This is a genomic window from Arthrobacter sp. FW306-1B-G06A (assembly GCF_058781765.1).
The window spans coordinates 1-114,205 of record NZ_JBYSXB010000010.1; the positions used below are offsets into that span (position 1 = coordinate 1).

At 63.3% G+C, this 114,205-nt stretch carries 112 protein-coding genes and 2 tRNA genes (1 of these 114 cut by a window edge); 69 read left to right on the plus strand and 45 right to left on the minus strand.

The window, feature by feature from the left end:
• Positions 1-70: 70 nt before the first annotated feature.
• Together AC3WJM_RS07135 and AC3WJM_RS07140 are read right to left on the minus strand one after the other, a co-directional pair.
• The gene (locus tag AC3WJM_RS07135; protein WP_059388885.1) at positions 71-712 is read right to left on the minus strand and encodes an aminodeoxychorismate/anthranilate synthase component II; all 642 of its coding nucleotides are present in this window, start codon (positions 710-712) and stop codon (positions 71-73) included.
• A 170-nt stretch (positions 713-882) separates the two neighbouring features.
• Positions 883-1,743 carry a class E sortase gene (locus tag AC3WJM_RS07140; protein WP_492271494.1) on the minus strand — a complete coding sequence of 287 codons (861 nt, stop codon included), beginning with the start codon at positions 1,741-1,743 and terminating at the stop codon, positions 883-885.
• 178 nt (positions 1,744-1,921) lie between these two features.
• Between AC3WJM_RS07140 and AC3WJM_RS07145 the strand changes: the two genes are divergently transcribed.
• The 11 genes from AC3WJM_RS07145 (at position 1,922) to AC3WJM_RS07195 (ending at position 10,063) form a co-directional block, all read left to right on the plus strand.
• A complete protein-coding gene (locus AC3WJM_RS07145; protein WP_059388883.1) occupies positions 1,922-2,173 on the plus strand; it encodes a cell division protein CrgA in 252 nt (83 codons plus the stop codon).
• 42 nt (positions 2,174-2,215) lie between these two features.
• On the plus strand, positions 2,216-2,725 hold the full coding sequence (locus AC3WJM_RS07150) for a methylated-DNA--[protein]-cysteine S-methyltransferase (RefSeq protein WP_492271495.1): 510 nt from the start codon (positions 2,216-2,218) through the stop codon (positions 2,723-2,725).
• Entirely contained in the window at positions 2,725-3,231 is a 507-nt protein-coding gene (locus AC3WJM_RS07155) for an RNA polymerase sigma factor (RefSeq protein WP_492260353.1), read from the plus strand. The genes AC3WJM_RS07150 and AC3WJM_RS07155 overlap by 1 nt, the downstream gene beginning before the upstream one ends.
• Positions 3,228-3,848, plus strand: coding sequence for a methylated-DNA--[protein]-cysteine S-methyltransferase (locus AC3WJM_RS07160; protein ID WP_492271496.1), 621 nt, complete (start codon positions 3,228-3,230; stop codon positions 3,846-3,848). Before AC3WJM_RS07155 ends, AC3WJM_RS07160 begins: the two co-directional genes overlap by 4 nt.
• A complete protein-coding gene (locus AC3WJM_RS07165) occupies positions 3,845-4,540 on the plus strand; it encodes an alpha-ketoglutarate-dependent dioxygenase AlkB family protein (protein ID WP_492271497.1) in 696 nt (231 codons plus the stop codon). Before AC3WJM_RS07160 ends, AC3WJM_RS07165 begins: the two co-directional genes overlap by 4 nt.
• 56 nt (positions 4,541-4,596) lie before the next feature.
• Positions 4,597-5,199, plus strand: a complete 603-nt coding sequence (locus tag AC3WJM_RS07170; RefSeq protein WP_492271498.1) for a DNA-3-methyladenine glycosylase I — start codon at positions 4,597-4,599, stop codon at positions 5,197-5,199.
• A 306-nt stretch (positions 5,200-5,505) separates the two neighbouring features.
• Complete coding sequence (locus AC3WJM_RS07175; protein ID WP_059388880.1) at positions 5,506-5,868, plus strand: ArsR/SmtB family transcription factor; 363 nt, start codon at positions 5,506-5,508, stop codon at positions 5,866-5,868.
• Positions 5,865-6,932 (plus strand): cation diffusion facilitator family transporter, encoded by a 1,068-nt coding sequence (locus AC3WJM_RS07180; protein WP_492271499.1) that lies wholly within the window; start codon positions 5,865-5,867, stop codon positions 6,930-6,932. The genes AC3WJM_RS07175 and AC3WJM_RS07180 overlap by 4 nt, the downstream gene beginning before the upstream one ends.
• Before the next feature lie 140 nt (positions 6,933-7,072).
• On the plus strand, positions 7,073-8,428 hold the full coding sequence (locus AC3WJM_RS07185; RefSeq protein ID WP_492271500.1) for an FtsW/RodA/SpoVE family cell cycle protein: 1,356 nt from the start codon (positions 7,073-7,075) through the stop codon (positions 8,426-8,428).
• Positions 8,429-9,213: 785 nt separating this feature from the next.
• Entirely contained in the window at positions 9,214-9,618 is a 405-nt protein-coding gene (locus AC3WJM_RS07190; RefSeq protein WP_059388877.1) for an ArsR/SmtB family transcription factor, read from the plus strand.
• Positions 9,593-10,063, plus strand: coding sequence for an SRPBCC family protein (locus AC3WJM_RS07195; RefSeq protein WP_284988567.1), 471 nt, complete (start codon positions 9,593-9,595; stop codon positions 10,061-10,063). Before AC3WJM_RS07190 ends, AC3WJM_RS07195 begins: the two co-directional genes overlap by 26 nt.
• A gap of 13 nt (positions 10,064-10,076) precedes the next feature.
• Here the strand turns inward: AC3WJM_RS07195 and AC3WJM_RS07200 are convergent, their stop codons facing one another.
• Together AC3WJM_RS07200 and AC3WJM_RS07205 are read right to left on the minus strand one after the other, a co-directional pair.
• Positions 10,077-10,946: a rhomboid family intramembrane serine protease gene (locus tag AC3WJM_RS07200; protein ID WP_059388875.1), complete on the minus strand. Its 870-nt coding sequence runs from the start codon at positions 10,944-10,946 to the stop codon at positions 10,077-10,079.
• A gap of 21 nt (positions 10,947-10,967) precedes the next feature.
• Positions 10,968-11,510 (minus strand): peptidylprolyl isomerase, encoded by a 543-nt coding sequence (locus AC3WJM_RS07205; protein WP_059388874.1) that lies wholly within the window; start codon positions 11,508-11,510, stop codon positions 10,968-10,970.
• Between the two features lie 153 nt (positions 11,511-11,663).
• Between AC3WJM_RS07205 and AC3WJM_RS07210 the strand changes: the two genes are divergently transcribed.
• Together AC3WJM_RS07210 and AC3WJM_RS07215 are read left to right on the plus strand one after the other, a co-directional pair.
• Entirely contained in the window at positions 11,664-12,644 is a 981-nt protein-coding gene (locus AC3WJM_RS07210; RefSeq protein WP_307054154.1) for a hypothetical protein, read from the plus strand.
• A 123-nt stretch (positions 12,645-12,767) separates the two neighbouring features.
• Entirely contained in the window at positions 12,768-13,652 is an 885-nt protein-coding gene (locus AC3WJM_RS07215; protein ID WP_059388873.1) for a glycosyltransferase family 2 protein, read from the plus strand.
• A 4-nt stretch (positions 13,653-13,656) separates the two neighbouring features.
• On the opposite strand, the gene AC3WJM_RS07220 is transcribed toward AC3WJM_RS07215, so the two are convergent.
• From AC3WJM_RS07220 to dnaA, 12 genes are all read right to left on the minus strand, one after another.
• Entirely contained in the window at positions 13,657-14,565 is a 909-nt protein-coding gene (locus AC3WJM_RS07220) for a DMT family transporter (RefSeq protein WP_284988564.1), read from the minus strand.
• Positions 14,566-14,631: 66 nt separating this feature from the next.
• A tRNA-Ala gene (locus AC3WJM_RS07225) sits at positions 14,632-14,707 on the minus strand.
• A 73-nt stretch (positions 14,708-14,780) separates the two neighbouring features.
• A complete protein-coding gene (locus tag AC3WJM_RS07230; protein ID WP_216363197.1) occupies positions 14,781-14,897 on the minus strand; it encodes a DLW-39 family protein in 117 nt (38 codons plus the stop codon).
• 57 nt (positions 14,898-14,954) lie between these two features.
• Positions 14,955-15,028 (minus strand) — tRNA-Ile (locus AC3WJM_RS07235).
• A 113-nt stretch (positions 15,029-15,141) separates the two neighbouring features.
• Positions 15,142-15,846, minus strand: a complete 705-nt coding sequence (locus AC3WJM_RS07240) for a DUF3566 domain-containing protein (protein ID WP_492271501.1) — start codon at positions 15,844-15,846, stop codon at positions 15,142-15,144.
• Positions 15,843-18,578, minus strand: coding sequence for a DNA gyrase subunit A (gene gyrA / locus AC3WJM_RS07245; RefSeq protein WP_492271502.1), 2,736 nt, complete (start codon positions 18,576-18,578; stop codon positions 15,843-15,845). The genes AC3WJM_RS07240 and gyrA overlap by 4 nt, the downstream gene beginning before the upstream one ends.
• Positions 18,579-18,642: 64 nt before the next feature.
• Positions 18,643-20,718, minus strand: a complete 2,076-nt coding sequence (gene gyrB, locus AC3WJM_RS07250) for a DNA topoisomerase (ATP-hydrolyzing) subunit B (protein ID WP_306963408.1) — start codon at positions 20,716-20,718, stop codon at positions 18,643-18,645.
• Between the two features lie 397 nt (positions 20,719-21,115).
• Positions 21,116-21,670: a DciA family protein gene (locus AC3WJM_RS07255; RefSeq protein WP_492260345.1), complete on the minus strand. Its 555-nt coding sequence runs from the start codon at positions 21,668-21,670 to the stop codon at positions 21,116-21,118.
• The gene (recF, locus tag AC3WJM_RS07260) at positions 21,657-22,850 is read right to left on the minus strand and encodes a DNA replication/repair protein RecF (protein WP_284988560.1); all 1,194 of its coding nucleotides are present in this window, start codon (positions 22,848-22,850) and stop codon (positions 21,657-21,659) included. Before recF ends, AC3WJM_RS07255 begins: the two co-directional genes overlap by 14 nt.
• A gap of 23 nt (positions 22,851-22,873) precedes the next feature.
• A complete protein-coding gene (gene gnd / locus AC3WJM_RS07265; protein WP_059388866.1) occupies positions 22,874-23,758 on the minus strand; it encodes a phosphogluconate dehydrogenase (NAD(+)-dependent, decarboxylating) in 885 nt (294 codons plus the stop codon).
• A gap of 96 nt (positions 23,759-23,854) precedes the next feature.
• A complete protein-coding gene (gene dnaN / locus AC3WJM_RS07270; RefSeq protein ID WP_059388865.1) occupies positions 23,855-24,979 on the minus strand; it encodes a DNA polymerase III subunit beta in 1,125 nt (374 codons plus the stop codon).
• A gap of 536 nt (positions 24,980-25,515) precedes the next feature.
• Complete coding sequence (gene dnaA / locus AC3WJM_RS07275) at positions 25,516-26,937, minus strand: chromosomal replication initiator protein DnaA (protein ID WP_059388864.1); 1,422 nt, start codon at positions 26,935-26,937, stop codon at positions 25,516-25,518.
• 456 nt (positions 26,938-27,393) lie between these two features.
• On the opposite strand from dnaA, the gene rpmH reads away from it, so the two are divergent.
• The 8 genes from rpmH to AC3WJM_RS07315 all read left to right on the plus strand — a co-directional run bounded on the left by rpmH (position 27,394) and on the right by AC3WJM_RS07315 (position 33,000).
• Positions 27,394-27,531 carry a 50S ribosomal protein L34 gene (rpmH, locus tag AC3WJM_RS07280; RefSeq protein WP_011776797.1) on the plus strand — a complete coding sequence of 46 codons (138 nt, stop codon included), beginning with the start codon at positions 27,394-27,396 and terminating at the stop codon, positions 27,529-27,531.
• 40 nt (positions 27,532-27,571) lie between these two features.
• Entirely contained in the window at positions 27,572-27,979 is a 408-nt protein-coding gene (gene rnpA / locus AC3WJM_RS07285) for a ribonuclease P protein component (protein WP_084784496.1), read from the plus strand.
• Between the two features lies 1 nt (position 27,980).
• Positions 27,981-28,370, plus strand: a complete 390-nt coding sequence (gene yidD, locus AC3WJM_RS07290; protein ID WP_306963491.1) for a membrane protein insertion efficiency factor YidD — start codon at positions 27,981-27,983, stop codon at positions 28,368-28,370.
• 17 nt (positions 28,371-28,387) lie between these two features.
• On the plus strand, positions 28,388-29,362 hold the full coding sequence (gene yidC / locus AC3WJM_RS07295; protein WP_059388863.1) for a membrane protein insertase YidC: 975 nt from the start codon (positions 28,388-28,390) through the stop codon (positions 29,360-29,362).
• Entirely contained in the window at positions 29,362-29,937 is a 576-nt protein-coding gene (locus AC3WJM_RS07300; RefSeq protein ID WP_492271503.1) for a Jag family protein, read from the plus strand. The genes yidC and AC3WJM_RS07300 overlap by 1 nt, the downstream gene beginning before the upstream one ends.
• Positions 29,938-29,943: 6 nt before the next feature.
• Complete coding sequence (rsmG, locus tag AC3WJM_RS07305) at positions 29,944-30,594, plus strand: 16S rRNA (guanine(527)-N(7))-methyltransferase RsmG (RefSeq protein WP_059388861.1); 651 nt, start codon at positions 29,944-29,946, stop codon at positions 30,592-30,594.
• Between the two features lie 86 nt (positions 30,595-30,680).
• Positions 30,681-31,736 carry a ParA family protein gene (locus tag AC3WJM_RS07310; RefSeq protein WP_253257323.1) on the plus strand — a complete coding sequence of 352 codons (1,056 nt, stop codon included), beginning with the start codon at positions 30,681-30,683 and terminating at the stop codon, positions 31,734-31,736.
• Between the two features lie 67 nt (positions 31,737-31,803).
• Positions 31,804-33,000, plus strand: a complete 1,197-nt coding sequence (locus AC3WJM_RS07315; protein WP_492271504.1) for a ParB/RepB/Spo0J family partition protein — start codon at positions 31,804-31,806, stop codon at positions 32,998-33,000.
• Positions 33,001-39,138: 6,138 nt separating this feature from the next.
• Here AC3WJM_RS07315 and trxA read toward each other — a convergent pair.
• From trxA to AC3WJM_RS07340, 5 genes are all read right to left on the minus strand, one after another.
• The gene (gene trxA, locus AC3WJM_RS07320) at positions 39,139-39,465 is read right to left on the minus strand and encodes a thioredoxin (RefSeq protein ID WP_059388860.1); all 327 of its coding nucleotides are present in this window, start codon (positions 39,463-39,465) and stop codon (positions 39,139-39,141) included.
• A gap of 36 nt (positions 39,466-39,501) precedes the next feature.
• Positions 39,502-40,458: a thioredoxin-disulfide reductase gene (gene trxB, locus AC3WJM_RS07325; RefSeq protein WP_492271505.1), complete on the minus strand. Its 957-nt coding sequence runs from the start codon at positions 40,456-40,458 to the stop codon at positions 39,502-39,504.
• A gap of 268 nt (positions 40,459-40,726) precedes the next feature.
• On the minus strand, positions 40,727-42,394 hold the full coding sequence (locus AC3WJM_RS07330) for an ABC transporter substrate-binding protein (protein WP_306963421.1): 1,668 nt from the start codon (positions 42,392-42,394) through the stop codon (positions 40,727-40,729).
• Between the two features lie 143 nt (positions 42,395-42,537).
• The gene (gene murJ, locus AC3WJM_RS07335; RefSeq protein WP_306963492.1) at positions 42,538-44,601 is read right to left on the minus strand and encodes a murein biosynthesis integral membrane protein MurJ; all 2,064 of its coding nucleotides are present in this window, start codon (positions 44,599-44,601) and stop codon (positions 42,538-42,540) included.
• Positions 44,602-44,661: 60 nt separating this feature from the next.
• Positions 44,662-45,162, minus strand: a complete 501-nt coding sequence (locus tag AC3WJM_RS07340; protein ID WP_059388857.1) for an NUDIX hydrolase — start codon at positions 45,160-45,162, stop codon at positions 44,662-44,664.
• Positions 45,163-45,378: 216 nt separating this feature from the next.
• Between AC3WJM_RS07340 and AC3WJM_RS07345 the strand changes: the two genes are divergently transcribed.
• The 5 genes from AC3WJM_RS07345 (at position 45,379) to AC3WJM_RS07365 (ending at position 51,365) form a co-directional block, all read left to right on the plus strand.
• A complete protein-coding gene (locus AC3WJM_RS07345) occupies positions 45,379-46,875 on the plus strand; it encodes a CCA tRNA nucleotidyltransferase (protein WP_492271506.1) in 1,497 nt (498 codons plus the stop codon).
• A complete protein-coding gene (locus AC3WJM_RS07350) occupies positions 46,876-47,460 on the plus strand; it encodes a histidine phosphatase family protein (RefSeq protein WP_059388855.1) in 585 nt (194 codons plus the stop codon). It abuts the gene before it with no gap.
• Positions 47,461-48,042: 582 nt separating this feature from the next.
• A complete protein-coding gene (locus AC3WJM_RS07355; RefSeq protein ID WP_172465581.1) occupies positions 48,043-48,183 on the plus strand; it encodes a hypothetical protein in 141 nt (46 codons plus the stop codon).
• Between the two features lie 190 nt (positions 48,184-48,373).
• Positions 48,374-49,927: a glycosyltransferase family 87 protein gene (locus AC3WJM_RS07360; RefSeq protein ID WP_492271507.1), complete on the plus strand. Its 1,554-nt coding sequence runs from the start codon at positions 48,374-48,376 to the stop codon at positions 49,925-49,927.
• Complete coding sequence (locus AC3WJM_RS07365; RefSeq protein ID WP_492271508.1) at positions 49,920-51,365, plus strand: phytoene desaturase family protein; 1,446 nt, start codon at positions 49,920-49,922, stop codon at positions 51,363-51,365. Before AC3WJM_RS07360 ends, AC3WJM_RS07365 begins: the two co-directional genes overlap by 8 nt.
• A gap of 200 nt (positions 51,366-51,565) precedes the next feature.
• Here the strand turns inward: AC3WJM_RS07365 and AC3WJM_RS07370 are convergent, their stop codons facing one another.
• Positions 51,566-52,171 carry an NAD(P)-dependent oxidoreductase gene (locus tag AC3WJM_RS07370; RefSeq protein WP_284751018.1) on the minus strand — a complete coding sequence of 202 codons (606 nt, stop codon included), beginning with the start codon at positions 52,169-52,171 and terminating at the stop codon, positions 51,566-51,568.
• A gap of 82 nt (positions 52,172-52,253) precedes the next feature.
• Between AC3WJM_RS07370 and AC3WJM_RS07375 the strand changes: the two genes are divergently transcribed.
• Positions 52,254-52,646 (plus strand): winged helix-turn-helix transcriptional regulator, encoded by a 393-nt coding sequence (locus AC3WJM_RS07375; RefSeq protein ID WP_059388853.1) that lies wholly within the window; start codon positions 52,254-52,256, stop codon positions 52,644-52,646.
• A 72-nt stretch (positions 52,647-52,718) separates the two neighbouring features.
• On the opposite strand, the gene AC3WJM_RS07380 is transcribed toward AC3WJM_RS07375, so the two are convergent.
• Entirely contained in the window at positions 52,719-53,417 is a 699-nt protein-coding gene (locus tag AC3WJM_RS07380) for an ABC transporter ATP-binding protein (RefSeq protein WP_492271509.1), read from the minus strand.
• A 39-nt stretch (positions 53,418-53,456) separates the two neighbouring features.
• The gene (locus tag AC3WJM_RS07385; RefSeq protein ID WP_492271510.1) at positions 53,457-54,548 is read right to left on the minus strand and encodes an ABC transporter permease; all 1,092 of its coding nucleotides are present in this window, start codon (positions 54,546-54,548) and stop codon (positions 53,457-53,459) included.
• 268 nt (positions 54,549-54,816) lie between these two features.
• Between AC3WJM_RS07385 and AC3WJM_RS07390 the strand changes: the two genes are divergently transcribed.
• The 8 genes from AC3WJM_RS07390 (at position 54,817) to AC3WJM_RS07425 (ending at position 65,331) form a co-directional block, all read left to right on the plus strand.
• On the plus strand, positions 54,817-56,073 hold the full coding sequence (locus tag AC3WJM_RS07390) for a sensor histidine kinase (RefSeq protein ID WP_284988544.1): 1,257 nt from the start codon (positions 54,817-54,819) through the stop codon (positions 56,071-56,073).
• Entirely contained in the window at positions 56,070-56,729 is a 660-nt protein-coding gene (locus AC3WJM_RS07395) for a response regulator transcription factor (protein WP_284988543.1), read from the plus strand. The genes AC3WJM_RS07390 and AC3WJM_RS07395 overlap by 4 nt, the downstream gene beginning before the upstream one ends.
• Positions 56,730-56,920: 191 nt before the next feature.
• Entirely contained in the window at positions 56,921-58,912 is a 1,992-nt protein-coding gene (locus AC3WJM_RS07400; protein WP_492271511.1) for a penicillin-binding transpeptidase domain-containing protein, read from the plus strand.
• 533 nt (positions 58,913-59,445) lie between these two features.
• Positions 59,446-60,726, plus strand: coding sequence for an FAD-dependent oxidoreductase (locus tag AC3WJM_RS07405; RefSeq protein ID WP_492271512.1), 1,281 nt, complete (start codon positions 59,446-59,448; stop codon positions 60,724-60,726).
• Positions 60,723-61,328, plus strand: coding sequence for a TetR/AcrR family transcriptional regulator (locus AC3WJM_RS07410; protein WP_492271513.1), 606 nt, complete (start codon positions 60,723-60,725; stop codon positions 61,326-61,328). Before AC3WJM_RS07405 ends, AC3WJM_RS07410 begins: the two co-directional genes overlap by 4 nt.
• 34 nt (positions 61,329-61,362) lie before the next feature.
• On the plus strand, positions 61,363-63,045 hold the full coding sequence (locus AC3WJM_RS07415; protein ID WP_284751030.1) for an ABC-F family ATP-binding cassette domain-containing protein: 1,683 nt from the start codon (positions 61,363-61,365) through the stop codon (positions 63,043-63,045).
• Positions 63,046-63,370: 325 nt separating this feature from the next.
• A complete protein-coding gene (locus AC3WJM_RS07420) occupies positions 63,371-64,141 on the plus strand; it encodes a DeoR/GlpR family DNA-binding transcription regulator (protein WP_492271514.1) in 771 nt (256 codons plus the stop codon).
• Entirely contained in the window at positions 64,138-65,331 is a 1,194-nt protein-coding gene (locus AC3WJM_RS07425) for an MFS transporter (RefSeq protein ID WP_492271515.1), read from the plus strand. Before AC3WJM_RS07420 ends, AC3WJM_RS07425 begins: the two co-directional genes overlap by 4 nt.
• Positions 65,332-65,405: 74 nt before the next feature.
• Here the strand turns inward: AC3WJM_RS07425 and AC3WJM_RS07430 are convergent, their stop codons facing one another.
• From AC3WJM_RS07430 to AC3WJM_RS07450, 5 genes are read right to left on the minus strand one after another with little or no spacing between them, the layout of a single operon-like run.
• Positions 65,406-65,819 carry a hypothetical protein gene (locus AC3WJM_RS07430; protein WP_284988535.1) on the minus strand — a complete coding sequence of 138 codons (414 nt, stop codon included), beginning with the start codon at positions 65,817-65,819 and terminating at the stop codon, positions 65,406-65,408.
• A 59-nt stretch (positions 65,820-65,878) separates the two neighbouring features.
• Positions 65,879-67,126 carry an ABC transporter permease gene (locus AC3WJM_RS07435; protein WP_059388845.1) on the minus strand — a complete coding sequence of 416 codons (1,248 nt, stop codon included), beginning with the start codon at positions 67,124-67,126 and terminating at the stop codon, positions 65,879-65,881.
• Complete coding sequence (locus AC3WJM_RS07440) at positions 67,123-67,851, minus strand: ABC transporter ATP-binding protein (RefSeq protein WP_234752919.1); 729 nt, start codon at positions 67,849-67,851, stop codon at positions 67,123-67,125. Before AC3WJM_RS07440 ends, AC3WJM_RS07435 begins: the two co-directional genes overlap by 4 nt.
• A gap of 6 nt (positions 67,852-67,857) precedes the next feature.
• Complete coding sequence (locus AC3WJM_RS07445; RefSeq protein WP_284988533.1) at positions 67,858-69,396, minus strand: efflux RND transporter periplasmic adaptor subunit; 1,539 nt, start codon at positions 69,394-69,396, stop codon at positions 67,858-67,860.
• 57 nt (positions 69,397-69,453) lie between these two features.
• Positions 69,454-70,161, minus strand: coding sequence for a phosphatase PAP2 family protein (locus AC3WJM_RS07450; protein WP_307055019.1), 708 nt, complete (start codon positions 70,159-70,161; stop codon positions 69,454-69,456).
• 37 nt (positions 70,162-70,198) lie between these two features.
• Between AC3WJM_RS07450 and AC3WJM_RS07455 the strand changes: the two genes are divergently transcribed.
• From AC3WJM_RS07455 to AC3WJM_RS07480, 6 genes are all read left to right on the plus strand, one after another.
• Entirely contained in the window at positions 70,199-71,704 is a 1,506-nt protein-coding gene (locus tag AC3WJM_RS07455) for a bifunctional phosphatase PAP2/diacylglycerol kinase family protein (protein ID WP_307055017.1), read from the plus strand.
• Positions 71,705-71,871: 167 nt separating this feature from the next.
• Positions 71,872-72,870, plus strand: coding sequence for an ABC transporter ATP-binding protein (locus AC3WJM_RS07460; protein ID WP_284988530.1), 999 nt, complete (start codon positions 71,872-71,874; stop codon positions 72,868-72,870).
• Entirely contained in the window at positions 72,867-73,757 is an 891-nt protein-coding gene (locus tag AC3WJM_RS07465; protein ID WP_284988529.1) for an ABC transporter permease, read from the plus strand. Before AC3WJM_RS07460 ends, AC3WJM_RS07465 begins: the two co-directional genes overlap by 4 nt.
• Positions 73,758-73,821: 64 nt before the next feature.
• Positions 73,822-75,108, plus strand: a complete 1,287-nt coding sequence (locus AC3WJM_RS07470) for a sensor histidine kinase (protein ID WP_306963455.1) — start codon at positions 73,822-73,824, stop codon at positions 75,106-75,108.
• Positions 75,105-75,800 carry a response regulator gene (locus AC3WJM_RS07475; protein ID WP_059388839.1) on the plus strand — a complete coding sequence of 232 codons (696 nt, stop codon included), beginning with the start codon at positions 75,105-75,107 and terminating at the stop codon, positions 75,798-75,800. Before AC3WJM_RS07470 ends, AC3WJM_RS07475 begins: the two co-directional genes overlap by 4 nt.
• A gap of 54 nt (positions 75,801-75,854) precedes the next feature.
• Positions 75,855-77,156: a M18 family aminopeptidase gene (locus AC3WJM_RS07480; protein WP_306963457.1), complete on the plus strand. Its 1,302-nt coding sequence runs from the start codon at positions 75,855-75,857 to the stop codon at positions 77,154-77,156.
• Between the two features lies 1 nt (position 77,157).
• On the opposite strand, the gene AC3WJM_RS07485 is transcribed toward AC3WJM_RS07480, so the two are convergent.
• Both AC3WJM_RS07485 and AC3WJM_RS07490 read right to left on the minus strand, forming a co-directional pair.
• Positions 77,158-77,829, minus strand: a complete 672-nt coding sequence (locus tag AC3WJM_RS07485) for a DUF1345 domain-containing protein (RefSeq protein ID WP_253257315.1) — start codon at positions 77,827-77,829, stop codon at positions 77,158-77,160.
• A 154-nt stretch (positions 77,830-77,983) separates the two neighbouring features.
• Positions 77,984-78,322 carry a YnfA family protein gene (locus tag AC3WJM_RS07490; protein WP_059388837.1) on the minus strand — a complete coding sequence of 113 codons (339 nt, stop codon included), beginning with the start codon at positions 78,320-78,322 and terminating at the stop codon, positions 77,984-77,986.
• Between the two features lie 259 nt (positions 78,323-78,581).
• Here AC3WJM_RS07490 and rpsF point away from each other — a divergent pair, with 259 nt between their 5' ends.
• From rpsF to AC3WJM_RS07525, 7 genes are all read left to right on the plus strand, one after another.
• Positions 78,582-78,887 (plus strand): 30S ribosomal protein S6, encoded by a 306-nt coding sequence (gene rpsF / locus AC3WJM_RS07495; RefSeq protein ID WP_028267876.1) that lies wholly within the window; start codon positions 78,582-78,584, stop codon positions 78,885-78,887.
• Between the two features lie 55 nt (positions 78,888-78,942).
• Complete coding sequence (locus tag AC3WJM_RS07500; RefSeq protein WP_078107100.1) at positions 78,943-79,518, plus strand: single-stranded DNA-binding protein; 576 nt, start codon at positions 78,943-78,945, stop codon at positions 79,516-79,518.
• A 125-nt stretch (positions 79,519-79,643) separates the two neighbouring features.
• Positions 79,644-79,883 carry a 30S ribosomal protein S18 gene (gene rpsR, locus AC3WJM_RS07505; RefSeq protein ID WP_003800144.1) on the plus strand — a complete coding sequence of 80 codons (240 nt, stop codon included), beginning with the start codon at positions 79,644-79,646 and terminating at the stop codon, positions 79,881-79,883.
• 17 nt (positions 79,884-79,900) lie between these two features.
• The gene (gene rplI, locus AC3WJM_RS07510) at positions 79,901-80,353 is read left to right on the plus strand and encodes a 50S ribosomal protein L9 (RefSeq protein WP_059388834.1); all 453 of its coding nucleotides are present in this window, start codon (positions 79,901-79,903) and stop codon (positions 80,351-80,353) included.
• Positions 80,354-80,540: 187 nt separating this feature from the next.
• A complete protein-coding gene (locus tag AC3WJM_RS07515; protein WP_492271540.1) occupies positions 80,541-81,377 on the plus strand; it encodes a PhzF family phenazine biosynthesis protein in 837 nt (278 codons plus the stop codon).
• Positions 81,378-81,477: 100 nt separating this feature from the next.
• Positions 81,478-82,104 (plus strand): FMN reductase, encoded by a 627-nt coding sequence (locus tag AC3WJM_RS07520; protein ID WP_284988525.1) that lies wholly within the window; start codon positions 81,478-81,480, stop codon positions 82,102-82,104.
• 88 nt (positions 82,105-82,192) lie between these two features.
• Positions 82,193-82,540: a TFIIB-type zinc ribbon-containing protein gene (locus tag AC3WJM_RS07525; RefSeq protein WP_492271516.1), complete on the plus strand. Its 348-nt coding sequence runs from the start codon at positions 82,193-82,195 to the stop codon at positions 82,538-82,540.
• Between the two features lie 25 nt (positions 82,541-82,565).
• Here AC3WJM_RS07525 and AC3WJM_RS07530 read toward each other — a convergent pair whose 3' ends face one another.
• A complete protein-coding gene (locus tag AC3WJM_RS07530) occupies positions 82,566-83,141 on the minus strand; it encodes a hypothetical protein (protein WP_284988523.1) in 576 nt (191 codons plus the stop codon).
• A 3-nt stretch (positions 83,142-83,144) separates the two neighbouring features.
• Positions 83,145-83,624, minus strand: a complete 480-nt coding sequence (locus tag AC3WJM_RS07535) for a hypothetical protein (protein ID WP_492271517.1) — start codon at positions 83,622-83,624, stop codon at positions 83,145-83,147.
• Positions 83,625-84,251: 627 nt separating this feature from the next.
• Here AC3WJM_RS07535 and dnaB point away from each other — a divergent pair.
• Positions 84,252-85,631, plus strand: a complete 1,380-nt coding sequence (dnaB, locus tag AC3WJM_RS07540) for a replicative DNA helicase (RefSeq protein WP_184739940.1) — start codon at positions 84,252-84,254, stop codon at positions 85,629-85,631.
• Here the strand turns inward: dnaB and AC3WJM_RS07545 are convergent.
• The 3 genes from AC3WJM_RS07545 to AC3WJM_RS07555 form a co-directional block, all read right to left on the minus strand.
• A complete protein-coding gene (locus tag AC3WJM_RS07545; RefSeq protein WP_492271518.1) occupies positions 85,628-85,975 on the minus strand; it encodes a hypothetical protein in 348 nt (115 codons plus the stop codon). The two genes, dnaB and AC3WJM_RS07545, sit on opposite strands and share 4 nt — an antisense overlap.
• 51 nt (positions 85,976-86,026) lie before the next feature.
• Positions 86,027-86,995, minus strand: a complete 969-nt coding sequence (locus AC3WJM_RS07550) for an acyl-CoA thioesterase (RefSeq protein WP_306963468.1) — start codon at positions 86,993-86,995, stop codon at positions 86,027-86,029.
• 104 nt (positions 86,996-87,099) lie between these two features.
• Positions 87,100-87,534 carry a DoxX family protein gene (locus AC3WJM_RS07555; protein WP_492271519.1) on the minus strand — a complete coding sequence of 145 codons (435 nt, stop codon included), beginning with the start codon at positions 87,532-87,534 and terminating at the stop codon, positions 87,100-87,102.
• 193 nt (positions 87,535-87,727) lie between these two features.
• Here AC3WJM_RS07555 and AC3WJM_RS07560 point away from each other — a divergent pair, with 193 nt between their 5' ends.
• From AC3WJM_RS07560 to AC3WJM_RS07570, 3 genes are all read left to right on the plus strand, one after another.
• Entirely contained in the window at positions 87,728-89,071 is a 1,344-nt protein-coding gene (locus tag AC3WJM_RS07560) for an MATE family efflux transporter (RefSeq protein WP_284988521.1), read from the plus strand.
• Positions 89,072-89,080: 9 nt separating this feature from the next.
• Entirely contained in the window at positions 89,081-89,635 is a 555-nt protein-coding gene (locus AC3WJM_RS07565; protein WP_492271520.1) for a hypothetical protein, read from the plus strand.
• Positions 89,636-89,702: 67 nt separating this feature from the next.
• Positions 89,703-90,053: a hypothetical protein gene (locus tag AC3WJM_RS07570; RefSeq protein ID WP_284988520.1), complete on the plus strand. Its 351-nt coding sequence runs from the start codon at positions 89,703-89,705 to the stop codon at positions 90,051-90,053.
• 129 nt (positions 90,054-90,182) lie between these two features.
• Here AC3WJM_RS07570 and AC3WJM_RS07575 read toward each other — a convergent pair whose 3' ends face one another.
• Positions 90,183-90,731, minus strand: a complete 549-nt coding sequence (locus tag AC3WJM_RS07575) for a CGNR zinc finger domain-containing protein (protein WP_332603043.1) — start codon at positions 90,729-90,731, stop codon at positions 90,183-90,185.
• A gap of 70 nt (positions 90,732-90,801) precedes the next feature.
• On the opposite strand from AC3WJM_RS07575, the gene AC3WJM_RS07580 reads away from it, so the two are divergent.
• Together AC3WJM_RS07580 and AC3WJM_RS07585 are read left to right on the plus strand one after the other, a co-directional pair.
• Positions 90,802-91,827, plus strand: coding sequence for an EamA family transporter (locus AC3WJM_RS07580; protein WP_307054992.1), 1,026 nt, complete (start codon positions 90,802-90,804; stop codon positions 91,825-91,827).
• A gap of 40 nt (positions 91,828-91,867) precedes the next feature.
• A complete protein-coding gene (locus AC3WJM_RS07585; protein WP_059388822.1) occupies positions 91,868-92,140 on the plus strand; it encodes a DUF2277 domain-containing protein in 273 nt (90 codons plus the stop codon).
• A 98-nt stretch (positions 92,141-92,238) separates the two neighbouring features.
• On the opposite strand, the gene AC3WJM_RS07590 is transcribed toward AC3WJM_RS07585, so the two are convergent.
• From AC3WJM_RS07590 to AC3WJM_RS07600, 3 genes are all read right to left on the minus strand, one after another.
• Positions 92,239-94,713, minus strand: a complete 2,475-nt coding sequence (locus AC3WJM_RS07590; RefSeq protein WP_492271541.1) for a heavy metal translocating P-type ATPase — start codon at positions 94,711-94,713, stop codon at positions 92,239-92,241.
• A 71-nt stretch (positions 94,714-94,784) separates the two neighbouring features.
• The gene (locus tag AC3WJM_RS07595; RefSeq protein ID WP_492271521.1) at positions 94,785-95,024 is read right to left on the minus strand and encodes a heavy-metal-associated domain-containing protein; all 240 of its coding nucleotides are present in this window, start codon (positions 95,022-95,024) and stop codon (positions 94,785-94,787) included.
• Between the two features lie 49 nt (positions 95,025-95,073).
• Positions 95,074-95,475, minus strand: coding sequence for a metal-sensitive transcriptional regulator (locus AC3WJM_RS07600; protein WP_492271522.1), 402 nt, complete (start codon positions 95,473-95,475; stop codon positions 95,074-95,076).
• Between the two features lie 215 nt (positions 95,476-95,690).
• On the opposite strand from AC3WJM_RS07600, the gene AC3WJM_RS07605 reads away from it, so the two are divergent.
• Genes AC3WJM_RS07605 through AC3WJM_RS07630 form a run of 6 tightly spaced genes read left to right on the plus strand, consistent with a single transcriptional unit; the run spans position 95,691 to position 101,815 of the window.
• Entirely contained in the window at positions 95,691-96,983 is a 1,293-nt protein-coding gene (locus tag AC3WJM_RS07605; RefSeq protein ID WP_492271523.1) for an extracellular solute-binding protein, read from the plus strand.
• A gap of 43 nt (positions 96,984-97,026) precedes the next feature.
• The gene (locus tag AC3WJM_RS07610) at positions 97,027-98,019 is read left to right on the plus strand and encodes a carbohydrate ABC transporter permease (protein WP_284988513.1); all 993 of its coding nucleotides are present in this window, start codon (positions 97,027-97,029) and stop codon (positions 98,017-98,019) included.
• Entirely contained in the window at positions 98,016-98,924 is a 909-nt protein-coding gene (locus AC3WJM_RS07615) for a carbohydrate ABC transporter permease (protein ID WP_332603038.1), read from the plus strand. The genes AC3WJM_RS07610 and AC3WJM_RS07615 overlap by 4 nt, the downstream gene beginning before the upstream one ends.
• A complete protein-coding gene (locus tag AC3WJM_RS07620; protein WP_492271524.1) occupies positions 98,921-100,534 on the plus strand; it encodes a beta-N-acetylhexosaminidase in 1,614 nt (537 codons plus the stop codon). The genes AC3WJM_RS07615 and AC3WJM_RS07620 overlap by 4 nt, the downstream gene beginning before the upstream one ends.
• 7 nt (positions 100,535-100,541) lie before the next feature.
• A complete protein-coding gene (locus tag AC3WJM_RS07625) occupies positions 100,542-101,357 on the plus strand; it encodes an IclR family transcriptional regulator (RefSeq protein ID WP_084784493.1) in 816 nt (271 codons plus the stop codon).
• 8 nt (positions 101,358-101,365) lie between these two features.
• Entirely contained in the window at positions 101,366-101,815 is a 450-nt protein-coding gene (locus AC3WJM_RS07630; RefSeq protein ID WP_492271525.1) for a rhodanese-like domain-containing protein, read from the plus strand.
• A gap of 9 nt (positions 101,816-101,824) precedes the next feature.
• On the opposite strand, the gene AC3WJM_RS07635 is transcribed toward AC3WJM_RS07630, so the two are convergent.
• From AC3WJM_RS07635 to AC3WJM_RS07650, 4 genes are read right to left on the minus strand one after another with little or no spacing between them, the layout of a single operon-like run.
• Complete coding sequence (locus AC3WJM_RS07635) at positions 101,825-103,204, minus strand: sensor domain-containing phosphodiesterase (RefSeq protein ID WP_492271526.1); 1,380 nt, start codon at positions 103,202-103,204, stop codon at positions 101,825-101,827.
• A 43-nt stretch (positions 103,205-103,247) separates the two neighbouring features.
• The gene (locus AC3WJM_RS07640; RefSeq protein ID WP_492271527.1) at positions 103,248-103,652 is read right to left on the minus strand and encodes a RidA family protein; all 405 of its coding nucleotides are present in this window, start codon (positions 103,650-103,652) and stop codon (positions 103,248-103,250) included.
• Positions 103,649-104,410 (minus strand): IclR family transcriptional regulator, encoded by a 762-nt coding sequence (locus tag AC3WJM_RS07645; RefSeq protein WP_059388813.1) that lies wholly within the window; start codon positions 104,408-104,410, stop codon positions 103,649-103,651. Before AC3WJM_RS07645 ends, AC3WJM_RS07640 begins: the two co-directional genes overlap by 4 nt.
• Positions 104,407-105,438: a sugar kinase gene (locus tag AC3WJM_RS07650; protein ID WP_492271528.1), complete on the minus strand. Its 1,032-nt coding sequence runs from the start codon at positions 105,436-105,438 to the stop codon at positions 104,407-104,409. The genes AC3WJM_RS07645 and AC3WJM_RS07650 overlap by 4 nt, the downstream gene beginning before the upstream one ends.
• Positions 105,439-105,686: 248 nt before the next feature.
• Between AC3WJM_RS07650 and AC3WJM_RS07655 the strand changes: the two genes are divergently transcribed.
• The 9 genes from AC3WJM_RS07655 (at position 105,687) to AC3WJM_RS07695 (ending at position 114,083) form a co-directional block, all read left to right on the plus strand.
• On the plus strand, positions 105,687-107,021 hold the full coding sequence (locus AC3WJM_RS07655; RefSeq protein WP_492271529.1) for a type III PLP-dependent enzyme domain-containing protein: 1,335 nt from the start codon (positions 105,687-105,689) through the stop codon (positions 107,019-107,021).
• A 10-nt stretch (positions 107,022-107,031) separates the two neighbouring features.
• Complete coding sequence (locus AC3WJM_RS07660; protein ID WP_492271530.1) at positions 107,032-108,690, plus strand: N-acyl-D-amino-acid deacylase family protein; 1,659 nt, start codon at positions 107,032-107,034, stop codon at positions 108,688-108,690.
• Positions 108,680-109,315 (plus strand): bifunctional 4-hydroxy-2-oxoglutarate aldolase/2-dehydro-3-deoxy-phosphogluconate aldolase, encoded by a 636-nt coding sequence (locus AC3WJM_RS07665; RefSeq protein ID WP_307054971.1) that lies wholly within the window; start codon positions 108,680-108,682, stop codon positions 109,313-109,315. The genes AC3WJM_RS07660 and AC3WJM_RS07665 overlap by 11 nt, the downstream gene beginning before the upstream one ends.
• Positions 109,316-109,337: 22 nt before the next feature.
• Complete coding sequence (locus AC3WJM_RS07670) at positions 109,338-110,729, plus strand: GntP family permease (protein WP_284751074.1); 1,392 nt, start codon at positions 109,338-109,340, stop codon at positions 110,727-110,729.
• A 183-nt stretch (positions 110,730-110,912) separates the two neighbouring features.
• Entirely contained in the window at positions 110,913-111,656 is a 744-nt protein-coding gene (locus AC3WJM_RS07675; RefSeq protein WP_492271542.1) for an IS1/IS1595 family N-terminal zinc-binding domain-containing protein, read from the plus strand.
• The gene (locus AC3WJM_RS07680; protein WP_492271531.1) at positions 111,622-112,044 is read left to right on the plus strand and encodes a hypothetical protein; all 423 of its coding nucleotides are present in this window, start codon (positions 111,622-111,624) and stop codon (positions 112,042-112,044) included. The genes AC3WJM_RS07675 and AC3WJM_RS07680 overlap by 35 nt, the downstream gene beginning before the upstream one ends.
• Positions 112,045-112,362: 318 nt before the next feature.
• On the plus strand, positions 112,363-112,563 hold the full coding sequence (locus AC3WJM_RS07685) for a hypothetical protein (RefSeq protein WP_059388808.1): 201 nt from the start codon (positions 112,363-112,365) through the stop codon (positions 112,561-112,563).
• Positions 112,564-112,620: 57 nt separating this feature from the next.
• The gene (locus AC3WJM_RS07690; protein ID WP_492271532.1) at positions 112,621-113,787 is read left to right on the plus strand and encodes a WD40/YVTN/BNR-like repeat-containing protein; all 1,167 of its coding nucleotides are present in this window, start codon (positions 112,621-112,623) and stop codon (positions 113,785-113,787) included.
• Positions 113,788-113,795: 8 nt separating this feature from the next.
• A complete protein-coding gene (locus AC3WJM_RS07695) occupies positions 113,796-114,083 on the plus strand; it encodes a MoaD/ThiS family protein (protein ID WP_492271533.1) in 288 nt (95 codons plus the stop codon).
• A 16-nt stretch (positions 114,084-114,099) separates the two neighbouring features.
• Here AC3WJM_RS07695 and AC3WJM_RS07700 read toward each other — a convergent pair whose 3' ends face one another.
• Positions 114,100-114,205, minus strand: partial view of a hypothetical protein gene (locus tag AC3WJM_RS07700; protein WP_059388807.1) — the 3' portion only. It continues 131 nt past the right edge of the window; the window shows 106 of its 237 coding nt (coding positions 132-237); the start codon falls outside the window, past its right edge; it ends in the stop codon at positions 114,100-114,102.

Genomic DNA, 114,205 nt, shown 5'->3' on the forward strand with positions numbered 1-114,205 from the left:
GTCCCACCCCGACCCCCACGCCGTCGCCTAGCGACACCAAGGGCGGCGGAGGCCTGGGCGGACTAGGCGGCTAGCGCTGGATCAGCGGGCTCAGGGTGGCGGCACGGGCGGCCGCCCCGGACATTCCGAGTGATTCAAGCCAGTTGCCCAGCATGAGGTAGCCGCCTTCGGTGAGCACCGATTCCGGGTGGAACTGCACCCCGCACAACGGCGCCGAACGATGCTGCAGGCCCATGACAACCCCGCTGGCGGTTTCGGCCGTGATTTCCAGGACGTCGGGGATGCTTTCCCGGACAGCCGCGAGGGAGTGGTACCGGGTGGCCGTCACCGGCGAGGGCAGACCGGCGAAAACGCTCTTGCCGTCGTGCTGCACAGGTGAGGTCTTGCCGTGCATCAGCTCCGGGGCATGAGTGACAGTCCCGCCGTAGGCCTCGGCCAGCGCCTGGTGCCCAAGGCAGACCCCGAACATCGGCTTGTTGTTGTCTCCGCACCATTTGATCAATTCAATGCAGACGCCGGCTTCGGCGGGAGTCCCGGGGCCGGGGGAGATCAGCACGCCGTCGCGCGCGTCCGCCAGCTCGATCGCTTCGGCGAGAGTGACGTCGTCGTTCCGGACCACTGTGGTTTCCGCGCCGAGCTCCTGCAGGTAGCCGACCAGGGTGTAGACGAAGCTGTCGTAGTTGTCCACGACGAGGATTTTTGTTGTGCTCATGGCTGCTGTGCTGAACCAATCGTTGAGTCGGTGAAGGTAGTGAATTGTGACATCCAGGGGAAGAGGAACTGGACCATCAGGACAAGCGCGCATGCCACGAGTGCCGCTGATGTCAGGATACGCACCCAGAGGGGTCCCGGGAGGTGGCGGAAGATCCATCCGTACATGGCTTAGCCCTTTCCGGCCGTCTGGGCGACTTGCTTGGCGATGTCCTGTGGTGGCCCGGCTGATGCCGGCTGCCAGCTTTCCAGCAAGGAGTAGGCGATGATGCGTTCTTGCGCACCGAAGCGCGGATTGCAGCTCGTCATGGTCAGGTAGCTTTCGGTGGGCGTCGCACCTGGGTGTGCGGGGACCGGCAGAAGGACGTCCGTCCGCGAGGGCAGCACGATCTGGTTGTTGCGGAAGACATACGTGTAATAGCCGTCTTTGGTCTGCACGTAGATTTTGTCGCCCGGAACCAGGAGGTGGATGTTGTCCAGCACTGCGCCGTGGGTCTGGCGGTGGCCGGCGACGGCGAAGTTGCCAGGGGCTCCGGGCATGCTCGTGGTTCCGTAGTGGCCGAGGCCCAGCGTATCCAGGATGTCGGAACCGGTGCCCTCGATGATGGGCCGCGAATAATCCGCGCCGAATCGAGGGATGTACATGATGCCGATCATGCCGCCGTGTTCGGGAGCCTCGGCAACCACGGGCTTCCCGTAGTCGGGCCGTGCAGCAGGGTTGGCAGGGACAACGGGTGCCACCGGTCCCGCGAAACTCTTGGCAAAACCCTGGACGGCCTGGCTTTGCTTGGCATCGGCTTCGACGTTGGTCCACCACAGTTCCCACGCCACAAAGAGCAGCAGGATAAGTCCGGCGGTGACGAGCAACTCGCCCACGACCTGGACGATCTTGCGCACGACGTCCCCCGTGCTTGGCCGTCCCTTGCGCCTCGCCGGGCGCGGCTTGTGTCCCGCGGGGCCGGAACCCTCCGCGCCGGTTCCTGTGCCGTCGTCCGGCACGGCAGCGGCTTGCTGCGTCTGCTGCTGCGCCACTGGATCTCCTCTTTGCAGGCGCGGATGCCCGACGACGAGCAGCCCCCGAAATCCGGCTAGACTTGACTGCTAGAACGAACCCCGGAATTGCCGCGTGCGCGTTGACCGCTGGAATTTTCCTTCCTGCAGGATATCAAGCCGGCGCGCGGCCTTTCATTCAGCCGGCCAAGGAGGAACCGTGCCCGAGTCCAAGCCCCGCAAGAGGGCCGCCCGCCCCACCGAAGCGGCCACCACGCAGCAGTACAAACCGAACCCCATCTGGTACAAGCCAGTCATGTTCGGTCTCATGATCATCGGCCTGCTGTGGATCATCACGTTCTACATCACCAGCGGCCAGCTTCCCGTGCCTGCATGGGCGTCCTGGAACATCGTGGCGGGCTTCGGCATCGCGATCGTCGGCTTCCTCATGACCACGCGCTGGCGCTCCTGAGCGGCGACCTCACATTTCGGCCGCCTGCAGCGTCTACCAGACATGACCACCAGGCACACAACCATTGATTCCCCGCTGGGCCGGCTCACGCTGACTGCCCAGGACGATCTGCTGACCGGCATTTTCTTCGAGGGTCATTGGCATATGCCGCCATCGGAGTTCTTCGGTGAGGCCGTACCGGCTGAGGATCCCTTGTTCCAGCAAACCGCTCTTGAACTGGGCGAGTACCTGGCTGGCGAGCGGACCGTGTTCGACGTCCCGTTCAAGGCTTCAGGGAATCCTTTCCAGGATCGGGTCTGGGCAAGACTCGAAGAAATTCCGTACGGGGAAACCGTCAGCTACGGGGAATTGGCCACTGAACTGGGCGATCGCAACCTTTCCCAGGCCGTCGGCTCGGCAGTCGGCCGCAATCCGCTGAGCATCATCATCCCGTGCCATCGGGTTGTGGGGCGCGACGGGAAGCTCACCGGTTACGCCGGCGGCCTCGACAACAAACGGTTCCTCCTGGAACTCGAAGAGCCAGCAGCGGAAAAGGAAAGCAAGCTCTTCTAATGGAGCCCAAGAAGCCGTTCGAGCTGGTGGTCCGCGAGCACGGACCCACGGTCCTGCGCGTGTGCCGCGCGGTCCTCGGCGACCATGACGCGGAAGACGGCTGGTCCGAGACTTTCCTCTCCGCCTTGAAGGCCTACCCCGAACTGCCAGCGGGTGCCAACGTCCAGGCCTGGCTCGTCACCATCGCCCACCGCAAGTCCATCGACATCGTCCGCTCCAGGAACCGCCGGCCGGTTCCAGTGGACGAACTGCCTGTGCGACCGTCCGGACTCGGCATCCCCGGCGACGGCCACCGGGAGGTGCTCGACGCCGTCGGGCAGCTTCCCCCGAAACAGCGCCAAGCTGTGGCGTACCACTACCTCGCCGGGCTCCCGTACAAAGAAGTCGCCGGGCTCCTCGGTGGAACTCCCGACGCCGCGCGCCGCGCGGGAGCCGACGGCGTCAAGGCGTTGCGCACCATTCTCCTCGACAGCTCCTTGAGCTACGTGAAAGAAGAAACCCCATGACCATCCACCACGACGATCCGGACCTCTCCGAGCTGCTCGCTCCCCTCGAATCCGCAGAACCGGCCATCATGCAGCGGCTCCACGACCGCCTCGCAGCGGCTGCAGCGGAGCAGCACACGCTCGATATTGCCTACCGCACAGTGGATTCCCCGATCGGCAAACTGCTCCTCGCCGCCACGGAACGCGGCATGGTGCGCGTGGCGTTCGAAGTGGAAGACCACGACGCCGTACTGCAGCTCCTCGCGGAAAAGCTCAGTCCGCGGATCCTTTTCTCGGCGAGCCGCCTGGATCCGGCTGCCCGCGAACTGGACGAGTATTTTGCCGGGACCCGGCACCAATTCGACGTCCCCTTGGATTTCAGCCTTTCGCGCGGGTTCCGGCTCAGTGTCCTGGAACATTTGCCGCAGATCGCCTACGGCCATACGGAAAGCTACGCGCAAGTGGCCTTGGCCGCCGGAAGTCCGCGGGCCGTGCGCGCCGTCGGCACCGCTTGCGCCACCAACCCGCTGCCGGTGATTGTGCCTTGCCACCGGGTGGTGAAATCCGATGGATCGTTCGGCAACTACCTCGGCGGCACGGATGCCAAGCGCGCCTTGTTGGCTCTTGAGGCAGCATGAGTTCCGGGTGGACGGAACCGCTGTTTCCCCTTGAGTTGCCGGACGCGCCCGACGCCGGTCCCCGGGTGATCGCGCCCGGCGCGGTGCACGTTCCGGGCTGGCTGAGCCTTGAGCAGCAGCGGTGGATAGTGGCCCGCTTCGAAGAGTGGACGCGGGGTCCCGTCCCCTTGCGTGCCGCCGTCCTTCCCGGCGGCCACCCGATGTCCGTACGGACAGTCTGCCTCGGCTGGCACTGGCAGCCCTATCGATACACACGCGAGGCCTTTGACGTCAACGGGCGGCGGGTCCTCGACTTTCCTGACTGGATGGTGCGCCTGGGCCGCAAAGCAATGTTGGAGGCGTACGGCGACGCCGCCGAAGCCGCCAGGTATACGCCGGACACCGCGCTGGTGAATTTCTACGCCGAGACCGCCAAGATGGGGATGCACCAGGACAAGGACGAAAAGTCCCGGGCCCCCGTGGTGTCCCTCAGCATGGGAGACAGTTGCCTCTTCCGCTTCGGAAACACGGAGACGCGCACCAAGCCGTATACCGACGTCGGGCTCTCCTCTGGGGACCTCTTCGTGTTCGGAGGCGCTTCCCGTTTTGCGTACCACGGAGTCACCAAAGTCCTCCCCGGAACGGCTCCTGAAGGTTGCGGGCTGCCGAGGGGGCGGATCAACATCACCATGCGCGTCACGGGAATGTCGTAGGACCGGGGCACAATGGCAACAACAGCTTCTGCCCGGCTTCCTGTGGAGGAACAGCTATGAACCCGCCCGAGAACGGCACCATCATTGGCGACGACGGCCTTGCGCGTCCGCCGTGGGCATCCGTTGACCCGCTCATGCGGGAGTACTACGACCACGAGTGGGGCATGCCTGTAAGGGACGAACGGGGCTTGTATGAGCGCATCAGCCTCGAGGGCTTCCAGGCGGGCCTGTCCTGGGCCACCATTTTGCGCAAGCGGGAGGCATTCCGGTCCGCTTTCCTGGACTTCCACCCTGAAAGCGTCGCGGCTTTCACGGAGGCGGACGTGGAGCGGTTGATGCAGGATTCGGGAATCGTCCGCAACCGCCTCAAGATCCGTGCGGCCATCACCAACGCCAAGGCGACGATCGCCTTGCGGAGCGAGGGCGGGTTGGTGGACTTCGTGTGGTCGTTCCAACCGGAGTCGACGCCGGAACCGCGAACCTTTGCCGACGTCGCTACCCAATCGCCGGAATCGATTGGCCTGTCCAAGGCGCTGCGGAAGAAGGGCTTCGCCTTCGTGGGCCCCACCACCATGTACGCGCTGATGGAGGCGATCGGGATGATCGATACCCACCTTCTGGACAGCCATCGTCGGGGCAGCTCGGGAGTTTGGCTCTGATACCCACCCTCTTTCCACAGAAGTGCGTAACTTTATCCACAGCTGTGGACAATTCATGTGGACATCCATGTACATGAAGCCGGGATCCCCGACATTCAGGCGATAGCCGAGCACCCATGCCTTGGTCCCGTGGTTTTACCCAGTGTGTACAAGGCTGTGGATAGTGTCCGCGGGTTCACGGAGAGTTCACTCCCGAGGTATTGAGAACTTCATTCTGGCCCCGCTCATCACGGACCCATCAGCTTCCGGTTCGATATCCCGGGTCCGCGATATCGGTTTAGTCGGGATGTGTGAAAGAATCTGCGTATGAATGCAGATAAGAGTGCTTGCTCGCTGGGGGTCGATAGCCAATACGTTGAATTGGCTGTGGAAGTATTCGCGATGCTGGCTGACGCCACGAGGGTCCGGATCGTCCTGGCGCTCCGGAACGGCGAAATGGCCGTCGGAGCTCTGGCGGAACTCCTAGGGAAGTCTCCGGCCGCAGTGTCGCAGCACCTTGCCAAAATGCGCTTGGCGAGAATGGTTTCCACGCGACAGGACGGAACCAGGGTCATGTACCGCCTCGAGAACGAGCATGCCCGCCAGCTAGTCGCGGATGCAATATTCCAGGCGGAGCACGCCTTGGGCGGTACCCCGGCACACCACCGCGCAGAACAGGAATCGGCATGAGCGGTCACCCGCAAATTGGTCATCACGAGCACCACGTGCACGACCACGACCACGACCACGACCACGACCACGACCACGACCACGCCCACGCCCACGCCCACGACGGACACTCCCATACGCACCACAAGGGTCTCAAGGGGTGGCTGTATGAGCTCTTTGTCCCGCACACCCACGATTCCGCCGATTCAATCGATGATGCCCTCGAGTCGAGTACGCAGGGCGTCCGGGCACTGAAGATCAGCCTTTTCATGCTCCTGGGCACCACGGTCCTGCAGTTTCTTGTGGTCCTCATCAGCGGCTCCGTCGCATTGCTGGCCGACACAATCCACAACTTCTCGGACGCGCTCACCGCAGTGCCATTGTGGATCGCATTCATACTGGGACGTCGTGCGGCAACCCGTCGCTACACCTATGGATACGGGCGGGCGGAGGATCTTGCCGGGCTGTTCATTGTCGGCGTCGTAGCGCTTTCAGCAGTGGTCGCCGCATGGCAATCCATCGATCGCCTTTTCCATCCCCAACCCCTGCACAATCTGTGGTGGGTTCTTGCGGCCGGAATCATAGGCTTTGCGGGCAATGAAATTGTGGCCGTCTACAGGATCAGGGTCGGCCGGCAGATCGGGTCAGCTGCACTGGTTGCCGACGGCGTGCATGCGCGCATTGACGGATTCACCTCCCTCGCAGTGGTGCTTGGAGCCGGCGGCGTTCTGCTCGGTTTCCCTTTGGCGGACCCGATTGTCGGCCTGCTGATTTCGGCCGCCATCATCGTCCTGCTTTGGGGAACGGTTCGCAGCATCGGACGACGCCTGATGGACGGTATAGAACCCGAGGTGCTGGACAGCGCCCAGGCGGCGTTGGAAATGACACCCGGTGTATTCTCGGTGCCAAAACTGCAACTGCGTTGGGTCGGCCATCGCCTGCAGGGCGCCACGACTATCGTCGTCGCCGACGCGCCGCTGTCAGCGATTGAAGAAACTGTCGGCGAGGCCAGGCACCGGCTTGAACACGCGCTCCCCAAGCTCGACGACATGGTGATACAGACCGTTACGGACGCTTGCCGCTGATCGACCGGATCCAGTTCCCAACCGCTCCCCAGCCGCTGCGGTTATGATGGCCCACTGAACCTTATGTTGAGCCACTGACCCGATCTTGAGCCAACGAACCGGACCCGCCGGCCGCCCGAGATCCACGAAAGAAGATGCCCATGAGCCAGCAAGCGATTCTGGCGAAGCCTCGCCGAAACGTGGAGATGGTGCTGCTGGTGTTGGCACTTGGCGTCGGCATTGGGGCCCTTGCAATGACCAGTGTCGACAAGAAGGAAGCCCTCGACGTTGGATTCTGGCTTCAGGCCGCTACGTTGACGGCGCTGGCGGGGATCTTCCACGTCGTCCTGCGGTTCAAGGCAAGGTATGCGGATCCCGTGATCCTCCCGATTGTGGTGGCTTTGAACGGCCTCGGCATCGCCATGATCCGACGCTTGGATGCCTCAAACGGTACGACTGCCGGGGCTAATCAGCTCACATGGACGATCGTTTCGGTCCTGGTCGCGGCCGCCGTTTTGTGGTTATTGAAGGACCACCGGCTTTTGCGCCGTTACACCTTCATTGCACTTGCGGTCAGCGCCGCCCTCCTTATCCTTCCCCTCGTGCCCGGCATTTCGGCCGGCGACATCAACGGCGCGAATGTCTGGATACGCCTCGGTTCACTGCAGTTCCAGCCCGGCGAGATCGTGAAGATTACGCTGGCCGTCTTCTTCGCGGGCTACTTGTCCTCCAACCGGGACTTGATCCTGCTGGCCGGCAGGAAATTCGGGCGCCTGCAGTTCCCCAGGATCAAGGACACCGGGCCCATGATCACCGCGTGGGCCGCGAGCGTGGGCGTACTGGTTTTCCAGCACGACCTCGGCATGTCCATACTGCTGTTCGGCCTATTTATCGTGATGATCTACGTTGCCACAAGCCGGGCCAGCTGGCTGGTCCTCGGCGTCGTGCTCATGCTTTTGGGCGGATACGCCGCAGCAAAGATTTTTTCCCATGTCGGCTTGCGCATTGACGCGTGGATCAACGCTTTCGACCCCCAGGTCTTCACCCGATTCCCCGGAGGCAGCGCCCAGATTGTCCAGGGCCTCTTCGGGATGGCCGACGGCGGCCTGATCGGCAAGGGCCTCGGGCTCGGGAGCCCTGACCTGGTGCCTTTCGCGAACAGCGACATGATCATCGCTTCCCTTGGTGAAGAAATCGGCCTGATCGGGCTGTTCGCGATCGTTCTCCTCTATTTGCTCCTTTTCACGAGAGGGTTCCGGGCCGCCCTGGGCATCCGGGATGCTTTCGGGAAGCTCCTTGCCTGCGGGCTGGCCTTCTCCATGGCCCTTCAGTGCTTCATCATTATCGGCGGCGTCACCCGCCTTATTCCCCTCACGGGGCTCACGACGCCGTTCCTCTCCGCTGGCGGGTCCTCCCTCCTCGCCAACTGGATCATCGTCGCCCTGCTGTTGCGGATCAGCGACGCTGCGCGCAGGCCCCAAACCGTTGCGTCCCAGACCGAACACGTTCCGGTCTGACACCCTTACGGACACCGGTCAGCTACCACGTGGCGAGCGGCCCAAGTGGTCCCCACCGCCACCCTCGCCTCGCAAGGCCCCGCGGCCAGGGAACCCTCCCGGCGTGGGCCCAGCTAGTCCCCACCGCCACCCTCGCCTCGCAAGCTCGGCCAGGGAACCCTGGCGGCGTGGGCCCCGCAGTTGTTGTCGTTTTGTAGCCTCATAACGACAACAACTGCGAGCTAGTTGGGTTAGCCGCGCGCCGGCACCTTAAGTCGAAGTTACGCACTTAACAACAGGCAGCTACCCACAAGTTATCCACAGTTGGGGAAAAACCGTGCCTGCATAGTGGAAAACTCCCGGAACGGCGGGCCTCAAGGGGCAGCAAAGACAACGAACTACAGCGATGTGAGTTATTAACAATGTTGATAACTCTGTTGATACCGCGCTCTTTTGGCTGCGAACACTGAGGTTGTCCACACACCCCCGGATAACCCACTTCTTATCCACATACCCACAGGCGTGTGGGCAAAAGTTATCCACAGGTGTGGACGTTAATCGCCGGAGAAAGGCGCAGCCCCTGCCATCTCGCCCTACAGTGTCCATTCACCATCGAACTACAAGCTTGTAAGTTACGCACACTGTGGATAAGGCCTGTGGAAAACATATCCAAAAGTCTTGACGGACCTGAAAGCGCAGTTCTAAGCTGGCGTTATTCAATGAACTAGTTGATAAACCATCTGCTTGAGTACGGCGGAGGACCCCGAAATCCGCGATCCTCAGGCCCGACCCACCAGGGGAGAAGCATGCCGGGCACGATTGCTGCAGCGGTGCTGGACCCGGAAGACCAGCTCAACAGGGCGTTCATGGCCCTCGCCGATCCTGTCCGCCGCAAGATACTCGCGCGGTTGGCCTTGGGCGATGCCACCGTCAACGAGATCGCCCAGCCCTTCACCGTCACCCTCCAAGCCATCTCCAAGCACCTTCAAGTGCTCGAGGGCGCGGGCCTCATCACAAGGAGCAGGGAAGCGCAGCGCCGTCCCTGCCATTTGAACACCACAGCGCTGGGTCCGTTGGCTGAGTGGATCGAGAACTACCGTCTTCAGGCCGAGGAACGTTTCGCCCGGCTGGACGAACTATTGGCCAGCACAACCGACAAAGACAGTCCCGAAAAGGAGAAGAACAATGAGCACCAACACAACAACCATTGACGTCGCCGCGGGCACGCCGTTCATCGATACGAGCCGCGACTTCGACGCCGCACCCTCGCGTGTGTTCCAGGCTTTCACGGACCCCGAACTCGTCGTCAAATGGCTGGGTCCGCGTCGCCTGGAAATGCGCCTGGAGTCATACGACGCGCGCACGGGCGGCAGCTACCGCTACACGCATGTGGACGAACAAGGCAACGAGTTCGGTTTCCGCGGGGTCTTCCACGAGGTCCAGGAGCCATTGCGGATCATCCAGACCTTTGAGTTCGACGGCGCCCCGGGGCAAGTCACGCTGGATACCACCAGGTTTGAAGACCTCGGAGGCCGCACGCGCGTAGTGCAGCACTCCGTGTTTCCTTCGGTGGAAGCCCGGGACATGGCAGTAGCCAGCGGCATGGATGCGGGCATCAAAGAGTCGATGGACCGCTTGGAGGAACTCCTGGGGTAAAGCCAGGGAGCTGTTAGCCCGCTGTGGCCCGAAGGACGGTAGCGAGGACCAGAATCCCGGCCACCAGGGCCATGCCTGCGGTCTGCAACAGCGCCTGGCGGGGTCCACGCGGAGCAAAGGCAATCACGGCGGCGCACAGGCCACCCGTGATCAGGCCGCCCAAATGGGCCTGCCAGGCAATGCCGGGGACAACGAAGCCAATCACGCCGTTGATGGCAATGAGGATCCACAGCTGCCGGGTGTCTCCGCCGCGCCGGCTTTGAACTACCAACAGTGCGCCAAAGAGGCCGAAGATGGCGCCGGACGCACCTTCCACTCCAGTGGGAGGCAAAACAGGTGTCAGAAGTAGGAAACCGACAGAGCCGCCAATGGCGGACAACAGGTAGACGGCCAGGAAGCGGATGCGCCCCAAGACCGGCTCCAGCACCTGGCCGAAAATCCAGAGCATGTACATGTTGAGCACGATGTGCAGGACAAAGCCCTGGGAATGGACAAAAGCGCTGGTCAGCATCCGCCAGGGTTCGAAGGCCCCGTATTGCGGAGCGGCGTAGACGGACGCAAAAGCGAGTTGATTCTCCACGACACCGCCGGGAATCAACCATTGCAGCACGTACACCAGGGCACACAGCCCGATAAGTATGTACGTCGCCAAAGGACGTCCTGTCGCAATGGCGCCGCCATAGGCGGAACGCACTGCCGGCGTCGAACGCTTCATTTCATTGACGCAGTCAATGCATTGGAACCCGACGGCGGCCGCCCGCTGGCACTCGGGGCATGCGGGACGCCCGCAACGCTGGCACCGCACATAGGAGGGCCTGTCCGGGTGCCTGGGGCACACCGGAATGTCTGCTGACGGCTCTGCCGCCGGGATTCCGTAACTCATATGCTGTTCAGGCTCCGGGGATCAGAGCTGGACAATGTCGATGCTGTTGATGACGACGTCTTCGACGGGGCGATCGCCCATGCCGGTGCGGACAGCCTCGATGGCGTCTACAACTTTCTTGGACTCCTCGTCTGCAACCTCACCGAAGATGGAGTGCTTGCCGAAAAGCCAGTCGGTGTTGACCGTGGTGATGAAGAACTGGGAACCGTTGGTGCCCTTGCCCATCTGGATGCCGGCGTTGGCCATGGCCAGCTTGTAAGGGGCGTTGAAGTTGAGTTCCGGGTGGATCTCGTCGTCGAACTTGTAGCCCGGACCGCCGATACCGCGACCGAGGGGATCGCCGCCCTGGATCATGAAGTCTTTGATGATGCGGTGGAAAATCGTGCCGTTGTACAGCGGGGTACCAGTCTTGTCTTCACCGGTCTCCGGGTGCGTCCAGGACTTTTCGCCGGTGGCCAGGCCAACGAAGTTGGCTACCGTCTTGGGCGCGTGGTTGCCGAAGAGGTCAACCACGATGTCACCGAGGCTCGTGTGGAAAGTTGCTTTTGCGGTTGCGATGGTCATATCGCCATTGTTTCACGCAGGGTCAACGCCGGGGCGGCCAGGAGGGCGGTTCCGCGCTCGGTGAAATCTTCCATGAATCCGCTGGATGAATAGCCGGTGCCGAACAAGCGACGTAGGCTAACAACAAACGAGCATGTTGATCGGGAGGTAGTTGTGAAGAAATCGGACCGGATTGCCCGCGAACTTGAACACACCGTTGTGAATGGTGTCGAAAATGCCAAGGACTGGGCGACACCGCGCGTCGAAGCAGCTGTGAACTGGGCTGTTCCCCGCATCCAGCACGGAATCGACACCGCGTCGCCGAAGCTCCAGGAAGGCCTGAAATCGGCTGCCTACAACCTCGCCGACGGCGTTGCAACCGTCACGCCGAAGCTCCAGGAAGGCCTGGCGAACCTCGCGCCGAAGATCCACGACGTCGTCGAGGACGCCTCACCCAAGATCCAGGAAGCCCTTAACAAAGCCACCCCGGCGCTCAGCCACGCGCGGGACAAAGTTGTTGAGGAGTACTTGCCCAAGCTTTCCGAGCAGCTCGGGCAAGCCTCCGTGGTTGTCCACCAGGCCCTCGAGAATGCACCCGCGCAGGTGGACGCAGTCGCCCAGAAGCTGGTGGACTCGGGAGTGGTTCACAATCTGCAGGAGCAAGCACAAGCCACAGGGGCCCAGCTGAAAGCCGCGGCCGAGGAAGCGTCCAAAACAGTCTCGAAAGAACTGGCCAAGACCCGGAAGCCCAAAAAGCGCGGTCTCCTGATCTTCACGGTCATTGCAGCAGCTGCCGCGGCCGGCGTCGCCGCATGGAAGGCCAGCCGTCCGGTGGAGGACCCGTGGAAGACCCCGGCCCCGGTAACGCCGTCGCCGGTGCCCGCCGCGGCAGCAGCCGAGAAGGTCGCTGACAAGGCGAACGAGGCCGCCACCAAGGTAGCTGACACGATTGACGACGTGAAACTCAACGTTGCTGAGAAAGCCGAAGCCGTAGCCGAGAAGGCAAAGCACGCAGTCGAGGACGCTACGGACACTGCAGCAAAAGTGGCAACCGACGCCAAGACCGCGGTAAAGAACATCGCCGCCAGCCTCCACAAGGACGAAGCGGCCAAGGACCAGCCGGCCACAGACGAAGCCGGCAAGCACGAGGCCTAGGCAAATAGCCATATTCGCTCCACGTTGAAGGGATCCCGGTTCGCCGGGGTCCCTTCAATTGTTTGGCCACTTGTCACCGGAGGCTTCCTCACGTGACACCGCCCTGATGTTAGATTTATGGGGATGCCAGCCGATAGATCTTTCGTAGATGCAGCCACCAATGCAGCCGTCGCACCCGTGAAGCCGAGCGTTTCAATCATCATCCCGGCGTACAACGAGGAAAGCGTCATACGGCAATGCCTGATCGCGGCCATCTACCAGTCAGTACCTGCGGACGAGATCATCGTCGTTGACAACAAGTCCACGGACCGCACCGCCCAGATCGTCACGCAGATGCAGCAGGAATACCCGGAAAGCCCCATCATGCTGCTGAGCCAGGACAAAGCGCAGGGACTCATCCCCACCCGCAACTTTGGCCTCAATCGAGCCACGTCGGACATCCTCGGCCGGATCGATGCCGACTCCGTCGTTGAACCCGACTGGGTTGAGCAGGTCCAAAAGGCCTTCGCCGATCCCTCGGTGCAGGCGGCCACGGGTCCGGTGGTCTACTACGACATGCCGATGCGTCGATTCGGACTCAAGGCCGACGACAAAATGCGCCAGCTCATGCTTCGGCTTGCGAAGCACCAGTACCACTTCCTTTTTGGATCCAACATGGCGCTTCGCCGCTCCGCATGGGAAACCATCCGGGACGAAACCTGCCTGGATGAAAGGGACGAGATGCACGAGGACATCGATCTCTCCCTGCACCTTGCCGACCACGATCTCAGGGTGCAGTACTGGCCGCAGATGGTCTCTGGCATGTCTGCCCGCCGGCTCGAAGATTCACCGCGCGACTACCGCTATTACGTGACCCGCTTCGACCGCACCTACAAGGCACACAACGTCAAGAAGATGGCCCTGAAGGCTCCCATGGTGGTGTTCTTCTCGGTCTACTTCCCGGCCAAGCTTCTGCGGGCCATCCACACGGCCAATGCCGGCCAAGGCGTCCGCCGAGGCGGCCTCTAGCCACTCAGTCAGTGCCGAGTTCGGCGATCTTGCCCTCGGCGTCGCCCTTGCCGCTCCGCTGACCGGCGACGACGACGGCGAGTCCAACCAGGATCAAGGCGAGTCCCGCATAGGTACCGGCCGGCAAGGTCTCGTGCAGGAAGACGGCAGCGAGAATGGCTGCGCCCGGAATCTCCAGCAGGATGATCATGGACACCAGGAGCGGGCTCATGGTCGCCAGGAGATGGTTGAAGGCGGTGTGGCCCACCAGTTGGGCACACACGGTGATGGCCACGATCCCCAGCCAGCCGCCGGCGTCGAACCCTACAAGCGGCTGGCCGCCCGTGATGGCGAGCACAGCGACGATGGCCGCACAGATCCCGTAGCAAAGCGTCGTATATGTTCCAATGCCCATGCTCTGGCGGGCTTTGCCTCCGGCCAAGGTATATAGGCCGGCCAGGGCGCCTCCGGCGAGGGCCAGGATGTCACCAAGAAAGGCTTTCGGGGAGGATCCCATATCGAAGCCCGTGATGGCGGCTACGCCGCCCAGCGCGATACCCAGGCCCACGAGGACCGGCCAGCGGTGCTTTGTGCCGCGGAGGAGCTGGAAAACGGCGATCCAGGCGGACTGCAGGCACACCAGGGCGGTAGCGGCCGCGACAGAGGTGAGTTGGAGCGCGGTGATGAAGCACGCGAAGTGGAAGGCCAGTGCCACTGCTGCAACAGCGGACCAGGTGAACTCGTTCCGGGTGATCTTGCGGAACTGGCGCGGCTCGCGGATCAGGACCGGCGAGGCCATGACGACCGCGGCGATCGCGTTGCGCCAAAAGGCGATAGCGAGTGCCGTGACGGAAGTAGCTCCAAGCGTTCCGGCGATGAGGGGTCCGGATGACGCGACGCCGAGCACACCCAAAGCAGCAACAATGAAGTTCACATTTCAACCTTAGTGGGGCGGTTAACGCAAAGAGTCCCGGTCATTTCTGACCGGGACTCTTTCCTATGGTGGAGGCACGGGGACTCGAACCCCGAACCCCCTGCTTGCAAAGCAGGTGCGCTACCAATTGCGCCATGCCCCCATAAGAAGCAACCCGTCCATACTACCCTAGTTCCTTCGATGGTTTTCGCCATCTCCAGGCTGGGCGCCTTTCGCTAGTCAACCGTGTCGGTTGCCTTGCTCCAGACTGTCTTCTGGGCTTCGGATTCCTGCACTTTTTTGTAGAGCAGGACGCCTGCGATCGCAGCTGCAACTACGAGCAACTTCTTCACATGCACCCCGTTCCGGTTCAGTTTCCTGAACCTTTAACAAAACCTGTGCAGGTTCCGTGGGCGTACCAGGACTTGAACCTGGGACCTCTTCGTTATCAGCGAAGCGCTCTAACCGCCTGAGCTATACGCCCCGATACCTCTTCGGGCCGAGACATGACTTTACAGCACATCCCGGCCCGATCTCAAATCGAGGTATTTTCACCACTGTTTTCCAGCAGTTTCCCCCAATTTCCGACCGACTGGGTCAGTCGTCGGTGAGGGTCACGCCAATGCCGCCCACGAGTGTTGCGGCAATGTTATAAAGCACGGCGCTCAGCATGGACAAAGCAGTCAGTAGAACAACATTCACCACGGCAATGATGGTTGCGAAGGAGGCAACCTGTCCGAGGGATGCGACCTTCTTGAGTTCGAATCCGCCGCTTTCCGAGCCCGCCAGGGTGCCGAGAAGGCTGTCCACCTGGTTGAAAATGCCGGTGAGGTCCAGAACGGTCCAAAGCACGATTGCGGCAATCACAGTCACGATGCCCAAGGCAACGGACAACAGGAATGCCATCTTCAGGACAGACCACGGATCAACCTTGCTGACGAGCAGGCGCGCGCGGCGAACTTTCGCCTTAGGTGCCGGCTTCACGAGTCCGGGGGCCCCGGCGGCGGGCCGCTGCTGGCCCTGCACGGGGCGCTGGCCGGGCGCGGCGGGACGCTGACCCGCCGGGCGCTGGGTTCCCGCGGTTCCCGCGGGACGCTGGCCAGGAACGGCGGGACGCTGACCGGGAACCGCCGGGCGCTGGCCTGGGACCCTTTCCGCGCCAGTTCCTGCCCCACCCGACGCGGATGCCGCAGGGCGCTGCTGGGGACGGGCCGGTGCGTCTACCCGTGGAGTAGCCGACGGCTGCCGCAATCCTCCAGGGACACCCGTGCTTGGCTTGGGATATGAGTCCGAATTGCTCACTCGTTACCTCCGGTATTGTCTTCGTTCAGCTCGACGCCGGACCCATTACCGGATCCTGCGGCCGATCCCGATTCGGCCGTCGCGGTCGCCTGATCGGCACCGCCGTTTGCAGCCAACGTTACGTCATCGTCCGCCTCGGACGTTCCTCCGGCGGGATTTTCGACGCTATTGACGCTTGAGGCGTCGTCGGTGCTGTCGCCCTGATCGTCGTCGGAGTCCTCGAGGCCGCGTTCGCTGTTGCGGGCCACCTCGATGATGCGGTCGTTCTTGTCAGGCTTCGCAAAGATGACGCCCATCGTGTCACGGCCTTTCGCAGGCACACCGGCCACGGCGGAGCGGACAATTTTTCCACCCTCCATGACCACCAGGACTTCGTCTTCTTCGTTGACGATCAACGCACCAACAAGGTCGCCTCGCTCTTCCTGAAGCTTGGCCACCTTGATGCCCAGGCCGCCACGTCCCTGGAGCCGGTACTCCTCGACGGCGGTGCGCTTGGCGTACCCGCCTTCGGTCACCACGAACACGAACGAACCGTCCTGGACCACGTCGGCCGCGAGGAGTTCGTCGTCTTCGCGGAACTTCATGCCGGTCACACCCGAGGTGGCGCGACCCATGGGGCGCAATGCCTCGTCGGTGGCCGTGAAGCGGATCGACTGGCCCTTGCGGGAAACCAGGAGGAGATCGTCCGTTTCGGACACAAGCTGCGCCGAGACAAGCTCGTCCTCATCCCGAAGGTTGATGGCGATGACGCCGGCCGTGCGGTTGGTGTCGTAGTCTTCCAGGCGCGTCTTCTTCACAAGGCCGTTCTTGGTGGCGAGCACCAGGTACGGGGCTTGCTCGTAGTCGCGCAAGTCGAGGACCTGGGCGATGTGCTCGTCCGGCTGGAAGGCCAACAGGTTTGCCACGTGCTGTCCCTTGGCGTCGCGGCCGGCCTCGGCAAGCTCGTATGCCTTGGCCCGGTACACGCGGCCTAGGTTGGTGAAGAACAGCAACCAGTGGTGCGTCGTTGTGACGAAGAAGTGCTCCACGACGTCGTCGCCGCGAAGCTGGGCACCCTTGACCCCCTTGCCGCCCCGCTGCTGCGAACGATAGTTGTCGCTGCGCGTGCGCTTGACGTATCCGCCGCGGGTGATGGTGACCACCACTTCTTCCTCGGGGATGAGGTCTTCCATGGACATGTCGCCGTCGAAGCCCATGAGGATGTGGGTCCGGCGGTCATCACCGTGCTTCGCCACGATCTCGGCCAGTTCCTGGCTGATGATGTCGCGTTGGCGCTGTTCGGAGGCCAGGATCGAGTTGAATTCCGTGATCATGGCTTCAAGCTCGGCGTGCCTGTCCTGGATCTTCTGCCGTTCCAATGCGGCGAGCCGGCGGAGCTGCATGTCGAGGATGGCGCGGGCCTGGAGCTCGTCGATCTCCAGCAGACCCATCAGGCCGTCGCGGGCAGCCTCCGTGGTGTTGGAGGCCCGGATGAGTGCAATGACCTCATCCAGCATGTCCAGCGCCTTGAGCAGGGCGCGCAGGATGTGCGCCTCTTCCTCGGCCTTGCGCAGGCGGTAGCGGGTCCGGCGGACAATGACGCTCATCTGGTGGGCCACCCAGTGCCGGATGAAGGCGTCCAGGCTCAGCGTGCGGGGTACGCCGTCGACAATTGCCAGCATGTTGGCGCCGAAATTGTCCTGAAGCTGGGTGTGCTTGTAGAGGTTGTTGAGCACAACCTTCGCCACGGCGTCGCGCTTGAGCACGATTACGAGCCTCTGGCCTGTGCGGCCGGACGTCTCGTCGCGGAGGTCCGCGATGCCCTGGATCTTGCCGTCCTTGACCAGTTCGGCGATCTTGATGGCCAGGTTGTCCGGGTTTGCCTGGTACGGAAGTTCGGTGACCACGAGGCATGTGCGGCCCTGGAGTTCCTCGACGTTTACCACCGCGCGCATGGTGATGGAGCCGCGGCCAGTCCGGTACGCGTCCTCGATGCCCTTGTGACCGAGGATAGTGGCGCCGGTCGGGAAGTCCGGGCCCTTGATGCGTACAAGCAACGCCTCGAGCAGCTCTTCGCGGCTGGCTGTCGGGTTGGCCAGGTACCACTGCACGCCATCGGCAACTTCGCGGAGGTTGTGCGGCGGGATGTTAGTGGCCATGCCGACGGCGATGCCGGAGGAACCGTTGACCAGCAGGTTCGGGAAACGCGCCGGCAGGATGGTGGGTTCCTGGTTCTTGCCGTCGTAGTTGTCCTGGAAGTCGACGGTTTCCTCGTCGATGTCGCGGACCATCTCCATGGCCAGCTGGGCCATCTTGGTTTCGGTGTAACGCGGAGCCGCGGCGCCGTCGTTGCCCGGGGAGCCGAAGTTACCCTGCCCAAGAGCGAGCGGATAGCGCATCGTCCAGTCCTGGATGAGGCGGACCAAGGCATCGTAGATCGCGGTGTCACCGTGCGGGTGGTATTGGCCCATGACCTCGCCCACCACGCGGGCGCATTTGTTGAACGAGCGGTCCGGGCGGTAACCGCCGTCGAACATCGCGTAGAGCACTCGGCGGTGGACAGGCTTCAGGCCGTCGCGGACGTCCGGAAGCGCACGGCCAACGATCACGGCCATGGCATAGTCCAGGTAGGAACGCTGCATTTCCGTCTGCAGGTCCACCTGGTCCACGCGGTCAGTCAGCACGTCGCCCTCAAGTACGGGTTCCGGAATGCCGGCCGACTCGGCGGGAACCTCAGGTGTTTCTTCACTCATGGTTTATGATTTCCGTTTCAGGTATATGTCAGTACTGGAATATTCCTAGGGGCTTTTGAAGTCTCTAGATATCCAGGAACCTGACGTCCTTGGCGTTCTGCTGAATGAAGTTCCGGCGCGACTCCACGTCCTCACCCATCAGCACGGAGAAGGTCTGGTCCGCCGCCAGGGCATCGTCCATGGTGACCTGCAGGAGCGTGCGGTGGTCCGGGTCCATGGTGGTGTCCCAGAGTTCGGTGTAGTCCATTTCGCCGAGGCCCTTGTAGCGCTGGATGCCGTTGTCCTTCGGGATCCGGCGGCCGGCGGCCTGGCCGGAGACCAGCTTGGCGTCTCGTTCACGGTCGCTGTAGACGTAGTCGTGAGGGGCGTTCGACCATTTGATGCGGTACAGCGGCGGCTGGGCCAGATAGACATAGCCGTTCTCGATCAGCGGACGCATGTAGCGGAACAGCAACGTCATCAGCAGCGTCGTGATGTGCTGGCCGTCCACGTCGGCATCGGCCATCAGGACGATCTTGTGGTACCGCAGCTTGGAGATGTCGAAGTCCTCGCCGATGCCCGTGCCGAAGGCCGTGATCATGGACTGGACTTCATTGTTGCCGAGCGCCTTGTCCAGGCGGGCGCGCTCGACGTTCAGGATCTTTCCGCGCAACGGCAGGATGGCCTGGGTCTCGGGGTTGCGTCCACGCTTGGCCGAACCCCCGGCGGAGTCACCCTCCACGAGGTAGACCTCGCAGCGCGCGGGATCCTTCGAGGAGCAGTCGGACAGCTTGCCCGGCATACCGAAGGATTCCAACGGGCTCTTGCGACGTGCGTTGTCGCGGGCTTTGCGCGCGGCCATACGGGCCTGTGCCGCCTGGACAGCTTTGCGGATGACGTCTCGCGCCGGGCCCGGGTTTCGTTCCAGCCAGTCGCCAAGCTGGTCGGTGACCACCCGTTGGACGAAGCCCTTGACCTCGGAGTTACCCAGTTTGGTCTTGGTCTGGCCCTCGAACTGCGGTTCCGACAATTTCACGGAGATGACGGCTGTGAGGCCCTCCCGGATGTCGTCACCGGTCAGGTTGTCATCCTTTTCCTTGATGATGGTCTTCTCGCGCGCGTAGCGGTTGATGAGTGAGGTCATCGCGGCACGGAAACCTTCTTCGTGGGTGCCGCCCTCGTGGGTGTTGATGGTGTTGGCGTACGTGTGGACGCTCTCGGAATAGGCCGTGGTCCACTGCATCGCGACCTCGACGGCGATGTGCCGCTCAGTGTCCTCGGTTTCGAAGGCGATGACGTCCTCGTGGACGACGTCCACCTTCTTGTTCGAGTTGAGATGCTTCACGTAGTCGAGCAGGCCGTCGTCGTATTGATAAACGACGGTGCGGTGTTCGGCCGCCACTTCGCCTTCAGTCGCCACCGCGTCAAGATCCAGGTCGTCGTCGCCTGCTCCTGCGACGGGACGCTCGTCCGTGAGGGTGATGCGCAGGCCCTTGTTGAGGAAGGCCATCTGCTGGAACCGGGCGCGGAGGGTTTCGAAATCGAAATCGGTGCTCTCGAAGATGGTGCCGTCCGGGTAGAACGTCTGGGACGTTCCGGTCTGGTCCGTTGCTTCGCCCTGGACGAGTCCACCCTGCGGCTTGCCGCCGTCGGCGAAGCTCATCCGCCAAACGTGGCCCTGGCGACGCACCTCGGTGTCAACCCTGCGCGAAAGCGCGTTGACAACGGAAATACCGACGCCGTGAAGGCCACCGGATACGGCATAGCCGCTGCCGCCGAACTTGCCGCCCGCGTGCAGGATGGTCATGACAACTTCGACCGTTGGCTTCTTCTCCGTGGGGTGCATGTCCACCGGGATGCCGCGGCCATCGTCCACGACCTTCACGCCGCCATCGGCCTGCAGAGTCACCTCGATGTGGCTGCAGTATCCGGCAAGCGCCTCGTCCACCGAGTTGTCCACCACTTCGTACACCAAGTGGTGGAGGCCGCGCGGGCCTGTGGATCCGATGTACATACCCGGGCGCTTACGCACCGCTTCGAGACCTTCAAGAACGGTAATGTCGCTCGCACCGTACTCCTTGGACCCCGAGGGGGTGTCAGGCTTATGGGCGTTCTCCTTCGCGGGATCTACTGCCAAGGTCTCTGCATTGTCGTTAGCCACAGGCGCTTTCGACTCCTCCGTGTTCGATGGTCGCCGGCCGTCACCGCACCAAGGAAGCACGTCCGTCAGGACACACCACAGGGATACGGCAGCCGCCAACAGGGACGTCACTGCTAACGCCGGCTACTTCGTCAATGGCGGATCCGCTTATACAAGTGCTGTTCAGCAGAGCCAATCAACGTTCACCGGCGCCCAGTTGTCTATGCCGATTCTATCGTGACTGGGCGCAGTTCCTTGCAAAACCCGGCCCTTATGCTCAGGAAAGTAGCTCTGGGAGGCCGCTGGCCCCATCTGCAAGCCGCCAAAAGAGCACCCTCTAGGGAGCTGTACGGTCCGGGGAGGTTTCTCGCCCCTGTGCGCCGTTCAAGCAAATGCGCCAATATGGGCGCGGGGGAAGTTACCCGTAGGTATCCCGAGGGCCCCGCCCATTGACGCTTCGGCCGCCCTTCCGCCAACTCGGTGCAGTGGGGGCGAGCACCTGAATGGAGGTCACCACTCCGTCTCCGAGTTCCTTTCGGAACATGTCCAGGAGGCTTGTACTCAGGAGCCTGAGCTGCGTTGCCCACGCCGTGGAATCGCAGCGGACATGGAGCGTGGTGTCGGTGAAGCTCTCCGGAGTGCAATGCGCGGAGATCTCCGGTCCTACCAAGGCATCCCATTCGGCCATCACGGAACCGACAGCTACTGGAGACGTCCAGCCGCGTTCAGCCACGAGCCTCCCGACGACTTTCCCCAAGCCAAGCGGATCCCGGCCGCTGCCGTGGAATTGGCTGAATCCGCGGGTGTCGCGGACGCCCTTGCGTTTGGAAGCGGCGCCCGTCCGCGGGGCAGCGCGGCGGATTTCGCCACGTGCTGCGGCCGCTTCGCGCATCCGGTTCAAAGCTGATTGGGCAGCGTCGATCTCGTCAGGGTCCCTGCCCGGCTGGCGTCCGCCGGGGCTATCCTTCTCCATCAATGCCTCCGGGCACAACCTTCACGCGCCGCCCCGCCAGTTCCTCGGGAATGTCGGCGTCGACGGCGGCCGTCACCAGCACCTGTTCGGCACCGGCCACTATTGCAGCCAGTTTACGCCTGCGCTGCACGTCCAGTTCAGCGAACACATCGTCGAGGATGAGGATCGGAGCAGAACCGCCGGTTCGGGTGTCATCGAGCATGACGTAGTAGGAGGCCAAGCGCAGGGAGAGGCACATGGACCATGTTTCGCCATGGGAGGCATAGCCCTTGGCCGGAGCTTGGCCCAGAACCAGCTCGAGTTCGTCGCGGTGGGGTCCGACCAGGGAGATCCCGCGCTCCAACTCCTTCCGGCGCGAGGCCGCGAAAGCCTGGACATAGCGCTCGGTGAGTTGTTCCACGGACAATGTGCGGAGGTCCTCAACCCCCTCCGAACCTTCCGCGAGACCCTCGGCGGGACCGCCGTCGTCGTCCAACACGCCCTGGATGGTAGATCGATAGACCGCGCCCGCTTCCTTCGATCCGTCGGTCAGCTGGGCGTATGCGCTCTTGAGGTGGGGTCGAAGCAGTTCCACGAGTTCCAGCCGTGCATGCAGGAGCTCGGCACCGGCCCGCGCCATGTGCTGGTCCCACACATCGAGCGTTGCTTCGTGGCCCGAGGTGAATTTCCCGGTGCGGGCAGATTTCAACAAAGCGTTGCGCTGTTTGAGCACGCGGTCGTAGTCGCTGCGGGTGGCCGCGTGCACCGGCATGAGGCTGACCAGCAGTTCGTCCATGAAGCGCCTGCGGTTGGACGGATCACCCTTGACCAAGGCAAGGTCTTCCGGGGCGAAAAGCACCGTCTGGCAAATGCCCAGGATGTCGCGGGCGCGCACAGGATTTCCGCGGTTGATCCGGCCGCGGTTGGCACGGCCGGCGTTGATCTCGAGTTCGACCACGGTCGATTGTTCACCGCGAACAAGCTTCGCCCGGATCAAGGCGCGCTCCGTGCCGAAGCGCAGGAGGGGCGCATCCGTACTCACGCGGTGCGAACTCAAGGTGGCCAGGTATCCGATGGCCTCCATGAGGTTCGTCTTGCCGATGCCGTTGGACCCCACCAGGACCGTCACACCGGGACCGAGCTTGAGGTCAACCTGCGCGTAGCTGCGGAAATCGGTCAGCGAAAGATGTTCGAGGTACACGCGTACTGCTGGTGGGCCGGGGCCTAGTTGGCCGGACGGGTGGCGTGGCCGCCGAATTGGTTGCGCAGCGCAGACACCATCTTCATGGCCGGGGAGTTGTCTTCACGCGAGGAGAAACGGGCGAAGAGCGCAGCGGTGATTGCCGGCGCAGGGATCGCGTTGGCAATGGCTTCTTCAACGGTCCAGCGGCCTTCACCGGAGTCCTCGACGTAGTCTCCGATGGAGGCCAGTCCCGGATCTTCGTCCAAGGCTTTGACCATGAGGTCCAGTAGCCAAGAACGGACAACGGTGCCTTTTTGCCACGCACGGAAGGTGCCGGGAAGGTCTTTGATGATGTCCTTGGCGGCGAGCAGTTCGTAGCCCTCGGCGTAGGCCTGCATCAGGCCGTATTCGATCCCGTTGTGGACCATCTTGGCGTAGTGGCCTGCTCCGACGCCGCCGACGTGGACGAAGCTGTCGGCGCGATCGCCTTCGGGACGGAGTGCGTCGAATACCGGCATGGCGAGTTCGATGTCTTCATCCGCGCCGCCTGCCATGAGTCCGTAGCCGTTTTGCAAGCCCCAGACGCCTCCTGAAACACCGCAATCGGCGAAGCGGATGTCCTTGGAGGCCAGGAAAGTGGCGTGTTTTTGGTCTTCAGTGAAGCGTGAGTTGCCGCCGTCGATCACCATGTCCCCGGCGGAAAGCTTCTCGCCGAGTTCGCTGATCACGGCATCGGTGATCTCGCCGGAGGGAACCATGACCCACACCAGGCGCGGCGCCGGAAGGGCAGCGATCAGTTCGTCAACGGACGCGACGTCGGCGATGTCCTGATTGCGGTCGAAGCCAGTGACCTCGATTCCGCCCTTCCGCATGCGTTCGCGCATGTTGAAACCCATTTTTCCAAGGCCGATCAGTCCGATGTGCACGGGGTGAACTCTTTCCTGCGTTGGTGGTTTTGGTCTTGACCCGACTGACTCGCATTTGTTGTCGTTTTGGGCGCCCAGAACGACAACTAATGCGAGCTAGTTGGGGAGGCGGACAGGCATCACGAGGTAGCGGTAGTCGCCTTTGTCATCACCGTCGGCGTCAACTTGGGCGGTGATCATGGCCGGCTTCGGTGCCGTGGTGAAGGAGAAGCGCACGAACTTCGTCTCGATCACGCTCAGGCCTTCCACCAGGTAGTGCGGGTTGAACGCTACCGTGATGTCTTCGCCGCTGAGCTGGGCTTCCAGTTCCTCGGAGGCCTGCGCGTCCTCGCCGGTACCGGCGTCGAGACTCAGCTGGCCCTGCGTGAACGCCAGGCGAACCGGGGTGTTCCGTTCGGCCACCAAGGACACGCGGCGAACGGCTTCAACGAGTTCCTGCGTTTGGACCGTTGCGTGGATCGGCGTGGAATCCGGGAACAAGGACCGAATCTTGGGGTAGTCGCCGTCAACGAGCAATGAAGTGGTGGTGCGCCCGCCGCTTTCGAAGCCAATCAGGCGGCTGTCGTCGTCGGCGAGGGCGAGATGGATGTCACCGCTGCCGCCGAGAGTCTTGGCTACCTCGTTGAGGGTCTTGGATTTCACCAAGGCACTCGTGGAAATTCCCGGGGTGACGGGCTTCCACGGTACTTCCCTCATGGCGAGGCGGTACCGGTCCGTGGCGAGGAGGGTGATCATGTCATCCTCGATCTCCATCCGGACACCGGTGAGGATCGGCAGGGTGTCATCCCTGCTGGCGGCGATGATGACCTGCGAAACGGCCTGGGCGAAGGCGTCGCCGGGCAGGGTTCCGCTGATGGCGGGAAGCGCCGGAAGCGGCGGATATTCGGATTCCGGCATCGTGGCGAGATGGAAGCTGCTTCGACGGCATGTGAGGGTGACCTTGCTGCCATCGGTTTCGATGTCGACGGGAGCCGAGGGCAGGCTGCGGCAGATATCGGCCAGGAGCCGTCCGGAAACCAGGATGGTTCCTTCGGTGGTGATGTCAGCTGGAATCTCGAGACGGGCGGAGGTCTCGTAATCGAAGCTCGAGAGGCTCACTGTTCCGGCTTCCGCCTTGAGCAGGAGACCTGAGAGTACCGGGACGGGCGGCCGCGGAGACAAGGACCGGGCTGTCCATGTGACGGCTTCTGCCAGGACATCCCGCTCGACTCTGAACTTCACGGAAGGGTGCCGCCTTTCATTGCTGCTGCCAGTGTTCCACCGGAAACTCCCCCAGGAGCCCCGAAAACCAGCGCCCGGAACCCTAACGCTGCATGGTCCGCACTGAGCGAACTACAAAGCAGCGCCAAGGATGGACGCGATGCAGACAGCTTAGCCGGAACTTCGGGCATTAACCCATCCCCGGCCTGCTGGCTTGTGGTTCGAAGCAGCCGCGGGCTGCGTCGGTGGGTGGGCGGAAGGAGATTGTTATTTGAGGGAATTCATTTTTTTGGGATTAGTAGTGTTAATAACCCCTGTGGAAACTGTGGATAACCGTCCCTGGACCCGCAGTTCCGCGGTTAAGGCCTGTTCACGATATGTGGGTGACAGGGGTTTTAAACAGGGTGTGGACGTGGATAACCCCCAGGGCCGTTTTTAACGATCCACAGACGGCTTAAGGGTTTTAAGCCCATTAACCGCGCTTGTCCCCTTAAGTATCCACAGGCTTATCCACATGTGCGTGTTAATAAGGTATGTAGTACCTCGAGCGAGCCGGCTCAGGAATCGCGTTGCTGCTGCTTGATGCGGTTGGTCAGCTCAGTCACCTGGTTGTAGATCACACGGCGCTCGGCCATCAGTTCGCGAATCTTGCGATCTGCGTGGATCACTGTGGTGTGGTCGCGGCCGCCAAGCTCCTGGCCGATCTTCGGCAGGGACATGTCGGTGAGCTCGCGGCACAAGTACATGGCGATCTGCCGTGCGGTCACCAAGGTGCGCGTCCGGGACTTGCTGCAAAGCTCTTCCATGCTGAGCTTGAAGTACTCGGCCGTCTGCTTCAGGATCTGGTCGGCCGTGATCTCCTGGGCGCCATCGTCGGTGATCAGGTCCTTCAGCACCATTTCGGCGAGGGCCACATCCACGGGCTGGCGGTTGAGGCTGGCGAAGGCAGTGACGCGGATCAGCGCGCCTTCGAGCTCGCGGATGTTGCTGGAGATCTTGGAAGCGATGTACTCCAAGGCGTCGTCAGGTGCGGACAGTCCCTCGCTCTGGGCCTTCTTGCGGAGGATCGCAATACGGGTTTCGAGTTCCGGCGGCTGGATATCGGTCAGCAGGCCCCACTCGAAGCGGGACTTCATGCGGTCCTCGAAGCCGGCAAGCTGCTTGGGCGGGAGGTCCGAGGTGATGACCACTTGCTTGTTGTTGTTGTGCAGTGCGTTGAAGGTGTGGAAGAACTCTTCGAGCGTCCGGTCCTTGCCAGCCAGGAACTGGATGTCATCGATCAGGAGCACGTCGACGTTGCGGTACGTGGTCTTGAAGCTGGCGCCTTCGTCGTCCCGGATGGAGTTGATGAAGTCGTTGGTGAACTCTTCGGAATTCACGTAGCGCACCCGGATGCCGCTGTAGAGCCGGCGGGCGTAGTGGCCGATCGCGTGCAGCAAGTGCGTCTTGCCGAGTCCGGAGTCACCGTAGATGAACAGCGGGTTGTAGGCCTTTGCCGGTGCTTCCGCGACCGCGACGGCGGCAGCATGGGCGAAGCGGTTGGAAGAGCCGATGACGAAGGTGTCAAAGACGTACTTCGGGTTGAGCCGGCCGAATTCGTGCGAAGTACTCGGCGGGGTGGGCTGTGGCTTGGATTCCACGGCCAGGTCGTTCACGGAGGAGAGTTCGACGGCGGGGGCCGGCTCTTCGTGGATGGGCACTAGATCCGTGTCGACGTCGATCGCGCACCGGATGTCGTCGGAAAAGACGCTGCGGAGGGCGTCATCGAGGGCGTCCTTGACTTGCGTCTGGAGAACCTCGCGGGTCAACTCGTTGGGTACGGCCACCAGGAGCGTGGAGCCGATCAGGCCCTGTGCCTGGGCAAGGATAACGAAACCACGCTGCCGGGGTGTGACGCGATCGTCTTGTTCCAGCAGGCTCAGCACCCGCCGCCAGGAACTTCCGACCGTGTTGGCGTGGTTGGCTTCGTCTACCGTCATCAATTGGTTCCCTCGAGTGCTTGCTTGCCTGGATTGCGGCAGCCGAAGGTCCAAACCATGAGTGGATTCCGAACCGAATCCACAGGGTTATGCACAGTCCGTGGATAATCGGCTACTGAGACACTCTAGGGGATGGAAACTCCAGAAGATAGCTGGGAAGAGGCTTGTGGATAATTACACGGTTGTGGTTCTGAAACGGGGTCTGTGACCGGCTTCATCCACAGGCTGGGGGTGTACTTAGCCACAGCTGGGGATAGCGGGCACCGAGGCTCCCAGTTTGACCTTGGGGGTCTTTTTGCCCTAACGTTGTGAAGTCCTATGTGTCCGCTTTTTGACCACCCGCACTTCCGGTAAATCCGGCGTTGGGCGGCGGCGGATACTCAATAAACTTAGCGTCGGCCAGTTCTTCCCCTTTTGATCGGGTGGGCGCACCTTTGATCCACTGGAGTAACTAACGTGAGCAAGCGGACTTTTCAGCCGAATAACCGCCGTCGGGCCAAGAAGCATGGCTTCCGCCTTCGTATGCGCACCCGTGCCGGCCGCGCCATCCTGGCCGCCCGTCGTGGCAAGGGCCGCGTCGAACTGTCGGCCTAAATAACTGACTCGTCGGTCAGCCTTCCAAGCGAGTCAATAGGTGCTAGCCACCCGTAACCGTCTGCGGACTTCTACCGACTTTTCAACAACTGTACGTTCCGGCGTCCGCAATGGACGCCGGAACTTAGTGTTATATACGGCACCTATCGGTGCCGGAGAACCGAGCCGCATCGGCTTCATCGTTTCCAAAGCTGTCGGGAACGCTGTGACCAGGAACCTCGTTAAGAGGAGACTGAGAGAAGCAGGTGCTTTGTCCTTGAAAAGGCATGGCACGGGTCTTGCTGTTGTGGTCCGGGCGTTGCCGGCGGCTGCGACGGCGAGCTGGGACCAGCTGCTGACGGATTACAACGCCGCCTTGGCGGCAACCACGAAACGGCTCGGCGGATCCTCTCCGCGGGTTGTTTCGCCCACCCAGGGCACCACAACGGAAGGGACACCGCGTGCATGAGCTGAGCTCCGCCGTCGTCCGCTTCTTTAGAGTCGCTCCGAGGATCCTCGGAACATTTCTGTGGGAGCTGCCGCGCAACGTCCTCATCATCTTGTTGAAGACGTACCGCAAGATCATCTCTCCCTTATACGGCCAGGTATGCCGGTTCTTCCCATCCTGCTCGGCATATGCCCTCGAAGCGGTGACGGTACATGGTGCCGTCAAGGGAAGTTGGCTCGCAGTGCGGCGCCTTGCGCGGTGCCACCCCTGGAACGCCGGCGGCGTGGACCACGTCCCCGCCGGACATCGTCACTGGCCCGAAGGCCAGACGCCCACAATTGTTGTACTGAACAACCCGGACCAGTTCCTGGCTGTGTGGTCTGATGAAGACGGTCGCCGCACAGCGGCCTGAGGAAATAGGGAAAACGTATGGACATCTTTGGAACAATTCTGGCCCCGTTCAAGTGGCTAGTGTCCGCGATCATGCTGGGGTTCCACGACGGGCTGAGTTTCATCGGCCTGCCGCCGGAAAACGGCTGGACCTGGACACTGTCCATCATCGGCCTGGTGCTGGTGATCCGTGCCGCCCTGATCCCTGTCTTCGTCAAGCAAATCAAGGCACAGCGCGGTATGCAGCTGCTTCAGCCCGATCTGAAGAAGATGCAGGCGAAGTACAAGGGGAAGACGGACCAGCTCTCCCGCCAGGCGATGGCGCAGGAACAGATGGCGCTGTACAAGAAGCACGGCACCAACCCGTTCTCCGCTTGTTTGCCCATGCTGATCCAGATGCCGTTCTTCTTCGCGCTGTTCCAGGTGCTTTCCGGTATTACCCAGGCCCGCCAGGCCGGCCAGGGTATTGGAGCCTTGAGCCATGAGCAGGTGGTGCAGTTCGACGAGTCCAGCATCTTCGGCGCTCCCCTGTCCGCGTCCCTGCTTCACGGCGGCCCTGCGGGTACCGACCAGACGGTTGTGTGGATACTCTCCATCGTGATGATCCTGGCCATGACGGCGTCGCAGTTCATCACGCAGAAGCAGATCATGGCCAAGAACATGTCCGAAGAGGCCATGGCCAGCCCGTTCATGCGCCAGCAGAAGATGATGCTGTACATCCTGCCGCTCGTCTTCGGCGTCGGTGGCATCAACTTCCCGATCGGTGTGCTCATCTACTGGACCACTACCAACCTGTGGACCATGGGCCAGCAGTTCTTTGTCATCCGCCGCATGCCGACGCCGGGATCCCCCGCAGCCAAGGCACTTGCTGAGCGTCGCGCCGCCAAGGGCCTGCCGTCCATCCCGCTCCTGGGCGGCAAGAAGGACGCAGACGTCGCTGCCGAGGTGGCCGCCGTCGAGGTCAAGGCACAGCAGCGCATCCAGCCACAACGTAAGAACAGGAAGAAGAAGTAATGTCTGTTGAAAGCACCGAAGAGGCAACGGCCACTGCCGCCGAGGAATTGGCGGAAGCCGCGGAAGAAACTTCCGAAGAGGGCGCTGCTGCCGGTAAGGGCACTTCCGTGAGCCGCCTCGAGGAAGAGGGCGACGTCGCCGCAGACTACCTTGAGGAACTCCTCGACATTGCCGACATCGACGGCGACATCGACATTGAGATCCGCAATGGCCGCACCTACATCTCGATCGCAGCCGAAGACGACTCCGAGGGCCTTGAGAGCCTGGTAGGACGCGACGGTGAAGTGCTCGAAGCCCTTCAGGAACTCGCGCGCTTGTCCGTGCTGTCCGCGACCGAGAACCGCTCCCGCCTGGTGCTCGACATCAACGGTTACCGCAAGGAACGCGCCGGCGATCTGCAGCAGATTGCCGAGGACGCCGTGGCGAAGGTCAAGGAGACCGGCGCCCCTGTGGCACTCGAACCCATGAGCGCCTACGAACGCAAGATTGTGCACGACGCTGTTGCGGACCTCGGTTTCGTCTCCGAGTCCGAGGGCGAAGGCGTCGGCCGCCACATCGTGGTTTCGGCCGAATAACGGATCATGGTTGAAATCACGGCAGCCGAACTGCAGGCGGCAGAGAAGATTTTCGGTGACCGGCTTGGCCTCGCCCAGCGGTACGTAGAACATTTGGCGACATCGGGAACCGAGCGCGGGCTGATTGGCCCGCGCGAGGTTCCCCGCCTATGGAGCCGGCACGTTCTCAATTGCGCCGTCATCGAGTCCGCGATTGCCCACGGAAGCCATGTTGCGGACGTCGGTTCCGGTGCGGGGCTTCCCGGCTTGTGCTTGGCGATTGCACGTCCCGATCTTGAACTCACGCTGATCGAGCCGCTGGAGCGGCGCGTCATTTGGCTTCAGGAAGTGGTGGACGACCTCGGGCTGGGCAACGTCACGGTCATGCGCACCCGCGCCGAGCTCGCAGTGGGCATGGTCGACGCGGACGTTGTCACGGCGAGGGCTGTCTCTGCCCTGTCCAAGCTTGCCGGCTTGACCATTCCTTTGCTTAACGGCAAGGGTGAAGTGGTTGCGATCAAGGGCCGCAGTGCTGCCGAGGAGATTGAGCAAGCAGCAAAAGTGATCCGCAGGCTCGGCGGCGTGGAAACGTCCGTTGTGGTTTGTGGGCAGGAGCTCCTGGAAGAACCCACCACAGTGGTGAGGATCGTCGTTAACAAACAGCGGAAGATCGCTTAGCTTCGGCGCTGTGTCCCGCGTGTCCGCAACTGAGCGGTTAAGCTAGAGAACGGCAGCTAGAGCCGAATGAGAGTGAGAGTGTGACAGTGGGCAGTAGCGAAACCTCCACCCAGCGGATCCCGCCATTTATTTCCTTGGGGTCGGCTCGGGCCATGGCTGCACCCTCGGCGTCTTTTGAATCTGCGCTGATGCGTACGAATTCGGTTGCGAACGCCGCTGTTTCACGTGAAACGCTGATCGTCGGACACGACAACGTCATGGACTCCATCGACGACTCCAGCCCTATCGCGCGGCAGCTCGCCAACGAAACCCGACGGCGCGAGCGCCTGGTGGGACGCGAGCTTCCCAAGCCGGAGAAGACCCGCATTTTCACCGTCTCCAATCAAAAAGGCGGCGTCGGAAAGACCACGACGACGGTCAATATTGCGGCTGCCCTCGCTTCCGCTGGGCTCAACGTCCTGGTGATCGACATCGATCCTCAGGGAAATGCGTCCACCGCGCTGGGTATTGAACACCACGCAGACGTCGACAGCATTTACGATGTGCTGATCAACGACCTTCCGCTGCGTGACGTTGTGGCTCCTTGCCCTGATATTCCGAATCTCATCTGTGCGCCGGCGACCATTCACCTGGCGGGCGCCGAAATCGAACTGGTCTCCCTCGTGGCACGCGAGCAGCGCCTGCGCCGGGCAATCGATGTCTATTCGAAGGAGCGCGCGAAGAACGGTGAAGGTCGCCTGGACTTCATCTTCATCGACTGCCCGCCCAGCCTGGGCCTGCTGACCGTCAACGCCTTCTGCGCGGCCAGCGAGGTACTCATCCCGATCCAGTGTGAGTACTACGCCTTGGAGGGCCTGAGCCAGCTCCTCAAGAACATCGAAATGATCCAGAAGCACCTCAATGCTGATCTGGTCGTTTCCACCATTCTCCTCACCATGTACGACGGCCGCACCAATCTGGCCGCGCAGGTGGCTTCCGAAGTCCGTCAACATTTCCCGAACCAGGTTCTTGGCGCAGTGGTTCCCCGCTCCGTGCGTATCTCGGAGGCTCCGAGCTACCAACAGACGGTAATGACTTACGATCCGTCTTCCAGCGGCGCGTTGTCCTACATGGAAGCCGCCGCGGAAATCGCCGAGCGCTAGACTTCCTTAATCACTGCAATATCCTTGGCGGGCTCTATTCTTGCCATTCCACCGGAGGGACATACTAATGAGCGAAAAGCGACGAGGCCTGGGTAGGGGTCTTGGGGCTCTCATTCCCAGCTCCGCTTCGGCCGGTGCATCGGGCAATGGCGCTCCGGCGTCCCGCCCCGTGGACCTCTTCTTCCCTGAGGCGCGCAAAGCCCCGGAGGCGGTGGATACGCCTGCGGTGCCTGAAACCGAAGTAGCGAAGAGTTCCCCCTCTCGAGGCTCTTCGGCCAAGAGTACGACGGCGGCAAAGACGCCTGCTGCGAAGTCGCCATCCGCGAAGGTCACCACTGATGAAGACCCGTCCGCGTCCGAACCGTCCGCGGCTCCTGCCGCTGCTGCTGGGAAAGCAGTTTCTGAATTCGCTCTGACGGAAGCGTCCGAGGTCCAGCTGGTCGAGGTTCCCGGCGCGCGCTTTGCCGAAATCCCGGTCGGGGACATTCATCCCAACCGCAAGCAGCCCCGCAGCGTCTTCGATGAGGACGACATGGCGGAGCTGGTTCACTCCGTCAAAGAAATAGGCGTTCTCCAGCCAATTGTTGTACGTACTTCAACCGAAAAGGGTGGAGAACCGTATGAGCTGGTGATGGGTGAGCGTCGATGGAGGGCTGTACAGGCCGCCGGGCTCGAAACTATCCCGGCGATTGTCCGCGATACCAACGATGACGACCTCCTCCGTGATGCTTTGCTGGAGAACCTCCACCGGAGCCAACTGAACCCCTTGGAAGAAGCAGCTGCTTACCAGCAGCTCCTGGAAGACTTCGGCACCACACACGAGCAGCTGGCTGATCGAATCGGACGTTCGCGTCCCCAGGTGTCCAACACGCTCCGTCTCCTCAAGCTTCCTCCCTTGGTGCAACGGCGCGTTGCAGCCAGCGTGCTCTCGGCCGGCCACGCTCGTGCGCTGCTCGCTCTCCCGGACGCAGCCGCGATGGAGCGTCTCGCTCAGAAGATTGTCTCCGAGGGTATGTCCGTACGGGCTACCGAGGAAGCAGTCGCGTTGTACCAGGATCCTACGGTGCCGCCCAAGAACAGCATCCCGCGCCCCAATGCACGCCATGAGCGTCTCGACTACCTTGCTTCCTCCCTTTCGGATCGACTCGACACAAACGTCAAGATCACCTTGGGTGCGCGTAAGGGCCGGGTCAGTATTGAGTTCGCGAGCGTTGAAGATCTGAACCGCATCATGGATGTATTGTCGCCCGGGGACGAAGGCTAGTCGCTGGATCTCTACGGAATCGGGGTTTGCTTCTAAAGAGGCAAGCCCCCTTTTTCGTTTAACGGTCGATCGAGGCGGGAATCGACATTCGGAGGATATCCGGCCACGTTTCTCGCGCTGACTGGCGACGATTCGCTCCGCGGATGCCCTCGATGTGCATCCGGGGGCTGTGGATGGCTTTTGCAGCAAACTGGGATCCGTTGCCCTTTCTGCAAACGGGGTCAGGTGACGGCCGCCCTTGCCTGGAATGGAGCAACCCGCCACCCGCTCTTCTCAACGATGCTTCGCTGTAAGACTTTCCGCTGCGTCTTATCCCTCGTACGTGGCGCGCCTTCGCGCCCGCGGGGTCGGCGGCAAGCGATCTTCCCGTTTGGAACGATCGGGGCTGCTGCGGATCTAGTCGGGTGTTTCACGCGAAACGAACAGACTTTAGTGCACAGAAGGCAAGAGTCCGCTTATCGTTGACCGGATGAGCTGCAGTTCGAGTCTCTAGTAGGCGATTGAATACTTGGGCGCCTTCTTCCCTGCATCCCTTTCGCACTGATTGAGAGTTCGCCTCCGCTCCTGGCGTGTTCGAGATATGCACCTTCATGTCTCGCCGCCAGGTTCCTTATGGGCCCATACCCCGGCGTTTCACGTGAAACAACACAGCTTGCCGGCCGTCAGATTGACCGTCACCCGGATCTCCCTCGGCTAGAGCGCAGGGGCTTCGCCAACACTTCGCTGCGGACTCAGGTATCTGCTGTCCTGGATCGATTTGTTCTCTGGCGTTCGGTTCAGCTTCGTCCCCTTCTCTCGTGTTGTACCCGCGCGAGGCGGACTTGTGGACAAGAGCTGAACAACGTCCAGCTGACATGTCGTGCGCGCAGAGATCGCGACCATGCCGATCAACGGCACCCGGTATTTAGGGATGGTTCAGAATGCGGGAGCAGCCAGTTAGGGACTCCTTCCCCGCACAGCAGTGGCCACTGTTTCACGTGGAACAGGAAGAGCACCAGACGGGGCCTCGCATAGCTGGAGTTCGACTAATCCCCGTGAGCTCGTTTGGTTAGGACACTAGTCTGTCAGTGGGCCTGTAGCCAGTGCTTCTGTACTGGATAGCGACTTGCCCTGTTTCACGTGAAACGAAGCGGCGCAGTCTGGGCTGTGGGGTTCAGGGCGAGACACCCAAGGTAATTGGTAGTCGACTCGCAGAACGACGTGAATCTCCAAGACGCGGCTTCGTAGCGTGTCTCACCGGCTGGTGGTTTTCCGCTTTGGTTCTTTCAATTCACCGTCCATAAGGTGATGCTTCGGCATTTCGGCGCCGCCATCTGGCCTGTCAAAGGAGCTGGCGCTCTGGCCTAAAGCCACTGAGCGAAACCTCCAGATGGTGGCGATGGCCCGATGATGCCTTCGCATCCGCCATTCTCGAGCGCCGAACTGACTCCTCTCGGCGCTAGCCTCCCCCTGTGGTGGACTACGATCACACTCAGCGCCAGGCCAGTGGGCTGCGCGCGGAAGGCCAAGAAGTAGTTCTGTTGGGCGCTTGATGCCGGCAATCGCGCGTCCGTTCAGCTTCCTCCTCCAATTCCCCTCCAGCGTGAGGTGGGCTTCAATAGCGCTCTGCTCGCGTCAGGGGCAGGCGGGTGCGCGGCTCACTGTGGCGGTTGGGCACCAATAGGTGCAATGCAGAAAGGTGCTCTGCGAGTCTTGAACGCCGAAGGATCAGGGGCCGGTCACGAGTGTGGGAAGGTCGCGGCGGAGTTGCCTCCGACAGCGCACCGTCACGTGAGGGCTTGTAGTTCTCTTGCCGGAGGTGTCTGTCGCATGCGTCGACGACCGATGACGGCAAGCGTAATGTTCGGATCGAGCGCACGCTGAACCCTCGTGAACTCCCACACATGCGACGCGCGGTCGAGGTCGGCGCTCGGATACCGCTTCCCTGTTTAGATAGAAGGTGAGATTGATACAAGCAAAGTGCCCTCTGGGTATACTGCATCTCGCTCCGGAACAGTAGGCCGGTCCGGTCTGGGTAGACATCAACGTTGTTCCATGCCCGATGCAGGTAAGCAGGCAAGACTGCTCACAAACGTCCCGGCCCGTGGGATGGAAGTCGTCCAATTTGTGCCGCCGGCTCGGGCCGTGACTCAAGGACCGGTAGGGTCAGCGGATCCAGACGTAGCCTCACCGCATTCCCACTGTACGCCTGAACTCGCCGGCTTCGTGGGTAGGAGTGTTCTCGTTGGAGCTGAGACCAGCTTCCACGCCGGGAGTCGGACTGGTGATTCGTGCCCTTGTACTAGTCGCGTGATCGCCGGGAAGGAGTTGAAGGAGCGTCTGCTCCCCCAGGCTCGTAACCAGAGTGCGCCCTCGTGCCTTGAATGTGGTCTTACTGCCTCCGGGCCCAACTCTTACTTGGCAGCGCCTTCGCTGTGACCGTTCTTTCGTTGGCTCACGCGTTCGCGTTACGTGAGTGACGCGAGGCAAGGTGGATGGCCGGCAACCCATGCGGAGGAACAAGTATGTTGTTGAAAGCCCTGGAAGCGGTGGCGCGTGTGAACCTGGACCCGCCACGGCATCCTCGTGCCCGCGCGAATCAGGTGGGTGTGGCTCTGAGCACTGGTTGGTGATGCGCAGTGTTTGTGTCCGCTGGTTCACATGACCATCTGAATTTTGGGGTAGTACGCGGACCGGTCCCTCAGCGCGTCATCGTAGGAACACTGAGTCTGCCCCGGCCACTTCATTCGTAAGATCGGCTGGAGATATTGACGGTCCTAAGGGCTGACGATGACGCAAGATGGAGGCGTCGTGTGGAGCTGGCTCCGTGTACGAAAGTGAAAATTTGCTCCGCCCGCAGGATGTGTACACGTCCTGCACCACGAGAAGCCGCTGTTGAAAAGTCTGAGAGCAGCGGTGGATATCTCTGTGGATAACTTTGTTGATAAGTCTGCCAGGTTGAAGTGTAGACAGCGAGCATCGTCTGGGTCTGTATCTGGCTGGCGGTCATAGTCCCTTGAAGCTCGTGTTCTTCGATGGCTCTGTTTCACGTGAAACAGAGCCATGGTCTTGAAGCTGGCCATTTTCACCCGAATTGGGCCTGATTTTGGGCGGTTGATCGCCCTTTGCGAGCATTTCGGGCCCGCGTTCGATCTGATTTGACCTGCGGAGCTGGATGTCGCCTTGATTCGCACTGATCGCGCCCAATACCCGGGTAGGAGGAGTTGTTCGAACTGACCCATTCATGCGGTGGATATCGCTGTGGATAACTTTGTGCATAACTTCTGACTGAACGGTGGATATCCGGCGCAGGCTCGACGCAGCCGCTGTGGAAGGCCGTCCCATGTTAGGGACTAGTATCGCCACTTTGATCGCCGATCGACGGGACCCCACGGGCTCCCAAGCCTAACGTGACCGGCGTTTTGAGCGGCCGGACATAGTCATGTTTCACGTGAAACGACGTCAGCCGACGGAGAAATTCTCGACCCTCAAAGCGGTACCGAGACGTCTCGGATGCAGGTCTGGGAGTACATCAACATGGGCCTTGGACGAAAGGCTGGTCCGCCGAGTCAGTGTCCAGCCACGGGACCAGCGAGTAGTCGCGCCCGCCTTCGATCTAGATCGAAGGCACGGACGCTTGTCCTGAGTCCAGCTTGAGTCCCACTTTCACGGTAGAAAGTTCGGTGGACGATCGCCATGTCCGCGCGACGAGCGAATCCACAGCTATGGGATCTGTGGTCCGGTCTTCAGCCTGCACAACTGGGCACCCTTTCGCTCCAGGATGTGCACTGGTCCTTCAATACACGCTAGACGTTTCGCACCCTGCAAGTACCGAATGCCCTTCATCGCCCCCACGTTCCGCGCTCCGTGCGGTCGAATCGGCGCGTTCCCACTCCTGTCTGTGCCGGGTGTTTAAGCTCATGGAAGCGGTGTCAGGGCGGTATGTCCTGTCCCTATGCGATGTCCGCGGTTGCTGCGTGTCTGGATGATCACCCCCACGAGCCCGCAGTTGGTGTCTGAGTGCCTCCGCGCCGTGAGGCTGCCAGGTCGGAAGGAGGGGCAAATTCAGCCGAAGTCCAGGCAATAGTTCGCCCAGCGGAGGTCCGTCGTCGGTTCTGGGCTCGGGATTCATGAACAAGCACCACTGTTCCCGGTTCGATGCAGAGTTGCCTACGGTGCGGTACTGAGTTGCCTCGGACGACTGTCCTACGTTGGAATTGCGCGTGGAAACTGCCGGACGAGCTTAGTGAGCGGGAGCGTGGCTTCAGCCAGACCGGACCCCATGCCACTTCGAAACACGATCTGTCCATCGGGACTAGCCTTCGAGAGGCAGCCCGCCACGCTCGGGCATGGTTCGGTCGCCTGGTCACGATTCAACCCCCACAATGACGTGAAGGGGGCAAATGGACGTCTGTTATGGCGTGCTGTTTTCCCGGCCGCGGCCGCCGCAGGAGGTGGATGCAATGCTGTTCTTCTTACCCTGTGCGAATGATGGCTGCTGGAGAAGATCCGGGCGGCTGGCCTGAAGGCGTAATCTTCAATGTCGCCCTTGTGGGTTCACCATGCAAGCTGCCCTCGAAGGCAGGCGCGCGGCCGGCGACAGGGCCGCGCGCGAATCTGAACCACCCTCACGCGCCAAGAAGCCAACCTCACGCTGCAAGATGCCAAACATCAGTCCTGGCGCCATTGAGAGGGATGTCTCTGCACAATGCCTTCCCGCACGCCTCACGGTGTATCCAGCCCAAGTGCACCGGTGGATCATCTTCTCTCAGTCCCTTGTCAGCAGCCTTCTTTAAAGTCTCCGATCGGAAAGCTACTGCGGACGCTGCACAGGAAGGGACTGAGTCCTTAGGCGCGGAAGCCCGCATATATGCAGACAGACACACTAAATTGATTGATCGCGGTTCTAAACACCGGTTTACGCAGAAACTGGGCGCCTCGATGCATCATCGCGTCACCGAAGGCGCCGTCTGGACACACCGGGCAGTGCGTGCGACGAAGGCGCCGTCTGGACACACCGGGCAGTGCGTGCGACGAGGGCGCCGTCTGGATACGCCGGGCAGTGCGTGCGACGAACCCAAGACCCAGGCTAATTGCCTTGGCATCCGCAAGATGAAGCGGAGACTACCAAGGACCAGTCATCCCGCGAGTGGGAACTGAAGCTTCTCTCGGCCATGCGTGAGTCGCCGTGTTGACGCATGTCGCGGTGGGACCTTACGCGCGAATCGTCCGCCCGCCCGCACCCAGTCAGCCCGAGTGATGTGCGGGATGCTCTCCGGACAGATCGCCGTTTCACGTGAAACATGAAGCACGGAAGGGCGCGCTGGTGATACGCATATGTACCGGTGTCGAATGGCCCGGAGCGTGCACGTGCACTCAACAAGTGGTGATTCCAAGTGGCGAGCAGGAAGCGGCGTTCAATGGTTCCGAGGAAACGGGAACCTAGCCCAACTTGAGTGCGGCAGCGCTTGAGCCCGCCAGCCCGGAACGTGCCCGCAGCTCTCGTATCGATCAGCAATTGCGTTTCACGTGAAACCGCGTCAGTTTCTGATTTCATGCATTTCTGGCCACTCGGAATTGGAAACCGACGCGCAGTTCGAGGACAAGAGTCGGTAGCTACGTTTCACGTGAAACGGTGGGTGTACCGAGTGCAAAAAGGTACCTGTCTGGAATTGATTCAATTTGGGAGCTTTCCTAGATCGTATGAGTGGACAACGCGGTTTCACGTGAAACAGTGGAATGAAGGACTTCGTCGTTGACCGATCCCGCGGGCCACGCAGGTGTGTGGACCCCTCGGCATCGGTCCTACCTTAGGAGACTCGACAGTAGTCCCCCTGTCCCCTTGCTCTTTGCCGTACTTTCCCGGCAATTGCCCCACCACTGCCCGGTTCCAGCTCAGCAACGGACCCCACGACTATCTATGCCGTCTCCCAAAAGAACTGCCTGTTTTGAAATTGAAATAGGTCACAAACGGCGGAGCCAAACTTAGGACAGCCGCCGCGCGTACAAGTGACCACCAATACCCCAGCAATCACCACCGGCGGCGAGGCTTTGGACCCAGGACCGTGTGCCCGAAGGCACGAAAAAGCCGGTGGCCTTCGCTCAAGAGCGAAAACCACCGGCCGAATCAGAGGCGCCCGCTAAGGGACGCCAGACGTCCTAGGACAGGACGGATTCAAATTCCTTTTCGAAGAACTGCTTCGGCTTGGCGCCGATCACCGTGCTCTTCACTTCTCCCCCACTGAAGAGGTAAACCGCCGGAATAGACGTGATGCCGTATTCAGCGGCGATGGCTGGGTTGTCGTCGACATTCAGTTTGACGACATCGACCTTGTCTCCGTACTGGACAGAGATCTCGTCGAGGATGGGACCCAGCTTGCGGCACGGGCCGCACCACTCTGCCCAGAAGTCCACAATGACCGGCTTTTCAGCGGCCAGGACGTCGGTGCTGAAACTGGCGTCGGTAACGTTTTTAGCGTTGCTCATAATTCTTTCCCTTCGAATGGATGGCTGCTGTGCCGATTAGGCGTGCAGGTTTGCAAGATAGTGCTCGACGTCCAGGGCCGCGACACAACCGGAACCAGCGGCTGTGATGGCCTGGCGGTAAGTGGGGTCCACTACGTCGCCGGCGGCGAAGACGCCCTTGATGCTGGTCTTGGAGCTGCGGCCGTCGACGGCGATGGTGCCTTCAGGAGCGAGCTCCAGCTTTCCCTTGACGAGCTCCGTGCGGGGATCGTTGCCGATGGCCACGAAAACGCCTGTGACGGCGAGTTCGGACTCGGTGCCGTCGACGAGGTTCTTCAGCTTCAAGCCGGTCACCTTGTCCCCACCGATGACGTCCTCGACGGCGGTGTTCCACACGAAGTTGATCTTCTCGTGGGCCTGGGCGCGGTCACCCATGATCTTGGAAGCCTTGAGGGTGTCGCGGCGGTGCACCACCGTGACGGACTTGGCGAACTTGGTGAGGAAGAGCGCTTCCTCCATGGCAGAGTCGCCACCGCCGATCACTGCGATGTCCTGGTCCTTGAAGAAGAAACCGTCACAGGTTGCACACCAGCTCACGCCGTGCCCGGAAAGACGCTTTTCATTCTCGAGGCCGAGCTCACGGTATGCGGAACCCGTGGAGAGGATGATGGCACGTGCCTTGAAGGTCTCCCCCGTGGCGATGGTCACGGACTTGATGTCGCCGTCGAGGTCCAGTTCGGTGACGTCCTCGAACTGGATTTCAGTCCCAAAGCGTGCCGCCTGCTTTTCGAAGCTCTCCATGAGATCAGGTCCCATGACGCCCTCGGGGAAACCGGGGTAGTTCTCGACGTCTGTTGTGTTCATCAGTTCGCCACCTGCAGTCACGGAACCGGCGATGAGCAGCGGGTTCATGTTGGCGCGTGCCGTGTAGACGGCCGCCGTGTAACCGGCAGGCCCTGAGCCTACGATGATGACATCACGTACGTTGGACGCGGTGTTTTCTGCGTTGCTCACTGGTGGGTGAACCTCTTCCTTAGTCGATGCACCGGATCCTTGCGGCCGGCCACATGGCACAACCCTATGTCGGCGCGGAATATTCCGATGTTCCCGGGGACCCTAATATCCGCCACCATTCAGGGTACCTTCCGGGAGCACAAGGCATCGAAGGAGCAAGGCTCCGTTACCGGAGTTGACGGCCGCCCGGGACGCACGCGACCCAAGCTCCCATCGGAAGCAAACGCCAGAGCGGTGACAAGCGGCCGAAGGGTCCTCCCGCCGTCGGCTACTGGACCTTGATCTCCGCAAGGCGCAGGCCGAAACCGTAGCGCGTCTTCGGCGCGGTCAGCTTGGGCAGGGACTTAATGGAGATGATGACGTATTGGGCCGTTACAGGGGAACTGAGCGGCATGGTGAGCTCCGGTGAGGTGAAGCTGTTGGTGCCAACCAATTTGGCGCCGTCCATAGCCGGACGATCGTTGGTATAAACGTTGATGTTTCCACCGGAAGCGCCCAACTGGCTCAATGTGACGGATGTCACTTGCGAGGGTGCCTTGAGCTTGACGAGCAGCGAAACTCCATCAGGAGCGAGTCCACCCCAGTCCGCAGTGGCGAACTCCATGTCCGACCAGTAACTCGCGGCATTGCCGTCGTAAGCCTTGACCAGGTCTTTGTCGTAGGTCGCAGCGAACTCGAAATCGCCCATGCGAGTGACTCCATCAATGGCCGGAGGCGCTGCGACCGGAGGTGCTGATGCGCTGCTGCTCGGCTGGCCGGTCACCGTTTGGGACGCTGTGGAGGATTGCTTGGCAGCGGGCGACCCGCCAGGGATCAGGTTGCCGAGGTTGGTGACAGCCAGGATCAAACCCACGATCAAGACGGCGGCAAGGACCCCGCCCACGAGCCAACGGAAGGAACGGGGCTCGCGTACTGGTTCCTCGTCGTAGTATTCGTCCTCGTCGAGCGGCTCTGCCTGCTCACGCGCAGTCGACGGGAAGCTCGATGCTCCTCGGCTGTACCCGCCGGTAGCGGCAGCCGCATCGCGGGAAGCGCCCGTACCGCGGGAGCGGGCGTCGTCGTTAACGAAGCCGTAGTCGTCTTCGGACCAGAGGGAGACCTTGGATTCCTGGGCGGGGTTCGCTGAGGTAGGCGCCGGAGGGGAGGACGCTTGAACAGCCTGCGTGGCAGGGGACGCCTGGATTTGCTGGGGAGCGGTCCGGTTAGACTCATCGGCCCGGTTCGATGGGGCGGCAGCCGAAGCGGATCCGGGCCCCCCGGAAGGTGCGGCTTCGACGTCGTCGCTGTTTGACTTGCCGGTGCCCTTAACGGCGGCCGCGGCCGCAGCGGCAGCCGCCCCTGCTCCGGCTGCCGCAGCGGCGATCCGGGAACCGATGCCTCCCGGGGCCGACGCCGGCCGGCTGGCGGGCATGGGAGGAACCACCGGGCGGCGCGGGTCCGCGGGTGACGCGGCGCCTGGTAGTGGTTCGCCGGCCGGATTCGGCTCGACCTCGTCGTAACTGATGTACTCGGCGTCGTGCTCTTCGTCGTCGTACAGTCCGTCGTAGGTCTCGGGCTCGTGGGACCGGGCCTGGCCGAAGATCTCGCTGCCGAGGGTGTCCGTGAAGAACGGTTCGACGTAAGGCGGGTTGGTAGCCACCACGAGGTCCAGCAGGTCAGGAGCGCTGCTGTGGTTGGTGATGAGGTACGTGGTGCTGTCGCTGACGCCGAGATCGAGGATCTGGACATGCCCGGGCCGTTCGCCAGTGGCTACCTCGCGGGCGCTCTTGGCAACCTGATCGGCGTTTCCGGGGCCCGCCACGAGGATGCTGACGGGTCTGTTGAGGACCTGGTCCACGCCGTCGAGCACCAGATCTTGGTCGTGCGAAGTCAACACGGTGGCTGTGACTTTGTAGCGGCCGCCAAGCACTGATCCGACATCGATCGGGTGGGACACGGGTTCCTCCTATGACTGTCCGGAAGCTGCGGGTCCTGAATACGGGATCCGGCCAGCCGGGTGACCCGTGGTCTGCAACTACCTGTATTAGTTTCTGATCCTAGCTGATTGGGCCGTTCTGGCTCCCGGTTTGCGAGGATGCGTCACCTTTTGCGGCGGGGTCCACCGCGGAAATAGGGGTTGTTTCCCAGCGTCCCCTGATAGGTGCGGCGGCCGGGCAACGGGATGCCTGGGCGGCCTGCGGCCCCCTGCGCGGTGCTGGGGATGTCTTCATCGGGCAGGTATGCCTTCTCGACGTCGGACCAAGCGTCCACCTTATCTTTCCCTTCGGCAGTAGCTCCATCGCGGACGTCATCCCACCCGTCCTTGGAAGGGATGGTCTGCAAGGCGGGTCCGGCGCGGAAGGATGCGGCGTCGAACTCGCCCGAGATGCGCGGAATGAGCCCGGTGTCGTCCGAAACGGTGGCGCGGACCGCCGTCGTGGGCTGCTTTCCGCCCGCGGACGGTGCCTTGGCGACCGGAACTCCCCGGCCGAGCCGGCCGAGCACCGGGCGGAGCAAATCGCGCAGCTCACTGACGTGGAAGACGCGCAGGAGGAACAGATACGCAACGAGCATGACGGGTCCGACGACGACCACCGTCACCAAAGCGGCGAGCCTGCTGCTCCAGGCGAAGCCGTCAGCGTGATAGCTGCCCAGGAGCCATAGGGCCAAGGCGCCAGCGATCGCCGATCCCAGAGCGGCGTAGCCCATGCGAATGTACGAGTTTGCGATCCGGGGGCCGTCCACGTGGCCGAGGAGGCGACGCAGGAACCAGACGCTGATGACCACGGAAAGGATATTGCCGAGCGTATACAGGACGGCGATCGCGAAGATGATCCGGCCCACCGGCAGGAACTGGATGATGAACGCGCCCACAACGTTGAGCAGGGCCAGCATGAGCTGGATGTAGAAGGGCGTCCGTGCGTCTTCGTTGGCGTAGAAGACCCGGGACATCATGAAGTTGGCGCTCATGAACGGCGTGCTCAGCGCGAGGATCGTCAGCGTCTGGGCGAGCATGACGCCGTCCTGGGGGTTCCCGCCGGAGAAGAACATGCCCAGCGGTCCGGCGAGGGCGAACAGGGCCAGTGCCCCGAAGACAGTGGCGACGGCCATGGTCCGCAGCCCGTGCGAAAGTGCTTCGCGGAGCTCGGCTTTGTTGCCTGCCTGGGAGGCGTGGGCCATCCGGTTGAACAGCACCGTGGCGAGCGACAACGCGATGATCGAGTGCGGGAGCAAATACAGCTGGCTGGCGACTTCCAGGACCGCGTTACCGGGGAGGGTGGCGGCAGCAGGGTCCCCTTCGTGCGCCAGGCGGAGCCGCTCGGAGCCGGGAATCGTGGCAATCCTCATGACGTAAAGGAAAGCGAGCTGCCCGACGGCGGCAGTCAGGAGCGTCCAGACGCTCAGTTTTGCTGCCTGGCCCAGTCCCACGCCCCGCCAGCCGAAACGCGGCCGGAGCCCGAGCCTCAGGCGGATCACCGGGACGAGGAGTATGGCGGTCTGCGCGATCACGCCGACGGTCGAGAATCCCGCGATCAGGAAGGTCTGGAAAGGTCCCCAATTGTCCAAAGTGTGGGGGTTGGTGATGTTGGCGCCGAGGATCCAGATGAACATGCCCAGTCCAGCGATGGCCACCACATTGTTCAGGATCGGCGCCCACATGGCGGGCCCGAAGGCGCCGTTGGCGTTGAGGACCTGGGTCAGGAGCGCATACAAACCGTAGAAGAAGATCTGCGGCAGGCAATAGAACGCGAAGGTTACGGCCAGCGATTTCTGCTGGGGTGAATAGCCCTGGGTCGTGAGGTCGATAACGATCGGCGCGGCCAGTGTGACCAGCGCCGTCAGCGCCAAGAGAACCAGCACCGCCAGCGTCAGGAGCCGGCTGATGTAGTCCGCGCCGCGGTCCGGGCCCTTGCTGGCTTTGATGATTTGCGGGACAAGCACGGCGTTGAACACACCGCCCGCCACCAGGAGGAAGATCAGGTTGGGCAGGTTGTTGGCGTTGATGAACGTGTCGTTAACCGTCGATCCCAGGCCCAGCGCGGCGCCAAGCATCCAGGTTTTGGCGAAGCCGAGGAACCGTGAAACGAGCGTCCCTGCGGCCATGACGGCGCTGGAACGGGTTTCTCCGGACTGGGTTGACTGGGTTGTTTTGGCGGCAGACATTGTCATTATCGTCCCATGAGCCGGGCTGCCTGATGCGTCAAGACCATATAAAAGGCCGCGTTAGAGGTGTTCGGGCAGGACTTCCCGGGCAAGATCGGCGATGCGCCGCTCATTGGGAAAGGACAACTTGCGGGCCAATTCCTGGAGCGGAACCCAAGCGGCATCGATGGCCTCTTGGTCGGGATCGTTCTCGATGGTCAGCTCTCCGCCCGTCGCACGCAGGAGGAAATGGTGCACCGTTTTGTGCACGCGGTGCCCGCTTACGGTGAACCAGTAGTCGATGCTGCCGAGCGGAGCGAGGACGTTGCCTTCGATCCCGGTCTCCTCCGCAATCTCGCGCACGGCTGCTTCTTCGTTGTTTTCCTTGCCCTCCGGGTGCCCCTTCGGCAGGCACCACTCGAGCCGGCCACCCCTATTAAGGCGGGCGATGATCGCAACCCTCAGTTCGCCGTCGGACGTGTCCACTACGACGCCGCCGGCGGAGACTTCTTCCACGGTCGGAAGGGCGGCCTGTGCCGGGTGCGGAGCGGGCGCGACGTGGGCACCAATTGCCGACGGCAATGGTGCGTTCGTCCTCCTGCCAGGAGCACTCGGGATCGGGTTGGCCATGAAGTCCACTCTAACGACTCTTGCCCGTTGGTGATGACCGGGACATGGACTCAGGGTGACGTGCGGATGGCGTTCGTCCGTGATCCCGGTGCAGTCGCCACGCAATCGCAGCGCAATGACAAGGATCCGGTGGGATGGCGCAGCGAAATCTGACAAGCTTAAGGAACTATGGCGCAAGTATTGGACAGTTCTTCAGTTAATTTCCAGATGGATCCAGTGGTCCTGGACCTCGGCCAGCGGTTTGTGGACGCTGGCTTCGAACTGTCGCTGGTTGGCGGGCCCGTGCGTGACCTCTTCCTGGGCCGTGTTTCGCCGGACCTGGATTTCACCACCGACGCCACGCCGGACCAGACCCTTTCCATCATCAAGAGGTGGGCCGACAATTTCTGGGAGATCGGCCGCGCTTTTGGAACGATCGGGATGAAGAAGTCCGGCTTCCAGATCGAGATCACCACCTACCGCGCCGAGGCCTACGACGCCGATTCCCGCAAGCCCGCGGTGGCCTTCGGCTCCTCGCTCCTGGACGACCTCCTACGCCGCGACTTCACCATCAACGCCATGGCGCTCCGGCTGCCTTCCTTGGAACTCGTGGATCCATTCGGCGGGATCCGCGACCTCCACGCCTCGGTGCTTGCTACCCCTGGCTCTCCCGAATCGTCATTCTCCGACGATCCCCTGCGCATGATGCGTGCTGCCCGCTTTGCCGCGCAGCTCGGCGTCGCAGTGCACGACGACGTCCGCCTCGCCATGTCCGGCATGGCCGAGCGGATCAAGATCATTTCCGCCGAACGCGTACGCGAGGAACTCGTCAAGCTCGTCAACGGTGCGCACCCGCGTGCGGGCATCGACCTCCTCGTGGAGACCGGACTGGCCGAATTCGTCCTCCCCGAGGTTTCAGCGCTGCGCCTTGAAGCCGATGAGCATCACCGCCACAAGGATGTCTACCAACACTCCCTGCAGGTCCTGGAGCAAGCCGCGTCGCTCGAGACGGGCCCGGACGGCCCGGTGCCTGGTCCGGACTTTGTGTTGCGCTTCGCCGCGTTGATGCACGACGTCGGCAAGCCGGCGACGCGCCGTTTCGAACCGGGCGGCGCGGTGAGCTTCCGCCACCACGACATGGTGGGCTCCAAGCTGACCGCAAAACGCATGAAGGCCCTGCGCTTCGACAATGACACCATCAAGGCCGTGGCCCGGCTTGTGGAGCTTCACATGCGTTTCTACGGCTACGGAGACGCGGGCTGGACCGATTCCGCGGTCCGCCGTTACGTCGCCGACGCCGGCCCCTTGTTGGAGCGCCTGCACCGACTCACCCGGTCCGACGTCACCACGCGTAACCAGCGCAAGGCGGAGCGGCTCTCTTTTGCCTACGATGACCTTGAGCAACGGATTGAGGTCCTGGCCGAACAGGAATCGCTCAATGCCATCCGGCCTGACTTGGACGGAGCGCAGATCATGGCTTTGCTGGGACTCAAACCCGGGCCCGTGGTTGGCCGCGCCTACAAGTTCCTGCTGGAGGAGCGCATGGAAAACGGTCCGCTGTCCCAGGAGGATGCCGAGTCCAAGCTCCTGGCGTGGTGGGCCGGGCAACCCGAGTCCGCCGTCAAACTTTCATCGGAACCAGCCGTCGATGCCAAAGCAGGCACCGCCGAACCAGAGGAGTCCTAAGTGAACCCTGCAGCCAAGCCTTCCCGGCCACAGCTCTGGATCATGCGTCACGGCGAGACCGAATGGTCCAAGAGTGGCCAATACACCGGTTTGACGGACCTTCCCTTGACGGTGGAAGGCGAACAGCAGGCGGTGGAAGCCCGCAAGATCCTGGAAGGCATCGACTTCGACCTGGTCCTGACATCGCCGCTGCGCCGAGCCCGGCGTACCGCGGAGTTGGCGGGCTTCCCCGACGCCGTTCATGAACCGCTCGCTGTGGAGTGGAACTACGGCGACTACGAAGGCATCAGCTCGGACCTCATCCGCAAAGACAACCCTGACTACCTCATCTGGTTCGACGGCGTTCCCAACGGCGAGACTCTCGACTCCGTGGCGGCCCGTGCCGACAAGATCATTGCCCGCGTCCTCGAGTCCGGAATGGACAACGTCCTGATTGTGGCCCACGGCCATTTCTCCCGCATCCTCACGGCCCGCTGGCTTGAATTGGATGCCCGGGAAGGACGCCATTTTGTCCTGGGAACAGCCAAAGTTTGTACCTTGGGATGGGACAAGCGGACGCCTGCCATTCTTCGCTGGGGACTGTAGAAAGAATTAATTTCTAAATTCTTTGTAATTGGCTGGTCAACAGTGCGATTCATGGTGTAACTTTATTTTTGATCCCAGAGCGATTCGCCGGGATTGAGGCGTGCACTATCCAGTCAGTCAACTGCGGTAGTGCCAAAGCAGAAAAGGAGGTTGGGAAAATGATTACTTTGACTAGCGGATGGAAGATGACCGTTGCTGGCACCCCGGCCTTTGCTGCTCGACGCCGTTTTGCGGCCTAACTCCCCCTGATGTACTTCCTCCCCTGATTCTTCGGGGCGGTTCACAGTGCAATCAGGCTTCGAGTCGGGCCTGCCATTGAGCGGTATCACGCGATCGACGTGGTGCGCAGTTTCCTCATAGTTCGGAACCAGCTTCTTGTTGGGGACGGCTGCCCCCTGGATACCAGGTACCGGAACTCCACGCTTCGGTACTGTTTACGGTCATTCGATAGATCCGCTTAATCCACCCACCATCGCCGGCATTCACATGCCTAATTCCGCCTTTGTTTTCTTCGAATTCAGGGGGGCTTAATTGTCATGCCCGAATTCCGGCAATTCTCTTCACTACGAAAGGAGGTGAACCTTGGCCAAGCGCCTCAAGGACCTGATGGTCTTCAACGGCAAGCCCGTCGTCAAAGACAAGACCCTCTTCAACGGACAACTGCTGGATCAACGCCGCGAAGATGTCTACGTCGTCCTGCACCAAATGGGCATCATCCGCTAAGTGTCCCCCACCATTGCACTTCAGGAGGGACTGATGGCACACATCGGACCGTTCGCCTCGGAAGCCCACGCGGCTATGCGTGGGCTTCCGCCTTTTAACGGGCCCGAGTTGGGACGGGCTGTCCTGGCCGGATCCCGTCCCCCGCGCCTGGCCGGATCCCGTCCCCCGCGCCTGCGCTAAGCTCGATTCCATGCAGGAGACGAAGCCGCACAGCCCGGAAAAACGTGCTCGCTTTGTGGTTCCCAGCCGTAGTGATTCCTTGCTCAGGAACTTCACCGAGTTGATCGGAGGACCCCTCGGGCAGCGGTCCTCGCCTGGAGCGGTCTCCCCGGGATTCTTCACGGTTGAACGGGTCCTGATTATCCTCACGATCGTTGCGGCACTCCTGTCGATACTGATCAAGGGCTATTGCCGCGTTAACGGCTGGCACACTCCGCAGCAGTTCTACGCCACCTGCTACTCGGATTTCCCCGAACTTTTCAGCAGCCGGGGCCTTGCAGATGGCGTGTTTCCGCTCTTCGACCAGAAGGCCCTCTTCGAATATCCCGTGATCACGGGGCTGATAGCGGGTATCACTGCATGGCTCGTGCCAGGGCGCGGTGCCAGCCCGGACCGGATCCTTGGCTATTTCGATGTGAATGCCACGCTGATTGCGGCCATGTGGATCGTGGTTGTCCTGGCCACCGCACGCATCAACCGGCGCCGGCCGTGGGACGCGGCCATGGTGGCCCTGGCGCCCGGGATTGTGCTGGCCGGAGTCATCAATTGGGACATGTGGGCGGTGGCCATGCTTGCGGTGGGGATGTACTTCTTCGCTAAGGAACGTCCCGTCCTGGCCGGTCTGTTCATCGGTTTGGGGACGGCAACCAAGCTCTATCCGCTGCTCATACTGGGCGCAGTTCTTCTGCTCGCGCTACGCACCGGCCGGCTGCGGGTCCTGTTTGTGACCACCCTGGCCGCGACGGTGGCTTGGTTGGCAGTCAATGTGCCGGTCGCAGCGGTCAATCCGGCCGGCTGGCGCTACTTTTTCGACTACACCCGCGATCGCCCCGCGGGTTACAGCTCGCCCTGGTTCGCCTACAACCTCGTTGCGGAGCGACTTCAACTGGTGCAGCTTGGCCCGGAAGCCATCAATGCCCTGGCGATGGACATGTTCCTCATTGCCTGCGTTTTGATTGCTGGATTGGCGCTGACAGCGCCACGGCGCCCGCGGCTAGCCCAGTTGACGTTCCTGATAGTGGCGGCCTTCATCCTGAGCAATAAGGTCTATTCGCCGCAATATGTGCTCTGGCTAGTGCCATTGCTGGCTTTGGCGAGACCCAACTGGCGCGATTTCCTGCTCTGGCAGGCCGCCGAGGCGTTGCATTGGACCGCCACATGGATGTATCTGGGCCAGACGAGCAGCGGCGGGGCCGCGCAGAACAATATCGATATGCCGTATTACGTCATGGCCGTGATGCTACACATGGCCGCGACGGCATATTTGATGCTGCGGGTTGCGTGGGACATCTGGGAACCCCATCTGGATCCCCTCCGAGTCCAGGGGGTGGATGATCCTCACGGTGGTGTGTTCAACGGGGCCCAGGATTGGTTCCGGATAGACCTCAAGAGTCCGGCGGCATCAGTGCTGCCTTGGCGGAGGGCGACTGTGCTCTCGGGTGCGTCCCGGGCGACTGACCACGCCGCGCCGCCCGGGCACGACTCAGTGCCGTCTACGCACGGCGAGGCCGAACGCGATGGCTGAGGTCGCCGTCGTCGGCTCCGGACCGAACGGCTTGGCCGCAGCGGTAGTCATGGCCCGCGCGGGACTGGCTGTACGGGTCTACGAGGCCGCCGAGACGATCGGTGGGGGCACGCGGACGGCAGAACTGCTGGAACCGGGGCACGTCTACGACGTCTGTTCCGCGGTCCATCCGATGGCGCTGGCTTCGCGTTTCTTCCGGGAATTCGAACTCGAGCGGCGCGTGGAGCTGCGTTTGCCTGAGGTCCAATACGGAACTCCGCTCGACGGCGGCAGGGCAGCCCTCGCGTATCGCTCACTGGAGCGGACCGCTTCTGAACTCGGGGCCGACGGAGCTGCGTTTACCCGCCTGATGGGACCGCTGGTGGAGCGGCTCGTCGGGGTGCTGGACGTGACGCAGAACCAATTGCTGCGGATGCCTGCCGATCCGGTGGCGGCGTTGCGACTCGGCCTTGCAACCTTGGAGCAGGGTTCGCCGTGGTGGAACCGGCGCTTCGCCGGGGATGCGGCTCCCGCACTCCTGACCGGGGTCGCGGCGCACGCCGTCGCTCCCCTGCCTTCGCTCGCTGCCGCGGGGGCGGGACTCCTTCTGGGTGGGTTGGCTCATGCCGGCGGGTGGCCCATTCCCGTTGGTGGCTCCGTTGCTATTGCGGAGGCCATGGTCCGGGACATCGAGGCCCACGGCGGAGTGATTGAAACCGGGGTGCAAATAGACGCACTGCAAGAGTTGCGTCCCGCGAAGGCGATCCTGCTGGACGTTGCGCCCCCAGGACTGCTGCGCATGGCGGGTGCGGCGCTTCCCGATCGCTACCGGCGGTCGCTTGAAACATTCCGTTTCGGGAATGCAGCGTGCAAGGTCGATTTCATCCTGTCCGGGCCCGTGCCTTGGGCAGCTCCGGGGCTGGCAGCCGCCGGGACAGTGCACGTGGGTGGCACGCGCGCCGCCATGGCCGAGGCCGAGAACTTGGTAGCGGCCGGCCGGCATCCCAAGAAGCCTTACGTCTTGGTGGCCCAGCCCTCCATCGTGGATCCCGGGCGGGCTCCCGTTGGGCGGCACATTCTCTGGTCCTACTGCCACGTACCCAAGGGTTCGACCACGGACATGGCCGAGGCGGTCATGTCCCGGATCGAGGAATTCGCGCCGGGCTTCCGCGACGTGGTGGTTGGCTGGAAGACGACGACGGCGGCAGGCTTGGCCGGCTACAACGCGAACTATCTAGGCGGCGATTTTAGCGCGGGCGTTATGGACATTCGAGGGCTCGTGCAGCGTCCCGTGCTCTCTCCGGTACCGTGGCGGACCCCTTTGCCGGGGGTGTATTTGTGCTCCTCGTCCACGCCCCCAGGACCCGGAGTAACAGGAATGCCCGGGTATCACGCTGCCAAATATGCCTTGAAGGACATGTTTGGACTGCAGGTACCCGGGCTGGGTTTGGGCAGGTAACCCCTCGACGCTCGCTCACGTATCTGCCCTTTTTCCTCGACGCTCGCTCACCTATGCCGTCGAAATTCGAAACGCTCGCTCACCTATGAGGCCGACCGGCGGATCGCTCCTGCAGATGATCTGCAGGAGCGATCGGTGCTTTTCCCTCAAATGTGAGCGAGCGTTGGCAAATGGGCCGTTATACGCGAGCGAGCGTTGGGTTAGTTGGCTGCCGTGAAGCGGGCCCGGCGGTGGGCAGGAGTTTCGATTTCGTCCAGCATGGCTACGGCGTAGTCCTGGGTGGAGATGGTGTTGCCTGCTGGGGAATCCTTGGCAGTGGAGTACTTTCCCGTGCGCTCACCTGGCTGGATGACAGGCGCGGGTGCGAGCACTGTCCAGTCCAGGCTCTCTGGAGCTTCCTTGACGGCGGCGAATGCTGCGGCCGCCGTGGTTGCTTCGGCCTTATAGGCCTCAGGGAAGTCGGGCGAATCGAGGAGGCGAACGCCGTCGATCTCCAGCGTGCCTGCTCCGCCGACGATCATGAGGCGCGTGCCTTCTGCGTTGCTGTAGGCGGTGTCCATTGCCGCAAGCCACTCTCCGTGGTCGCCGCCGGTGCGGCTCGGCCCGGTGGCGAGGATGACGGCGTCGTGCTCCTTGGCGATCTCCGCGAAACTCTGGCCATCAGCGAGATCGGCAGCGAGGGCCTTCGCTCCGGCAACCTCCGAGCCCTTGCGGGAGATAGCGGTGACTTCGTGGCCGCGGGTGAGCGATTCGTTGACGATCTGGCTTCCGACCATGCCTGTTGCGCCGTAGACTGCGATTTTCATGACTCTCCTTGGGTTGCTATCCTTGCAATATCAAAACAGTATCTAATTGATACTGATAGCTTCAAAGGAACTTAGTTACCTCATGGATACCAATGACCTATCGGCAAACGTCCTCGACCCTGATTGCCCGTCCCGGGTGATCTTTCAGCGCATCGGTGACAAATGGGCTTCGTTGGTGGTCCAGGTCCTCGCGGACGGTCCCATCCGTTTCTCCGAGCTTCGCAAGATGGTCCACGTCGTGACGCCGAAGGTGCTGACCCAGACCCTTCGCACCCTTGAGCGCGACGGTCTCATCACCCGGACTGTCCACGCGCAGGTGCCCCCGCGCGTGGACTATGAACTGACCGAGCTTGGAGCTTCCCTGCTGGAGCCTTTGACCCTGCTGCGTCTCTGGGCGGAGGACCATGTGCCCAGCATTCTCAAGGCCCGCGATGCCTATGACGATGCCCAGGACGAGGCTGTCATCGGGGGCTGACCGTTCGCGCTTTCGCCCAACGGACTTGCATTTGTTGGCGTTTTGAGGGCTCAGAACGACATCTAATGCGAGTCAGTTGGGTGTCCCGACGGGGACGCGCGCACCGAGGCGCCCGTCCCGCATGGTCGCGACCGAATCGGTGAACGGCAGGAACTCGGTGTCGTGCGTGACCATGACGGTCGCCGTCGCGAACTCGTCCGTGACCTGGCGCAGCAGCCGCACGATCGATTCACTACGCTCGTGATCCAAGGCCGCGGTCGGCTCGTCGACGAGCAGCACCTTGGGTTGGCCCATGAGCGCCCTCGCGATATTCACGCGCTGCCGCTGGCCTCCCGAGAGCTGGTGCGGCCGCTTAGTGAGAGAAGGCCCGAGCCCGACGACGTCGAGCAGTTCCGTAGCGCGCTTGCGGGCCGCTTTGGCCGGCTTCCCCCGGAAATGGTCGCCGAGGATCAACTGCTCGACGGCGGTCAGCGAAGGCAGGAGGTTGGGTTGCTGGAAAATGATGCCCACCTTTTCCCGGCGCAGGGCAGTGAGTTCGGTGTCCTTGAGTTCCGTGGCAACCGTGCCGTCGACGATAACGAGCCCGGAACCCGGCCGAACCAAAGTTGCCGCCACCGCGAGAAGCGAGGACTTCCCGGAGCCGGACGGGCCCACGAGGGAAAAGAATTCGCCGGCGTCCACGCTGAGATCCACGGCATCCAGGGCCTTGAGGGTGGAATCGCCGTCCGGATACTCCAAGGTGACGTTGACGAGGTTGAGTACGGGGTTCATTGATATGCCTTTCGTGGAATATTAAGTTTCGGGGCTGGCCTAGTTGCCGCCGAGGGCAATAAGCGGATCCACTCTGGTGATGCTGCGTACTGCCAGCGCCGCACCGCCAAGCCCAAGGAGCACGATCCCGGCGATCGGGACGAGGGTAGTTAGCGGAGTCACGAGGAACGGGGCCGCCTTGGCAGCAAAGAAGCCGCCCAGAACGCCAAGGCCGCCACCCAGTCCCGCGCCGGCGAGCAAGACGATTCCTGCTTGGACCAGCGCGTCCCGCACCACGTAGCCGGACGAAGCGCCCATGGCCTTGAGCACCGCGATGTCGCGCGTGCGCTGGACAGTCCAGACGGTCAGGAATGCAACGATGACAAGCGCGGAGATGCCATAGAGGAAGGCCTGCATGAGCATGAGGGAGCCGTTTTCGCTCTTGTAGGAGCCGAGGGCCTGGAACGAGCCGCTCGGGGTGGCGCTGACAGTGCCGGCCACCGCATTGGCGGCGTCAAGATCCACGGTGGCTCCGGCGTCGTACTCCACGGCAAGGACTGTCCCAATCGATTCCCCGGCAGGAATATGTGCGAGCTTCTGCCACGTAGCCCGGGAGGTCCAGACGACTCCGGTGTGTGAATACCACTCGTCCTGGGTGATGGCGGAAACCGTCAGACCCGTACCGCCTACCGTCACCCTGCTCCCGGTACTCAGCAAGAGTTCCTTCGCCAAGGACTCCCCGACCACCACCTCGCCTTCCTTCACCGCCACAGGTGAGATGCCGCCGTCGGCCCCGAAGACCGCCACGTTCGCAGTGCCGGCAGCATTATTGGCGGAATCGAGGGACTGGAACCGCGTCTGGCTAATACCAATGGCTTCGGCAGAGGCAACACCCGGCCGGTTCCGCCAAGCTTCGAGCTGCTTGTTGGAGACCTCCGATTCCGTATAGGAGGCCTTGGCCTCGCCTCCAGCCGGCGCGCCGAAGGCAATTTGCTGCACAGGAAGGGCCGCGATGGCCGACGTCGACTGGTTGCCTAGGCCCGCTGTAAGCCCGGAGAGCATGACGAGGAGGAGTGTGATGAGGGCGACGACACTTCCCATGAGGGCGAAGCGGCCCTTGGCGAAGCGGATGTCGCGTATGGCGAGAAACATGGAATTCCTTTGGTCGGAGGCGATCTTCTGGTCCTGTTTCAACTCTCCGGGCAGGGGGCGCGTGAAACATCGGGAAGTGGATGGACTCCTCCAGTCGCCTTGATTGACCCGCGGATCAACCATTCGGTTGATTGGGCCCGCATACCGCCGAATCCGGGTAAAACTGTCGGCGGGCGAGGCTACGCTGGAAGGCATGCAGGGAGACGATTCGCCCCAAGCCACGGCGCAGCCGCAGCCAGCGCCACATCAGCAGCCAAGTGGCTCGGCCATGATTTTGCGCGTCCTGCGCGTCAGCCTGCACGTTGGTTTTGCGGTGCTTCTCTTCGTGGCAGTCGTCAGGCTTGCGATCGCGGGCCTTTCGCCCTTCGCCACTTGGGCAGGCCTCGGCCTTGCCCTGCTGCTGGCTGCCGTCTACCTCTTGGGGACGGTCCTTGAAAAGAGGCACGCCGGCCATCCTGAGCGCTTCGATCCGAAGCCTTACGCGCGGTGGTGGCTCGCCGTCGTTGGTTTCCTGTGGCTGCTGCTCATGCTCATCAGTCCGGATTTCGCTTGGATAGCTTTCCCGTTGTTCTTCCTGCAACTGCATATCCTGCCGCGGCGCATCGCCCTCCCCGCGATTGCTGTCAGCACCGCACTCCTGATCGCGGCGATGTGGTTCCACAACCGTGGTGCCGGGGCGGATGCCCTGCAACTTGCCATGGTCCTCGGGCCTCTTTTCGGGGCCGCCTTCGCGGTTGTCACCGGCCTGGCGTATCGGGCGCTGTACGTCGAGGCGGAGAACCAGCGACTCGCCGCTGAGGAATTGCGCCGGACCCGGGCCGAGCTGGCACAAAGCCAGCACGACGCCGGTGCGCTGGCCGAGCGCGAAAGGCTCGCACGTGAAATACACGACACCTTGGCACAGGGATTCTCGAGCATCGTCTTGATGGGGCGCTCGGCGGAGAAAGCCCTCGACGCCGGTGACAACGCCGCGGCCCGCGATCGGCTCAGGACTGTCCGCGAGACAGCGGCCAGCAACCTGGCGGAAGCCCGCAATTTTGTCCGGGGACTGGGGTCCCCGGAGCTGGTCGAGTCCTCGCTCGCAGACACGCTGCGGCGCCTCTGCACCAAGACCGAGGCCGAGGCGGCCGCACGCGGAGCTACGTTGCGCTGCCGTTTCGAGCTCCAGGGCACGCCAGTGGCGCTGCCCAACCCCTACCAGACCACCTTGTTGCGCGCGGCTCAGTCTTCCCTGGCGAACGTGTGGGCGCATGCCCAGGCGAGAACCGCCGTCGTCACCCTGTCCTTCCTGGATGCCGAGGTAACCATGGACGTGTTCGACGACGGTGCGGGCTTCGATCCCGCAGCGGCCGCTGCCGCGGCAACCCGTGGCGACGGAACCGGCGTCGGGCTCAAAAGCCTGCGCGAGCGGCTAGCGGCCCTGAATGGAACGCTCGACGTCGAGTCGGCTCCCGGCGAGGGGACCGTGGTGGCAATCCGGCTGCCGCTGGGCACTAGCAACGCAGCCCTTGAGGCGTCCCCATGACCAACAACATCAGGGTTTTGCTGGTTGACGATCATCCCGTGGTGCGGGCGGGGCTCCGGGCCATGCTTGCCGACTTCGAAGGAGTCCAGGTCGTGGCGGAAGCGGCCGACGGCGGAGCCGCATTGGCGGAACTCTCGAAGCTCCACGCCCTCGGCGAACCGGTGGACGTAGTCCTCATGGACTTGCAAATGGGCTCGGGGATGGACGGCGTCACCGCCACCGGCAAGATCAAAGCCGGTGAGGCGGGGACTCCCCCGCCGCCGGTCCTGATCCTGACCACATATGACAACGACGCCGACATCCTCGCCGCAGTGGAAGCCGGAGCCAGCGGATACATGCTCAAAGACGCTCCACCTGAGCAAATCCGGCAGGCCGTGGTGGCTGCGGCCGCGGGTCAGACGGCCCTTGCGCCCGAGGTTGCCGCGCGGCTCATGGGCAGGATCCGCAATCCGGTGCACGCCCTGAGCGCGCGTGAAGTCCAACTCGTGGAACTCCTCGCCACCGGAATGAGCAACCGTGCGATGGCGAAGCAACTCTTCATTTCCGAGGCCACGGTCAAGACCCATTTGGTGCACATTTACGGCAAGCTGGGTGTCGACAACCGGACCGCGGCCATCGCGGCGGCAACCCAGCGCAGGATCATCCGGAGTCAGTAGGGTTGGCGCGCAGCCTGGGTGCCTGTCGGACCCAACTGACTAGCAGTAAGTGTCGTTTTGACACCCGAAAACGACACTTACTGCGAGTTAGTTGGGCGAGGCCTGGTTCTTGAGCGCCTCAACCATCACAAAAGCGCAACGTGCTGTGATTTGTATCATTCCTGTCGGCCCGAGAAGGCATAATGGCGCAAATGGGGAAAACCAAGAATCTTGTCCTGGGGCTTGCCGCCCTGATGATCGCCGGCTCGCTGGCCGCTTGTGATGACGGCCGCTCCGGGGCGGAGGGCGCTGCCAAGCAGCTCGCGTCGTCCCTCGCGGCGCTCGACGTCGGATCGCTCGCCGTCGACGGCAAGGATGCCGCAGCGGCGAATGAACAGCTCAAGGCGGTGTTCGCGGCCCTCGATCCGGCCAAGCCTTCGGTTGAAAGCGGCGCGGTAAAGCTCGACGGCGACAAAGCCTCGGTTCCGCTCAACTTCACGTGGAAGATCGGAACTGCGGAGTGGAAGTACACCTCCCAGGCCGCCCTGAAGAAATCGGGCGACAAATGGGCCGTCCAATGGAATTCGGCACTCTTGGAGCCGGATCTTAAGGACGGCGAGGTACTGGACAAGACTGTCATTGCGCCATCCAGGGCCGAGATCCTTGGCGCAGGGGACGCGAAATTGATCAGTTACCGTCCAGTGGTTCAGGTGGGCATCGACAAGACCGCGATTGGATCGGCGGATCCCGCGGCTTCGGCGGCGAAGCTCGCGCAACTGGTCGGCGTGGACGAAGCCGCGTATGTGAAGCAGGTCCAGGCGTCCGGCCCACAGGCATTCGTCAGTGCCATCACCCTGCGTCAAGAGGGCCGCACGATCACTGACCAGCAGATTGCTGCGATTCCGGGGGCCCGTGGCATTCCTGATTCCCTGCCTTTGGCACCGACGCGTACCTTCGCCCGCGCCGTGTTGGGTAGCGTCGCTGAGGCAAGCGCCGAACAGATCCAAAAAGCCGGGGGTGCCCTCAAGGCGGGAGATGTCGTCGGGACCGGCGGCCTGGAGGAACAATACGACAGCCAGCTCCGTGGCCAGGATGGGGTCTCCATCAAGGCCCGGCCGCAAGGCATGACCGACGACCAGATCAAGGCCGCGAAGCCCGACCCCCGCCGGGTGCTTTTTGCCGCCGACGCCAAGGCCGGCGATCCGCTGAAGACCACCCTGGATCCGCGCCTGCAACAGCTCGCCGAAGACACCTTGGCCGGGGTCGGCCCGGCCTCGGCAATTGTGGCGCTCCGCCCCTCCACCGGCGCCGTCCTGGCAGCGGCCTCCGGGCCCGGAAGCAACGGCTACAACACGGCAATGCTGGGCCAATACGCTCCGGGTTCCACCTTCAAGATCGTCGATTCCCTCGCCTTGATCCGCAATGGAATGACGCCGGATTCCAAGGTGGAATGCACGCCGACAATTACGGTGGACGGCCGGACCTTCAAGAACGCCGAAGGCTATCCGGCGTCGTCTCTTGGTTCTGTTGCTTTGCGTGACGCTTTCGCGCATTCGTGCAACACGGCCTTCATCAGTTCCAGGGACAAGGTCAGCCAAGCCCAGCTCGAGTCGGCGGCAACTTCATTGGGAGTGGCAGTCCAAGCCCCGAAGCTGGGGGCCGATGCCTTCCTGGGATCCGTCCCGGGAAACGCCGACGGCACCGAGCACGCAGCTTCGATGATCGGCCAGGGCAAAGTGCTGCTCTCTCCCCTCGCCGCAGCTATCATGGCCGGTTCGGTGGCACATGGCGCGCCGGTGTCGCCGCAACTCGTCCTGAACCCCGGCGCAGCCTCACCCTCCGCGGGTGCCACCCCGACGGCGTCCGGCTCGCCGTCGTCGTCGGCCTCCCTCGCCGCGCCAGAGTCTCCCGCCGCGCCGGCGTCCGACAAACCGGTCACCCCGGCGGAGGCAGCAGCACTTAGCGACATGATGAGGGCTGTGGTGACCTCCGGCCACGCCGGTTTTCTCGCCTCGGTGCCGGGGGCGCCCGTGGGCGCGAAGACCGGGACGGCCGAATTCGGAAACGACAACCCGCCCAAGACGCATGCCTGGATCGTTGCAGTGCATGGAGACCTCGCCGTGGCAGTGTTCGTGGAAGACGGCGGCCTCGGTGCAACAACCAGCGGCCCGTTGCTCAAGTCGTTCCTGACCGCGGCCGGCTGACCGTCGCAGACCGCTGACCCACCACCGTCCGATCAGCGCCCTGTGAGCATGGGTCAGTTGCAGTGGTACATGGAGGGCATGAGGCACGCGCGCCTGGCGGCCGTGTTCGGCGTGATCGGAAGCTTCTCATTGGGCGTTGTTTTCGGACCCTTGGCCATTATGCAGGCTAAGAAGGCCGAGGGATTCGGGGTAGCGGCCCAGGATGGAAAGATCCTCGGTTGGGTGGGGATCGGCCTGTTCATCTTATGGGTCCTGTTTTTCGTTGCCTACATTGTCCTGTTCGCAGCGATCGTCGCGAACTTGCCACACACCCCGTACCCGGCCCGTAACGGAACATTTCCTGACCGCGGCAGGCCCAGCTGCACGGGATTCGCCGCGATATGTGAGCGAGGGTCGCCCGAAAGGGGGCGATATGTGAGCGAGCGTCGCAGGGGGGAGGGGCGCCCTCTGGACAGGTATTTCCGGCGGGTGCACACTTAATTCAACGCTTGTTGAATTAGTTGCGGCAATGAAGGTCAACTCCGGGAGTGGCCATGAACCAGCCTGAAAGCACCACATGCGTCGTTGTGGGTGGCGGTCCCTCGGGGGTGATGCTCGGACTCTTGCTGGCAAGGGCAGGCGTCGAGGTCACGGTCCTCGAAAAGCATGCCGACTTCCTGCGCGATTTCCGCGGCGACACCGTCCATGCCTCCACCATCCGGCTCTTGGATGAGCTCGGGCTGGGCGAAGGATTCCGGGCCTTGCCGCAAAGCAAGCTCGGCAATTTCAAACTCCCGGCGGGCGGCAAGGAGGTGACCCTGGCCGACTTCGACCGCCTCAAGCCGCCTTACGATTACGTAGCCATGGTTCCGCAGTGGGACCTCCTGAACTTCCTGGTGCACGCCGCCCAGCAGGAGCCGCAGTTCACGCTCCGGATGAACACTGAGGCCACGGACCTGCTGTACGACGACGGCGGGAAGGTCGCCGGGGTGGCGTACCGCGCCCGGGACGCGGCATCCGGCGTCGAAACCGGGACGGGGGAGCTTCGCGCGACGTTGACGGTGGCATGCGACGGCCGCGGCTCGGTGCTCCGGCAAAAGGCAGGACTGGTCCCCCGCGAGTTCCCCGTGCCGTTCGACACCTGGTGGTTCAGGCTCTCCCGGCACGCGGACGAGCAGGAACAGTTGGCCTCGATCATGCCCCGCTTCTCCGGTGCCGATGTCCTCCTCAGCTTGACCCGCAAGGATTTTTACCAGATCGCCTACATCGCGGAGAAGGGCAAGGACCCGCAATTGCGCGCAGAAGGGGTGGAGAGCTTCCGTGCCCGCGTGGCCCGCATCCGCCCGGATCTCGCGGACCGCGTGGACGAAATCAGCTCGATGGACGATCTCCATTTGCTCGACGTGAAGCTCAACCGGATCAAGCCGTGGCACAAGCCGGGTCTGCTCCTCATCGGAGACGCCGCCCACGCCATGTCTCCCGCGGGCGGTGTGGGGATCAACCTCGCCATCCAGGATGCCGTCGCCGCTGCCCAGCGCATCGCCCGCCCATTGCTTCAAGGCACCCTTGGCGAGTCAGATCTCGCTTCGGTGCAGAAGCGGCGATGGTTCCCCACCGTGGTGATCCAGAATGTGCAGCTTGTCATTCAGAAGGCGGTCTTCGGTCCCGCTGTGAAAGGCCGGTTGATGGGCCCGCCTAGTCCAGTGGTCTTTGTCGCGCTCCACGTTCCTTGGTTCCGGAAACTTCCAGCACTCATGATCGCCTTCGGCCCACGGCCGGAGCACGCCCCGGATTTCGCGCGCCGGAAGTCCGCCGTGACGCGGAAGCCGGTGTGAACAGGGGGCGCCGCCCCGGACAAGTGAGCAGCCGGGACGCAGTTCTCAGGGCGGCCCGCGAACAGTTCAGCCGCAAAGGATATGACGCCGCAACAGTCCGGGCCATCGCGGCCGAGGCCGGCGTGGATCCGTCCATGATCAACCATCATTTCGGCACCAAGGAGCAGCTGTTCATGGCTGCGCTCGAATCACCCGTGGATCCCAAGGACCACGTGTCGGCTGTCTTGAACGGGCCGCGGGAGGACATCGGGGAGAGGCTGGTGACCCGCTTCCTGACCGTGTGGGACTCGCCAGCGGGGGCAGCCGGCGTCGCGGTTTTGCGCACGGCGATGCAGCATGAGTGGAGTGCCGCGCTGGTCCGCGAGTTCATCCTGAACCGCGCTATCAAACCGCTTCTTGCGGGCCTGGGGGTGCCTGCGGAAGAGGCCTCGTGGCGCGGAAACCTGGTGGCATCGCAGCTTTCCGGACTCATCCTGACCCGCTACCTCGTTAAACTGGAGCCGATCGCCTCGGCGCCGCACGCCGTCGTCGTCCGGGCGTTGGGGCCGACAATCCAGCGGTATCTCACTGGCGCGGTTGGTGCGGACCACCTGGGCGGCTGAGGAGTCCCCCGCGGTCCGTGGGAAGATTGAACGCGTGGCCCATATTGACGTTTCAGGCATCGACTACTTCCTCTCCGACGGCACCCAATTGCTCAACGGTGTGACCTTCAAGGTCCCGGACGGTAGCAAAACAGCCCTGATCGGGCCAAACGGAACGGGAAAGACCACCCTGTTCAAGATCATCGCGGGCGACCTTACGCCTGACGAGGGAGTGGTAGGCCGTTCCGGCACGATGGGCATCATGCGCCAGTTCGTCGGCCAGGTCCGCGACGAATCCACCGTCCGTGACCTGCTCGTTTCCGCTGCGCCGCCGGCCCTCGCCGCGGCCGCCAAGGCGGTCGAGGACGCCGAGCTCGCCATGATGGAGCACGACGACGAGCCCACCCAAATGCGGTACGCCCAGGCGATCGTGGACTGGGGAGACGCCGGAGGGTACGACGTCGAGACCGTCTGGGACGAGGTCTGCATGGCCGCGCTGGGCATTCCCTTCGACCGCGCACAGCACCGCCCGGCGTCGAGCCTTTCGGGCGGCGAGCAAAAGCGGCTGGTGCTTGAGGCGCTCTTCTCCGGACCTGACCAGCTGCTGCTCCTCGACGAACCGGACAACTACCTCGATGTTCCCGGCAAGCGTTGGCTCGAAAGTAAACTCAACGAATCCAAGAAGACCGTCTTCTTCATCAGCCACGACCGCGAGCTGCTCAACAATGCCGCAGGCCGCATCGTGACGCTGGAACCCGGCATCAACGGCGCCGGCGCCTGGGTGCACGGCGGCGGCTTCGGCACCTATGTGGACGCGCGGATCGACCGCAATGCGCGATTCGAGGAACTGCGCAAGCGCTGGGACGAGGAGCACCTGAAGCTCAAGGAACTCGTCATCATGTACAAGACCAAGGCGGCCTTCCGCTCGGACATGGCCAACAAATACCAGGCCGCCCAGACGCGGCTCGCCAAGTTCCTGGAGGCCGGGCCGCCCGAGGCCCTGCCGCTCGAGCAGAACGTGCACATGCGCCTCAAGGGAGGCCGGACGGCCAAGCGCGCCGTGGTGGCTGAAAAGCTTGAACTCACGGGACTGATGAAGCCGTTCTCCACCGAGATCTGGTTCGGAGACCGGGTCGGCGTGCTGGGTTCCAACGGCTCGGGAAAGAGCCACTTCCTGCGGCTCCTGGCCGCCGGTGGCACCGACCCGGAGCGCGAACATTTGCCGGTTTCCGACGTCGAAATCGCTGAAGTTCCGCACGAAGGCACCGTCAAACTGGGTGCCAGGATCCGACCCGGATTCTTCGCGCAGACCCATTCCCGCCCGGATCTCCTGGGCCGGACGCTCCTGGACATCCTGCACCGCGGTGACGAACACCGTTCCGGGCTGGGCCGCGAAGCCGCTTCCGGCGCGCTCGACTCCTACGGGCTGGTGGGCTCGGCCGAGCAGAAGTACGAGTCGCTGTCGGGTGGGCAGCAGGCGCGGTTCCAGATCCTGCTCCTCCAGTTGTCGGGCGCCACGCTACTGCTCCTGGACGAACCCACGGACAACCTGGACCTGCACTCTGGCGAAGCCTTGGAGCGCGCGATCGACGCGTTCGAGGGCACCGTTCTTGCCGTCACGCACGACCGTTGGTTCGCGAAGTCCTTCGACCGTTTCCTCGTCTTCGGATCCGACGGCAAAGTCTACGAGTCCGACGAGCCCGTCTGGGACGAGTCGCGGGTAGAGCGGGCGCGCTGACTTCCAGCCGACTTCGTCCGGGCGCCGAGCCCGGGTCCCGATGCGGGCCCGGGAACGCACGACGCCGTCCCGCGCCTTCGAACCCTCGCTCACCTATGGCTTGTGATCGCGGAACGCTCGCTCACCATAGGTGAGCGAGCGTCGGCCGAAAGTGCCCCATTGGTGAGCGAGCGTCGGTGGAAAGTGCCCCATAGGTGAGCGAGCGTCTAAGCCGTTCGGCACGCAGGGTGCCTGCCGGCTCACGCGACCGGTTTACACGCCCCACCCACGCGGCCATATGATCACCAAAGATGATGAAATGATCATTTCTGGATAGCATATGAGCATGAGGACTGCTGACCGCCACCGGCTCATTGGCGAGCTGCTGCGCAAGCGCGAAGAGATTACCGTTGACGAACTGGTTGCCGAATGCGGGGCATCGGGGGCCACTATTCGGCGCGACCTGGAAATCCTCGCGTCCCACGGTGTCCTGCGCCGGGTGCATGGCGGGGCCCGCAGCCTCGTGGACCGCGGCGACAACCCCGGCTACGGGCAGCGCGAACTCGAGGACCAGGACGCCAAGGAGAGGATCGCCGTCGCCGTCGAACGGCTGCTCCGCGACCGCGATCATGTGTGGCTCGACAGCGGTTCAACGGCAACGGAGATCGCGCGCCGGCTCGCGCAGCGTGAACTGACCATCATGCCGATGTCCCTACGCTCGGTGGAGTTCCTGGCCACGGACCTTCCCTCGGGACGGCGTCCGGGTCTCCTGCTGCCCGGCGGCAGCCTGGTTCCCGGCGAGCAGTCGTTCCGGGGACCAATGGCAGAGGCCAACATCCGCTCATTGCGCTTTGATGCCGCCATCGTGACGCCGTGTGCCATCAACCTCAAGGACGGCCTGCTGGCGCACGATCTCGAGGACGCCGCGATCAAGCGGGCAGGCTTGGAATCGGCCAGCCGGGTGATCGTGGCCTGCACAGGAAGCAAATGGAATGCACAGGCCGTGGCCTTGGTTGCAGCCATGGACGCGGTAGATGTCATTGTGACGGACCGGAAGCCAAGCACCGAAGAACGCACCCTACTTGAAAATCTCTCCGTGGAAGTTGTGATCGTATGACCACCAGCACCCGAACCGCTCCGAACGTCAAGGCCGCGGCAATCGCCACTTTCCTGGTCTTCGGCATGAACGGGCTGGTATTTGCCAGCTGGGCGGCGCGCATCCCCGCCGTCACCCAGACCCTGCACCTGACGTCCGGACAGATGGGCACCCTCCTACTGTGCACCGCCGTCGGGTCCCTTGTGGCGCTGCCCTCCGCGGGGTGGGTTGTGGGCAGGATCGGTACGGCCAATACCGTCCGCGCCGCGGGGCTCCTTGCCGCTTCCGCCGGAGCGGCTATTGCCTTCTCCCTGATGGCTGAATCCGTAGCCGGCACCGCGCTGGCGCTGTTTTTCTTCGGTGTGGGAGTCGGTCTGTGGGACGTTTCGCAGAATATTGAGGGGGCCGACGTCGAACACCGCCTCGGGCGCACCATCATGCCGCAGTTCCACGCAGCCTTTAGCGGGGGCGCCTTTGTGGGTGCGCTGATTGGTGCATGGCTTTCCGAGATAGGCGTCGGACTTCCGGAGCACTTGCTGGTCATTGCCGGCGTCGTGGTTCTTCTCACCTTGACCGCGCCGCGCTACTTCATGCCCCACGAGACCACGGGAACGGCGCCCGACGACGGCGCGCCCGCCGTGAAGGGTCCCTCCGCCTGGCGGGACTCCCGCACCCTGTTGATCGGCGTCGTGGTCCTTGGGGCGACCCTGACGGAAGGCGCCGGAAACGACTGGATCGCTAAGGCATCGGTGGATGGCCTGAATGCTTCCGAATCGACGGGCGCCCTGTTGTTCGCGCTCTTCGTGGCGGCGATGACCTTGATGCGTTTCGTTGGCGGCCGTGCGATCGACCGGTTCGGACGCGTAGCCGTGCTGCGGGTCAGCATGGCCGCCGCAGCGGTGGGCCTGGCTCTCTTCGTTTTCGCGGGCAACCTCGTCCTTGCCGGGGTGGGTGCGGCCCTTTGGGGTATCGGCGCAGCCTTGGCCTTCCCGATGGGCATGTCCGCTGCTGCCGATGACCCGAAACACGCGGCCGCACGCGTCTCGGTGGTCTCGACCATCGGCTATGTGGCGTTTCTAGCCGGCCCGCCGCTTCTGGGATACCTCGGCGACCATACCGGTATCCACATGGCACTGCTTGCCATCGGGGTGCCGATCCTGATGGCCCTGTGGCTGGCCGGCGCCGCGAAGCCCCTCGTTAAAAGCAACTAACTCGCAGTTGTTGTCGTTTTGACGCGTCAAACGACAACAACTGCGAGTCCGTTGGGTGGCTACAACGAGCGGTGCTACGGGGCCGAGGTGGCGGGAGCCGTAGGAATGGCGCTCGGCGATGCCCCGTTGGTGGGAGCTCCGCTCTGCCGATTCCGGCCCTGGCCGCCCTGGCCGTTGAAGTTCTGGAACTGGCCGCGGCCCGGACGGGCCTGGCCAGCATCCATGAGCTTGGTGACGCCGACGCCTCCGAAGAAGCCCACGGCGACGAGAAGCACGGCAAGGAGGATCTGCGTCAGACGGCCCATCTGGAAGCGCTTCTTGGGCACGAACGGCTCGGGCGCCTGAGGTTGGCCCCAACCCTGCCCGGTGGGTTCCTGGCCGGTGGCCTGCAGGACCGCGGTGGGCTGTCCGGCGTGGGGCTGCTGGGTGTAGGGCTGCTGGGGCTCCGGCTGGTTCGTGGGGCCGGGCTCCGGTGCTGAATAGGACATTTGTGGATCTCCTGTTGGCTGTTTCTTTTTTGAGTTGCTGGGGGTGGAAGTGTGGGCGGCTATTCGTACCGCAGGGCGTCGATCGGCCGTAGTTTCGCCGCCTTGTTGGCCGGGTAGATTCCGAAAATCAGGCCGATCGCAGCGGATACCAGGAACGACAGCCACACCGTCCACCACTGGACTTCGGGTTGCGTTCCGAGCAGGGGGAAGGCGCTGCCGATGTAGCCCGCGGCAATTCCCAGCACCCCGCCAATCAGCGAAATGATGAGCGATTCGATCAGGAACTGGCTCACGATGCTGCCGCGCGAGGCTCCGATCGCCTTGCGGATGCCGATTTCGCGGGTGCGTTCAGTGACCGTGACGAGCATGATGTTCATGACGCCGATTCCGCCAACCAGGAGCGAAATGCCGGCCACGGCCCCCAGGAGGATGGTCAGCGTGGCCGTGGTGGTGGTGGCCGTCGTGAGGATCTGCGCCTGGTTCCGCACCTGATAGTCACGATTGGCGGAGGTGACGTTGTGCCTGGCATCGAGGATCATCTGAACCTCGTTCTGGGCCTGGTTCATCACGTCCGCTGACTTCGCCTGGACCGTGATGGAGGCAAGGGACGGCGAATACCCGGTGAACTTGTCCTGGGCTGCGCTGTAGGGGATCACCACAATGTCGTCTGGATCGTTGAGCCCCGAGGACCCCTTTTGAGCCAGGACGCCGGAGACCACGAAGTTCTGGCCATTGAGGGCGATCGTCTGCCCAACGGCCGAGGTCACAGAGCTTCCCACCAGGTCCTGTGCCACGGTATTGCCGATCACGGCCACTGCGGTGCCGCTGCTGGCGTCACCGTCGCTGAAGTAGGACCCCGCCGCGAGCGTGTCGTTCGAAATGGAAAAGTACGACGGCGTGGTCCCCACGAAAGTTGCGACAGCATGGGTTGCGTCCTGGTAAGTACCCGTGACGTTCTGTGCCGTGACTACCGGCGCTGTTGCGGCGACGTCGGGGGCCATAACGGGATCTGTCAGCGCGGCCATGTCCTGGAGCGTGAGGTTGGTGCCGCGGGAGCGCGGACCGGTGACGGCTTGTCCGCCGCCTGCTGCGCGGCCGCCCGCTGTCGTCTGGCGGCTGACCGTAAGCACGTTGGTTCCCAGCTTGCCGATCTGGGCCTTGATGGCGTTGGAGGTTCCGGCTCCTACGGCCAGCAGGATGATGACGGATGCGATGCCGATCAAGATGCCCAGGGTGGTGAGGATGGAGCGCATCTTGTTGGCCATCACCCCCGTCAGGGCGAAGCGAACGGATTCGGCGATCATCATGCCGGCACCGCCGTGGCTACAGGGTGGGCATTAACGGCGCGGATCCTGTGATCCTCAATGATGTGACCGTCCTGGAAGCGCACAACGCGGTTGGCCCGCGCCGCGACGTCCGCCTCGTGGGTGATCATCACAATGGTCCGGCCGTTGGCGTGCAAGGACTCGAAGAGATCCAGGATTTCGTGCGAGGACTTGGTGTCCAAAGCTCCCGTGGGCTCGTCGGCCAGGAGCAACACCGGGTTGGTCACGAGTGCCCGGGCGATGGCAACACGCTGCTGCTGTCCACCGGACAGCTGCGAAGGCTTGTGGTCCGCCCGCTCAGCCAAACCCACTGAATCGAGTACTTCCAGGGCCCGCTCGCGCCGTTCCTTGCGGTGCACTTTTGCGTAAGCGAGCGGCATGGAGACGTTGTCCACGGCCCGCGTGCGCGGTATCAGGTTGAAGTTCTGGAAGACGAAGCCGATTTTCCGGTTGCGGATCTGCGCGAGCTGGAATTCATCCAGGGTCCCGGTATCGATGCCGTCCAAGTGATACGTCCCCTGAGTGGCGCCGTCGAGGCAGCCGATGATGTTCATCATGGTGGACTTTCCGGAGCCCGAGGCGCCGATGATGGCCACGAAGTCGCCCCGGTCAATGGAGATGCTGACGGAATCGAGTGCCCGTACTTCGGCTTCCCCTTTGCCATAGATCTTGCTCACGGAGTCCAGTTGGATGACAGCGTCGTTCACGGCTGCTTACCCGCCATTTCCACGTGTGCCACCGGTGCCGCCCGTAATTCCGGCGCCGCCGGTACCACCGAATCCGCCCGTACCGCCAAGTCCGCCTGTCCCGGTCCGTCCGGTGGTGCCGGTGGTGTCCAGGGTGGATGAGATAGCCGGGAGTTCAATCTGGTCGCCCGCGCTGAGTCCGGTGAGCACCTGGGTGCGGCCGTTGTCCGTGATCCCGGTGGTGATGGTCACCGCCGTCGCCGTCCCGTTCTTCATCACGTTGACGGTCTGCCTGGTTCCCGTGGTGGTAATGGCAAGCGAAGGCACAGTCAATGCGTTCTTGGCGGTCGCCGTGGTTACGGAGATGTTTGCGCTTTGGCCGAGCCGCAGGGCGGCCGGAGGGTTCTTGATGGAGATCGTCACGGGATAGCTGACCACGTTGTTGGTGGTTGTGGCGTTCTGGGCGATCGCCGTGATGGTACCTGTGACCGGTGCCGCGGAGGGGTCGGTCTTGAGCGCCGGGAAGGTGAAGGTGGCCGAGTCGCCGGTCTTCATGGCGGCAATGTCCGATTCGGCGAAGTTGGCGATGACTTGCAGGTGCGCGGTGTCGCTGATCGTAATCAGTCCGGAGGACGAGGTGCTCGCGGCGCTCGTGGAAGAGCTGCCGGAGGAGCCGGAAGCTCCGGACGAGCCGGAACCCGAGGATCCGGAAGAGCCGGAGCTGCTGCCGGCGTTGCCGCCGACGACGGCGTTCACGGCGGTGACAGTACCTGAAACCGGGGCCGCGAGTGAGCAGGACGCCAGGTTTTTGGTTGCGGTATCAACGGCAATCTGGGCAGACGTGGTGTTGGATGTGGCGCCGCCACCGCTTTGGGCGGAATTGAGGGCCGTCGCTGCCGAGGCAATCTGCTCCTTGTCCTTGAGGGCCGAGCTGGCTTGCTGGTTGGCTGCCTGGGTCAGTGCTTGGTTGTCCTTCGCGAGCTGGGCTTGTGCTGCGCTGAGCGCGTTCTGGGCCGGCTGGCTGCTCGGCTGGGCGCTGGCAGCGGCCTGGGCCGTGGCGACAGTCGCATTGTCATTGTTCACGGCCGTCTGCGCGGCGGCCACGGCACTGGCCTGCTGGCTCGCGTCCAGGTTGGCCGTTTGCTGGGCGTTGGTGAGGCTCTGGCTTGCCGAAGCCACCTGGTTGCTGGCTGAGGCCTGTTGTTGGTTTGCCTGCGCCGCGGCGGAATCCAGTTGCGCCTGGGCAACGGCCAGCGCGTTCTGGGCGTTCGTCGGATCAATGGTGACCAGCACCTGCCCGGCCGTGACCTGCTGACCGGTCACCGCAGAGACAGTGGCGATGGGCCCGGTGCAGTTCTGCGCATTGATGACGGTGGTGCTTGCGGGCGAGACGTTTCCGCTGGCCGTGGAAACCGCGGCGAGGTCCGCTGAGCTGACCGCGACGGTGCGGGCGGTGGTATCGGCGGCCGTTTGCGGCACACCGTTCAGCACGAAGAAGGCACCGGCGGCAATGCCCACGACGGCCACCCCGATGCCGCCGTTGATGAGTTGAGGTTTTGAGAGCATGCCCGAAGACTATTGTCGCTCTCTTGGAGAAGACCGAGTGCTACCTGATGGTTTACCCTACGTGACGCTCCGCTCGACGTGCCGCTTGCGGCGCGCGACCCTCGATCTCCACTCCAGGGCGTGCCGTGCGTCTATATTCTCCACAATGCATATTTTCTGACAGGCCAGCCACCAGAGAAGCACGATGGTGGACGCCAAGCAAGCGCCACCCACCACATCCGTGAACCAATGGGCAGCCAAATAGATCCGGCTGATCATCATGGCCAGCATTCCGCCGATCGCGAGCAGCCACGTCCAGGCGCGGCCGATGAGGAGCGCTATCACCAGAACGAATGCCGTGGTAGCGGATACGTGCCCCGATGGGTATGAATAGGTGTCCGTAGCCACATGCGCATTGAGGGGACGCGGCCTGTGAATGACCAACTTGAGCAACTGGGTCAGCAACATCACGCTGAGTCCTGCCATGGCGGAGAATACGGCCGACCGGGGTCTCCTCCGGATCAACAACGCCAAGGCGAGCAGAATGTGGAAGACCAGCATTCCCGTGTAGCCGGTCCAGTTGAGGGCGATGTTCAGGCTGTCCCAGAACGGTGCGTGGAGGGTCGCCATGAATGCTTGCCATGCGTCGTCCACGCCCTGGAAAGGCGGGTTTCGATCCCCCGCAAGCAGAATGCCGCCGAGGACCGCGGCGATTGCGAGCAGCACGGTCGAGATGACAATGGTGCGTCCCTGATCGAGCTTGCGGGGGAGAATGACCCTCACCATCTCCACATCCTAGCCAGCCCGCCGATAGTCTGGTGGGATGGGAAGCAAGCTGCGATGGGGCCATTGGGACGTGAGAAACGTGGCGCGGCTCGATCGCGCCATTGTCCGGGCGGTTTCCCGGTGGCCGGAGGGCCGGCACGATGCTGTCTGGAAAAACCTCTCGGAGGCCGCTACCAAGGGCAAGCTCTGGTTTGCCGTAGCTGGCGTCTGTGCGGCAATTCCAGGTAAGCCCCGCCAGGCCGCGATCCATGGACTCCTGGCCCTTGGGGTGGCATCAGCCGTCACCAATCTGGGTTTCAAGACGCTTCTTCCACGGACGCGGCCGTTGCCCGAGCACCTTCCGGTCTTCCGTTTTGTGAACCCGCAGCCCACAAGCTCGTCGATGCCTTCGGGCCATTCCGCGTCTGCGGTGGCATTCACTCTTGGCGTCGCGCTGGTGGATCCCCGCCTTGGTGCAGTTTTGGCTCCCGTTGCGGCGGGTGTGGCGTATTCCCGGGTCCATACGGGCGCCCACTGGCCTTCCGACGTCGTGCTGGGCTCCGCGATCGGCGCCGGAGCGGCCCTCCTGACGCGAAAGTGGTGGCCGGCCCGGCCTCCCGTTCCGGACACGGACCGTTCACCGGCCGACGCGCCTGCAGTCGGCGACGGCGAGGGGCTAAGTATTGCGGTCAACGCCCTCGGCGGTTCCTACTCGCCGGACACCGAAACCCAGCTCCGAGAAATATTCCCCAAGGCGTATATAAACCTGATTTCCGATGGCGATGACGTGGCTGCCGAAATCCAGGCCACAGCAGGGCGGCCCGGGACCAAGGCCGTGGGCGTGTGGGGCGGTGATGGAACTGTCGGCGCGGCCGCAGCGGCCGCCGTCGAGCACTCACTGCCCTTGCTGGTGCTACCGGGCGGAACGCTCAACCACTTTGCTCGCGACGTGGACGCACGGTCCCTCGAAGGCGCCCTTAAGGCCGCCAAAACGGGCGCCGCGGCGTGGACAGATCTGGGCCACGTGAGCGCCGGCCGTGGGATCGACGGCAAGGACGAGGTTGCGGAGCTCATCATGCTGAATACTGCCAGCGTTGGCGTGTACCCCAACTTGGTGCGCCGCCGCGAGCGGCTTCAGCCTGCCATGGGGAAACCCCTCGCGGGACTCGTCGCGGGTCTGCGCACCTTCGGGGCGGCAACCCCCACCACTCTCCTGATCAACGGAGTGCACCACAAGCTGTGGATCCTCTACATAGGCCGCGGCCGCTACTACCCGCGGGACCTGGCACCATTGACGCGGCCCGTGCTTGACGACGGGGTGCTGGATATCCGCATGGTCACGGCCGATGAGCCCTTTGCGCGGTTGCGTCTGCTGTGGGCGGTCCTCACTGGAACCGTGAGTACATCGAAGGTGACCCACCTCAGCGAGGCCGGGGAAATCAGCATCGAAGCGATCGGAGAGCCGCTCGTGATTGCGGTCGACGGCGAGCCGTTGCCGGGTGTGCGGACCGCGGAGTTCACAGTCCGCCGTCGTGCGCTTCGGGTGTATTCACCGCTTGCCTAATGCTCTCCCAAGTGCCCTGCAAGCCCTGAGCGCGGCCGACATCATCCATAGGGACTACCCTGACCTGCCCCTGAATCATCCCTGAGACCGGCGAATTCGGCCGTACCGGTGGATAGCGTTGTACGTACAGTCACCACATAGCTGCAGCAAGCGGAGGGAACGCTTCCATGATTGAGGCAACAGGCTTGAGGAAGGTCTACGGCGCAAAGACAGCCGTGGACGGAATCAGCTTCACCGTACAGCCCGGGAAAGTCACGGGCTTTCTTGGCCCGAACGGCGCCGGCAAGTCCACCACCATGCGCATGATCATGGGTCTCGACCGCCCGACGTCGGGCGACGTCATTGTCAACGGCCGGCATTACTCCCAGCACAAAGCCCCGCTCCACCAAGTGGGAGCGCTGCTCGATGCCAAGGCGGTGCACACGAGCCGCAGTGCGTACAACCACCTGCGCGCAATGGCAGCGACCCACGGGATTCCAAACTCGCGCGTTGAGGAAGTCATCGAGATGACCGGCCTCACCGCAGTTGCCAAGAAGAAGGCCGGAGGGTTCTCCCTCGGCATGGGCCAGCGGCTTGGCATCGCCAACGCATTGCTGGGTGATCCCCAGACGCTCATCCTCGACGAACCGGTCAACGGGCTGGATCCCGAGGGCGTCCAGTGGGTCAGGAACCTCGCCCGTTACCTGGCAAGCCAGGGCAAGACCATCTTCATTTCCAGCCACCTGATGTCCGAGATGGCCCAGACCGCCGACCACCTCATTGTGATCGGTCGCGGCAAGATCATTGCCGACACCACGGTGGACGCGCTGATCGAGAGCCAGAGCCGCAAGCGCACGTTGGTCCGTACCTCGGAGACCACCCGCTTGTCCGAGTTGCTGGCCCGCGACGGTGTCCGGGTGGAGCAGAACGAACGTGAAACCCTGGAAATCTACGGGGTGGAGCCGATCCGCATCGCAGAGCTCGCCCTCGACAACCGCGTGCTGGTTTACGAACTCACTCCGCTCACGTCGTCACTGGAGGAAGCCTACTTCCAGCTGACCAAGGACGAGGTGGAATACCACTCGCACATCACCGGCGGACCGGCAGCGCCAGGCGGGACGCTGAACGGAAGCCCTGCCAGCGCCGGCGCCACATCCGCTGCCACCATGGAAGGGATCCAGTCATGAGCACCACCACCGTCAGCAAGAAACATGCGATCCCGTCAGCCGGGACCGGTGGCGTCACTTTCCTCCGTGTGCTGAACTCCGAGTCCATCAAGTTCCGGACCCTCATGAGCACCAAGATCCTGTTGCTCCTCACCTTCGTGGCCATTGTCGGCATCGGCCTGCTGTCAGCCCTCGTCCGGTGGAACTTCATCAACCAGATGGTCGAAGTCGGCCGGCAGGGTCACAAGGAAACGGTGCAGCAAGCAGTTGACTCCTTCCCGCCGGGATCGGGATTCAGCCTCTACAACCTGCCGAACGCCGGACTCAACATCGGCATCCTCGTCATGGGATCCCTGGCCGTGCTCTTCATCGCCTCTGAGTACGCCACCGGCATGATCCGGTCAACCATGAATGCGGCGCCGGGGCGGCTCTCCACCTTCGGTGCCAAAGCCGTGGTCCTGGTTGTGGTCTCCTATATCCTTTCGGTCGTGGCCGGCGTCGTGACCTTCCTCTTGGCCTCACCCATGTTCGCCAACTTTGGCCTTGACCTCGGCTGGAACACGGACGGCGTCCTTTACAGTGTTTTCACCGGCGGCCTTTATGTCTCCGGTGTCGCGCTGATCGGCCTCTCGCTCGGAACACTGCTGAAGAACCCTGCCGGCGGCATCACCGTCCTGGTGGGCATCATGTTCGTCCTCCCGTTCGCAGGCCAGTTCCTCAGCTTCGCACCGGGGGACTTCTGGAAGTACGTCCCCCAGTACCTGCCCAGTGAAGCCGGCGGCCGCTTCTTGTCGATCGGCCACGTCGACGGCACCCTGGATCCGTGGGCGGGCGGCCTCGTGTTCCTTGGCTACGTCATCTTGTTCATGGTTCCTGCCCTCATTGCGCTCAAGAAGCGGGACGTCTGATTCGCAATCGCGTGATCCGCGATCCATGGACAACCTCTCCGGGCAAGGCCACTAGGCTCAAGCCATGAGTGAAGAGTTGCCAGCACAGGACGCGTCGGCCCACGTGGCCGACGCGTCCTTTGCTGAAATCACGCTGCGGCGCCGTGGCAGGATCCGCCGCTATCTCTTTGAGCACCCGCGCGTCATGGACGCCGTGGTGGTGCTTTGCTATTCGCTCCTGGCACTGCCTACGCTGATCAGCTCCATCGTGGACGGCAAATGGTTCGCCGCCCTGCTGCTCGTTGCCATCGCCGCCATCCTGTTCCTTCGACGCCGCAATCCGCTGAGTGTCACCGCGACCGTTGCGGTCCTCGAAGTGGCCGTGACGCTGCTGAATCCCTGGGGTTCGAACGTCTCGGCGGGATTGTGGTTTGCGCTGTATGCGGTGGCCGTGGCGAGGGCCCGGACCTTCGCGTTGACGGTGTTCGGCGCGGCGAGCCTGCCCCTGACGCTCGTGTATCTCTTCATGTGGACCAGTCCGGCGGCCCCTGCCAACGGAGAGGCGATTCCGGAGAATTTCCACCTCATCAGCAACATCGCGGCCGCGGTCAGCATCTTGTTGTCCAACCTGATCGCCACCGGCATCGGCATTTCGGTGCGGCAGCGGCGTGAGCATGAGAGCGAAATCAGGGCCTGGGCTGCCCGCACGGCCCGCTTGGGTTCCGTCACCGAACGCAACCGGATCGCCCGCGAGATGCACGACGTCGTGGCGCACTCGCTGACGGTCATGATCAGCCTCTCGGACGGTGCCGCCGTCGTGGTCAAGAAGGATCCTGAGCGCGCGGGTGAGGTGCTTGGCGAACTCTCGCGCACCGGCAGGACTGCGCTGGCTGATATGCGCCGCGTCCTCGGCGTGCTGCGGGAAGACTCCGCGCGCCCGGCGCCCCTGGAGCCCTTGGTTTCCGGGCACGACCTGAGCAAACTCCTGGACGGATTCCGGACGGCGGGGCTGCCGTTGCACTATTCACACACGGGCCCTGCCCTTCCTGAAGACCCGGCGTTGCAACTCACGGTCTACCGGATCGTGCAGGAATCCCTGACCAACGTGCTCAGGTACGGGCGCTCCTTGAGCCAAGTGGATGTGCGGATCGTGCGGGAGGGTGACTCGGTCACCATTGAAGTGCTCGACGACGGCAGGGGCTCCCGGGAGCCGGGAACCGAAGAGGCGGCCTTGGGCACGGGCCAAGGCATCGCGGGAATGCGTGAACGTGCGGGAATTTATGCCGGAACCGTGGATGCCGGTCCTGGAATCCACGGCGGATGGCGGGTCCATGCGGAGCTGAAATGGAATGGCGACAAGGGGAAATCATGACAGACAATGCTCCCATCAGGGTTCTATTGGTCGACGACCAGCCCCTGCTACGCATGGGATTTCGGCTCATCCTCGAAGGCGAGGACGACCTCGAAGTGGTGGGCGAAGCCTCCGACGGTGCCGAAGCCGTGCGGAAGGTGAAGGAACTGGAACCCGACGTCGTGCTCATGGACGTCCGGATGCCCGCCATGGATGGAATCGAAGCCACACGGCGGATCACGGCCTCGTCAACCAACGCCAGGATCATCATCCTGACCACTTTCGACCTCGACGAGTATGCCTTCTCCGGCTTGCAAGCTGGGGCTTCCGCCTTCCTGCTCAAGGATGTTGCGCCTGCCGAGTTGGTCCAAGGCGTCCGGCTCGTGGCCAGCGGCGACGCCGTGGTTGCTCCGAGGGTCACCCAGCGGCTCCTGGAAACCTACGTCCGCGGGGGCCGCGTTCCCGGCCAGGCCGCAGCCCCGGCCCGCGATCCACTGCTCGAAGAATTGACGCCCCGCGAAACCGAGATGCTGGAGGCTATCGCCGGAGGGCTGTCCAACGCCGAAATCGCGCACAAATTCTTTTTGTCCGAAGCCACGGTCAAGACCCACGTCCGGCGCATCCTCACCAAGCTGCACCTGCGGGACCGGGTCCAAGTGGTGGTCTACGCCTACGAAACAGGACTCGTGATCCCGAGCAACCCGGATTACTAGTGACGCGATACCGCCTCGCCGGCGACGTCCGCGGCCGCGGCTAGACTCGGAGCCATGCCTTCGAACTCCGCTGCAGAACACATCCAGGACCTTGGCGCTTATGTCAGCGCATCGCCGTCGAGCTTCCACGCCGTCAACGAGGCCGCGCGCCGGCTCGATGCGGCCGGTTTCACGGCCCTTGATGAACTTCAGCATTGGGAAGGCGGGGCCGGCAGCTTCTACGTGATCCGGGACGGCGCCCTCATTGCATGGGTGACGCCGGAAGGCGCCACTCCGACCACGGCATTCAATATCCTTGGCGCCCACACGGATTCTCCGTCTTTCAAGCTCAAGCCCAAGCCGACAACGGGGAAGTTCGGTTGGCTGCAGGCCGGCGTCGAAGTCTACGGCGGACCCTTGTTGAACTCCTGGCTGGACCGTGAGCTTCGGCTCGCAGGGCGCCTCGTGATGCTGGACGGCACCCAGCACCTCACGGCAACCGGACCGCTCCTGCGCTTCCCGCAATTGGCCATCCACCTTGACCGGGCCGTCAATGACGGCCTCACGCTGGACAAGCAACAGCACATGAACCCCGTGTTCGGCCTCGGCGATCCCGATTCCGCGGATGTCCTGGCAATCCTGGCGGACTCGGTGGCCGGGGTTTCCGTGGATCCGGCGCAGATCGGCGGCTACGACATCGTCGTCGCGGACACCCAGGCACCTGAGCAGTTCGGTGCCAAGGGCGAACTGTTTGCATCGGGGCGGCTCGACAACCTCTCCTCAACCCACGCCGGGCTCGCGGCACTGATTGCGCACGCAACCGCGGGCGCGTCGGCTGCCGGCCCCATCGCGGTCCTGGCCGCCTTCGACCACGAAGAAATCGGCTCTGCCTCGCGCTCGGGCGCCTGCGGACCCATCCTCGAAGACATCCTCACCCGGATCTCCGACGGATTGGGCGCAACGGTGAGCGAACGGCGCCAGGCGTTGTCGGCGTCGTTCTGTGTTTCCGCGGATGCCGGCCACGCCGTCCACCCCAACTACCCGGAGCGGCACGATCCGGCCAACCGACCGATCCTCAATGGCGGACCGCTTCTCAAGATCAACGCGAACCAGCGGTACGCCACGGACGCTACCGGCGCGGCATTCTGGGCGCGGCTCTGCGGCGAGGCGGGTATCCCCTACCAGGAGTTCGTCTCCAATAACGACGTCCCGTGCGGCTCCACCATCGGTCCGCTGACGGCCACCCGCCTGGGGATCCGGACGGTCGACGTAGGCGTGCCCCTTCTGTCGATGCACTCCGCACGCGAGCTATGCGGCGTTGAAGACCCGCGCCACCTGGCCACGGTGACGGAGTTGTTCTTCCGCACGGCGATCTAGCTCAAGACGCCAGGCTCACCACGAGGTTGATGGTGGTGGCCAGGATCCCGACGCCGAAAACGTAGGCGAGCAGGCTGTGCCGCAAGGCGGCAGACCGCATTGCCCTGGTGGTGATCGACGTGTCCGAAACCTGGTACGTCATCCCGAGGCTGAACGCCATGTAGGCGAAGTCCGTGTATTGCGGCGGTTCCTTTTGGTTGAACTCGATGCCGCCGGGCGGATCGGACGTGTAGTAAACCTCGGCATAGCGCAGGGTGAAGAGGGTGTGCACCAGCAGCCACGACGCCACGGCACCGACGAGGGCCAGCAGGGCGAGCATGAATTTGTCGACGCCGTGCGCGTCCTTCGCGCCGAACATCACCAGGACGAAGGCTGCGAGGGAGCCGACGGCGGCACACAGGATCAGGAGATCGGCCGTGGAGCGCCGTGGATCTTCTTCCCTGGCGTGGCTTCTGGTCTGATCGGCCTTCATCCGAGTGATGACTGTCCACACGAAGATGTTGTAGACCACCGCGGCCACTGCCCAGCCCGCCGCGGGCGCGTAGATCCACTGTCCCCAAATTCCGGTCGCCACTGCGGCAGCGATGCCGGTGACGATCATCAGCAAGAATCGCAATCGGGAACGTTTGGCACGGGCAGACTTCGGACCTTGGTTCTTTGCTGCGGCGTTCATAGTCAGATCATGGCACGCCTGGCTAGAGGCTCAGGCGTCACGCCACGCAGACTTTTGGGCTCATGCATGGAGCAGCGCCCCGGAAAACCGGGGGATCCCGACGCCGGACGGTCCAGAAAGTTGAACAGCGTGACGGCTTAGCTGCCGTGACGCCTTAGCTGCCCGGCCGGGGCGCGAACATGATGACGGCCACTCCGAAGATGCAGATCATGGCGCCGATGATGTCCCAACGGTCCGGGCGGAAGCCATCCATAAGCATTCCCCAAGCCAACGATCCGGCGATGAACACCCCGCCGTAAGCGGCAAGCACGCGGCCGAAGTGTGCGTCAGGCTGGAACGCCGCCACGAAACCGTAGATACCCAGGGCTGCGATACCGAGGCCCGCCCACCACCACGGTTTGGCCTCCCTGACTGATTGCCACACGAGCCAGGCCCCGCCGATCTCGGCGATGGCCGCGAGGATAAAGAGTGCGACGGATTTGAGGACGGTCATGGGTTCAGTCTGCCTGAGCCTGGCGTCGCGGTACCACGCGGGTTATCCACACATCTGGGTTATCCACATACGCGGCGCCGCGCATTCCACCATGCCGACACGCCGAATAGGCTTAGAGGCGGGAAATGGACTAAGATATTGAAGTCTGTGCTGCGCCTGCTTCCGCTTCTGGAAGCGGTCATCAGCACTGTTCATCGCAAATGAACCTCCTGTTACGGAAATGCCGTAACCGCTTAGCCCAAAGGAGGTGGGTTCACATATGCGTCCTTACGAATTGATGGTAATCATCGACCCCGAGGTCGAAGAGCGTACCGTAGAGCCGTCGCTTCAGAAGTTCCTCAATGTCATCACCACCGATGGTGGAACCATCGAAAAGGTTGACATCTGGGGCCGCCGTCGCCTCGCTTACGACATCAAGAAGAAGTCCGAAGGTATCTACGCTGTGGTGAACTTCACCGCCAAGCCGGAAACCGCCAAGGAACTTGACCGCCAGCTGAGTCTCAACGAGACCATCATGCGCACCAAGATCACCCGCCCCGAAGAGCAGAAGGTCGTTGCTGAGTAATTTCAGCTCCAGGCTTTCATTCTTTACCCCGCAGGAACGAACAAGGAGGCAGTAGATGGCAGGCGAAACCACTATTACGGTCATCGGTAATCTCACCAATGACCCCGAACTGCGGTTCACACCGTCAGGCTCGGCGGTAGCGAACTTCACCATCGCTTCTACTCCCCGGACCTTCGACCGCCAGTCCAATGAGTGGAAGGACGGGGAAACCCTGTTCCTCCGCGCATCGGTATGGCGCGAAGCAGCCGAAAACGTCGCCGAATCCCTCACCAAGGGCATGCGCGTGATCGTTTCCGGCCGCCTGAAGAGCCGTTCCTACGAAACCAAGGAAGGCGAGAAGCGCACCGTTATCGAGCTCGAAGTCGATGAAATCGGCCCGAGCCTGCGTTACGCCAATGCCAAGGTCAACCGCACCCAGCGCTCCGGCGGTCAGGGTGGCCAGGGCGGCTTCGGCGGCGGCAACAATAGCGGCGGCTTCGGAGGTGGCGGCGCTGGTGCAAACCAGGGCGGCAACTCCGGCGGAACGTGGGGCGGCGGCCAATCCGCACCGCAGGAAGACCCCTGGGCTACCCCGGGCGTCAGCAATGCGGGTGGATGGGGCAACGGCCCGGATTCCGAACCTCCCTTCTAAACACTCATAAAAGTTCGACGCCGGAACCCGCCGGACGTGCCGCAAGGCACCCGGGTGGCGACCGCCGTCGAGCACCACCATCCCGTGGATCCATTCCACGGGCTCCATAGAAAAGGAGCTCCACGATGGCTAAGGCTGAACTCCGTAAGCCCAAACCAAAGTCCAACCCCTTGAAGGCCGCTGACATCACCGTCATCGACTACAAGGACGTAGCATTGCTGCGCAAGTTCATCTCCGACCGCGGAAAGATCCGCGCCCGTCGCGTCACTGGCGTCACGGTGCAGGAACAGCGCAAAATCGCCCAGGCAATCAAGAACGCCCGCGAAGTTGCTCTGCTGCCTTACTCCGGCGCTGGCCGCGGCTAAGGAAGGGATTAACTAACATGGCAAAGCTCATTCTGACCCACGAAGTAACCGGTCTCGGTGCTGCTGGCGATGTTGTCGAGGTCAAGGACGGTTACGCACGTAACTTCCTGCTGCCCCGCGGCTTCGCTCTGACCTGGACCAAGGGTGGCGAGAAGCAGGTTGAGTCCATCAAGGCTGCCCGCGCTGCTCGTGCCCACGCTTCGGTTGAAGCTGCACAGGCCCAGGCTTCTGCGCTTTCTTCCAAGAAGGTCAAGCTCGTAGTGAAGGCCGGCGAGTCCGGTCGTCTCTTCGGCACCGTCAAGCCGGCTGATGTCGCTGCTGCAGTTGAGGCCGCTGGCCTCGGCTCTATCGACAAGCGCAACGTTGAACTGCCGAACCACATCAAGTCCCTTGGTTCGTACCAGGCCAACGTCCGCCTGCACGAGGACGTTTCCGCTGTCATCGACCTTGAGGTCGTTGCAGGGAAATAATCTCTGACGTAGCTCGAAGGACCCCCGTCCCCGGTTTCCGGAGGCGGGGGTCCTTTGCTATATGCGCTTTCGGGGGCGCGAACTGGCAGTAGATGCCCTCCGGCGGCCTCGCTACGGGCATTAGCTGCCAGTTCGCGCTAAGGAAGGCGGGGGAACTTGATAGCCTGCCGGGGTGAACCTTGAAACCATGCGCACCAGGCCCTTCTCGCAAGTGGATGTCTTCACCGACGTGCCATACCTCGGCAATCCGCTTGCAATCGTCGTCGACGCTGAGGGGCTCAGCGCGGACCAGATGCAGCACTTTGCCCACTGGACCAACTTGTCCGAGACCACCTTCCTGCTGCCGCCGAGCGATCCTGCGGCCGACTACCGCGTTCGCATCTTCACCGGCAGCGAGGAATTTCCATTCGCGGGACATCCGACGCTTGGCTCGGCGCATGCCTGGCTGGCGGCCGGCGGAGTGCCTAAACAGGACGGGATGCTGGTTCAGGAATGTGGCGCAGGCTTGGTCAAGGTAAAGCTCGACGGCGGCCGGCTCGCGTTCGCTGCGCCGCCACTGACGCGCTTCGGGCCCGTGGACGAAGGAACCATCGAACAGCTGGCCGCCGGCCTCCGGATGCCCCAAGCGGCGCTCCTGGATGCATCGTGGCTGGTCAACGGGCCTCAATGGATTGGCGTGCTCCTCGAGTCGGCCGAGCAGGTCCTTGGCCTTGAGCCGGACCTTGCGGCGTTGGGGGATCTGAAGGTCGGTGTGATCGGTCCTCATGAACCGGGCGCCGGAGTCGATTTCGAAGTCCGGACGTTTATTCCGGGAGACGCCATGGTGGAGGACCCCGTCACGGGAAGTTTCAATGCGGGGGCTGCCCAGTGGCTGATCGGCAGCGGCCGGGCTCCGGAGCAGTACGTCGCCGCGCAGGGCACCGTGCTGGGCCGGGCGGGACGGATCCACGTCGCGGTGGAAGACGGCGAGACCTGGGTGGGTGGGAGCTCGGTGATGTGCATCCAGGGAACGGTCCGCCTGTAGCGGGGGAATAAAAGGCGCGGAGCTGCAGTTTGGGAGTATAGATGCAAACGCATGTACTCTGGTTTGAAGCCATCGAACCGCCTAGCAACAGGAGACAGCCATGGAGACCCGCCGCATAACCGTCCTTTCCGCCGGACTTGGCGTACCGTCGTCGAGCAGGCTCCTTGCAGACCAGCTCGCCGCGTCGGCCAAGCGCCAGCTGGGCGATGCCGGCTACGAGGTCCGCGTGGACATTGTCGAACTCCGGGACCTTGCCGTGGATATCGCCAACAACTTCGTCACCGGCTATGCCGCGCCGCGCCTCGCGGAGGTGATCGCCGGCGTCGAGGATTCCGATGGCATCATCGCCGTCACTCCCGTCTTCAGCGCCTCCTACAGCGGGCTGTTCAAGTCCTTCATCGACGTGCTGGACCCCAAGTCCCTGGACGGGAAGGCAGTCCTCCTGGGCGCCACGGGCGGCACCGACCGGCACCAAATGGTGCTCGACTACGCCATGCGTCCGCTCTTCACCTACCTTCGGACCCGGATAACCCAGACGTCCGTTTTCGCCGGACCCCAGGACTGGGGAAACACCGACGACGGCGCGTCGCCGCTATCGGTCCGCGTGGACCGCGCGGCCGGCGAGCTTGCCCGGCTCCTGAGCGGCGAGCAGCCGCACCGCAAGGCGGACGCGATGGAATCCCTGCCTTTTGAGCAGCTCCTCGCGGGGATCACCGCGGCACGCTAGGCGAGGTAGTCCGAGGCCGGTTCGCTACAGGGCGAGCCGGCCGAACTTTTCCGGCGGCCGGCTCGTTGACCCGAACATGAAGTGTCCCGTGGATTCAATTGACCTGGTAATGAGTGAGCGCAGCGGTGTGGAGATCGATTACTGCCCGCAGTGCAGAGGAGTGTGGCTGGACCGCGGCGAGCTCGACAAGATTATTGACCGTGCCGCCGGCGGATTCGGGGCTGGATCCACCGCGCCGCCGGCTCCGGTGGACGGACTCACGCCACCGCCGCTGTATGGCAACCCGGCCTACGAGACCCAGGATCCCCGCTATGCCGGGAATGACAGGCCACGCCTTGACGACTGGAACTACGGCAAGCAAGGTCACAACCGCGACTATGACCGTCGGCGGCCCAAGAAAAAGGAAGGCTGGTTGGGGGACCTGTTCGACTTCTAGGACGTGAGGGCTCGCCCGGCCCGGGCTAGTCCTCCAGCAGCTCGATGAACTCCCTGGCCTGCTTCATGCTGATGTCGGAATGCTTGGTCAGGGCCAATGCCGCGGCTTCGACGTCGCCGCTCTTGGCCAGGGTGCGGATCCGGCCGTAGATCTCGTCATTGAGCATATTGCTGCTCACTTCACGCGTGACGTCGCCCTTGCTGACGATTGCGCGGTACCGGTACGGGAAGTGCTCCGGCTCGTCGTCGTCGGGCATGAGGTCCTGCGGGGCGGGTTCGGGCTTGCGGAAGGGCTGCGGGTGCGCCGCAAGGGCGCCGACGGCGTCCCGTGAGGCGCGCAGGCCCTCTCCGGTGGCGCTGAGGTACAGCTTGATGGCCGCCATGGCCTGACCTTGGGCGATCAGGGAATACAGCTGCCGGTGTTGATCCTCGCTGAGCTTCGCGGCGGCCTCGCGGGCCAGCTCGACGGGATCCACGGCAGCTTTGTGGGTGGCCGCATTTCCGCGGAGTTCCGCTGAGCGGCGGGCGAGCACACGGCTCATCAGCAGCACGCCGACGACGACGGCCGCCAGGATCAAGACCGGAACGAGTAGGGAAGACATGCGCTAAAGCCGATCTATGTAGTTCTTGGCGGTCAACAAGTCCGAGTGGGTCGTCTGGCGCAGGAGCTTGATGGCCTGGATTTTCTGCCCGCTGCGGACCATGCCCTGCAGCTGCAGGGCGAACTGTGGATTCAACTGCCCGTTGGGGAGGATGGGACCGTTGTAGCCGGCCTGGCCGACTCCCTGGCCAGCCCCGGCTTGAGCCCTCAGTGCCGCCCGCGACTGGCTGTCCTGCTGGGACTGTTGCTGCGCATTCTGGCTGGGCCGTGTGGATGCATCGATGCGGGCCCTCGCTGCCGTCGCCGCTTGCACTTGGGCGGCCTGGTGGGCTGCCGAGCGGGCGGCCAGCTCCCGTTGATATCGTTCGGCGTCTGACAGCCCCGAGTTGCGTGGCTTGAATGCCGCCGTCAGGGCCCAAATCACGGCCACAAGGATGACAACGGGCATTGCGACCAGCAGTACATCCCCAATGGTGAAACCCATACCTAGAGCTTATGTCAGAACGCGGTTATCCACAGCACATTCCTGCTTTGGCATAGCTTCTGAGAGCCGACTGTCAAATTTCAGGCTGATTTGTGGGGAGTATCACATTTTTGGCATATTTATCCCCCTTTCGGCCGTCAGGCGGGGACCGGAGCCTGGATTGAGCGAATCGCCCTGTGGATGATCCGTGGAGGAAAATACTTTTGATCCACATGGCTCGAAGAACGTTTTCCCAGCTCAGAGGCTATTTGCCGGAAAAAGAATTTCTCTTTCCACAGGGTCATGCACAGACTGTGCACAAGTAGGGGTATGTATTCCACACTTTATCCACAGGTCCGGCTTGGTGCCTCGGAAAAGCAGGGCTAACGTGGCTGAGTACCTGCTTTAGGTACTTGGAAAACCCCTGTTTCTTGTCGACGGCACCTTGGTGCCGTTGAAAAGCAGCGCGCCTGCGGACCTTTCTGTGGATAAGTTGTGGAAATCTTGGGAAAACCAAAATTGTCGGTGCCCTACGGAACAGTTTGGACCAGCCGGCATAAACGGCGCGGTCGGAGCAACCCACACGGGACATTGGCCTACCGCACCGCCGGGAACAGTTATCTTCGCGGTACACAATGGAGGACGGCTTTGTCAGTTACGCACTTGGATTCGATCGAGGGCGGCCGGACCTCGGACGCCAGCCGCAAACCTCCCCAGGACATCCCCGCTGAACAATCAGTTCTCGGCGGCATGATGCTGTCCAAGGATGCCATCGCCGACGTCGTGGAAATTGTGCGCGGACATGACTTCTACCGTCCCGCCCACGAGACGATCTACGAGTCCATCATCGACCTCTACGGCCGCGGCGAACCTGCCGATGCCGTCACCGTGTCCGATGAGCTCACCAAGCGCGGCGAGATCAACCGGATCGGCGGCCCTGCCTACCTGCACGAACTGATCCAGACCGTGCCCACGGCGGCCAACGCTGGCTACTACGCCGAAATCGTTGCTGAGCGCGCCGTCCTGCGCCGGCTCGTGAATGCCGGCACCAAGATCGTCCAGATGGGGTACGGCCAGGACGGAGAGGTCGAAGACCTCGTCAACCAAGCCCAGGCCGAGATCTATGCCGTGGCCGAACGCCGCACTGCGGAAGACTACGTGGCGCTCAAGGACGTCATGGAATCCACCGTTGATGAGATCGAGGCATCCGGCCACCGCGGGGAGGGCATGACGGGCGTACCCACCGGGTTCTACGAACTCGATGAGCTCACCCATGGTCTTCACCCGGGCCAGATGATCGTCATCGCCGCGCGCCCCGCCGTCGGTAAGTCCACGTTCGCGCTTGACTTCGCCCGTTCCGCTGCCATCAAGAACAACCTCGCCACCGTGATGTTCTCCCTGGAAATGGGACGCAACGAAATCGCGATGCGCCTGCTGTCCGCGGAAGCCACCATCGGCCTCCAGGACCTGCGCAAGGGCACCATCAAGGACGAGCAGTGGTCAAAGATCGCCACCACCATGGGCCGCATGAACGACGCCCCGCTGTTCATCGATGACAGCCCCAATATGTCCCTCATGGAAATCAGGGCAAAGTGCCGTCGCCTGAAGCAGCAGCACGACCTCAAACTGGTGATCCTCGACTACCTCCAGCTCATGAGCTCCGGCAAGAAGGTGGAGTCCCGCCAGCAGGAAGTCTCCGAGTTCTCGCGTGCCCTCAAGCTGTTGGCCAAGGAGCTCCAGGTTCCGGTCATCGCGCTCTCGCAGCTCAACCGTGGATCCGAACAGCGCCAAGACAAGCGGCCCATGGTTTCGGACCTCCGTGAATCGGGTTCCATCGAGCAGGACGCCGACATGGTCATCCTTCTCCACCGCGAAGACGTCTACGACAAGGAATCCCCCCGTGCCGGAGAGGCCGACATCCTCATCGCCAAGCACCGTAATGGTCCCACCAAGGACATCGTGGTTGCCTTCCAGGGACACTACTCCCGCTTCGCGAACATGGCGGGCGAGACCGGCGGCGGGTTCTAGCCGCTGGTTGCCTGGTGGTGCGCAGACCCTACGAAGTCGAGGGCCTCACGGGCCAGTGCCAGCCACGACTCGTGATCCTCGGCGGTGACCGTGAGCCACTCCTTCATCGGACGACCCTTTCCGGCGTCGAACGGCGCCCCGGCTCCGGTGCCGATCAGGGCGTTGACACGATCACGTGGCAGCTTCACAACAAGCCTGCCGCCCGAAACCATCGCGAAGATCGAGCCGTGAACCTTTAAGGCAGACGAACCGAATCCGTGCTGTCCCGGTTCACCCGGGACGCTCACACCCGGGACACTCCTGAATTCGTCGATGAGTGCATTGAACCGTTCCTCGGGCACCATGAGGACATCTTCCCGCCCTGAACTTCGCGGCGCCAGACCCGGACGAAACGCCTACCGGCCGTTAAGCAAATGATCCGGCCTCCGGTTTCCGGGAGCCCGTCCCCGGATCTCCAGCAGTTCGCGGGCATGGGCATGAAGGCGCCGGTCCTCGTCGGTTTCCGGCACCCAGGGAGGTATAGGAACAGACGTGCCGGTTTCGTCCCTGGCAACCATGACCGTGAGGCAGTAGGTGGTCAGATTCATCTCACGGCTCTTCGGGTTCCCGGAGCGAACGTGCACGGCAATATGCATGCCTTTATGGCCTGTGTAGACGAGGCGGGCTTCGACTTCCACCACATCGCCGATCAACAATGGCCGGTAGAAGCGCACGCCCCCGGAGAACACGGCCACGGTGTCCTTGCCGCAATAGCGGGAAGCGCAGACGTAGGCGGCCTCATCGATCCACTTCATGACAATGCCGCCGTGGACTTTTCCGCCCCAGTTGACGTCAGTGGGGGCCGCCATGAAGCGGAGGACAACGCGTTCGGCTGTGCCGGCGTCGGTATATTCCTGCGCGTTCATGGCTTCGACAATCTTTTCCCGCACGGCAATCCGGGCGAGGGCGTTGTCGCGTTGCTCGATTTCCTCCGGCGTCGAAGGCTGGAACTGGGGGACTGGAACCGGCCGCCCGTCGGGACCGACCGCGACGAAGATCACCAGGCACTGGCTGCGCATCGTGGCCGGCCCGCCCTTGGGATCGCCGGAGGACACGATGGTCCGGATGTGCATGGAAGAGCGGCCCGTATAGACGATCGTCGCTTCGACCTCGACCATGTCTCCGCTGTTCACGGGGTCGGCGAAATGGATGTTGCCCACATATGCCGTGACGCAATAGGACTTCGCCCAGCCAACGGCTGCCGCGTAGGCGGCCTTGTCCACCCACTCAAGGACTGTGCCGGCGTCGACGGACCCGCTATGTCCGACGTCGGTGGGGGAAGCAAGGAACCGCAGGGTGACGGAGTGGGAGGGGAGCTCGCTCATGACGTGAGTGTATCGACGGCGTGGATACCGGCGCGCTGTATGACGGGCTGGGGACACCCAAGCGGACAGGCCTGGGTGTCGCCAGCGATGTGGTGCACGCGATCCTAGGCGAGAATACGCAGCTTTGAACCCCTCCGGCCGAAGACCGCGGCGTCGATGGAGATCCGTCCGGCGCCTGTCAGGGCCACAGCCGCGGCTGCGGCGGCGAGGGCCAGGACGAGTTCATACCCGCCCTTGTCCGCAAACAGGCCGGCCGGAGCGTGGACCAGGAACAGGGCGCCGAGCATGTCCAGCGCAAGGACGGCGGCGAAGACGCGTGTCAGCACGCCCGCGATGAGGGCAATGCCCCCGACAAGTTCGATGGTTGCCGCAATCGGGGCCACGACATCGGCGGCGGGGACGCCCATCTTGCCGAAGGCGGCCTGAGTGCCGGCGATGGTGAACTCGTTGAATTTCTGCCAGCCATGCGCGGCGAAGATGAAGCCGACGATGACGCGCAGGACAGTAAGGGCTGTGTTGGTCAGGGTGGACTGGTTCATGTTTTTGCACCGTTTTCGGGTAGCGGTTGGCTGTCGTGAAGCTCCAAGGCCAAGGCCCAATTTGTTGAAGCTTCAACTCAAGCCTTTCGAACTTTGCTGGAAGTGTCAAACAACCGTGACCCGGCGAGGCCGGCTAGGCGGTCCCGCATAAGCCCCCAAGCTGCGTGTCGGCGGCTCCCGCTAGGCTGGGAAAGTGCCCCAAACAGTGACCCGTCCCATCGCGCCCTCCACTGCCCGCGAGATCCTGCGCTTGGCTGTCCCCGCCTTTGGGGCGCTCATCGCGGAACCCCTCTTCCTTTTGGCCGATTCCGCCATTGTGGGCCATCTTGGCGTCCCTCAGCTGGCGGGCGTGGGGCTGGCCTCCACCCTGCTGTACACCGCCGTCGGACTTATGGTGTTTCTGGCATATTCGACAACTCCCGCGGTGGCCCGGGCCATCGGGGACGGAAAGCTCGCCAAAGCGCTGGCCGCAGGGCGCGACGGCGTGTGGCTGGCGTTGCTGCTGGGTGCCGTCCTCGCAGTGGCGGGCTTCTTCGCGGCTGAGCCGCTGGTCGGGTTGCTTGGAGCGAGCGGCGAGGTGCGCGCATACGGTGTGGAGTACTTGCGTTGGTCCATGCCGGGACTCGTCGCCATGCTGCTGATCTTCGCCGGAACCGGCGTGTTGCGCGGATTGCAGGACACACGCACGCCTTTGGTGGTCGCAACAGCGGGGTTCGCTATCAACATCGCCCTGAATTGGTTCCTGGTTTACGGCCTCCATTTGTCCGTGGCGGGGTCAGCCATCGGCACCAGCATCGCTCAATGGGCCATGGCCGCCGTCTATTTGGCCATAGTGGGACGGAACGCCCGGCGCCACGGCGTTTCGCTGCGCCCGGATTGGCGCGGAATCCGCACGATGACCACCGTGGGTTCATGGCTCATGCTCCGCACCCTCAGCCTGCGCCTGGCTATCCTGGCCACGGTCCTGGTGGTCACGTCCCAAGGGTCCGTGAACCTCGCCGCGCACCAGCTCGCGATGACCATTTTCTCCTTCCTCGCCTTCGCCCTGGACGCCTTGGCGATTGCTGCGCAGGCCCTCATCGGCAAGGAACTCGGCGCCTCCCATCCGGCGCGTGCGCGCGAACTCACCCGCACCATGATCCGCTGGGGCGTGGGCTTCGGCGTCGTGACCGGTGTAGTCCTCGCGGGCGCCGCTCCGTGGGCGGGCTTCCTGTTCACCTCCGACGCCGGCGTCCAGTCCGCGCTCACCGCGGCACTGTGGGTACTCGCCGTCGGGCAGCCCCTCGCCGGATACGTCTTCGTCCTGGACGGCGTCCTGATCGGCGCGGGCGATGCCCGCTACCTGGCGCTTGCCGGCGTCGTGAACCTCGCGGTCTATCTGCCGCTGTTGGCGGCAGTGCACCTGACCAGGCCCGACGGCGCGGCGGGGCTCGTGTGGCTCTGGGCCGCGTTCGCGCTGGGCTACATGCTGGCCCGCGGGGTCACTCTGGGGCTACGCGCCCGCTCCGACAAATGGATGGTCCTCGGTTCGCACTAAACTGGACTGGTGACTCTCCCCGCCTCTTCAGCGACTTCATCCACGCCCGCAGCAGCCGCCCTCTGGAAGCCCGTACTTCTCCGCGCCGGTGCTGCGCTGGTGTTTGGAGCCGTGACCGTCTTCTGGGGCTCGCCATCCGTTCACGTTCTGGCCTGGGCTGCCGGGCTCTACCTGCTCGCAACCGCGGGCGCCGCGTTCCTGGCTGCTAGCGTTCCGGCGGCCGCGGCCGCCGTCGTTGGCCTGTCAGGGGTGGGTGCCTTGATTACGCAGTCCGACACGGGCGTTGGCGTTTCCGCGCTCGTCGGGTTGCTGGTGCTCGGGGTGTTTGAGCTGGTCCAGGGATTCCGGACGCGCGGACGCCGCGTCCTTGCCCGCGACTGGATCATTTCCGGTGCCGTGGGCATCGGGACCGCAGTTGCGTTGCCGTTCTTCATCAGCCTTGGAGCGCACGCGCTCCTCGGTGTTGCCGGCGGTGGCGCCATCATCTCGGGAGTCTTGTGGGTGCTGTCCGGGCTGAGCCTGCGGCACGATGGGCGAACCCCCTCCGCTGAGGCCGTAAACTAGTAGTCGTACGTTCTACCCTGCGTAGAACTCTCAAGGCGCGAACGGCGCCAGCACCCACATTGGAGGAATGACCTTGGCTGACCAAAAACCAAGAGAGCCGCGCAAGATGCGGACCTCGGTTAAGGGACCGCTGATGTTCTCCGCGTTCTGGGGCGTCGTGATCTTCTTCGCTGTGCTGATTTTCGCCTCCGGCGGCAGCGCCCGCACTCCGCGCTTTGACCTCGCCTTTACCGGCGCCGGCATCGCCTTCATTGTGAGTCTCGTCCTCGCCGCCATGCTTTCCATGAGCCACAAGGAAAACGCCGAGCACCTCGGCAAGGGCTCGGGCGTCAACCTCAGTTCCAGGAAACCGGGCCAAGGTCACGGTTCTGCGGCCCCCCAAGCGGGCAGCGAAACGGAAACCCCCGACGCCGACTAGGCCGTCCTAGCCTCCTATCGCATCACGCCACGCAACTTTTTGCCGGCTGGCCACCGCGGCAACCCGGGAAACTCGGGGCAGGCCGCCGTCGTGCACCTTGAAAAGCTGCACGACGTGACGCCCGCCCCCTTATTCGGCCCCTGATGCCTTCCGGGCCCGGTAGGCAGCGACGTGCGTCCGGTTGGCGCAGTTGCCCGTGTCGCAATAGAGCTTGGATCGGTTGCGGCTCAGGTCCAGCACGACGGCGTCGCAATCGTCCGCTGCGCACACCCGCAGGCGGTCCATTTCCTTGCTGCGGATGACGTCCACAAGTGCCATGGCAGCTTCCGTGCCCATGCGTTCCGCGAGGGGCGCCTCAGGGGTGGTTGCGTGTAGGTGCCAATCCCAATGATCATGCTTGACCAGCTGGGGAAGTGCGCGCGCGTCGGTGAGGAGTTGGTTGACGGTTTTTGCCGCCGCGTCCTCATCCGCTGTCCACAAGGAGGTTAGCTGGCTCCTAAGTCGCTTCACGCTGGCCAATTCCGCCTCGGTTCCCTCCCTGGTCCCCGTGAATTCTTCCGCGTCAAGGAAGGCGTGAAGCTCGGCGGCACTCGTGAGGGATTCGGTCCCGTTGGCGGCCGTATTGATCAAATTGACCACGGTTCGAAGCGCGACTTCAGTGTCAGGTGCAAAAAGCACTTTGACTCCTTACATCTCTCGGGAGTATTGTCAGCAGCGTAACCCATTTTACTCCTGACAGGAGGCTGCTGTGTCAGCTGCAACAAACCGGGCTGGTGCTGCGGGCTTCATGGCGTCGGGCCTGGGGCTCGCGCTCTTTTCCTCAGCGGTTTTCGGCTTGTCCGGCTCGTTCGCCAAGTCCCTCCTGGAAACCGGGTGGACCCCCGGCGCGGCAGTTGCCATCCGATTGAGCGGCGCATCACTCATCTTGGTAATCCCGGCCGTCATCGCTCTCCGGGGCCGTTGGCACCAGCTCAAGGACAACTGGCTCACCATCCTGTTGTTCGGCGTGATCGGTGTTGCGGGGTGCCAGCTTTTCTACTTCAATGCGGTGTCAAGGCTGTCCGTGGGGGTCGCCCTCCTGCTCGAATACCTCGCGCCAACCATGATCGTCTTGTGGCTGTGGGCCGCGAGCCGACGCCGACCCAGGGCCCTCACCGCCATTGGAACGCTGCTTTCCCTCGGCGGACTCGTCCTGGTGCTCGATCTCACCGGCGCCGTGAAGGTCGACTTCGTCGGCGTCCTGTGGGGCATGGCCGCGGCCGTCTGCCTGGTCATCTACTTCTTCATCACGGCCAAGCAGAACGACACCTTGCCGCCCATCGTGCTGGCCGCCGGCGGTCTCATGGCAGGCTCAATCCTTATCTGGATTGCCGGCGGGACTGGTCTGGTATCCATGACTTTCGCCACGGCGGATACGCACCTCGGGCCGTGGACCACGCCGTGGTGGGTCTCGATCGCCGGCCTTGTCATCCTGTCCACCGTGCTGTCCTACGTCACGGGGATCATGGCAGCCCGAAGCCTTGGGTCCAAGGTGGCATCTTTCGTCTCGCTCACTGAAGTGTTGTTCGCCGTGGTGTGGGCCTGGCTGTTGCTGGCCGAACTGCCCGGAGCCATCCAGCTCGTGGGCGGGGCACTCATTGTGTGCGGAGTGGTCTTGGTGCGAATCGACGAACTGCGGGCGGACAAGCGTGATGCTGCCGGCTTCGGCGAAGTAGCCCCCGAGCTTGACCATGCGAACGACGTCGAGCCGGTGCCCTCGGAGAGGGTGCTCTAAAAACCGAGCCTTGATGGGGGACTGGGCCTAGCATGTTGATATGTGCCGGAACATCCACACCCTCCACAATTTCGAGCCACGAGCCACCTCCGCAGAGGTAGAAGCCGCCGCGCTGCAATATGTGCGCAAGATCAGCGGCACCACCAAGCCGTCAAAGGCCAACGAGGAGGCCTTCGCCGAGGCTGTCCATGAGATTGCGCATATCACACAGCATCTGCTCGATTCCCTCGTGACCCATGCGCCAGCGCGCAATCGCGACGAGGAGGCGGCCAAAGCCAGGGCCCGCGCGGCCGTTCGGTTCGGAACGGCCTAGCTGCCCCCAAACTGCTAGCTCCCCCAACTGACTGGCAGTTGTTGCCGTTTTCGCGCCGGATAACGACAACAACTGCGAGTTAGTTGGGTGGGTCGGGGCTACTTTGCGAAGGAGCGCAACCGGAGCGAGTTCGCGACCACCAGGACCGAGCTCGCAGCCATGGCCGCACCGGCGATCATCGGGTTGAGCAAACCAAGGGCTGCCACCGGGATACCGATGGCGTTGTAGAAGAACGCCCAGAACAGGTTTGTCTTGATGGTGGCAAGCGTCTTCCGGGACAGCTCGATGGCTTGCACCAGCTGGCCAAGGTCACTGCCCATCACGGTCAGATCCGAGGCCTCGATCGCCACATCCGTGCCCGATCCCATGGCGATGCCAAGATCGGCTTGCGCCAGGGCTGCGGCGTCGTTGACTCCATCCCCGGCCATGGCCACAGTGGAGCCCTGCGACTGGAGCATCCGCACCGCGTCCACTTTGCCTTCCGGCAGGACGCCCGCGAACACATCTTCCGGGGAGATCCCGACGGCGGTGGCCACTTGGGCGGCGACCGCAGCGTTGTCTCCAGTCAGCAGGAGAGGGCGAATCCCGAGTTCCTTGAGCTTCGCGATGGCTGCCGCCGAACCGGGTTTGACAGTGTCCCTTAGCGTAACAATTCCAGCGGGCTCCCCGTCCACAGCAACCCAGATAGCGGTTGCGCCGCCGGCTTCCTCAGTTGCCAGGGCCCGGCGCTGTGCATCGTCGGGGAAGATTCCGTTGAGTTCCAGCCAGCCAGTCCTGCCGGCCACGACCGTTCGCTCAGCGCCGTTTCCGGCTCCGTTCAGCGCAACCACTCCCCGGACTCCGCCGCCCGGGGCGGAACTGAAGTCCTTCACCGCGAGGAGCGGGCCGGCGTCGGGCATTGCGGACTTGGCGGCAGCGGCAATCGCGTGGGCGATGGGATGCTCCGACGCTGCCTCGACGGCGCCGGCGAGAGAGAGCACGTCGGCGGGGGAGTGCCCGTTCAAGGCCAGGGTATGTCCGACGGCCAGCTTGCCGCTGGTGACGGTTCCGGTCTTGTCCAACAGGATGGCGTCCACAGTGCGCGTATCTTCAAGCACCTGTGGACCCTTGATGAGGATGCCGAGCTGCGCACCCCGGCCGGTCCCGGTCAGGAGGCCAACGGGAGTCGCGAGCCCAAGCGCACACGGGCAGGCAATCACGAGCACCGCCACGGCAGCCGTGAACGAGGCATTGAGGTCCCCGCTCAGCGCGAGCCAGACTACGAAAGTAACCAGGGCGATGACCAGCACGACGGGCACGAACACGGCGCTGATCCGATCGGCGAGCCGTGCGATCGGGGCTTTGCCCGTCTGCGCCTGGCTGACCAACCGCCCCATCTGGGCCAGCGTCGTCTCGGAACCGACGCGCGTCGCGCGGACCAGCAAGCGGCCCGAAGTGTTGATGGTGGCGCCCGTGACCTGGCTTCCCGGGCCGACCTCCACGGGCACCGATTCACCGGTGACCAAGGAGGCATCCACGGCGGATGAACCGCTCGTCACCAGGCCGTCCGTGGCGATCTTCTCTCCCGGGCGGACCACGAAGATGTCCCCGGCTACGAGTTGCTCGGCCGGGATCTTGTGCTCGACGCCGTCGCGCAGCACCGTAGCGTCCTTCGCCCCCAGGTTCAGGAGGGCCTTAAGGGCGTCGCCGGCCTTCGCTTTGGCGTTGGCCTCGAGATAGCGGCCCAGAAGCAGGAACGTGGTGACCACGGCGGCAACTTCGAAGTACAGCCCGCCGCCCATGCCTCCCGTGGACTCCATGCCCGGGTGTTCGGTCATCATGGGGTTGGCAAAGAGTTGCCACGCGGAGTAGAGGTATGCGGCCAAGACACCAATCGAGACGAGCGTGTCCATGGTCGAAGCGAAATGGCGTGCGTTAATGGCGGCCGCACGATGGAAGGGCCAGGCAGCCCACGTCACCACGGGAAGTGCCAGTGCAGCGGCGACCCAACCCCAGTGCGGGAACTGCAAAGCTGGAATCATCGAGATGGCGAAGAGCGGAACCGTCAGTATGGCGGCGGCAATCAGTCTTGGCCTTAGCTGGCGGGACGCAGGGCCGTGATGCATGTGGTCTTCGTGGGCGCTGGCTGCGTGCTCGCTGGCACCGTGGTCGCCTTGCGCGCCGCCACCGGCGCCATGCTCGGCGTGCTCGGTCGTTCCTCCCTTAGACGCACGCTGCCGCATAACACCGGCACCGTCGCTGTGGTCATGTTCCGGCGCGCTATTGCTGTGGTCATGTTCTACAGCGCCGCCGTCACCCGGGCTGCCTTCGGTGCTGGACTCGAGCGCGCCGAGCATATCGGTTTCGCGATCGTGGGTGTGGTCGGCGGAGGGGGCCGTGGACGGGTTGGGCCTCGATTCGCGGATCCAGGCTTTGTAGCCCGTTGCGTTTACTGTGTCCACGATTTGTTGGTCCGTGACGTTGTCCGGGACTGTGACGTGGGCTGATTCGAGGGGGAGATTGACGGAAGCCTCCACGCCGTCGAGCTTGCCCAGTTTCCGCTCTACGCGGGCCACGCATGATGCGCAGGTCATGCCCTCGATGTCGAGTTCGATGATGCGGGTGCCCGTTTGGTGCAGGATGTCGTGATTGCTCACATTGGCCCCTAGGCCTCGTTGGCGACTACCAGGTAGCCGGCTTCGGCGACGGCTTCGCCGATTTCGGACGGCGACAATTCCTGGGTGGAGGTGATGGTGACGGTGGAGATTCCGCCGGCGTTCAGATCGATCTCGACATTTTCCACTCCCGCCAAGGACTCAATTTCTTCGCTCACTGCGGAAACGCAGTGCCCGCAGGTCATGCCGGAAACGCTGACGTTCGTCTGGATGGTGGCGATGTGGCCCATGGCGTGCTCCTTGGTGGTGAGTTGAATGGTGTGGTGAGTGCTTGAGGGGTTACCGCAGCAGGCGCCCGATGGCATCGGCTGCCTCCTTGACCTTGATGTCGATTTGCTCCGCGCGCACGACGGGATCCGACTCGGAGGCGGCTCCGACGACGCAGTGCCCGATGTGTTCCTCCACGAGCCCGAGACTCACGGCATGCAGGGCTTTAGTGGCTGCCGAGACTTGGGTGAGGATGTCGATGCAATATTTGTCCTCTTCCACCATCCGCGCAATACCGCGTACTTGGCCCTCGATCCGCTTAAGGCGCCGCAAGTAGGCGTCCTTGTTGGAAGAGTAGCCGTGTTGGGCATGCGCTCCATCCTCAACGTCGATGCCCGGCTGGCCAACGTTCAAGTCGACCGGGTTCAAGTCAACCGGGTTCACATCTGTGGAGTTCACATCGATCGTGCTCATGCCCCAAAGGTATACCCCCTAGGGGTATAAAATCAAGTACCCCCGGGGGGTATCGGCCATCCAGCGAAAGATCGCCTGTTTACAAATTCCCGTTTTGCAATGCAAACCTTTTGCCGCTTGTGCTTCCGCTCACAAAAGTATGTTTGTAAAGTTTCCTTCCATACCCGAAGCGGGGGACCGCCGGGCACCTAACCCTTTTCTCCATGGAGGATCCATTGAAAATCGCACGCTCTGCGGCTGCCATTGCCCTCGCCGCCCTCGCGCTGACGGCCTGCGCCCCGCCCACGTCGAACAATGCCGCGTCATCTTCGGATGAGAAGTCCGGCACGATCCGCGTCTGGCTCTTCTCGGAAGTCAACCAGGACCCAAAATCCGCGGTAGTCAAGGCCGCGGTTTCCGATTTCGAAGCCCGTCACAGCGGCGTCAAGGTCGACGTCCAGTACATTCCCGTCGACAGCCGGGCAGAACGGTTCAAGGCCGCGTTCAACGACCCCTCGAGCGCTCCCGACGTCGCCGAGTTCGGCAACACAGACCTTGCCAGCTACGTTGCATCCGGCGGATTGTCCGACGTGACTGCGGACATCAAGGCCTGGGATGAGTCCAAGGACCTGGACGGCAAGATCCTGGCCACCACGGACGTCGGGGGCAAGAACTACGGCGTGCCCTGGTACGTCGGCGTCCGGGCCCTCTACTACCGCACCGATCTGCTGCAGAAGCTCGGACTGGAGGCGCCCAAGACCCTCGCCGACGTCGAAACCGTGGCCCGCGCCGTCCGCGCAGCCAACCCGGACATGCTCGGGATTTCGGTCGGTGGAGCTGCGCAGTTCTCCGCCATGCCCTACCTCTGGGCCAACGGCGGCAACATTGCCACGAAGAAGGGTGGCGCCTTTGTCTCCGGCTTGGATTCGGCCGAATCCCGGGACGGCATCTCCGCTTATGCCCGGCTGCTCAAGAACGACATCTGCCCGCCCCAGACGTGTGCCGAATTCGGCGGAAACGCGAGCGTCCAGCAGTTCATCGCCGGAAAATCGGCCATGACCATCGGTGGCGACTTCAACTACAAGGCCGTAGCGGCCAGTGCGGTCAAGGACAAGTTCGCGGTGGTTCCGGTTCCGGGCAATACGGCTGGTTCGATCGCCCCAGCGTTTGCCGGCGGAAACAACCTGGGCGTCTTCAACAGCAGCAAGCACCACACCCTCGCAGCCGAGTTCGTCGAGCTGTTGGCAGGCAAGAAGTACCAGCAGAAGATGTTCGACGCCATGGGCAACCTGCCCACATTCAGCGACGTCCAGAAGTCTGTTTCCGCGTCCAATCCGCAGCTTGACCCCTTCATCAAGACCCTCGCCGCCGGCACCAATTTCGTCCCCGTGACCGAAACCTGGTCCACCATCGACGCCCAGGGCATCTTCACCGGCATGTACCAGAAGATCGTCACGGGCAAGGCTGACGTCAATACCGCTACTGCGGATGCGGCAGCGGCCATGAACAAGGTCTTCGGATCCAAATGACGAGGTTCGTGAAGCACGGCCGATCCGCGCCAGGCGGCGCGGCGTGACGGCGTTCGCGTCCGCGAAGGCGGACACGAACGGGGCCAACCGCGAGCAGAACCGCAAGCCGACGACGGCGGGGACGTCCCGCCGTCGTGCACTAGGCAAGCGCGGCTTGGAACCGTGGTTCTACCTGGCCCCGGCTTTCATTGTCCTGATCGCGCTGCTGGGATACCCGATCTTCCAGCTCATCAACGTTTCTTTGTACGACTACCGCCAGGCCCAAGTCAGTGGCAAGGCACCACTGCAATTCACGGGCCTGGAGAACTACCAGAAACTGTTCGCCGATCCGGAGTTCTGGTCCGTCCTGGGCAACACCGTGCTGTTCGCAGGCGCCTGCGTTGTCCTGACGCTGCTCGTGGGAACGTCGTTGGCGGTCTTGGCCACGCGGCTCCGGCCCTGGGTCCGGAGCGCACTGTTCGTAGTCTCCTTGGGCGCTTGGGCCACACCGGCCGTCACCGGCAGCGCCGTGTGGTTGTTCCTCTTCGACCCCACGCTGGGGCTCGTCAACAAGGCGCTCGTGTCGGTGGGCTTGACGCAGTTCAACGGCTACTCCTGGACCTACGACAAATGGTCCGCCTTCGGGTTGGTGGCCAGCGAAGTGGTGTGGTGTTCGTTCCCGTTCGTACTCGTGACGGTCTACGCCGGCATCCAGGCGATCTCCACCGAAGTCATTGAGGCGGCGCGGCTCGACGGTGCTTCCATGCCCCGGATCGCGCGCAGCATCATGCTTCCGATGCTGCGGCCCATCGTGATGGTGGTGACCATCCAGTCCATCATCTGGAATTTCAAGATCTTCTCCCAGATATACATCATGACCAACGGCGGCGGTATTGCCGGGCAGAACCTCGTGCTGAATGTCTACGGCTATCAGCAGGCCTTCGCGGCCAGCCTTTATGGCCTCGGCTCGGCCCTTGGCGTCATCATGACCGCGCTGCTGATGATCATCACCCTCGTCTACCTCCGCATCCTCAAGAGAACGGGAGAAGTCCTGTGACCGCCGTCGACGTTCCGCTCCGCAAGAACCGGCCCGCACCGGTCGCGCCGCAACAGTTCCGCAAGGGCGGACGACGCCGGTTCGGCGCCGATGTGGCGGCACTCGCCATCGCGCTTCTTGTCGCGTTCCCCCTGTTCTGGATGGTCCTTTCGGCCCTCAAGCCGAAGACGGCGCTCGACGCCGGCGATGCGGCACCGTTCACGCTGGAACCGTCCTTCGACTCCTTCATGCGGGTCCTGTCAGTGAACAACTTCGGCAGGTACTTCCTCAACAGCGTAATCGTGGCGCTCGTGGTCGTCATCGTCTCCACTGTGCTGGCGTTTTTGGCCTCCGTGGCACTGACCCGCTACCAATTCAAGATGCGCACCAAGCTGCTGATCGTGGTTCTCGTGTCCCAGATGGTGCCCGTCGAAGCGCTCACGATTCCGTTGTTCTTCCTGCTGCGCAATGCCGGGGAGGCCGTACCGTTGGTGGGCTTGAACCAGCTCGGCTCCCTGGTGCTGGTCCATGTGGGCTTCAGTATTCCGTTCGCGATCTGGATGCTTCGTGGCTTCGTGGCAGCCGTGCCGGTGGAGATCGAAGAGGCAGCCCGCATAGACGGCGCGAGCGGTTTCCGCTTTGTCCGCTCGATCCTCTTCCCGCTCGTGGCGCCCGGGGTGGTGGCATGCTCGGTGTTTTCCTTCATCTCCACGTGGAACGACTTCCTCTTCGCCAAGACATTCATCATTTCCGCCCAGGAGAACCAGACCCTGCCCATGGCGTTATTGACCTTCTTCAAACCTGACCAGAACGATTGGGGCGCCATCATGGCCGGTTCCGTGATCATGACCATTCCGGTGCTGATCTTCTTCATCGCAGTGCAGCGAAAACTCGTATCCGGCCTGGCCGGGGCGGTGAAGGGATGAGCGCCGCGGATCTGCTGGTTCCTGTTCCGTCCTCGGTGGAGTCCAGCGGCGGTTTCCTGGAACTGGACGCAACCACCACGCTGGCCGCCGATCCGGAGCTCAACAATGCGCGCCGCTGGCTCGCCCGGACCCTCGGCGCGGCCACTGGCTGGGACCTGTTCCCGGCCGCCGCCGCCGATGCGGGTATCAGCCTCCTGCTTGACCCGGAGCTCGACGCCGAGGCGTACCGACTGGAGGTGGGCGCCGCCGTCGTGATTCATGCGGGCGGTCCGGCCGGAGCCTTCTATGCCGCGCAGACGCTCCTGCAGCTGATGGGACCTGCCGCGTTGCGGCAAGCGCCCGTTCCGGAGACGGGCGGCGCATGGCCGGTTCCCAAGGTATCCATCCTGGACCACCCGCGTTTCGGGTACCGCGGGGCCATGCTGGACGTGGCCCGGCACTTCATGCCCAAGGACAACCTGCTCCGGTTCATCGAGGTGATGGCCATGCACAAGCTCAACGTCCTGCACCTGCACCTCACGGACGACCAAGGCTGGCGGATCCAGATCAACCGCTACCCGAAACTTACCGAGACCGGGGCGTGGCGGCGCGAATCCTCGCTTGGTTCGTGGCGGGCAGGGATTTTCGATGGGCTTCCGCACGGCGGCCTCTACAGCCAGGACGACCTCCGCGAAGTGGTCGCGTTCGCCGCCGAGCGGCACATCACCGTCATTCCGGAGATCGATGTTCCGGGACACAGCCAGGCCGCCATCGCCGCCTACCCGGAACTGGGCACTGGCGCGGCCACCGAGGTGTGGACCCGTTGGGGAATCAACGAGACAGTCTTGGAAGTCTCGGAAACCTCGTTGGAGTTCTATCGCAACGTGCTCGATGAAGTGGTGGAGATCTTCCCGTCCCGCTGGATCAGCTTGGGCGGAGACGAAGTTCCGCTCACCCAGTGGCAATCCAGCGCCCAGGCGCAGTCCCAAGCCCGCGAACTCGGGATGCCGGACGTTTCGGGATTGCACAGCTGGTTTGTGGGGCAGTTGGCGGGGCACCTTGACGCACGTGGGCGGGCTACCTCCGTGTGGGATGAAATCGGCGACGGCGAGCTGCCGGATGGTGCGTTGGTGGCCTCCTGGCGAGGCTATGAAGGCGGTATGAGCGCGCTCAAAAGCGGTTATGACGTGGTCATGTGCCCTGAGCACAGGCTGTACCTGGACCACCGGCAGGCCGACGGCGACGACGAACCCGTGCCCGTGGGTTTTGTCACCACGCTGCAGGATGTCTACGGCTTCGAACCCCTGCCCGCGGGTGCGGATGAGGCATTCCCGGGCAGGCTCCTCGGCGCGCAGGCCAACATCTGGACGGAACACCTGGATTCCCCGCGACGGGTCCACTTCGCCGCGTTTCCGCGGCTGAGCGCCGTGGCGGAGGTGCTCTGGTCCCAGCCGGAGAACCGGGACTACGATGGTTTCCTGGCCAGGCTCGAAGGCGCGCACCTGGAACGCCTGGAGGCCATGGGAGTGGAATACCGGCCGCTGTCCGGACCGCATCCCTGGCAGTTGAGGCCTGGCGTGGCTGGCTGGAAACGCGATTACGACGCCGAGCAGCGCATTGCCGCTGGATAGGACACACGTGGGTACTGAAGGCATGGAGGCCCGGAACTCCTCGGCTTCGTTGCGGAAGGCGCTGGCTTTGCTGGCGGTGGTGGCGGAGCATCCGGTGAGCGCGGACGGACTCGCCTTGGTGGAGCTGACCAAGCTCTCCGGGCTCAACAAGAGCACGGTCCTGAGGTTGGCCGCGCCCTTGTTGGACGAAAACCTGCTGGAACGCGATGCCGAGAGCGGCCGCTTCCGGCTGGGCCATGGTTGCCTGCGTTTGGGACAGTCATACCTGGACCGGCTCGATTTGCGTAGCGTCGCGAACGCCGAGCTCAGGGTGCTGATGAGGGCTACGGAAAGCACCTGCCACTTGGTGGTCTTGTCCGGCCATGATGTGGTTTACCTCGACAAAGTTGAAGACGAGGCAACAGTTCGTATGGCATCGCGCGTTGGGGCGACCATGCCGGCGTATTGCACTGCAGTCGGCAAAGCCATGTTGGCGTTCAGTCCGGAGGAAGTGGTGGCTCCGATCCTGGCCGGCGATCTGGTGCCGATCACCGACAGGACCATCACGGATCCCGAGCAGTTGCGGACTGAATTCGCCGCGATCCGACGCCGGGGCTACGCGATCGACGACCGTGAGAACGAACCCGAGGTCCGGTGCGTGGCCGCCCCGATCTTTGGCCACGATGATCACGTGGTGGCCGCCCTCAGCGTTTCATCGTTGTCGTCCCGCATGACCGCCAAACGCGTCCGGGAAGTAGGTCCCATGGCCGCCGAAACCAGCCTGCGCATCTCGGCCAAGCTGGGATCGCGACGGGCAGGCGCCAAACTCGCCAAGCTGGCTTAGAGGGGCTCATGGAAAAGCCAATGAACGACGCCGGTGCTGCGGTTGGGGCGGACGGTGCCGCAGGCGCCTACTTCCGGGCGAAGTTGCAGTTCGAGATCGACGTCATGGACGTCGCCGATGCGGCTCCCGGCAGTTTCGTGCTCGTGGATACCCGAAGGCAGTCGTCGTGGGACCACGGCCATATCCCTGGTGCAGTACATCTGCCGACGGCCCAGATCCCTGCGCGGGCCGCTGAGCTGATCCCCGCTGGGAGCTCAGTAGTGGTCTATTCGTGGGGACCGGGCTGCAACGGAAGTACCTTCGCGGCCCTGGCGTTCGCCGAGCTCGGGTACCCGGTGCGGGAGATGATCGGCGGCATTGAGTATTGGGCGCGGAACGGCCTCCCGGTGGAGACAGCTACAGGCGTTGTCGTTCGGGACTTCGATGGGCTGGTCACGGCGCACCAACCCGAGGGGTAGCGGCCATCGCTACCTCCAAGCCGCCCAGTCCTCAGGCCTGAGCGACGGGCGGCCGAGAAGGTAGCCTTGGGCCGCGGTCATCCCGAGCTTGGTGACCGCAGCCAGCTCGGCCTCGGTCTCGATCCCTTCGGCTACCAGGGCGGCCCCGATTTCGGAGGAAAAACCGACCATCGCAGCTCCCAATGCCCGCTGGCCTGGATCCGTGTCGATCCCGGCGATGATTTCGCGATCGAGTTTGATGAGGTCCGGCTTGAGCTGCAGGATGTGGCGCATGGAAGCAAAGCCGGCACCGGCGTCGTCCACGGCTATTCTGAGCCCGGCGCGCCGCAACGGTGCCAACGCTTCGGCGAGCGGCTCATAGTTGGCCACCTCATGGCGTTCGGTGACCTCAAGAACGATGCGCCGCGGAGGGATGGCCGACTCCACAATCGCGGCTGCCAGCCGGGGGTCAAGGCACGCCCGGGGTGAGAGGTTTGCCGCGATGTACAGCTCCGGTGGGAGCCCTGCCGCGGTGGTCAGCGCAGTCCGGAGGGCAAGGATCTCAAGCTCGATATCCAGGCCGACCGAGGCGGCCTCCATGAAACGCACCTCGGGGGACAACTCCTGGGAACCGCTGAACCTTGTCAAGGATTCCACTCCAACGACGTTGCCCGTTTCCAGGCACCGGATCGGCTGGAATGCTGTGATGAGTGAGCCGTCATTGAGCAAGGCCTGGATGCGGACAGTGACTTCCGCCCGCGAACGTGTTGCCTCTGGATTCAAGACACGGCAGGTGCCCTCGAAACCGCAGTCCCTGCCCTCCCTGTCGCGAATCGGCCTTCCGGCTACATCAATCAAGACGCGGCTGCCATCCCGGTGGCGGCACACGGTGATTACACGTGACCACGAGGAGTCGCCGCTTTCCCTGGCTTTCCAGTCCACCCGTGCGTCTGCCAGGTCCCCGGGGTCGATCACGCGGGTGATGTGCCTCCCCAGCAGTTCGGAGGGTTCGTACCCCGTGATGTCCTTGCACGCCGGGCTGCAGAACGTAAATCGTCCATCGGGCCCCGTGGCCCACAGCCAGTCCATGCTTGTGTGCAGCACGGTGTCCATCAAGCGCGACGTCCGGAACGCCTGGCTGCGTTCCCGCTGCTGCTGCCGCATGAGACGCCACGCGGCCAGTACCACCAGGGGCACGATCAGCAGTGCGAGAAGCGCGGGGAATCCGGTCTTTTCATCGATGCCGCCCCACGGCGGAAGCCCGAAAGCCAAGGGCAGGCGGATAGACAAGGCGACTGCAGCCTCGATGAATACGACAACCAGCAGCCACCATCCGGTTGAGGCCGACGCCAGCCGGTTCGCTTGGCGTCCCTCCCGGGAAGACGCCCTCTTAAGCCGGGGAAAGCGCATGAAGGGCATCACCCAATAGTGCCACCAAGCCGGGCTCCGGGGCTTACGCCGTAACGGCCAGCGCGTCGATTTCCACGAGCATGACTTCGTGCGGGAGGTCGACGAACACCGTGGTGCGGCTAGGCAGTTGGCCGCTGGGGACGTTCTCGGTGATGAATTCGCCGTAGACCTCGTTCATGGCGGCGAAGTCGTCGCGGGTGGTGAGGTAGACGCGGAACATGATGACGTCTTCCACTGAGGAGCCGCCGGCTTCGAGGATCGCCTTCACGTTCTCCAGTGTGCGGCGGGTCTGGACTCGGACATCGCCCGCGCCGATGTACTGGTTGGTGGCGGGATCCATGGGGCCTTGGCCCGAGACCTGGAACAGACCGCCCTTCTGGATGCCTTGGGAGAACACGTGCGCCGGGGCCGGAGCGTTTTCGGTCAGTACTACAGTCTTTTCACTCATGCGGAGTTCCTTTCGTGGCTGATCCAGCCGAGGTCGCGGGAGATGGCCTCGGTGCTGGCTTTGAGGTCGGGCAGCAGCTCAAGCAGACCTTCATAGCTGAGCATCACCACCGGTACCGAACAAGAGGCTGCGGCCACGACGGCGCCGCTCGCGTCGCGAATGGGGGTCGCGATGCAGTGCACGAAGGATTCGTGCTCGGCGTTGTCATGGGCCCAGCCCTGGACCCTGACCTGCTCCAGTTCGGCCAAAAGGGCCTCCGGCGAGGTCAGGGTGGTGTCGGTAATTCTTGTGTAGTCGAGTCCCGCCGCGATCTTTTCCTGCCGGCTGCGCGGCATGTCGGCAAGCAGGACTTTGGCGACGGCGGCCGAATGCAGGGACGCGGTCAGGCCGATCCGGGAGTACATCCGCACGGGATGGTGCGACTCGAATTTGTCGATGTACACGACGTCATTGCCCTCGAACGCGGCAAGGTGCACGGTGTGCCCGGTCTTTCCGTTCAGCTCAGCCAAGTACGGGTGCGCCACTTTGCGGATGTCCCGCTGCTCCAGGGCGAGCGAGGACAGCTCGAACAGTTTGGATCCAAGCATGAACCGCTGGTCCTCATCGCGGACAACGAATCGCTTTTCCTCCATGGCGTGCAGGAGCCGCATGACGGTTGTCTTGTGTACCGAAGCCTTGGAGGCAAGCTCATCCAGGGTGGCCGGTTTGGCCGCAAGCTCGGCTAGCAGGTCGATGGCCCGCATCAGGCTTTGGCTCATGGTGCTGTGCTCCGATCGTGAAGGCTTCGGTCATGGCTGCTGAAGTGTCCTGCGGCGACGTGGATCGCAGCCCATTCGGCGTCTGTGGAACCAAGGATGGCCGAAAGCAGGGCGGAGCCGGGGAGCGGGCCACGATCGCCATGCACGGTGAGGGTGCAGGCTGCGGCGACGTGACCGCGGCGAAGGCTCGCCTTCTGCCCGAGGCCGAACAGCACGCCGCTGAGGTACCCGGCCGCGAAGGAATCGCCCGCGCCCACCGGCTCAAGCACGTCCACGGACAATGCCGACACCTCGGACCGCGTCCCGTCCCGTTCCAGGGCGATGGCGCTAGTGGCTTCGTTCTTGATGACGACGACGGCGGGATCAGGTATGAGGCGCCGCAGTTCAGTTTCGTCCGTAGTGCCGAAGGCGTGCTCGGCTTCGTCCTTGCCCACCAGCACGATGTCGGCGAGATTGGCCAGGCGGCGCAGTACGGAACGGTCCTGCCCGGCCCAGAGCGCGGCGCGCCAATTGACGTCGAAGCTGATGAGGCGGCTGTGCCTCGGGGCGGCGAGGATGGCTTCCATGAGCTGAAGGCATTCGGCCGAGAGCGCCGCTGTGATGCCGCTCAGGTGGATGAGCGATGCTTCGTTAAGCAAACGCTCGACGGCGGGATTCGCCAGGGTGCCCAGGTTCATCGCTGATGCGGCGGAACCCTGCCGGTAGTACAAAACTGAACTGCCGCCGTCGGGATCTGTTTCCTGGGCTGGGACCTTGACGTAAAGCCCGGTGGGCCGTCCGGGATCGACCTCGACGCCGGAAACGCCTACTCCGTGGCTGCTGAGTTCCTCCAGGATCCGGATACCGAATCCGTCCTTGCCCACCCGGCCTACCCAGTGGGAGTCCAGGCCCATGGCAGCCAGGCCCATGGCAACGTTCGATTCCGCGCCGCCGATGCCGCAGTGCAGCTCCGTGGCTTGGTGCAGCGGGACGGGCTTCACCGGGGTGAGCATGGCCATCGTCTCGCCCACACATACAGCTGAAAGCATGAAACTCGCGCGCTCCCTCTGCCGCTTCCAGCGGCACTCGACACCCCATGAAGAAGGGATTTCCGTGGCCTGGTCAGGGAGTGCCGGGCCACGCCGCGGCCTTGACTCCCAATCCTGCACCATGTTAGACATATCACCAACAGCTTTGCAACCTGCGTTGCAAAATACGCAACGCACCGGGTTTGCGAGCAGAATGCGCACAGTGAATTGCGCACAGTGAAGTTGCGCATCGTGAAGGGATCGAACTGGTGAACACTTCCACGTCCGGGGCCGGAGCAGAGGCCGGGGCAATTGCAGCGGACGCCGTGGCGCGCCTGGCGGATGTCCGGCTCGACTGGCGGCACAAAGCCGTGCCCGCCACAGCCAACGGCACCAGCCACCGCGAGTTCCTCTCCACAGCCCCGAAGCTCGAGGACCTCCAGACGCCGTTGCTTACCCTTGACTCACAGGCGATGCTCGGCAATGCCGATCGGCTGGCTTCGTGGTGCGCGGAGCATGGCGTCTTGCTGGCTCCGCACGGAAAGACCACCATGGCGCCGCAGCTTTGGGCGGAACAGCTGGGCCGTGGCGCCTGGGGGATTACTGTGGCGAACTTCGCCCAGCTCCGCGTGGCCCGCGCGTTCGGCGTGCGGCGCCTGCAACTGGCCAACAGCCTGAGCGATCCGCACGCGATCGAATGGGTCGCCAAGACCGCGAGTCCGGACCAGCCGATCCTGTCCTGGGTGGACTCCACCGTTACCGTGCAGGTTATTGGCCGCACCTTGGAAGCCGTTGGAAGCAACGCCGTCCTGGATGTCCTCGTTGAGCTCGGCGGGATCGGCGGCCGCACCGGGGCACGAGGCGTGGAGGCCGCACTCGACGTCGCCCGCGCCGTCAGTGCCTCCCCGCACCTGCGGCTGGTGGGGGTGAGCGGCTACGAAGGATCGCTGGCCCACATGGCCGACGCCCATAGTCTCGCCGTCGTCCGCGGCTTCTTGGGCCAGATGGGTGAGCTGCATCAATGGCTCCTTGAGGAAGGTCTCTACGGATCCGACGCCGTCATCCTCACGGCAGGCGGCAGCGCCTACTTCGACGACGTCGTCGACGTCCTTTCGCCCTACGCCACCGCTGGCTCCGAGGCAAGCCCCCGGGTTGAACTCATGATCCGCAGCGGCGCCTACATCATCCACGACGACGGCTTCTACCGGGGCATCTCGCCGTTTTCCCGCGACGGCGGCCAGCCGTTCATGGCAGCTATGCACAGCTGGGCGCGCGTCGTGTCCCAGCCCGAACCCGGCCTTGCCATCCTCGACGCCGGCAAACGGGACTTGCCCGTTGACGAGGGCCTGCCCCGTCCGCAGCTGATCGGGCCCGCGCTCGGCGGTCCCATGCTGCCCCTCGGCGGTGCCGAGATCACGGCCGTCAACGACCAGCACTGCTTCATGACCTTCGACGCCGGCACCACCACCGTGCGGCCCGGCGACGTCGTGCGCCTCGGACTTTCGCATCCGTGCACAGCCTTTGACAAGTGGACCCTCATCCCAGTGCTGGCGGACACCGACGGTGACCAAACCGTCGTCGACCTCATCCATACCTTCTTCTAGGACCCTCGCCATGAAGACCCTCATCAGCAACGCCATCCTGGCGGACGGAACCGGGACGGACCGCCGTCCCGCGGACGTCCTTCTGGACGGCGAGGTGATCGCCGTCGTCGCCGGCGCCGGATCCCTCACCGCGAGCGGAACCGGCGCCGAGCGGACTATCGACGCAACGGGACTCGTCCTGAGCCCCGGCTTTATCGACATGCACGCCCATTCGGACCTGCAGCTGCTGGTCAACAAAGACCACTACGCCAAGCTCAGCCAAGGCGTCACCACCGAACTGTTGGGCCAGGACGGGCTGTCCTACGCTCCGGTGGACGACGCCACGCTTGCCGGAGTCCGCGAGAAGATCGCCGGCTGGAACGACAACCCGCAGGATTTCGACTGGGATTGGCGAACCGTGGGCGAGTACCTGGACCGCCTCGACGCGTCCGAAAACGGCAAGAGGATCGCCACCAACGCCGCCTACCTCGTGCCGCAGGGAACCGTACGGGCCCTCGTGATGGGCTTCGCCGAAGGGGACCCGACACCTGAGCAGCAGGAGCGGATGCAGGACTTGGTCCGCACCGCGATGGAGGAAGGCGCCGTGGGGATGTCCTCCGGACTGACCTACACCCCCGGAATGTACGCCCGCACGGAGGAACTGGCAGGACTATGCCGGACCGTGGGGGAGCTGGGTGGTTTCTACGCCCCGCACCACCGCTCCTACGGAAAGGGCGCGCTCGGCGCCTACGCTGAGATGATCGGACTGAGCAGGGACACCGGCTGCGCGCTGCACCTTTCCCACGCCACCATGAACTTCGCCGAAAACAAGGGCAGGGCGGGCGAGCTTCTTGAACTCATCGACGCAGCGCTCGACGACGGCGCCGACATCACGCTCGACACCTATCCCTACCTCCCCGGAGCCACCACGCTCGCGGCCATCTTGCCCAGCTGGTCATCCTCCGGCGGCACCGAGGCCACACTCACGCGGTTGGCTGACCCGGCTACGCTAGCGAGGATCCGCGAAAGCGTGGAGATCTACGGCTCCGACGGCTGCCATGGCGTGGTTGCCGAGTGGCACACCCTGGAGATCAGCGGCGTCCAGAACCCGGCACTCGCCGGCCATGTGGGCAAGACCATCGCCGCAATCGCCGCCGAATCCAACGCTGAGCCCTTCAACGTGTTCGTTCGGATTCTCCAAGAAGACCGCTTGGGCACCGGCATCCTGCAGCACGTCGGACACGAGGAAAACGTGCAGGCCATCATGGTCCATCGCACGCACACCGGCGGCAGCGACGGCCTCTTGGTCGGAGCCAAGCCGCACCCGCGTGCCTGGGGAACCTTTCCCCGCTACCTGGGCCATTACAGCCGCGACCTGGGCTTGCTGACCCTGGAAGAAATGGTCCACCACTTGAGCGGCCGCCCCGCCAAGCGGCTCAAGCTCGACCGCCGCGGGCTCGTCCGCGAAGGCTACGCGGCCGACGTCGTCCTCTTCGATCCGCGCACCGTCCGTGACGAAGCCACCTTTGAAAACCCCCGCAAGCCAGCCACTGGCATCCATTACGTGTTCGTCAACGGGACGGCAGCGATCGACGGCGGGAAGCCCACCGGCGCCCGTGCCGGCCGCGCCCTGCGCCGCAGCCCCGACGGACGCACCCGAGCAGGAAGTACGGAATCGCATGACTCCTGAAGAATTCGTCGAACAGCTTGAAGCCGACCGCAGCCTCGCCGTCGTCCGTGCGCCGCTGATCCCCGACGCCGCCGAGCTGTGCCACGCACTGGCCGACGCCGGCATCCGCAGCGTCGAACTGACGTTCACCACCCCGGACGTGCTGAAGCATGTGCGGCGGGCGGCGGACACCGCCGCGAAGCACGGCGCCGCCGTCGGAATCGGTACCGTGATGACGGCCGAGCAGGCAAAGGCAGCAATCGACGCCGGTGCCCGATTCCTGGTGACGCCCGGCCTTCGCCCCGAGGTTGCGGCGGTGGCTGCGGCCGCCGGTATTCCCTTCAGTTTGGGCGCCATGACACCCACGGAGGTTGCGCAGGCCCTTGACCTCGGTTCCGCGGCAGTCAAGATCTTCCCGGCCAGGCAGCTCGGCCCGGCCTACCTCAAGGATCTCCAGGGTCCCTACCCTGGCATCCGGCTTCTGCCCTCCGGCGGGATCGACGCCTCGAACGCCAAGAGCTATCTCGACGCCGGCGCCGCAGCGGTCTGCTGTGGAACCAGCGTGGTCCCTCCCTCCGCCGTGGCCGCAGGCGACTGGGCTGACATTTCGGCCAGGGCCGCCGCCTTCACCGCCACCCTCGCGTAGGAATCCCCAGAAAGTAACCTCCATGAATGAATTCCTGAACTGGCTGCGGCACGATACCGCCGGCCTGCTTCTCCTGGCAGGGGCCGGCATTGCCCTCCTGTTGTTTCTGATCATCAAAGTCAAGGTAGAACCGTTCATTGCCTTGGTGGGTACCAGCGTGCTCGTCGCGCTGGCGGGCGGCGTGAGCATCGATGCCCTCGTCGGCTCGCCCATCAAGAGCGGTGACGCCCTCATCGAGAAGGGCTTCGCCGGGATCCTCGGACACATCACGTTGATCATCGGCCTGGGCACCGTCCTTGGCGCCATCCTGGAACGTTCCGGTGGTGCGGAGGTCCTGCTGGGCAGGCTCGTGAAGATCTTCGGCGAAAAGGGAACGCCGCTGGCCATGGGCGTCACCGGTTTTGTCCTCGGCATTCCGGTCTTCTTCGACATCGGTATTTTCGTGCTCGCGCCCCTCGTCTACGTGGCGGCGGTACGCGGCGGAAAATCCCTGATTCTGTATGCCTTGCCGCTCCTCGCCGGCCTCTCGGTGACCCACGCCTTCCTGCCACCGCACCCGGGTCCCGTGGCAGCGGCTGGCCTGTTCCACGTTGAACTTGGCTGGATCATCATCATGGGCCTCGCCTGCGGTATCCCCGCTTGGTTCGCTTCCGGCATTCTCTGGGGCCAGTGGATCGGCAAGCGCGTGCAAGTGGCCGTTCCGGAGGACCGCGTGATCCCGGAGGCAGAGGAAGCCGTTGGCCACGAGCCGCCTATGAGCGTCGTTGCCCTTGCCATCGGCCTGCCGATGCTCCTGATCCTTGGCGCCACCTTCGGCAATGTCTTCCTGCCCGCCGGTGGGTTCCGCGATGCGCTCGTGTTCTTCGGCAACCCGGCCATTGCGCTCACCGTTGCCGTTGCACTCTCCATGTGGCTCCTGGGCACGCGCCGGGGCATGAGCGCCAAGGACCTCTCCGAACTGAGCTCGGCCTCGCTGAAGCCGGTCGGCATGATCCTGCTTGTTGTTGGAGCCGGCGCATTCTTCGGCGCCGTGCTCTCGGCAACCGGGGTAGGCAACGCGGTGGCGGACACTTTGGCCAAGGCCGGGCTGCCGGTGATCGTGTCCGCTTACGTGATCGCCTGCGGCATGCGCCTCGCCCAGGGCTCGGCCACGGTCGCGATCGTGACCACCGGCGGCATCCTGGCCCCGGCGCTCACGGCCGGACACTATTCGCAGCCGCAATTGGCCCTGATTGTCATGGCCATCTCCTCCGGCTCCATCATCGCCAGCCACGTGAACGACGGCGGATTCTGGATCATCTCCAAGTACTTCAACATGTCAGTCAAGGACACCCTGAAGACGTGGACGGTGCTGGAGACCGTGCTCTCGGTAGTGGGCTTCGGCATGGCGGCGCTGCTGTACCAGTTCGTCTAAACGCTGAGCGACACGGAAAATCCCTGGCGCCTCCGGAATTCCGTGGGCGCCAGGGATTTTGGGGTTATAGGACAAAACGTGTGTATGGATTGTGCCTGCTTCCCAGTGTTGGCGGGCGAATTTCGGGGTAGCTAAGCTTTGGAAGCTTAGGGTGGCTGGGGTGCTTGCATATCTCTGGAATGTCTGGTCTGCGGTCAGGCGCTGGTACGGAACGGGAAAACGGCCGCGGGTAAGCAGCGCTACCGGTGCCTGGAATGCGGGGCGAGCCGCTCGGGTGAACGCCCGGATGTGAGCCGGCGTGCGGAGCTGGGTGCGTTTCTGGGCTGGCTGCTGGGTACCGGCGGCCAAGCGCTGGTTGACTCGTTCGGTACGGCCCGGTCCTTCCGGCGCCGCACGGCGTGGTGCTGGAATATTGCCCCCGCGATTCCGGCCACGGGCGAGATCCATGACCAGGTCCAGATCGACGGGATCTACGTCGGCTCGTGGTGCTGCCTGATCGCGATCGCCGGTGAGCATGTGATCGGCTGGCAGTGGTGCGACACCGAGAAGAAGGCCGCGTGGGCGGCGTTGCTTGGACGTTTTCCGGCTCCGCGGGTGGTGATCACCGACGGTGGTTCCGGGATCGCCGCCGCGCTCTCTGACTGCTGGTCGGATACCGCCATTCAGCGCTGCCTGGTCCATGTCCAGCGCAACGTGCGCACCTACCTGACCAGCAGGCCCAGGACCGAGGCCGGCAAAGCTCTCCTGCGCCTTGGCCGGGCCCTGACACGGATCAGCACACCCGCGCAGGCCGCGGCGTGGCTCGGCCACCTCAATGACTGGTACCAGAACCACGGGCAACTGGTCCGGGCCCGGACTTACCGCACCGCAGCCTCCCCCGGCACCGGCGTGGGTGCGGGCGAATCAGGCCTGGTGGTTTACCCATGACCGGCTCCGGAAGGCCTATCGCCTCCTGGAGCGGCTCAGCCAAGCAGGGAGCCTGTTCACCTACCTGCGTACCGAGTTCACAGGACTCGATATCGCGGCCACGACAAACCGGATCGAAGGCGGCACGAACGCGCAGCTGCGCCTGATTCTGCGGGCCCACCGCGGGATGAGCGAAGAGCACCAGAAGCGGGCCATCGAGTGGTACCTCTATCTCCACAGCGAAACTCCGGACCAGCCCGCCCAGCTCATCCGCCCCGAGCAATACACACCCACACGCCCGGCGGCCCAAACCGCCGTCGAGCAGCCACACGGACCCGAGGAATACGGCAACACAGCCACCGCAGAGGAAGGCCTCTGGGCCCGCAAAGGTTGGGCAGGACGCACGTGACACGCGCGGGATTTACACACGTTTTGTCCTATAACCCGGATTTTGCGTGTCGCGAGGCTTAAACAAAGAGCTCCGGAGTGCGTTATTGGGGGATACGCACTCCGGAGCGGACTTTGGAGCAGGTTCTTGGGGGTTCCTGCTGACAAATAGCTTACGTGCCCCAACAGCACTCCGCTACCAATCTGAATAACTACTTTCACTTTACTTTTTCCGGTCACGGGTTCACGGCGAAATCCGGCGTTTGATCGGGGTACCCGGCCCCTTGTAGTGCACCCGGCGCGGGCCTAGCGTTAACTTGCACAGGAAGGGGTGGTCCACGTGGAGATCTTCATGTGGTGGCTGGACATAGACCTTAAGAGCAAGGAATGGCTGCGCGAAAACCTTCGTGCCACTGAGCTTCCACTGGAAGTTCTGCAACGGATTGCGGATGTCGGAGGTCCGCGCCTTGAAGAGCTGGCCGGCGGGCTGAGCGACGCCGACTGGGACTTCATTGAGACGCAGTCCGAGTTCGTGGACTGAGGCGCTTTCCTAGACCGGTTCATAAAACCGTTGCGGCTCCCGCGCCGGGATGGTTGCATGGGGTGCATGGCTACCGCAGAGAGTTATGTCTTGGCGATCGGGACCAAAAAAGGACTGTGGCTGGCGCGCAGCTCAGACCGCAAGGAATGGTCCTTTTCCGGTCCGCACTTCCTCATGAGCGAGATCCCCAGCATCGGGATCGATACGCGCGGGGACAAGCCCCGGATCATGGTGGGCGTGCGCTCCGAACACTGGGGTCCCACCGTGGCCCACTCCGATGACCTGGGCGCCACATGGACCGAGCCCGAACAAGGCGCCATCAAATTCCCGGACGGCACGGATGCCGCTCTGGAACGGATCTGGCAGATCTACCCGGACTCCGCATCCCGGCCCGGCGTGGTCTGGGCAGGTTGCGAACCGATCTCTGTCTGGAAATCGACCGACGGCGGAGAACACTTCGAGTTGAACCGCGGCCTCTGGGACCACCCGCATCGCAGCGAGTGGGGCGCGGGTTACGGTGGCGCTGCCGCCCACTCGATCGTGGTCAATCCTTCCGGGGAGAACGTCCATGTCGCCATGAGCACGGGCGGCGTCTACCGATCGCTCGACGGCGGAACCTCCTGGGAGGCCCGCAACAAGGGGATCTCGGCCTACTTCATGCCGGATCCCAATCCCGAGTTCGGCCAGTGCGTCCACAAGATCGCCGCGGATGCCGCCGTCGAAGGCCGGTTGTATGCGCAGAACCACCACGGCGTGTACCGCACGGACGACAACGGCGAGAACTGGGTTTCAATCGCCGACGGCCTTCCGGCTGATTTCGGCTTCGTGATGCTCACCCACCCCCGCCGCGAAGGGACCGCCTGGGTGATCCCGATCAAGGCCGATAGTGAGCGGATTCCGCCGGACGGCCATCTCGCGGTGCACCGCACGGACGACGCCGGGAATACCTGGAAGCGTTTGGATGTGGGTCTCCCGGACCATGAATACAACGCCGTGCTCCGTGACGCAGCCGCGGTGGATTCTGCTGAACCTGCCGGGGTGTACTTCGGAACACGCGGCGGTTCGGTCTACGTTAGCGCTGATGAGGGCGAGTCCTTCATCGAAGTCGCCTCGCATCTTCCTGATGTTTTGTGTGTCCGGGCTGCAGTTGTCTCCGGCGTCGTCTCCGCAGATGTAGCCGACGAATTGGCCGCTGCCGCCGCAGCATCCAGCCTGCCGACCTAGGACGGACCTTGCCCGATATTACGGTGGTTTTGCCCAGTGTTCTCCAGCCCCTCGCCGGCGGGCAGTCCTACCTGACTACGCCCGCCGACGGAGCTGTGACCGTGGAAAGCTTGCTTGATGCTGTGACCGGGGACTACCCGGTGCTGGCCCGGAGGATCCGGGATGAAACCGGTTCGCTCCGCCGCTACGTGAATATTTACGTGAACGGCGAGGAGGTCCGGCGTCTGAGGGGTCTGGATACTGAGGTAGCTGCCGGCCAGGAGGTCTTGATCATCCAGTCCGTGGCTGGTGGCTGAGTGGTTCGGGGCCAGGTCAGGCCACTCGCCAGACTGTGCATTCGTCGGTATTGATGGCCTTGCGCAGGCCCGTCAGCTGATCCATGATCCAAACGACGCCGATGCCCGGGGCCGTTTCCTGG

Coding starts and splice junctions, on each gene's coding strand:
- AC3WJM_RS07135 (WP_059388885.1), bottom strand. CDS start 712: ATGAGCACAACAAAAATCCTCGTCGTGGACAACTACGACAGCTTCGTC.
- AC3WJM_RS07150 (WP_492271495.1), top strand. CDS start 2,216: ATGACCACCAGGCACACAACCATTGATTCCCCGCTGGGCCGGCTCACG.
- AC3WJM_RS07155 (WP_492260353.1), top strand. CDS start 2,725: ATGGAGCCCAAGAAGCCGTTCGAGCTGGTGGTCCGCGAGCACGGACCC.
- AC3WJM_RS07160 (WP_492271496.1), top strand. CDS start 3,228: ATGACCATCCACCACGACGATCCGGACCTCTCCGAGCTGCTCGCTCCC.
- AC3WJM_RS07165 (WP_492271497.1), top strand. CDS start 3,845: ATGAGTTCCGGGTGGACGGAACCGCTGTTTCCCCTTGAGTTGCCGGAC.
- AC3WJM_RS07170 (WP_492271498.1), top strand. CDS start 4,597: ATGAACCCGCCCGAGAACGGCACCATCATTGGCGACGACGGCCTTGCG.
- AC3WJM_RS07175 (WP_059388880.1), top strand. CDS start 5,506: ATGAATGCAGATAAGAGTGCTTGCTCGCTGGGGGTCGATAGCCAATAC.
- AC3WJM_RS07180 (WP_492271499.1), top strand. CDS start 5,865: ATGAGCGGTCACCCGCAAATTGGTCATCACGAGCACCACGTGCACGAC.
- AC3WJM_RS07185 (WP_492271500.1), top strand. CDS start 7,073: ATGAGCCAGCAAGCGATTCTGGCGAAGCCTCGCCGAAACGTGGAGATG.
- AC3WJM_RS07190 (WP_059388877.1), top strand. CDS start 9,214: ATGCCGGGCACGATTGCTGCAGCGGTGCTGGACCCGGAAGACCAGCTC.
- AC3WJM_RS07195 (WP_284988567.1), top strand. CDS start 9,593: ATGAGCACCAACACAACAACCATTGACGTCGCCGCGGGCACGCCGTTC.
- AC3WJM_RS07200 (WP_059388875.1), bottom strand. CDS start 10,946: ATGAGTTACGGAATCCCGGCGGCAGAGCCGTCAGCAGACATTCCGGTG.
- AC3WJM_RS07205 (WP_059388874.1), bottom strand. CDS start 11,510: ATGACCATCGCAACCGCAAAAGCAACTTTCCACACGAGCCTCGGTGAC.
- AC3WJM_RS07215 (WP_059388873.1), top strand. CDS start 12,768: ATGCCAGCCGATAGATCTTTCGTAGATGCAGCCACCAATGCAGCCGTC.
- gyrA (WP_492271502.1), bottom strand. CDS start 18,578: ATGAGTGAAGAAACACCTGAGGTTCCCGCCGAGTCGGCCGGCATTCCG.
- AC3WJM_RS07255 (WP_492260345.1), bottom strand. CDS start 21,670: ATGGAGAAGGATAGCCCCGGCGGACGCCAGCCGGGCAGGGACCCTGAC.
- dnaA (WP_059388864.1), bottom strand. CDS start 26,937: ATGACGGTAGACGAAGCCAACCACGCCAACACGGTCGGAAGTTCCTGG.
- yidC (WP_059388863.1), top strand. CDS start 28,388: ATGGACATCTTTGGAACAATTCTGGCCCCGTTCAAGTGGCTAGTGTCC.
- AC3WJM_RS07300 (WP_492271503.1), top strand. CDS start 29,362: ATGTCTGTTGAAAGCACCGAAGAGGCAACGGCCACTGCCGCCGAGGAA.
- rsmG (WP_059388861.1), top strand. CDS start 29,944: ATGGTTGAAATCACGGCAGCCGAACTGCAGGCGGCAGAGAAGATTTTC.
- AC3WJM_RS07315 (WP_492271504.1), top strand. CDS start 31,804: ATGAGCGAAAAGCGACGAGGCCTGGGTAGGGGTCTTGGGGCTCTCATT.
- trxA (WP_059388860.1), bottom strand. CDS start 39,465: ATGAGCAACGCTAAAAACGTTACCGACGCCAGTTTCAGCACCGACGTC.
- murJ (WP_306963492.1), bottom strand. CDS start 44,601: ATGTCTGCCGCCAAAACAACCCAGTCAACCCAGTCCGGAGAAACCCGT.
- AC3WJM_RS07345 (WP_492271506.1), top strand. CDS start 45,379: ATGGCGCAAGTATTGGACAGTTCTTCAGTTAATTTCCAGATGGATCCA.
- AC3WJM_RS07360 (WP_492271507.1), top strand. CDS start 48,374: ATGCAGGAGACGAAGCCGCACAGCCCGGAAAAACGTGCTCGCTTTGTG.
- AC3WJM_RS07365 (WP_492271508.1), top strand. CDS start 49,920: ATGGCTGAGGTCGCCGTCGTCGGCTCCGGACCGAACGGCTTGGCCGCA.
- AC3WJM_RS07370 (WP_284751018.1), bottom strand. CDS start 52,171: ATGAAAATCGCAGTCTACGGCGCAACAGGCATGGTCGGAAGCCAGATC.
- AC3WJM_RS07375 (WP_059388853.1), top strand. CDS start 52,254: ATGGATACCAATGACCTATCGGCAAACGTCCTCGACCCTGATTGCCCG.
- AC3WJM_RS07380 (WP_492271509.1), bottom strand. CDS start 53,417: ATGAACCCCGTACTCAACCTCGTCAACGTCACCTTGGAGTATCCGGAC.
- AC3WJM_RS07385 (WP_492271510.1), bottom strand. CDS start 54,548: ATGTTTCTCGCCATACGCGACATCCGCTTCGCCAAGGGCCGCTTCGCC.
- AC3WJM_RS07390 (WP_284988544.1), top strand. CDS start 54,817: ATGATTTTGCGCGTCCTGCGCGTCAGCCTGCACGTTGGTTTTGCGGTG.
- AC3WJM_RS07395 (WP_284988543.1), top strand. CDS start 56,070: ATGACCAACAACATCAGGGTTTTGCTGGTTGACGATCATCCCGTGGTG.
- AC3WJM_RS07400 (WP_492271511.1), top strand. CDS start 56,921: ATGGGGAAAACCAAGAATCTTGTCCTGGGGCTTGCCGCCCTGATGATC.
- AC3WJM_RS07405 (WP_492271512.1), top strand. CDS start 59,446: ATGAACCAGCCTGAAAGCACCACATGCGTCGTTGTGGGTGGCGGTCCC.
- AC3WJM_RS07420 (WP_492271514.1), top strand. CDS start 63,371: ATGAGGACTGCTGACCGCCACCGGCTCATTGGCGAGCTGCTGCGCAAG.
- AC3WJM_RS07425 (WP_492271515.1), top strand. CDS start 64,138: ATGACCACCAGCACCCGAACCGCTCCGAACGTCAAGGCCGCGGCAATC.
- AC3WJM_RS07430 (WP_284988535.1), bottom strand. CDS start 65,819: ATGTCCTATTCAGCACCGGAGCCCGGCCCCACGAACCAGCCGGAGCCC.
- AC3WJM_RS07435 (WP_059388845.1), bottom strand. CDS start 67,126: ATGATGATCGCCGAATCCGTTCGCTTCGCCCTGACGGGGGTGATGGCC.
- AC3WJM_RS07445 (WP_284988533.1), bottom strand. CDS start 69,396: ATGCTCTCAAAACCTCAACTCATCAACGGCGGCATCGGGGTGGCCGTC.
- AC3WJM_RS07450 (WP_307055019.1), bottom strand. CDS start 70,161: ATGGTGAGGGTCATTCTCCCCCGCAAGCTCGATCAGGGACGCACCATT.
- AC3WJM_RS07455 (WP_307055017.1), top strand. CDS start 70,199: ATGGGAAGCAAGCTGCGATGGGGCCATTGGGACGTGAGAAACGTGGCG.
- AC3WJM_RS07460 (WP_284988530.1), top strand. CDS start 71,872: ATGATTGAGGCAACAGGCTTGAGGAAGGTCTACGGCGCAAAGACAGCC.
- AC3WJM_RS07465 (WP_284988529.1), top strand. CDS start 72,867: ATGAGCACCACCACCGTCAGCAAGAAACATGCGATCCCGTCAGCCGGG.
- AC3WJM_RS07470 (WP_306963455.1), top strand. CDS start 73,822: ATGAGTGAAGAGTTGCCAGCACAGGACGCGTCGGCCCACGTGGCCGAC.
- AC3WJM_RS07475 (WP_059388839.1), top strand. CDS start 75,105: ATGACAGACAATGCTCCCATCAGGGTTCTATTGGTCGACGACCAGCCC.
- AC3WJM_RS07480 (WP_306963457.1), top strand. CDS start 75,855: ATGCCTTCGAACTCCGCTGCAGAACACATCCAGGACCTTGGCGCTTAT.
- AC3WJM_RS07485 (WP_253257315.1), bottom strand. CDS start 77,829: ATGAACGCCGCAGCAAAGAACCAAGGTCCGAAGTCTGCCCGTGCCAAA.
- AC3WJM_RS07490 (WP_059388837.1), bottom strand. CDS start 78,322: ATGACCGTCCTCAAATCCGTCGCACTCTTTATCCTCGCGGCCATCGCC.
- rpsF (WP_028267876.1), top strand. CDS start 78,582: ATGCGTCCTTACGAATTGATGGTAATCATCGACCCCGAGGTCGAAGAG.
- AC3WJM_RS07500 (WP_078107100.1), top strand. CDS start 78,943: ATGGCAGGCGAAACCACTATTACGGTCATCGGTAATCTCACCAATGAC.
- rpsR (WP_003800144.1), top strand. CDS start 79,644: ATGGCTAAGGCTGAACTCCGTAAGCCCAAACCAAAGTCCAACCCCTTG.
- rplI (WP_059388834.1), top strand. CDS start 79,901: ATGGCAAAGCTCATTCTGACCCACGAAGTAACCGGTCTCGGTGCTGCT.
- AC3WJM_RS07515 (WP_492271540.1), top strand. CDS start 80,541: ATGCGCACCAGGCCCTTCTCGCAAGTGGATGTCTTCACCGACGTGCCA.
- AC3WJM_RS07520 (WP_284988525.1), top strand. CDS start 81,478: ATGGAGACCCGCCGCATAACCGTCCTTTCCGCCGGACTTGGCGTACCG.
- AC3WJM_RS07530 (WP_284988523.1), bottom strand. CDS start 83,141: ATGTCTTCCCTACTCGTTCCGGTCTTGATCCTGGCGGCCGTCGTCGTC.
- AC3WJM_RS07535 (WP_492271517.1), bottom strand. CDS start 83,624: ATGGGTTTCACCATTGGGGATGTACTGCTGGTCGCAATGCCCGTTGTC.
- AC3WJM_RS07545 (WP_492271518.1), bottom strand. CDS start 85,975: ATGGTGCCCGAGGAACGGTTCAATGCACTCATCGACGAATTCAGGAGT.
- AC3WJM_RS07550 (WP_306963468.1), bottom strand. CDS start 86,995: ATGAGCGAGCTCCCCTCCCACTCCGTCACCCTGCGGTTCCTTGCTTCC.
- AC3WJM_RS07555 (WP_492271519.1), bottom strand. CDS start 87,534: ATGAACCAGTCCACCCTGACCAACACAGCCCTTACTGTCCTGCGCGTC.
- AC3WJM_RS07570 (WP_284988520.1), top strand. CDS start 89,703: ATGACCTTGGCTGACCAAAAACCAAGAGAGCCGCGCAAGATGCGGACC.
- AC3WJM_RS07585 (WP_059388822.1), top strand. CDS start 91,868: ATGTGCCGGAACATCCACACCCTCCACAATTTCGAGCCACGAGCCACC.
- AC3WJM_RS07590 (WP_492271541.1), bottom strand. CDS start 94,713: ATGACCTGCGCATCATGCGTGGCCCGCGTAGAGCGGAAACTGGGCAAG.
- AC3WJM_RS07595 (WP_492271521.1), bottom strand. CDS start 95,024: ATGGGCCACATCGCCACCATCCAGACGAACGTCAGCGTTTCCGGCATG.
- AC3WJM_RS07600 (WP_492271522.1), bottom strand. CDS start 95,475: ATGAGCACGATCGATGTGAACTCCACAGATGTGAACCCGGTTGACTTG.
- AC3WJM_RS07620 (WP_492271524.1), top strand. CDS start 98,921: ATGAGCGCCGCGGATCTGCTGGTTCCTGTTCCGTCCTCGGTGGAGTCC.
- AC3WJM_RS07630 (WP_492271525.1), top strand. CDS start 101,366: ATGGAAAAGCCAATGAACGACGCCGGTGCTGCGGTTGGGGCGGACGGT.
- AC3WJM_RS07635 (WP_492271526.1), bottom strand. CDS start 103,204: ATGCGCTTTCCCCGGCTTAAGAGGGCGTCTTCCCGGGAGGGACGCCAA.
- AC3WJM_RS07640 (WP_492271527.1), bottom strand. CDS start 103,652: ATGAGTGAAAAGACTGTAGTACTGACCGAAAACGCTCCGGCCCCGGCG.
- AC3WJM_RS07645 (WP_059388813.1), bottom strand. CDS start 104,410: ATGAGCCAAAGCCTGATGCGGGCCATCGACCTGCTAGCCGAGCTTGCG.
- AC3WJM_RS07650 (WP_492271528.1), bottom strand. CDS start 105,438: ATGCTTTCAGCTGTATGTGTGGGCGAGACGATGGCCATGCTCACCCCG.
- AC3WJM_RS07660 (WP_492271530.1), top strand. CDS start 107,032: ATGAAGACCCTCATCAGCAACGCCATCCTGGCGGACGGAACCGGGACG.
- AC3WJM_RS07665 (WP_307054971.1), top strand. CDS start 108,680: ATGACTCCTGAAGAATTCGTCGAACAGCTTGAAGCCGACCGCAGCCTC.
- AC3WJM_RS07670 (WP_284751074.1), top strand. CDS start 109,338: ATGAATGAATTCCTGAACTGGCTGCGGCACGATACCGCCGGCCTGCTT.
- AC3WJM_RS07690 (WP_492271532.1), top strand. CDS start 112,621: ATGGGGTGCATGGCTACCGCAGAGAGTTATGTCTTGGCGATCGGGACC.